This is a genomic window from Thiovibrio sp. Mzg5, from assembly GCF_055379285.1.
Genome location: NZ_AP022872.1, coordinates 1,543,152 through 1,656,727, shown reverse-complemented (window position 1 = coordinate 1,656,727; position 113,576 = coordinate 1,543,152). Strand labels below are relative to the sequence as shown.

General features: G+C 58.3%; 98 protein-coding genes and 1 tRNA gene (2 of these 99 cut by a window edge). 50 read left to right on the top strand and 49 right to left on the bottom strand.

The features are described 5' to 3' along the window. From ACZ46D_RS07435 to ACZ46D_RS07410, 6 genes are all read right to left on the bottom strand, one after another. On the bottom strand, positions 1-602 hold the 5' portion of the coding sequence (locus ACZ46D_RS07435; RefSeq protein WP_464926823.1) for a response regulator. Its footprint begins 100 nt before the window's first position; the window shows 602 of its 702 coding nt (coding positions 1-602); its start codon is at positions 600-602; its stop codon lies off the left edge, out of view. A 30-nt stretch (positions 603-632) separates the two neighbouring features. Further along, positions 633-1,316 carry a phosphate signaling complex protein PhoU gene (gene phoU / locus ACZ46D_RS07430; RefSeq protein WP_464926822.1) on the bottom strand — a complete coding sequence of 228 codons (684 nt, stop codon included), beginning with the start codon at positions 1,314-1,316 and terminating at the stop codon, positions 633-635. 140 nt (positions 1,317-1,456) lie between these two features. Further along, on the bottom strand, positions 1,457-2,245 hold the full coding sequence (gene pstB / locus ACZ46D_RS07425; RefSeq protein ID WP_464926821.1) for a phosphate ABC transporter ATP-binding protein PstB: 789 nt from the start codon (positions 2,243-2,245) through the stop codon (positions 1,457-1,459). 12 nt (positions 2,246-2,257) lie between these two features. Next, positions 2,258-3,850, bottom strand: a complete 1,593-nt coding sequence (gene pstA / locus ACZ46D_RS07420) for a phosphate ABC transporter permease PstA (protein WP_464926820.1) — start codon at positions 3,848-3,850, stop codon at positions 2,258-2,260. A gap of 124 nt (positions 3,851-3,974) precedes the next feature. Further along, positions 3,975-6,197: an ABC transporter permease subunit gene (locus ACZ46D_RS07415; RefSeq protein ID WP_464926819.1), complete on the bottom strand. Its 2,223-nt coding sequence runs from the start codon at positions 6,195-6,197 to the stop codon at positions 3,975-3,977. Between the two features lie 132 nt (positions 6,198-6,329). Beyond that, positions 6,330-7,322, bottom strand: coding sequence for a PstS family phosphate ABC transporter substrate-binding protein (locus tag ACZ46D_RS07410; RefSeq protein ID WP_464929265.1), 993 nt, complete (start codon positions 7,320-7,322; stop codon positions 6,330-6,332). A 338-nt stretch (positions 7,323-7,660) separates the two neighbouring features. Here ACZ46D_RS07410 and ACZ46D_RS07405 point away from each other — a divergent pair, with 338 nt between their 5' ends. From ACZ46D_RS07405 to ACZ46D_RS07385, 5 genes are all read left to right on the top strand, one after another. Beyond that, a complete protein-coding gene (locus tag ACZ46D_RS07405) occupies positions 7,661-8,971 on the top strand; it encodes a putative porin (protein ID WP_464926818.1) in 1,311 nt (436 codons plus the stop codon). Between the two features lie 250 nt (positions 8,972-9,221). Beyond that, the gene (locus tag ACZ46D_RS07400; RefSeq protein ID WP_464926817.1) at positions 9,222-9,464 is read left to right on the top strand and encodes a hypothetical protein; all 243 of its coding nucleotides are present in this window, start codon (positions 9,222-9,224) and stop codon (positions 9,462-9,464) included. A 29-nt stretch (positions 9,465-9,493) separates the two neighbouring features. Beyond that, positions 9,494-11,068, top strand: a complete 1,575-nt coding sequence (locus tag ACZ46D_RS07395; RefSeq protein ID WP_464926816.1) for a methyl-accepting chemotaxis protein — start codon at positions 9,494-9,496, stop codon at positions 11,066-11,068. Further along, positions 11,065-12,942: a bifunctional diguanylate cyclase/phosphodiesterase gene (locus tag ACZ46D_RS07390; RefSeq protein ID WP_464926815.1), complete on the top strand. Its 1,878-nt coding sequence runs from the start codon at positions 11,065-11,067 to the stop codon at positions 12,940-12,942. Before ACZ46D_RS07395 ends, ACZ46D_RS07390 begins: the two co-directional genes overlap by 4 nt. Positions 12,943-12,976: 34 nt before the next feature. Beyond that, positions 12,977-13,390: a response regulator transcription factor gene (locus tag ACZ46D_RS07385; RefSeq protein WP_464926814.1), complete on the top strand. Its 414-nt coding sequence runs from the start codon at positions 12,977-12,979 to the stop codon at positions 13,388-13,390. A 7-nt stretch (positions 13,391-13,397) separates the two neighbouring features. Here the strand turns inward: ACZ46D_RS07385 and ACZ46D_RS07380 are convergent, their stop codons facing one another. From ACZ46D_RS07380 to ACZ46D_RS07330, 11 genes are all read right to left on the bottom strand, one after another. Beyond that, positions 13,398-14,453 (bottom strand): prolipoprotein diacylglyceryl transferase, encoded by a 1,056-nt coding sequence (locus tag ACZ46D_RS07380; RefSeq protein ID WP_464926813.1) that lies wholly within the window; start codon positions 14,451-14,453, stop codon positions 13,398-13,400. A gap of 16 nt (positions 14,454-14,469) precedes the next feature. Continuing rightward, positions 14,470-15,468: a phosphatidylserine decarboxylase gene (locus ACZ46D_RS07375; RefSeq protein ID WP_464926812.1), complete on the bottom strand. Its 999-nt coding sequence runs from the start codon at positions 15,466-15,468 to the stop codon at positions 14,470-14,472. A gap of 11 nt (positions 15,469-15,479) precedes the next feature. Beyond that, on the bottom strand, positions 15,480-17,882 hold the full coding sequence (locus ACZ46D_RS07370) for a hypothetical protein (RefSeq protein WP_464926811.1): 2,403 nt from the start codon (positions 17,880-17,882) through the stop codon (positions 15,480-15,482). A 141-nt stretch (positions 17,883-18,023) separates the two neighbouring features. Then, a complete protein-coding gene (locus ACZ46D_RS07365; RefSeq protein WP_464926810.1) occupies positions 18,024-18,242 on the bottom strand; it encodes a hypothetical protein in 219 nt (72 codons plus the stop codon). Continuing rightward, entirely contained in the window at positions 18,220-20,028 is a 1,809-nt protein-coding gene (locus ACZ46D_RS07360; protein ID WP_464926809.1) for a sensor histidine kinase, read from the bottom strand. Before ACZ46D_RS07360 ends, ACZ46D_RS07365 begins: the two co-directional genes overlap by 23 nt. 237 nt (positions 20,029-20,265) lie before the next feature. Next, complete coding sequence (locus ACZ46D_RS07355) at positions 20,266-22,218, bottom strand: DEAD/DEAH box helicase (protein ID WP_464926808.1); 1,953 nt, start codon at positions 22,216-22,218, stop codon at positions 20,266-20,268. Positions 22,219-22,487: 269 nt separating this feature from the next. Beyond that, positions 22,488-22,934 carry an arsenate reductase ArsC gene (locus tag ACZ46D_RS07350; RefSeq protein ID WP_464926807.1) on the bottom strand — a complete coding sequence of 149 codons (447 nt, stop codon included), beginning with the start codon at positions 22,932-22,934 and terminating at the stop codon, positions 22,488-22,490. 102 nt (positions 22,935-23,036) lie between these two features. Then, the gene (locus ACZ46D_RS07345; protein ID WP_464926806.1) at positions 23,037-23,669 is read right to left on the bottom strand and encodes a TPM domain-containing protein; all 633 of its coding nucleotides are present in this window, start codon (positions 23,667-23,669) and stop codon (positions 23,037-23,039) included. Further along, positions 23,670-24,575 carry a TPM domain-containing protein gene (locus ACZ46D_RS07340; protein WP_464926805.1) on the bottom strand — a complete coding sequence of 302 codons (906 nt, stop codon included), beginning with the start codon at positions 24,573-24,575 and terminating at the stop codon, positions 23,670-23,672. 3 nt (positions 24,576-24,578) lie between these two features. Next, positions 24,579-25,163 (bottom strand): LemA family protein, encoded by a 585-nt coding sequence (locus tag ACZ46D_RS07335; RefSeq protein WP_464926804.1) that lies wholly within the window; start codon positions 25,161-25,163, stop codon positions 24,579-24,581. 101 nt (positions 25,164-25,264) lie between these two features. After that, positions 25,265-25,340: transfer RNA gene (locus tag ACZ46D_RS07330), tRNA-Arg, on the bottom strand. A 269-nt stretch (positions 25,341-25,609) separates the two neighbouring features. Between ACZ46D_RS07330 and ACZ46D_RS07325 the strand changes: the two genes are divergently transcribed. The 3 genes from ACZ46D_RS07325 to ACZ46D_RS07315 all read left to right on the top strand — a co-directional run bounded on the left by ACZ46D_RS07325 (position 25,610) and on the right by ACZ46D_RS07315 (position 30,951). Further along, positions 25,610-28,840 carry an ATP-binding protein gene (locus ACZ46D_RS07325; RefSeq protein ID WP_464926803.1) on the top strand — a complete coding sequence of 1,077 codons (3,231 nt, stop codon included), beginning with the start codon at positions 25,610-25,612 and terminating at the stop codon, positions 28,838-28,840. After that, complete coding sequence (locus ACZ46D_RS07320; protein ID WP_464926802.1) at positions 28,837-30,414, top strand: NAD(P)H-hydrate dehydratase; 1,578 nt, start codon at positions 28,837-28,839, stop codon at positions 30,412-30,414. The genes ACZ46D_RS07325 and ACZ46D_RS07320 overlap by 4 nt, the downstream gene beginning before the upstream one ends. Before the next feature lie 84 nt (positions 30,415-30,498). Beyond that, positions 30,499-30,951, top strand: a complete 453-nt coding sequence (locus ACZ46D_RS07315; protein ID WP_464926801.1) for a CBS domain-containing protein — start codon at positions 30,499-30,501, stop codon at positions 30,949-30,951. A 55-nt stretch (positions 30,952-31,006) separates the two neighbouring features. On the opposite strand, the gene pabB is transcribed toward ACZ46D_RS07315, so the two are convergent. Continuing rightward, positions 31,007-32,893 carry an aminodeoxychorismate synthase component I gene (pabB, locus tag ACZ46D_RS07310; protein WP_464926800.1) on the bottom strand — a complete coding sequence of 629 codons (1,887 nt, stop codon included), beginning with the start codon at positions 32,891-32,893 and terminating at the stop codon, positions 31,007-31,009. Positions 32,894-33,197: 304 nt separating this feature from the next. Here pabB and ACZ46D_RS07305 point away from each other — a divergent pair, with 304 nt between their 5' ends. Then, on the top strand, positions 33,198-33,884 hold the full coding sequence (locus tag ACZ46D_RS07305; RefSeq protein ID WP_464926799.1) for a CBS and ACT domain-containing protein: 687 nt from the start codon (positions 33,198-33,200) through the stop codon (positions 33,882-33,884). Positions 33,885-33,982: 98 nt separating this feature from the next. Here the strand turns inward: ACZ46D_RS07305 and ACZ46D_RS07300 are convergent, their stop codons facing one another. Continuing rightward, entirely contained in the window at positions 33,983-36,001 is a 2,019-nt protein-coding gene (locus tag ACZ46D_RS07300; RefSeq protein WP_464926798.1) for a penicillin-binding protein 1A, read from the bottom strand. 1,169 nt (positions 36,002-37,170) lie between these two features. Here ACZ46D_RS07300 and nrfD (ACZ46D_RS07295) point away from each other — a divergent pair. From nrfD (ACZ46D_RS07295) to ACZ46D_RS07285, 3 genes are all read left to right on the top strand, one after another. Then, positions 37,171-38,364: an NrfD/PsrC family molybdoenzyme membrane anchor subunit gene (gene nrfD, locus ACZ46D_RS07295; RefSeq protein WP_464926797.1), complete on the top strand. Its 1,194-nt coding sequence runs from the start codon at positions 37,171-37,173 to the stop codon at positions 38,362-38,364. A 19-nt stretch (positions 38,365-38,383) separates the two neighbouring features. Continuing rightward, positions 38,384-38,830 carry a MerR family transcriptional regulator gene (locus tag ACZ46D_RS07290; protein WP_464926796.1) on the top strand — a complete coding sequence of 149 codons (447 nt, stop codon included), beginning with the start codon at positions 38,384-38,386 and terminating at the stop codon, positions 38,828-38,830. Between the two features lie 228 nt (positions 38,831-39,058). Next, on the top strand, positions 39,059-39,634 hold the full coding sequence (locus ACZ46D_RS07285; RefSeq protein ID WP_464926795.1) for a TetR/AcrR family transcriptional regulator: 576 nt from the start codon (positions 39,059-39,061) through the stop codon (positions 39,632-39,634). Here the strand turns inward: ACZ46D_RS07285 and ACZ46D_RS07280 are convergent. Further along, positions 39,624-39,926 (bottom strand): hypothetical protein, encoded by a 303-nt coding sequence (locus ACZ46D_RS07280; RefSeq protein ID WP_464926794.1) that lies wholly within the window; start codon positions 39,924-39,926, stop codon positions 39,624-39,626. The genes ACZ46D_RS07285 and ACZ46D_RS07280 overlap by 11 nt on opposite strands. Between ACZ46D_RS07280 and ACZ46D_RS07275 the strand changes: the two genes are divergently transcribed. From ACZ46D_RS07275 to ACZ46D_RS07245, 7 genes are all read left to right on the top strand, one after another. Then, entirely contained in the window at positions 39,919-40,989 is a 1,071-nt protein-coding gene (locus ACZ46D_RS07275; RefSeq protein ID WP_464926793.1) for an efflux RND transporter periplasmic adaptor subunit, read from the top strand. The two genes, ACZ46D_RS07280 and ACZ46D_RS07275, sit on opposite strands and share 8 nt — an antisense overlap. A gap of 11 nt (positions 40,990-41,000) precedes the next feature. Beyond that, entirely contained in the window at positions 41,001-44,162 is a 3,162-nt protein-coding gene (locus ACZ46D_RS07270; protein ID WP_464926792.1) for an efflux RND transporter permease subunit, read from the top strand. Position 44,163: 1 nt separating this feature from the next. Next, the gene (gene adeC, locus ACZ46D_RS07265) at positions 44,164-45,609 is read left to right on the top strand and encodes an AdeC/AdeK/OprM family multidrug efflux complex outer membrane factor (protein ID WP_464926791.1); all 1,446 of its coding nucleotides are present in this window, start codon (positions 44,164-44,166) and stop codon (positions 45,607-45,609) included. A 43-nt stretch (positions 45,610-45,652) separates the two neighbouring features. Further along, positions 45,653-45,784, top strand: coding sequence for a hypothetical protein (locus ACZ46D_RS07260; protein WP_464926790.1), 132 nt, complete (start codon positions 45,653-45,655; stop codon positions 45,782-45,784). 64 nt (positions 45,785-45,848) lie between these two features. Continuing rightward, positions 45,849-46,922 carry an HlyD family secretion protein gene (locus ACZ46D_RS07255; RefSeq protein ID WP_464926789.1) on the top strand — a complete coding sequence of 358 codons (1,074 nt, stop codon included), beginning with the start codon at positions 45,849-45,851 and terminating at the stop codon, positions 46,920-46,922. Then, the gene (rbbA, locus tag ACZ46D_RS07250) at positions 46,919-49,702 is read left to right on the top strand and encodes a ribosome-associated ATPase/putative transporter RbbA (RefSeq protein WP_464926788.1); all 2,784 of its coding nucleotides are present in this window, start codon (positions 46,919-46,921) and stop codon (positions 49,700-49,702) included. Before ACZ46D_RS07255 ends, rbbA begins: the two co-directional genes overlap by 4 nt. A gap of 2 nt (positions 49,703-49,704) precedes the next feature. Next, on the top strand, positions 49,705-50,826 hold the full coding sequence (locus ACZ46D_RS07245) for an ABC transporter permease (RefSeq protein ID WP_464926787.1): 1,122 nt from the start codon (positions 49,705-49,707) through the stop codon (positions 50,824-50,826). A gap of 174 nt (positions 50,827-51,000) precedes the next feature. On the opposite strand, the gene ACZ46D_RS07240 is transcribed toward ACZ46D_RS07245, so the two are convergent. Further along, positions 51,001-53,403 (bottom strand): sigma 54-interacting transcriptional regulator, encoded by a 2,403-nt coding sequence (locus tag ACZ46D_RS07240; protein WP_464926786.1) that lies wholly within the window; start codon positions 53,401-53,403, stop codon positions 51,001-51,003. A 344-nt stretch (positions 53,404-53,747) separates the two neighbouring features. On the opposite strand from ACZ46D_RS07240, the gene ACZ46D_RS07235 reads away from it, so the two are divergent. The 5 genes from ACZ46D_RS07235 (at position 53,748) to ACZ46D_RS07215 (ending at position 57,993) form a co-directional block, all read left to right on the top strand. Continuing rightward, a complete protein-coding gene (locus ACZ46D_RS07235; RefSeq protein WP_464926785.1) occupies positions 53,748-54,503 on the top strand; it encodes a 4Fe-4S dicluster domain-containing protein in 756 nt (251 codons plus the stop codon). A gap of 22 nt (positions 54,504-54,525) precedes the next feature. Beyond that, a complete protein-coding gene (locus tag ACZ46D_RS07230) occupies positions 54,526-54,948 on the top strand; it encodes a cytochrome c3 family protein (protein WP_464926784.1) in 423 nt (140 codons plus the stop codon). A 1,143-nt stretch (positions 54,949-56,091) separates the two neighbouring features. Beyond that, on the top strand, positions 56,092-57,273 hold the full coding sequence (nrfD, locus tag ACZ46D_RS07225) for an NrfD/PsrC family molybdoenzyme membrane anchor subunit (protein WP_464926783.1): 1,182 nt from the start codon (positions 56,092-56,094) through the stop codon (positions 57,271-57,273). Positions 57,274-57,363: 90 nt separating this feature from the next. After that, positions 57,364-57,717, top strand: coding sequence for a MerR family transcriptional regulator (locus ACZ46D_RS07220; RefSeq protein WP_464926782.1), 354 nt, complete (start codon positions 57,364-57,366; stop codon positions 57,715-57,717). A gap of 39 nt (positions 57,718-57,756) precedes the next feature. Continuing rightward, the gene (locus tag ACZ46D_RS07215) at positions 57,757-57,993 is read left to right on the top strand and encodes a hypothetical protein (protein ID WP_464926781.1); all 237 of its coding nucleotides are present in this window, start codon (positions 57,757-57,759) and stop codon (positions 57,991-57,993) included. A gap of 194 nt (positions 57,994-58,187) precedes the next feature. Here the strand turns inward: ACZ46D_RS07215 and ACZ46D_RS07210 are convergent, their stop codons facing one another. From ACZ46D_RS07210 to resB, 3 genes are all read right to left on the bottom strand, one after another. Further along, complete coding sequence (locus tag ACZ46D_RS07210; protein WP_464926780.1) at positions 58,188-58,490, bottom strand: cytochrome c3 family protein; 303 nt, start codon at positions 58,488-58,490, stop codon at positions 58,188-58,190. 156 nt (positions 58,491-58,646) lie between these two features. Next, the gene (ccsB, locus tag ACZ46D_RS07205; RefSeq protein WP_464926779.1) at positions 58,647-59,492 is read right to left on the bottom strand and encodes a c-type cytochrome biogenesis protein CcsB; all 846 of its coding nucleotides are present in this window, start codon (positions 59,490-59,492) and stop codon (positions 58,647-58,649) included. 9 nt (positions 59,493-59,501) lie between these two features. Next, positions 59,502-60,857: a cytochrome c biogenesis protein ResB gene (gene resB, locus ACZ46D_RS07200; protein ID WP_464926778.1), complete on the bottom strand. Its 1,356-nt coding sequence runs from the start codon at positions 60,855-60,857 to the stop codon at positions 59,502-59,504. Positions 60,858-61,307: 450 nt separating this feature from the next. On the opposite strand from resB, the gene rpmB reads away from it, so the two are divergent. Continuing rightward, entirely contained in the window at positions 61,308-61,502 is a 195-nt protein-coding gene (gene rpmB / locus ACZ46D_RS07195) for a 50S ribosomal protein L28 (RefSeq protein ID WP_423122967.1), read from the top strand. Positions 61,503-61,652: 150 nt separating this feature from the next. On the opposite strand, the gene ACZ46D_RS07190 is transcribed toward rpmB, so the two are convergent. From ACZ46D_RS07190 to ispG, 3 genes are read right to left on the bottom strand one after another with little or no spacing between them, the layout of a single operon-like run. Continuing rightward, positions 61,653-63,809 (bottom strand): RelA/SpoT family protein, encoded by a 2,157-nt coding sequence (locus tag ACZ46D_RS07190; protein ID WP_464926777.1) that lies wholly within the window; start codon positions 63,807-63,809, stop codon positions 61,653-61,655. Between the two features lie 37 nt (positions 63,810-63,846). Continuing rightward, the gene (locus tag ACZ46D_RS07185) at positions 63,847-65,571 is read right to left on the bottom strand and encodes a proline--tRNA ligase (RefSeq protein WP_464926776.1); all 1,725 of its coding nucleotides are present in this window, start codon (positions 65,569-65,571) and stop codon (positions 63,847-63,849) included. Positions 65,572-65,589: 18 nt separating this feature from the next. Then, complete coding sequence (gene ispG / locus ACZ46D_RS07180; RefSeq protein ID WP_464926775.1) at positions 65,590-66,735, bottom strand: flavodoxin-dependent (E)-4-hydroxy-3-methylbut-2-enyl-diphosphate synthase; 1,146 nt, start codon at positions 66,733-66,735, stop codon at positions 65,590-65,592. Between the two features lie 187 nt (positions 66,736-66,922). Here ispG and ACZ46D_RS07175 point away from each other — a divergent pair, with 187 nt between their 5' ends. Continuing rightward, positions 66,923-67,123: a DUF2065 domain-containing protein gene (locus ACZ46D_RS07175; RefSeq protein WP_464926774.1), complete on the top strand. Its 201-nt coding sequence runs from the start codon at positions 66,923-66,925 to the stop codon at positions 67,121-67,123. Between the two features lie 54 nt (positions 67,124-67,177). Beyond that, on the top strand, positions 67,178-68,296 hold the full coding sequence (gene queA, locus ACZ46D_RS07170) for a tRNA preQ1(34) S-adenosylmethionine ribosyltransferase-isomerase QueA (RefSeq protein WP_464926773.1): 1,119 nt from the start codon (positions 67,178-67,180) through the stop codon (positions 68,294-68,296). Between the two features lie 2 nt (positions 68,297-68,298). Here the strand turns inward: queA and ACZ46D_RS07165 are convergent, their stop codons facing one another. Next, positions 68,299-68,571, bottom strand: a complete 273-nt coding sequence (locus ACZ46D_RS07165) for an FmdB family zinc ribbon protein (RefSeq protein WP_464926772.1) — start codon at positions 68,569-68,571, stop codon at positions 68,299-68,301. A gap of 238 nt (positions 68,572-68,809) precedes the next feature. Between ACZ46D_RS07165 and ACZ46D_RS07160 the strand changes: the two genes are divergently transcribed. From ACZ46D_RS07160 to rpsA, 11 genes are all read left to right on the top strand, one after another. Further along, the gene (locus ACZ46D_RS07160; protein ID WP_464926771.1) at positions 68,810-69,121 is read left to right on the top strand and encodes a hypothetical protein; all 312 of its coding nucleotides are present in this window, start codon (positions 68,810-68,812) and stop codon (positions 69,119-69,121) included. Further along, a complete protein-coding gene (locus ACZ46D_RS07155) occupies positions 69,121-69,987 on the top strand; it encodes an HDOD domain-containing protein (protein ID WP_464926770.1) in 867 nt (288 codons plus the stop codon). Before ACZ46D_RS07160 ends, ACZ46D_RS07155 begins: the two co-directional genes overlap by 1 nt. Positions 69,988-70,027: 40 nt before the next feature. Continuing rightward, positions 70,028-70,957: a GGDEF domain-containing response regulator gene (locus ACZ46D_RS07150; RefSeq protein WP_464926769.1), complete on the top strand. Its 930-nt coding sequence runs from the start codon at positions 70,028-70,030 to the stop codon at positions 70,955-70,957. A gap of 276 nt (positions 70,958-71,233) precedes the next feature. Continuing rightward, positions 71,234-71,725, top strand: coding sequence for a Ros/MucR family transcriptional regulator (locus ACZ46D_RS07145; RefSeq protein WP_464926768.1), 492 nt, complete (start codon positions 71,234-71,236; stop codon positions 71,723-71,725). Positions 71,726-72,082: 357 nt separating this feature from the next. Then, a complete protein-coding gene (gene murI / locus ACZ46D_RS07140; protein ID WP_464926767.1) occupies positions 72,083-72,895 on the top strand; it encodes a glutamate racemase in 813 nt (270 codons plus the stop codon). Beyond that, positions 72,892-73,566, top strand: coding sequence for an outer membrane lipoprotein periplasmic chaperone LolA (gene lolA, locus ACZ46D_RS07135; RefSeq protein WP_464926766.1), 675 nt, complete (start codon positions 72,892-72,894; stop codon positions 73,564-73,566). Before murI ends, lolA begins: the two co-directional genes overlap by 4 nt. A 150-nt stretch (positions 73,567-73,716) precedes the next feature. Next, complete coding sequence (locus ACZ46D_RS07130; protein WP_464926765.1) at positions 73,717-75,552, top strand: RiPP maturation radical SAM C-methyltransferase; 1,836 nt, start codon at positions 73,717-73,719, stop codon at positions 75,550-75,552. Further along, a complete protein-coding gene (cobU, locus tag ACZ46D_RS07125; RefSeq protein ID WP_464926764.1) occupies positions 75,549-76,100 on the top strand; it encodes a bifunctional adenosylcobinamide kinase/adenosylcobinamide-phosphate guanylyltransferase in 552 nt (183 codons plus the stop codon). Before ACZ46D_RS07130 ends, cobU begins: the two co-directional genes overlap by 4 nt. A 1-nt stretch (position 76,101) precedes the next feature. After that, positions 76,102-77,193: a pyridoxal phosphate-dependent aminotransferase gene (locus ACZ46D_RS07120; RefSeq protein WP_464926763.1), complete on the top strand. Its 1,092-nt coding sequence runs from the start codon at positions 76,102-76,104 to the stop codon at positions 77,191-77,193. Continuing rightward, positions 77,190-77,702 (top strand): YfcE family phosphodiesterase, encoded by a 513-nt coding sequence (locus ACZ46D_RS07115; protein ID WP_464926762.1) that lies wholly within the window; start codon positions 77,190-77,192, stop codon positions 77,700-77,702. The genes ACZ46D_RS07120 and ACZ46D_RS07115 overlap by 4 nt, the downstream gene beginning before the upstream one ends. Before the next feature lie 73 nt (positions 77,703-77,775). Continuing rightward, positions 77,776-78,999, top strand: coding sequence for a 30S ribosomal protein S1 (gene rpsA / locus ACZ46D_RS07110; protein WP_464926761.1), 1,224 nt, complete (start codon positions 77,776-77,778; stop codon positions 78,997-78,999). 58 nt (positions 79,000-79,057) lie between these two features. Here the strand turns inward: rpsA and ACZ46D_RS07105 are convergent, their stop codons facing one another. From ACZ46D_RS07105 to ACZ46D_RS07050, 12 genes are all read right to left on the bottom strand, one after another. Then, positions 79,058-79,459: a hypothetical protein gene (locus ACZ46D_RS07105; RefSeq protein ID WP_464926760.1), complete on the bottom strand. Its 402-nt coding sequence runs from the start codon at positions 79,457-79,459 to the stop codon at positions 79,058-79,060. Between the two features lie 101 nt (positions 79,460-79,560). Continuing rightward, a complete protein-coding gene (locus tag ACZ46D_RS07100) occupies positions 79,561-82,359 on the bottom strand; it encodes a GAF domain-containing protein (RefSeq protein ID WP_464926759.1) in 2,799 nt (932 codons plus the stop codon). Between the two features lie 3 nt (positions 82,360-82,362). Next, entirely contained in the window at positions 82,363-82,887 is a 525-nt protein-coding gene (locus ACZ46D_RS07095; protein ID WP_464926758.1) for a methanogen output domain 1-containing protein, read from the bottom strand. A gap of 120 nt (positions 82,888-83,007) precedes the next feature. Beyond that, positions 83,008-83,763, bottom strand: a complete 756-nt coding sequence (gene rlmB, locus ACZ46D_RS07090; protein ID WP_464926757.1) for a 23S rRNA (guanosine(2251)-2'-O)-methyltransferase RlmB — start codon at positions 83,761-83,763, stop codon at positions 83,008-83,010. 25 nt (positions 83,764-83,788) lie between these two features. After that, on the bottom strand, positions 83,789-84,415 hold the full coding sequence (gene gmk / locus ACZ46D_RS07085) for a guanylate kinase (RefSeq protein WP_464926756.1): 627 nt from the start codon (positions 84,413-84,415) through the stop codon (positions 83,789-83,791). Continuing rightward, positions 84,412-84,699 (bottom strand): DUF370 domain-containing protein, encoded by a 288-nt coding sequence (locus ACZ46D_RS07080; RefSeq protein WP_464926755.1) that lies wholly within the window; start codon positions 84,697-84,699, stop codon positions 84,412-84,414. The genes gmk and ACZ46D_RS07080 overlap by 4 nt, the downstream gene beginning before the upstream one ends. 9 nt (positions 84,700-84,708) lie before the next feature. After that, positions 84,709-85,590, bottom strand: coding sequence for a YicC/YloC family endoribonuclease (locus ACZ46D_RS07075; RefSeq protein WP_464926754.1), 882 nt, complete (start codon positions 85,588-85,590; stop codon positions 84,709-84,711). Next, complete coding sequence (gene rfaE1 / locus ACZ46D_RS07070; RefSeq protein WP_464926753.1) at positions 85,587-86,576, bottom strand: D-glycero-beta-D-manno-heptose-7-phosphate kinase; 990 nt, start codon at positions 86,574-86,576, stop codon at positions 85,587-85,589. The genes ACZ46D_RS07075 and rfaE1 overlap by 4 nt, the downstream gene beginning before the upstream one ends. 247 nt (positions 86,577-86,823) lie before the next feature. Beyond that, positions 86,824-88,140 carry a rhodanese-like domain-containing protein gene (locus ACZ46D_RS07065; protein WP_464926752.1) on the bottom strand — a complete coding sequence of 439 codons (1,317 nt, stop codon included), beginning with the start codon at positions 88,138-88,140 and terminating at the stop codon, positions 86,824-86,826. Positions 88,141-88,180: 40 nt separating this feature from the next. Next, positions 88,181-88,609, bottom strand: coding sequence for a response regulator (locus ACZ46D_RS07060; RefSeq protein WP_464926751.1), 429 nt, complete (start codon positions 88,607-88,609; stop codon positions 88,181-88,183). A 238-nt stretch (positions 88,610-88,847) separates the two neighbouring features. Further along, positions 88,848-90,269 (bottom strand): sigma-54-dependent transcriptional regulator, encoded by a 1,422-nt coding sequence (locus ACZ46D_RS07055; RefSeq protein ID WP_464926750.1) that lies wholly within the window; start codon positions 90,267-90,269, stop codon positions 88,848-88,850. A 57-nt stretch (positions 90,270-90,326) separates the two neighbouring features. Further along, the gene (locus tag ACZ46D_RS07050; RefSeq protein WP_464926749.1) at positions 90,327-92,663 is read right to left on the bottom strand and encodes a sensor histidine kinase; all 2,337 of its coding nucleotides are present in this window, start codon (positions 92,661-92,663) and stop codon (positions 90,327-90,329) included. 97 nt (positions 92,664-92,760) lie between these two features. Here ACZ46D_RS07050 and ACZ46D_RS07045 point away from each other — a divergent pair, with 97 nt between their 5' ends. Then, positions 92,761-93,021, top strand: coding sequence for an AF1514 family protein (locus ACZ46D_RS07045; protein WP_464926748.1), 261 nt, complete (start codon positions 92,761-92,763; stop codon positions 93,019-93,021). A 92-nt stretch (positions 93,022-93,113) separates the two neighbouring features. Here the strand turns inward: ACZ46D_RS07045 and ACZ46D_RS07040 are convergent, their stop codons facing one another. Together ACZ46D_RS07040 and ACZ46D_RS07035 are read right to left on the bottom strand one after the other, a co-directional pair. Further along, positions 93,114-94,097: an IS110 family RNA-guided transposase gene (locus tag ACZ46D_RS07040; protein ID WP_464926747.1), complete on the bottom strand. Its 984-nt coding sequence runs from the start codon at positions 94,095-94,097 to the stop codon at positions 93,114-93,116. A gap of 233 nt (positions 94,098-94,330) precedes the next feature. Beyond that, on the bottom strand, positions 94,331-96,187 hold the full coding sequence (locus ACZ46D_RS07035) for a family 10 glycosylhydrolase (RefSeq protein ID WP_464926746.1): 1,857 nt from the start codon (positions 96,185-96,187) through the stop codon (positions 94,331-94,333). A gap of 119 nt (positions 96,188-96,306) precedes the next feature. On the opposite strand from ACZ46D_RS07035, the gene ACZ46D_RS07030 reads away from it, so the two are divergent. The 3 genes from ACZ46D_RS07030 to ACZ46D_RS07020 all read left to right on the top strand — a co-directional run bounded on the left by ACZ46D_RS07030 (position 96,307) and on the right by ACZ46D_RS07020 (position 99,101). Next, positions 96,307-97,077 (top strand): YkgJ family cysteine cluster protein, encoded by a 771-nt coding sequence (locus ACZ46D_RS07030; protein WP_464926745.1) that lies wholly within the window; start codon positions 96,307-96,309, stop codon positions 97,075-97,077. Between the two features lie 40 nt (positions 97,078-97,117). Beyond that, positions 97,118-98,206 carry a DUF2914 domain-containing protein gene (locus ACZ46D_RS07025; protein ID WP_464926744.1) on the top strand — a complete coding sequence of 363 codons (1,089 nt, stop codon included), beginning with the start codon at positions 97,118-97,120 and terminating at the stop codon, positions 98,204-98,206. A gap of 97 nt (positions 98,207-98,303) precedes the next feature. Continuing rightward, on the top strand, positions 98,304-99,101 hold the full coding sequence (locus ACZ46D_RS07020) for an FkbM family methyltransferase (RefSeq protein ID WP_464926743.1): 798 nt from the start codon (positions 98,304-98,306) through the stop codon (positions 99,099-99,101). Between the two features lie 65 nt (positions 99,102-99,166). Here ACZ46D_RS07020 and ACZ46D_RS07015 read toward each other — a convergent pair whose 3' ends face one another. The 7 genes from ACZ46D_RS07015 to ACZ46D_RS06985 form a co-directional block, all read right to left on the bottom strand. Continuing rightward, on the bottom strand, positions 99,167-100,273 hold the full coding sequence (locus tag ACZ46D_RS07015) for a hypothetical protein (protein ID WP_464926742.1): 1,107 nt from the start codon (positions 100,271-100,273) through the stop codon (positions 99,167-99,169). 236 nt (positions 100,274-100,509) lie between these two features. Further along, the gene (locus ACZ46D_RS07010) at positions 100,510-101,091 is read right to left on the bottom strand and encodes a PhnA domain-containing protein (protein ID WP_464926741.1); all 582 of its coding nucleotides are present in this window, start codon (positions 101,089-101,091) and stop codon (positions 100,510-100,512) included. 50 nt (positions 101,092-101,141) lie between these two features. Then, the gene (locus ACZ46D_RS07005; protein ID WP_464926740.1) at positions 101,142-101,420 is read right to left on the bottom strand and encodes a type II toxin-antitoxin system RelE/ParE family toxin; all 279 of its coding nucleotides are present in this window, start codon (positions 101,418-101,420) and stop codon (positions 101,142-101,144) included. Next, positions 101,407-101,658 carry a CopG family ribbon-helix-helix protein gene (locus ACZ46D_RS07000; protein ID WP_464926739.1) on the bottom strand — a complete coding sequence of 84 codons (252 nt, stop codon included), beginning with the start codon at positions 101,656-101,658 and terminating at the stop codon, positions 101,407-101,409. Before ACZ46D_RS07000 ends, ACZ46D_RS07005 begins: the two co-directional genes overlap by 14 nt. 103 nt (positions 101,659-101,761) lie before the next feature. Then, a complete protein-coding gene (gene dnaE, locus ACZ46D_RS06995; RefSeq protein WP_464926738.1) occupies positions 101,762-105,307 on the bottom strand; it encodes a DNA polymerase III subunit alpha in 3,546 nt (1,181 codons plus the stop codon). A 104-nt stretch (positions 105,308-105,411) separates the two neighbouring features. Continuing rightward, positions 105,412-106,239, bottom strand: a complete 828-nt coding sequence (locus tag ACZ46D_RS06990; protein ID WP_464926737.1) for a sugar phosphate isomerase/epimerase family protein — start codon at positions 106,237-106,239, stop codon at positions 105,412-105,414. After that, positions 106,232-106,402, bottom strand: a complete 171-nt coding sequence (locus ACZ46D_RS06985; RefSeq protein WP_464926736.1) for a Trm112 family protein — start codon at positions 106,400-106,402, stop codon at positions 106,232-106,234. Before ACZ46D_RS06985 ends, ACZ46D_RS06990 begins: the two co-directional genes overlap by 8 nt. Positions 106,403-106,655: 253 nt before the next feature. On the opposite strand from ACZ46D_RS06985, the gene rfbA reads away from it, so the two are divergent. The 8 genes in view from rfbA to ACZ46D_RS06945 are tightly spaced (at most 10 nt apart) and all read left to right on the top strand, a layout consistent with a single transcriptional unit that may run on beyond the window. Continuing rightward, on the top strand, positions 106,656-107,534 hold the full coding sequence (gene rfbA, locus ACZ46D_RS06980) for a glucose-1-phosphate thymidylyltransferase RfbA (protein ID WP_464926735.1): 879 nt from the start codon (positions 106,656-106,658) through the stop codon (positions 107,532-107,534). Next, on the top strand, positions 107,531-108,076 hold the full coding sequence (gene rfbC / locus ACZ46D_RS06975; RefSeq protein ID WP_464926734.1) for a dTDP-4-dehydrorhamnose 3,5-epimerase: 546 nt from the start codon (positions 107,531-107,533) through the stop codon (positions 108,074-108,076). Before rfbA ends, rfbC begins: the two co-directional genes overlap by 4 nt. After that, a complete protein-coding gene (gene rfbD / locus ACZ46D_RS06970; protein ID WP_464926733.1) occupies positions 108,073-108,948 on the top strand; it encodes a dTDP-4-dehydrorhamnose reductase in 876 nt (291 codons plus the stop codon). Before rfbC ends, rfbD begins: the two co-directional genes overlap by 4 nt. Beyond that, the gene (rfbB, locus tag ACZ46D_RS06965; protein WP_464929264.1) at positions 108,941-110,041 is read left to right on the top strand and encodes a dTDP-glucose 4,6-dehydratase; all 1,101 of its coding nucleotides are present in this window, start codon (positions 108,941-108,943) and stop codon (positions 110,039-110,041) included. The genes rfbD and rfbB overlap by 8 nt, the downstream gene beginning before the upstream one ends. Further along, a complete protein-coding gene (locus ACZ46D_RS06960; RefSeq protein WP_464926732.1) occupies positions 110,031-110,807 on the top strand; it encodes a glycosyltransferase family 2 protein in 777 nt (258 codons plus the stop codon). The genes rfbB and ACZ46D_RS06960 overlap by 11 nt, the downstream gene beginning before the upstream one ends. A gap of 10 nt (positions 110,808-110,817) precedes the next feature. Continuing rightward, positions 110,818-111,870 carry a lipopolysaccharide heptosyltransferase I gene (gene waaC / locus ACZ46D_RS06955; RefSeq protein ID WP_464926731.1) on the top strand — a complete coding sequence of 351 codons (1,053 nt, stop codon included), beginning with the start codon at positions 110,818-110,820 and terminating at the stop codon, positions 111,868-111,870. A gap of 4 nt (positions 111,871-111,874) precedes the next feature. Beyond that, a complete protein-coding gene (locus tag ACZ46D_RS06950; RefSeq protein ID WP_464926730.1) occupies positions 111,875-112,786 on the top strand; it encodes a glycosyltransferase family 2 protein in 912 nt (303 codons plus the stop codon). Continuing rightward, positions 112,786-113,576 carry the 5' portion of a glycosyltransferase family 9 protein gene (locus ACZ46D_RS06945; RefSeq protein WP_464929263.1) on the top strand. The gene runs 322 nt beyond the window's last position, so the window shows 791 of its 1,113 coding nt (coding positions 1-791); the start codon lies at positions 112,786-112,788; its stop codon lies off the right edge, out of view. Before ACZ46D_RS06950 ends, ACZ46D_RS06945 begins: the two co-directional genes overlap by 1 nt.

Genomic DNA, 113,576 nt, shown 5'->3' with positions numbered 1-113,576 from the left:
CGCGGGGTGATGACGTAGTCATAACCCCGGACCCCGTCGATGATCTGCTGCCGGTTGAAAACCCAGCCCGGCCGCCGGGCCAAAAGCTCCAGGATGGAAAATTCCGTCACGGTCAGGATGATGACTTCGTCTCCCACCAGCACCTCGTAGCGGTTGGGGTCGATGGTTATCCCGTGGATGGTGAGGGGGGTGTTTTTCTTGCCCTCGCTCCCATCCTCGCTCAACCCCTCCTTGCGGCGCAGGGCCGCCTTGATCCGGGAGATGAGGATCTTGGGGCTGAAGGGCTTGGTGATATAATCGTCCGCCCCGAGATCGAGGCCCGCGGCCATGTCGTTTTCCTCGCTCTTGGCGGTGAGCATGACAATGGGCAGGTTCTTGGTCTTGGGATCCTTACGCACCAGCTTGCAGATCTCGAAGCCGCTCAAGCCCGGGAGCATGAGGTCCAGGACGATCAGCTCCGGCCTTTCCCGCTTGATCTGGTTGAGCGCCTGTTCCCCGTTGTCGGCATAGAGCACGTGGAACCCGGCCTTGGCCAGGTTGTAGCCCACCAGCTGCTGGATGTTTTCATCGTCTTCCACGACAAGGATGGTTTCTCTGGCCATTCTGTTTCTCCTGAGCGGTTCCGGTAGGGCCTATCGTGCTATATGATGGCGGACAATTCTGCCCTGCGCCATATAAATAATGTCTTCGCAGATATTGGTGCAGTGGTCGGCGATGCGCTCCATGCTTCTGGCCACGCTGATCAGCTTGGCCAGATAGACCTGCTGGGCCGGATCACGCAGGATGATCTCCTCCATTTCGGTGCGGATGGACGCCTTGTCCCGGTCCACCTCGTCGTCCGTCAGGCACACCTTGTAGGCCAGGTCGGTATCCTCGTTGATAAAGGCCTCCATGGTATTCTGGAACATCCAGATGGTTTTTGCAAACATGGCGTTGAACATCTCCGGAATCTGCATCGCATCGGAGGTGAATTTGACCGGGTCGATGTCGTGGAGCAGGATGACCTTGTCCGCGATCTTGGCCGCCAGGTCGCCGATGCGTTCCAGATCGTTGTCGATCTTGAGCACCGTGACGATGAAACGCAGATCGCCGGCCACGGGCTGGTGCAGGGCCAGGAGGCGCAAGCATTCTTCTTCCACGCTGATCTCCATGTTGTCGATCTCGCCCTTGTCCGTGGCGATCACCTGGCGGGCCAGATCAGGATTTTTTCCCCACAACGCCTTGACCGAGTTCTGCATGTTTTCCTGCACTGCCGTGCCGAGATAGACGATCTGGTTTTTGAGTTTTTCTATTTCCGTCTTAATGTTGCCTGCCATGAATTTCTCCTTCACTTATTCCGTTCGGCCTGAGCTTGTCGAAGGCCTGTAGTAGCGGGAACTGCGGTTCGACAGGCTCACCGTGAACGGTAACTGTTATAATGGAATGATCTATAATAGTCTGCTTTTACCCACGCCTCTCAGCCGAAGCGGCCGGTAATATAATCCTCGGTTTCCTTCTTTTCCGGCATGGTGAACAACCTCTGGGTCGGCCCGTATTCGATCAGTTCTCCGAGGTACATGTATGCCGTGTAATCGGAGATGCGCGCCGCCTGCTGCATGTTGTGGGTGACGATGATGATGGTGTATTCCCCCCGCAGTTCGCGGATGAGATCCTCTATTCTCGCCGTGGAACGCGGGTCCAGGGCCGAGCAGGGCTCGTCCATGAGGATGATCTCCGGGCTTACGGCGATGGCCCTGGCGATGCAGAGCCGCTGCATCTGGCCGCCGGAAAGACCCATGGCCGATTGGTGCAGCCTGTCTTTGACCTCGTCCCAGAGGGCGGCTCGTTTCAGGCATTTCTCCGCAGCCTCGTCGAGCACGGTTTTGTCCTGGATGCCTGCGATCCTCAGGCCGTAGACGATGTTTTCGTAGATGGACTTGGGGAACGGGTTCCATTTCTGGAAGACCATGCCGACCTTGCGCCTCAGTTCAATCACATCGAGGCTGGGGTCGTTGATGTTTTCCCCGTTGATCTTGATGACCCCATCAAGGCGCAACCCGTCGACCAGATCATTCATCCGGTTGATGCAGCGGAGCAGGGTGGATTTGCCGCAGCCGGAAGGGCCGATCAGGGCGGTTACCTGCTGGGCGGGAATTCCGAAGGTCAGATTGTCGAGCGCCTGGCTTGCCCGATAATAGAGGTTCAATCCCTCGATCTCGACCTGCGGGTTGTCAATACGGATTATGGCGGTGTCGGTTGTTTGCATTGTTTCTCCTTATCACACATCGACCACGGAGTGGCGTTGTCGCATCTTGTTGCGCAGATAGATGGCCGTGCTGGTCATCGCCAGCACGATCAGGATCAGCAGCAGGGTGGTGACATAGACCATGGGCTTGGCCGCTTCCACATTGGGGGACTGAAAGCCGATGTCGTAGATATGAAAGCCCAGATGCATGAATTTCCGGTCCAGGTGCAGGAAGGGGAAGACCCCGTCCAGGGGCAGGGCCGGAGCCAGCTTGACTACCCCGGTGATCATCAGCGGGGCGACCTCGCCCGCAGCCCTGGCCATGGCCAGGATGAAGCCGGTGAGGATGCCCGGCGAGGCCATGGGCAGCAGGATTCGGGTCAGGGTCTGGAGCTTGGTGGCGGCCAGGGCCTGGGATCCTTCCCGGATGCCGGGGGGGATGGAGCCCAGGGCCTCTTCCGTAGCGACGATCACCACCGGCACGGTGAGCAGCCCCAGGGTAAGGCTGGTCCAGAGGATGCCGCCGGTGCCGAAGGTCGGGGCGGGCAGCCGTTCGGGGAAAAACAACTGGTCGATACCGCCGCCGATCCCGTAGACGAAAAAACCCAGGCCGAAGATGCCGTAAACGATGGAGGGGATGCCGGCCAGGTTGTTGACCGCGATGCGGACCATCTTCACCAGCCAGCCGTCCTTGGCATATTCGCGCAGATAGATGCCGGCCAGCACCCCCAGGGGAAAGGAGAGGATGCTCATGAGAAAGATCAGCATGATGGTGCCGAAGATGGCCGGGAACAAGCCGCCCTCGGTGTTTGATTCCCTGGGTTCGTCAAAGAGAAGTTCCCGCAGCCGCTCCAGGTAATAGCCGCACTTGGCGAAAAACGACATGGAGTTTGGCTGGTAGGCGCGGACGATGTTGGGCAGGGCTATGGCCTTGGTCCGGCCGTTGGCATCGGTGAAGATCGCCTGATTGGTGGCCAGGGCCGCGGATTTTTCCCCGAGGATGGAAACCAGCGCCTCGAACTCGGTCTTGAGCCCGCTTTTCTCGCCTTTGATGGCGGCAAGGGCCGGGGTGTTTTCTTCCTTGTTATAGAGGGCGGTGGCCAACCGGTGGTCGATGAGTTCCACCCTCCGGTTGAGGTTGGCTATCTTTTTGCCCAGGAGGTCAACCTCTCTTTTCCTTGAGTCGAGGGCAGCGATGGTCATGGCCAGGTTGTTTGAGCCGGAGGCGGGCGGGGCGATGCCCTTGACTTCCAGTTCGCTCAGGTATCCGTAAAAATTGCCGTATTCCTGGCGCTCAAGCACCTGGACCTCTTTTGGATAGCTGAGGCTGGTGATCTCGGAGGCGTCCACCCATTTGAAGTCGAGGCCGTAGAGGTCGCGGTTGCCGATTTTGAACTGGATCCGCTTGTGCCCGGTGGTGGGGATGGCCTCTTCCTGGACAATCTCGCCAAGCAGATGCCGGCCATCGCTCAGGGTGGCCAGGGCGACCTTTTTCGGCCAAAAGACCGCGAGGCCATTGGCCATTACCACATAGAAGAGCAGCAGGGTTAAAAACAGGATCAAGGAAAGGGCAAGGGCGGTGGCCCAGACGAAGGGCTCTCCCTGCCGCCAGAATTTTTTGGTCATGATGTTTTCTCCGAACTTATAGGACTTTGCCACGAAACCCACGAAAACCACGAAAAATTAACGGATACAATCAGGTTGAAAATCATGTTTCGTGTTTTTTTGTGGGTTTCGTGGCGAACAATTTTTAATACCGTCCATATTTCTTCCGCAATCGCTCGCGGACCAGCTCTGCCCCGGTGTTCACCAGAAAGGTCAGGGCGAAAAGCATGGAGGCGCAGAGGAACAGCACCCGGTACAGGGTGCCGCCCATGGGCGCTTCCGGAATCTCCACGGCGATGTTGGCGGACAGGGTCCGCATGCCGTTGAAGATGGACCAGTCGAGGATGGGGGTGTTGCCGGTGGCCATGAGCACGATCATGGTTTCCCCCACCGCCCGGCCGAAGCCGATCATGATCGCGGCAAAGATGCCGGGGCTGGCCGAGGGCAGCACCACCCGCCAGATGGTCTGCCAGCGGCTGGCGCCTAAGGCCAGGGAAGCGGCGGTCAGGCTGGGGGGGATGTTGGAGATGGCGTCCTCGGTGATGGAAAAGATGATGGGGATCACCGCGATGCCAAGGCCAAAGGCGATGATGATGCAGTTGCGCTGGTCATAGCGCAAGCCAAGATCGTTGTAGAGCCATTGCTTGAAATTGCCGGCAAAGAGCAAATGCTCAACAATGGGGGCGATCCCCATGGCCAGGGCCGCGGCCAGGAGGATAATCGGCGCCAGCATCAGGAACTCATGGCCGTTGCAGAAGTTTTGCAGGGTGGGCGTTTTGTAGAAAGGCTTGAGGACAGCCATGATCGTAACGAAGATCAGCGGCAGGAGCAGCACCCCCAGGATCACGGCGAGAATGGCCTTTTCCACGATGGGCGCCAGCCAGAGGGCGATGAGAAAGCCGATGACCACCGAGGGGATCGAGGCCATGATCTCCACCACCGGTTTGACGGTTTTCTTGAAGGTGGCGGTGCTGAACTGGCTGGTGTAGACCGCGCCGAAGATGGCCAGCGGCACGGCAAAGATCATGGCGTACAGGGTGCCCTTGATGGTGCCGAAGAGCAGCGGCACCAGGCTGAATTTCGGTTCAAAATCATCGGAGGCGGAGGAGGATTGCCAGACATACTCCGGCTGGTCGTAGCTTTCGTACCAGACCTTGCCGAACAGGGTTTTCAGGCTGATCTCCGGGTGGGGGGCATCGACCTTCCAGACGGTGAGATTGTTGCGCGAATCAAGGCCGATCAGGCCGTTGCCCTGGCCGGAGATGCCCGCCATGGTCAGGGAGGGCTCAAGGTCCAGCAGATGTTTTTCGCTGGTCATATGATCGAAATGGGTCTTGCCGTCGGCGCCGAGGCTGACCAGGGATTTGGAGCGGCGGGAGGGGATGATGCTTTCCACCGGGGACTGATGGCTGGTCAGGGTATGGGTTTTGCGCAGCCGCCGTACCCGCTCCGGCCCTTCCCCGGTCCAAACCTGGCTCCAGGTGGCAAGGGTGCCGGCGGCGTCGCCCACCGCCACGGAGATATCGCCGAAAACCATGGCCAGGGAGGTGATGCCCTTATTTCCCTGTACGGCCACCACGTTGTCGGTGCGCGCAGCACTCCCGTTTTCTCCCAGATCCCAGCGCAACAGGCTGCCGGTATCGGTGCCGGCAAAGAGGACAGAGCCCTTTTCGTCCAGGGTGAAGGCGGTGATTGTGCCGGGCAGCTCTTCATTGAGCAGAAAAGAAAAAGTCTCTTTCTTCTCCTCGCCCAAGATATTGGTGGTGACCACCTCGTGCTCGATCTGGAACCGGTTGTCCGCCAGGAGCGCCACCTGGGTCAGTCGCCCTTCATGGCTGCGGACCATCATGCTTTTGATCGGGGCCGGATAACGCCGGGGGGGATATTCGCCCAGCCGGGTGATCTCCGGCTGGACGGTTCGTTGGCCGGATTCGGCATAGAGCAGCCGGAAGTCAACCTGGGCGACGGTGACGCTGCTGTCCTCCCAGAGGAGGGTGAAGACGTTGTTTTTATTGCTCTCGACGGATTGGACCCTGGCTTTTTTGGGGGAGGCGGGGGCGGTGAAAAAGGTCTTGCCGGAGGCGAGGTTGTAAAAGGAAAAAAGCCCGGTATTGTCCAGGATAAAGCCCACCTCCTGGGCATCGTCCATGCCCACGGCAAGAATCGGGGCATGCCCTGGCGCAACGGCCACGCGGTGGATGACCTCCGCCCTGGCCGGCTGGAACAGCGGCAGGGTTACCCGGACGATGAGGACCAGGATGGCGATGACACTGGCGATGACCAGCAGACCGCCCACGGTGATGGCCCGGGTGGCGAACCGGTCCTGGCGACGGACTTTTTTGATGAATTGTTTGTCGAGTTTCTGCATGGTGTTCCTTGCTGTTTTGGACACTGCTGCGTAGGGCTTCTACCGGAGAAGCCCCCGGGAAGGCCGGCTTGCAGACGCTGGCCCTCCCGGGGGCCGGGAGGTGAACTTATGTCCGGCTTGAGCCGGGGAGGGTTATTTGAGCTTGGCCAGCTCTTTTTCCACCACCTTGGCAGGCAGGGGCAGGAAGCCGTCTTTTACCACGATCTCCTGGCCGGACTTGGAAAGGATGTACTTGAGGAACTCGGCGGTCTGGGCGGGCATGGGCTTATTCGGCTCCTTGGCCACATAGATGAACAGAGTTCTGGAAAGCGGGTAGCTGCCGTTCATCACGTTTTCAAAACTGGCCTCATGGGCTTTTTCCCCTTTCTTGTTGCTCAGGGCGACGGTCTTGACCCCGGAGGTCTTGTAACCGATGCCGGAGTAGCCGATGCCGTTCTTGTCCTCGGTGATCCCCATTACCACCGAAGCGGAGCCGGGCTGTTCCTTGACGGTATCCTTATAGTCACCCTTGAACAGGGCATGTTCCTTGAAGTAGCCGTAGGTGCCGGAGGCGGAATTACGGCCATAGATGCTCATGGGGGCCTGCTGCCAAGGGCCGGTAAGACCCACCTGGCCCCAGGTGGTGATTTCCTGGCTCAGGCCGCCCTTGCGGGTTTTGGAGAAGATCGCGTCAACCTCCTGCAGGCTCATCTCCTTGACCGGGTTGTCCTTGTTGACGTAAACAGCCAGGGAGTCGAGGGCAACGCTGATCTGGGTCGGGGCGTAGCCGTATTTCTTGGTGAAGGCGTCGATTTCCTCGGATTTCATCGCCCGGGACATGGGGCCGAGCTGGGCGGTGCCGGAAAGGAGGGCGGGCGGGGCGGTGCTTGAGCCCTTGCCCTCGATCTGGATGCGGACATTGGGATATTCCTTGCGGAAGCCTTCAGCCCAGTAGGTCATCAGATTGTTCAGGGTGTCCGAACCGATGCTGTCGAGGTTGCCGGATACGCCGCTCACCTTTTTGTAGACCGGAACTTTCGGGTCCACTTTAACTTCCTCGGCAAACGCGGTGGTTGCGGCGACGGCGACCAGGCAGCCTGCCAACGCAGCCTTGGTGACACTGTTCAAAAAACCTTTGCGCATCATCATGGTGTCTCTCCTTAAGTGGGGTTACAGAATGGCTTATGCCGGTGTGTGACATGCTCGGTACATCTGGACCCCACTATGGCCCCTGATTGTTAGAATTTTATTAGGGTTTCATTAGGAGATGAACAGAAGATGAACCATCCCAAAATCAAATCCTCATCTCCGTGTTCCTAACCTTCTTTTAACCGGCTTTTAATCTAAGGATGACCGCCCTCTAATATTTGCCCGGTAGTCTCTCCGTAACATTTCGGCCCAGAACCATGGTCGAACCTTTGCTTCCCGCCGTTTTCTTGGTTGGGGGCAATCTTTAATAAACCTTACGGAGAAAGGAGAAACAGATGAGAAAGGTATTATCAGCGGCAGCAACACTGGGAATTTGCCTGACCCTGCCCGCCGCGGCCTTGGCGGGAGGGGGCCTGAGCGACGAGCAGATTCTGAAGGAACTTGAGTACCTGCGCAACAAGGTTGCCTCCCAGCAGGAGCACATCGACGCCCTCGGGGCCATGGTGGATAAAAAGGTCTCGGTAAAGGTCGAGGAAGAGGTCAAGAAAAAAGGGGGCAGCGGCAGCAAGGTGGCGTTGGCCAACGAGTTTATCGATCAACTGACCTTGAAAGGCGACCTGCGGGCCCGTTACGAGCGGCAGGACAAGGAATATTATACCCAGGCCAACACCGCCGATGTGGCGCGGGACCGTTGGCGGACCCGTTTCCGGGTCGGCGGCGTCTGGGACAACAAGGGTGAGGACTGGCAGGTCGGCGCGGGCTTGGCTTCTGGCAGCGATGACCCGACCAGCACCAACGATACCTGGAGCGAGGTCAAGCCCTTTGAAACCGGCGATATCCGGCTGGACTATGCCTATGCCAAACATAAGATTCAGGATTTCAACGTGATCCTGGGCCAGCAGCTCAACCCCTACGAGACATCCTGGGTACTGTGGGACGGCGACGTGCGGCTGGCCGGTCTGACAGGTCAGTACGGCGGTAAGGAAGGGATTTTCGCCACCCTGGGCGGCTACAACGCGAAGCTGGTGAACGACGACAACTCCGCCATGCTGTACATGGGGCAGGCCGGTTACCGGGGCAAGGTTGGCGATGTGGCCTATACCGTGGCTGCCGGTTACAGCAAATATGACCAATCCTTCATCAACGACAAGGCCAATACCTCGCTCAACAATATCGACCCGGCACAGTATGCCTTGGAGATCGGCGATCTTTACGGCAAGATCTCCTTTCCGGTGGCCAGCGCCAAGCTCTCTTTGTACGGCCATATCTGGCAGAATTTTGGCGCGGACGGCGATATCGGCGAGAGCCAGGCCAAGGGTTTTCCCAAAAAACCGGGTGACGCCGACCTCGGTTGGGTGATAGGGCTCGATGCCAAGCTCGACAAGGTCCGCTTGGGCTATGCCTACTCGGTGGTGGAAGCGGATTCCATGTACGGCTATCTGGGTGATTCCGATTTCGGCGACGGTCTCGGCATGTCCAAGACCAATAAAAAAGGCCACCGGGTGCAGGCTGGGTACGATTTCACCAAGAACTGGTCCGCGGATATCACCTGGTTGAGCTATGAGCAGGAAGAGGCGTATTATTCGGCCGACAATAAGGTGGATAGTGTTGATCTCTACCAGTTTGACGTAAATTATAAATTCTAAAGGGTTTCAGCTCTTCCCTGATGCGGGCAAGGGTGTCCTGTCTTCCTCCCACCGGCAGGACACCCTTGCCCAACTCGAATGAGCAACAGGCAGTACCTCTCACTCCCTTGGCCCCCCTGTCAGAACATCGGCAGGGGGGTGTTTTTTTGAGCAGAAAAATAACCAACCCATAATCATCCCCTAACACAGGGGCGGTAGTTTGCTCCCAAAGGAAACACAATCACCACAACCGCAAAGGGAGGTTACCGCCATGTCCTGCAAACATCTTCTGCATTACAGCCACGGCACAAACATCTGGTCCGTGGCCAGCTGCTCCGCCAAGAATACGCCCTACGTCCCCAGCCTGCATGAGCTGGAAAGGTATTGCCAAAGCGGCAGACACATCGTCTGCCCCGCCTATCTTTTTTCCTTCGCGGCTGGAGGCATGGCAACGGACAGCTCTGTCCCCGCCGGGATGACGAGAATTCAGCTTGGTCAGCAGAGAAGTGCATAAGGCATTCAATCAGTAAAGGGGGATACATCGTGCGGTGGAACTTGAAAAATAAGCTTGGTTTTTTCTTTGTCTTTATCATGCTGGCCGCAGGTGTTGGGATGAGTGTGCTGTACACCATTTCCATAAACACCCAGGAGCAGCTCATTTCCGGTGCGAGCCGGGCCAACGAGAACATCCGGGTTTCCGGGGAGGATGGCATCGACAATGTGCTCCTGGTCCGGGAGCTGCAGACGGCTCTGCTGGGGCAGATGCTGCAATGGAAGAATTTTTTGGTGCGCGGCCAGTTTCAGGACATGCGGCTGAAATATGAGCAGGAGCTGGAAAAGGGGGATGTCCGGATCACCGCCATGTTGGGTGCGGCCCACCGCGCCTTTGCCCACGACGGCGCAAATCTTGAGCAGTTGCAGAAAATCGCCGCGGAATATGACGGTTTCAAAAAACAGATGGGAACAGCCCGCGGCATGATGGAGTTCCATGACAGCTATATCGAAGGAATCCGGGCCGCTGACCAGTACACCGGCGACAAGGGAACGGAAGCCATCGCCATGACCCGCAAATTGGCGGAGCAGATTGGCAAACAGACCGGAGTACGGACCGGCGAGGCCATTGCCGCGGTGGGAACCGACCATGAGGCCTTGTCCCGGAAGGCGAAAACCCTTTCTCTCCTCGCCTTCATCGGGTCCGGACTCGGCGTGTTCGGCGTTTTCCTTTTCATCCTTTTCTACCTTAGCCGCAAGGTGATGCAGCCCATGACGCAGATCAAGGAACGCTTGCAGGGGGTGGTGGAGCAGGTCTATGAGGAGTCCACCCAGTTGTCCGCCTCAAGTCTGAGCCTGGCGGAAGGGGCGGGGCGTCAGGCCGCTGGGGTGGAAGAGACCGGGGCCTCCATCGAACAGCTCCTCGGCCAGACCAACGCCAACAACGAGAGCGCTCGGCAGGCCAGCGCTCTATCCAAAGATATGCAACAGGTGGTGCAGGAAGGCGGGGCACAGATGGCGATGATGCTGCAAGCCATGCAGGAGATAGAAGGCCAGTCTGCCGAGGTGATGAAGATCATCAAGAACATCAACGCCATCGCCTTTCAGACCAACCTGCTGGCGCTCAACGCCGCGGTGGAGGCAGCCAGGGCCGGAGAGGCCGGGGCAGGTTTTGGCGTGGTTGCCGATGAAATCAGGAGACTGGCCCATAATGTGGCCACTTCTGCCAAGGAAACCTCAGATATTATTCAGAATAATATCGAGAAAGTGAAGCAGGGCAGCGTGCTGTGTGAAAGTCTGGATAAAGCGTTTGTCGAGATCCACCAGGGTATTGCCAAGGTGGATGAGGAGGTGCAGAACATCGCCCAGGCCAGCGCTGAGCAGGTTATCGGAATCCGGCAGGTGAGCGCGGCCATGGGCGAGATCGACACGGTGAGCCTGGCTGCCTCCGCCGAGGCGGAAGAGGCGGCCAGAACTGCGGCGGAATTGAGGACGCAGGCGGTGGAGCTGCGACTCATCTCGGGATCGCTGATTACTCTGATCAACGGGCAAGAGGACGCAGTGGAGGAAGGGGGCCAATGGCAGGAAGAGTCCGCACAGCTTCTTCCCCGGTTGGTGGCCGCATGAGCCAGTTAGCGGAGGTCATTATGTTGGAAAAAGAGGCAGAGCGCGTAAGGTTTCAGCCCAACAGAATTTCACGGGGAGAGATTCTGGACCTGCTTGATAACGACGGCCTCACCGCCTGGTTTCAGCCTGTGTTTTCCCGGCAGACCGGGGAGGTCTTCGGGTATGAGGCCTTGGCCAGACTGCGCGAAAAACGGACTCCTCCCCTCGATATCGGGGAGCTTTTTCAACGAGCCCAGGCCGAAGGCGTTATTTCCAGCCTTGATATGATTTGCCGGGAGCATGCCTTCTGCCGCGCGGCGGAGCTGGGCTTTGCCGAGAGGAACGCCTATCTCTATGTGAATATCTGCCCGGCTACCCTCATGCATCCCGATCACCGGGGCGGCGCCACCGACCGGCTGGCCGAGGAATGCGGCATAGCCAAGGAGCGGATCATCCTGGAGATTACCGAGCAGGAGGCAATCCGCAACTATGATCTTTTTAAAAAATCAGTGGAGTACTATCGGAAACGGGGCTACAAGATCGCCATCGATGATTTCGGCGTGGGCTACGGCGGGCTGAAGATGCTCTCGGTCATCGAGCCGGATTACCTCAAGGTGGACCGGCATTTCATCACCAACATCGACCGGGATTCCTTCAAGCATAACCTGGTGGACGCCATTGCCACGGTGTGCCACAAGCTCGGCATCACCGTGATCGCCGAGGGGATCGAGCGGCCCGAAGAGCTGGAGACCCTGGCCCGGTTCGATATCGATCTGCTCCAAGGCTACCTGCTGGAACGGCCCGGCCCGAATCTTTCCCGGCAGCGCCTCGCCCCGCTGGTGGTCCAGGAAGATGCTTCGTATTGTTCGGGCTCCCATGGAGAATCCTGTACCATCGGCGACACCGTTAAGTACATTGAGCCGCTTTCTCCCCAGCAGTCCCTGATGACCGCCCACCAGCGGTTCATGGATGACGTCAAGCTGCAGGGCATCCCGGTGGTCGATGAGCAGCGGGTGCTGGGCATGCTGAACCGGATGCATTTTCTGGAAAAACAGATGGTCGGCCCCCATGGCTATGGCTTTGCCCTTTCCGCCCACCGGGCGGTCAAAGATGTGCTGGGGGATGATTTTCTCCTGGTGGAGGCGGCCACGCCCATGGAAGAGGTGGTGCGGCGGATCAAGGCCCGCCGCGGCAGGCATCTCTACGACGATATCTGCGTGGCCCGAAACGGCAAATATCTCGGCACCGTGGCCATCAACGCCCTGCTTGAGGCCATCACCCAGAAAAGCATCCAGCTGGCCAAGGGGGCGAACCCCCTGTCCGGCCTGCCGGGCAACGAATTCATCCAGCGGACCGTGGCTACCTTTCTCCAACGCAAGGTCAATTTCGACGTCTGCTACATCGATATCGACGACTTCAAGCCCTACAACGACTATTACGGTTTTGAAAAGGGCGACCTGGTCATTCAACGGATCGGCCAACTTATCGTCGATATCGTCCAGCCCGGAGTCAACGACCGTTTCCGCTTTGTCGGACACATCGGCGGGGATGATTTCATCGTCATCACCCGGCCCCATGCCTCGCAGCAGATCTGTCGGCAGATCATCGACGGCTTGCAGAATCTGTTGCCGGAATTTCATGGCGAGCAGGAGGTGCGGGAGGGGCATTATTATGCCCGGGACCGGCAGGGAGAGCAGCGGAGGTTTGCCCTGCTGTCGCTTTCCATCGGCATCGTCAGCACCGAGGAATGCCCGGTGAATTCATACGCGGAGCTGGCCTTTCTCGCCTCCGGGGTCAAACGGGCGGCCAAGCAGGAAAAAGGCTCGGCCATTGTCCGTAACCGGCGGGAGGCTATCCGGTCGCAGGGTTCTCAGGAAGAGGGTACAGCCGCATGAGCGGCAACAACACAAGATGATGAGGTCACTCACGATGCAACACAGCGAAAGCAGGATTCAGCAGGAACCCGGCATGGTGCTTGTTGTCGAGGATGATGAGGATATCGCCCAACTGCTCTGTTATTCGTTGCGGAAAAACAGCGTGCCTGTGGCCATCGCCCATGACGGCTTGACGGCTTTTGCCCTGGTGGAGCAACTGCGGCCAGCCCTGGTGTTGCTTGATATCATGTTGCCCCGCCTAGACGGGCATGAGGTCTGCAAGTTGATCCGCTCACACCCGGACCGGGATCTGGCTGGCACCCCGGTGGTCATGCTTTCCGCGCTCGGCGCTCCGGAGGATATTGAAAAGGGGATGGGGCTCGGCGCCAACGCTTATTTTGCCAAACCCTATTCGGTGAAGGATGTGGTTTCGGCCACCATGGAGTGGCTGGGAAACGGCGAGGCATAATTGGTTTTTAGATCTTTTCCTCGCGCACATGAAAGACGAGCATGGCGCCGGTCACCGTGCTGAATCCCGTATAGATGAAAAGTAACAGCCAGAGAGCCTGAAAGAAGAGCAGGGCGGCCGGGTTCCAGAGTAAGGCAAGCCCTGCCCCCAGGTTGGTCTGGCTGGCAACGCCGTTGCCGCCATACAGCGCCAGCAGCGTGCAGTAGCCCATCCCCAACAGAGCCATTTGCTGGTACGCGGAAAATTTTCCTTCGCCCCGGTAGTCGGCGCGGAAGTACTCGGACACGATGCGCCAGCCAAGGGCGAAGAGAGCGGCGAGCAGGAAGGCCGTGCGAACCCCCCCCTCCAGAAAAAAATACATGGCCACCAAGCCGATGTTCACCGAAAGAAACGAGGTGATGGCTTGGATTGGCACCACCCCGACCCCGGCGAGGCCGGAGGCGTAGGAGATTTTCTTGGTGGAACCGTGAAAGGTGACGGCCAGCGGGGCTAAGAAGCGGCGGGTCTTCGGTCCCAATTCGAACAAGGGTTTGCCATAGCAGCAGCCGAAGCTGAGGCAGGCGAGCCGGCCGATTCCCTCGCCCAGCAGATAGGCGACCGCCAGGGCCGCCATCACCGGGAGGAGGGAAACCTGCGGCGCATCCCACCGCCAGGCCAAGCCGTTATATGCCGCCACTGCCGGGGGCATGCTCAGCAGGCCGATAATGGCTGCGCCGCCCACGGTGAAGGTGTTGCGTTTCTTTTCCACGGCCATGGCGAGCAGCTTGGCCGCGGCCGTCGAACAGCCCATCACCCCGAGAACCAGACCGATGATTCCCCACAGGGGCATACCCATGGCAGCCAGAAGCAGAAAAAAAGCCATCACCCCGAAAAGGGAGCCGCTGGCCAGCAGCGCCCCGTAATAGGTGATATTGGTGCCGTGCCAGTATCCGTTCGTCGTTCCCTTCCTGGTTGGAATCGCGGCGATGATTTGCCACCTTTCCCGCGGTAAAACGATGTAAGCCCACAGCAGTAGCGGAAGCAGCGCCAGTCCCAGGATCAGGGTGAAAAGGAAGTTGCTCATCTCGTTTCTCCTTTGGTTAGTTTTTAGCCACGGCGATGAGGGAGCGCGCCTGAACCTCGACCTCCACCAGGGGCCGCCCGAAACCGAGACTGAAGCGGCTGTGCACGTCGGTCCGCTTTCCTTTGGTTAGGATATCCTCGGCAAAATGGACCCGGCCTTTCTCGAAAAGCAGGATGTCGGTGCTGCTCCCCGGACGGTAGAGGCTTTTGGGCTGTCCCTTGCTCAGGAACATGCCGGGGTGGATAGGCAAGGGATGGTCATAGCCCGTATCGCTGTAGCATTGCACAATGTCGCCGATCATCATGGCCACCACCTCGACCATGGCCACCTGTCCCACCCCGGTGCCGCCGGGCACGTCGGTGTCAATAATGGTGACCACCCGTTTGTTCTTGGAATACGGGGTGACCACCTCCACCACCGCACCGGGATTGCAGGAATGGTACACGCCGCCCAGGCAATAGTGGTCCACCACTTGGCCGGAAACCGGGGTGTGATTGTAGTGGTACTTGTCCGGGGTCAGACGGAAGACGGCGTAGTCGCCGTGACTGAAGGTCTCAAGCCAGCGGCGGCGGTCAGGACCCAGCAGCTCGGGATAGTCAAAGAACTTGTCCTTGAGAAACAACGGGGAATCGGGGTGCAGGGCGCCCAGCGCCATCCGGGCGTCGGCAGGGGAAACCACGGCGGTGTCCAGGTGCGGCATGGGGCGGCACTGCCAATAGCGGATCTGCCGCTCGAAGATTTTGCGCGGGGTGGTGAAATGTGCCCGCAGGGCCAGGCATTCGGTAAGATCGACGCCGCAGCGTGCCAGGAAGCGGGTGTTGCCGCTCAGCCGCGGCCCCAGCGCCAGGTCGAAATGATACAGGCCCAACAGGCTCGACATGCGGGCCGAGATCGCCAGGCGAAAGAGAAACGGGGCCTTTTCCCTGGCCTGGGAGTAGAGGAAGCGCACGATTCGGTCGCCGAAGAGTTCTTCAGTCATCACCGTGTTGCTTAACCGTTCGACATACTGATGCATGGATGCACCTCCTAGAGCGTCTGTTTCTGCCGTTTGCTGTCCAGGTCCTCGGCAATGACCATGAGTTGCAGCAGCCGCGCCGCGTTTGCCGGGGCAAGAGAATCGCCCCGCAGTTCATCTTGGGTCTGGCGGAGGAAGGCATCAACCTCCTGCGGGCCAAGGATGGCATTCACTTCATCGCGCATCTCAAGGGAAAGCGGAATCTCGCCCGCGGCCATGGCCTGGATGTCTTCGACCACATACTGCCACCCTTCGTTGATCTGCTCCTGCCGCAGGTCCTCGCGGTAATAGCGCTCCGCCGCCAGGTTGAACTCCCTGGCCGACATGTCGTAGGGGGAATCGGCGCCTCCCTTGGCGAGAATCCCGGTGGTCAGGCGGCCCAAGGCCCCGTGCCGGGCAGGCTCTCGCAGGCGCAGCTCCAGATCGGCCAGCAGGTCGGTAAAACCGAAGGCCTCCACCAGGTCGGCCGCCTCTTCGCGGATGATTGCAAGCAGGGCCAGGCGGTATTCTTGGTGCAGCACCCGCAGATAGCCGGGGTAGCGGTGGCTTGTCCGGGTGCTTTTGGTTCTTTTCAGGATGCCGCGGAGAAAACGGTTGGGCGTTTCCTTGTGCACGAAAAAGGTGGGGATGCCGATGGCTGTGCCGAACATGATCTGGCGCCGCTCGCTTTCGACAAAGGGGGTGTCGGGGATGTGCTGATGGCTGCAGCTGCCCGCGGCGATGAACTTGAAGGCCAGGGCGTTGAGCAGCATCTGCAGATCGGTGGCCCGGCCCAGGTCGCCGGCAAACTGTTCAAATTGCGAATAGTAGCGGGCCTCGAAGCCGGAGAAGCCCATGACCTCGAATTCCCGCAGCTTGTAGGGCAGGTAGACCGACATCCGTTTGTCAAAAATCCCCATCATGTCCAGGTCTTCCTTGAGGCGGCGGTCGTTGTGCAGCCTGCCGTCCTGGCTGGCGCTCCGCTCCGTGGAAAGCAGAGCCACCGGGTAATCGATGAGCCGGAAATCCGGGATGAAATCCCCCTTGCAGCGGCAGGCCTTTCCGACGATCTGATCGATAAGCGGCGGGCCGAACGGGGTGAGGGCCTGGCCGCAAAACTTGTTTTTCGCCTTTTTCCGCCAGCGCCGCCAGAGCATGCGCAGGTGGGTGTAATCCAGTTGGTGGGGGAGGAATCCCAGGGCCTGTTCCGGGTGGAAATCCTCGAAGGCCAGGCGGTAGGGCGCGGCGCTGTATGTGCCGACGAACAGGGGCAGGAAGTGCTCCATGACCTTGGCCACCAGATCGCCCATGCATTTCTCGTGGCGGGGGGTGAAGCCGGAGCCGGGGTCGCGCAGCAACCGGTTCATCTTGCGGCTGCCCATGCTGACATGGGTGCCGTTGTTGGCCAGGCTGATGTTGGAGGTATGGGGCATCATCACCAGATTGTTGGTGATGATGCCTGCCTCGCGCATCTTCATCACCGCGTTCAGGTGGCTGCGGCTCAAGACCTGGTGGCAGAGGATCATGTACTGGTGCTTGGCCTCGCCTTCGTCCCAGCCGGAGAGGCAGGGGCTCATGAACAGCTTGCGGTAGAAGGCGTCGGAAATGCATTCGTTCAGAGCCCGCTGCCGCATCGGCGGATGCGGGGAGAAGAAGAGCATGGCTTTTTGCCCCCGCCGGATCAGCTCGAATTTTTCGTTGGCATACATGATCAGCAGCTGGGTGAAGAGAAAGCGCTTGGCCGTCTCCCTGGCCAGGGCTTTGCCATAGCCGGTGTGTGGGTGCATGCCGGTGACATGGAAGGAAAAGGTTTCCGGCGAGGTGTTGTCGCTCAACAGATGGGTGAGCAGCCGGCTCCCGGTTTTTTGCACTGTTTCATGGCGGCCGCCTTGGCCGAGGACATCGGCCAAGGCCAGTTTGAGCAGATAGCTGATGGGGATGCGCAGATGCTGTTCGCCTCCCTCCTCCACAAAGAAGCGGGCGGTGTCGGTGCGTTCGCCGCGGGTATGGTCTTGTTTGTCGGCCTTGAGGTCCGCAGCCAGGGTGTGCAGGGCGTTGGGGTGCAGGCAGGAGAGGGGGAAACGCACCCAGCTGTTTTCCCAAACCTGCTCCACGTTGTCGCTGAGGTAGCGCTCCAGATCTCGCCGGGCCCGGGGGGAGGTATCGCCGCGGTCGGCCCGTTTGATGATGTTGGCGTAGTAGCTCGATTGCTCAATGGCCCGGGGCAGATCCGCCGCCTCGCGGCTACCGGATACCGCCACCTGCAGCTCATTTTCGCAGCCGGTGGTGGCGTCGGCGCCGAAAAAAGGCAGGCTAGCCGGGGAGTTGGGGTCGAGACCGAGCAGGGAGATGCACTCGCGTTCCGTGGGTCTGGGGTCTTGCCCCGTCCCTGTCCGGGTCAAGGAAATGTCCGCAAAGGAAAGTCTGCTCACCATCGCACCCCCTGGTTGATTGTCGGCGGTCTGCCGTCATCTTCTTTTCTTAGAGTTATAAGGGGGTTCTGTCAGGGTAAGATTAGGTTCGCAACATGATTTGATTCGGGAGGGGAGGTAGAGCAGGAAGGCGGAGCGATTTCTTCAGGCGGTGTTTTTCCGGGACCGGGAAGGGGTCGCTTGATCGAGGAAGTACTGAGCCCAGCATTCCCAGGCGGTGGTGTCCAGGGTGCAGGCACTGGGACAGGGGTACTGTTCGACCACATGGGGACACAGCCCGCTTCTGGCCGTGCAGATATGTTTGGCTGCCTTTTCCAGCGCGGTGCTCAAGGTGGGTTTGTCATGTTTTATTGGTGTTTTCATCTTGGTTCTCCTTATAAAGCAGGATGGTGAAGGTTGTACCTTTGCCGACTTCGCTTTGGACACTCACCTCGCCGCCATGCGCTTGGACAATGTGTTTGACAATGGCCAATCCCAGGCCGGTGCCGCCGACTTTGCGGTTGCGGGCCGCATCGCTTCGGTAGAAGCGCTCGAACAACCGCGGCAGGTGCTGGGCTGCGACCCCTGTACCGAAATCCTGGACCTCGATGGCGATTGTTTTTTCATCGCGCTGTTTTCCCCGCACCAACACCCGGCCGCCCTCCTCGCTGTATTTGATCGCATTGACGATGAGGTTGGTGACCGCTTGTTCGAGCAAGGGGCTGTTGAGGGGACCGGTCAGGTCATCCGGAGCTGCCAGTTCGATGCTGATTTTTTTCTCGGCTGCCTTGAGCCCGCAGGTTTCAATGGCCCTGCGCAGAGGGTTGATGATTTTTTCTTCCGTGAGTACCAGCGCGGTCTGTTCCTGATTCTGTTCAAGTCGGGACAAGGCCAGGAGATCGTCGATGATGGCGTGCAGCCGTTTTGATTGCTTGGCGATGATCTCCACAAACCTCCGGGCATCCTCCGGGCTTTCCAGCGCCCCGTCCAGTAGGGTTTCGGCAAAGCCTTCGATGGAGGTTATCGGGGTTTTCAGCTCGTGGGAAACATTGGCCACAAAGTCGCGGCGCATGTTCTCCAGCCTGCGGAGGTTGGTGACATCGTTGATGACGATGATCGCGCCGCTGGTCAGGTCCGAGGCATCCTGAAATCGGGTGCCGTGGGCGTAGAAGTATTTTTCCTGTCCCTCCCGGTCGGTCAGGTCGATTTCCCCCTCGATGGGCTTGGCTGAAGCAAGGGCTTGACTGATAAAGCGTTGCAGGGCCAGGTTGCGCACCGCCACCAGGGCGCTTTTCCCCCGGATCTTTTCGGGGGTAATGTGCAGCAGCCTGGCCCCGGCCTGGTTTATATCGAGGATGCGCTCCTCGGTGTCCACGGTGATAACCCCCTCGACCATGCTGGAAAAAACCGCCTGCAACTGGCTGTGCTGTTGGGCAATGGTCTTGATCCGGCCGTCGAGCTGATCGGCCATGACATTCATGGCTCGGGACAGACTCACCACCTCTTCGGCCCCTTCTTCCCGCAGCTTGCTGGTGAAAGCGCCGTTGGCAAAACGTTCGGCGCCCAGCCGCATCTCTTCCAGCGGTCGGGTGATGCGCTGGGCGATGAACCAGGCGACCAGAGCCACGAGCAGAGCGACAATCAGGCAGCCCCAAACAATCTTTAAAAAGATGGTTCGGAGCGCGTGGTCGATGAAGGTGACCGGGATCGCGGTGCGCAGTACCGCCAGAATCTTGCCCTTCTGCTCCAGGGGAATTGCCACATACATCATCTTTTCCTGGAGGGTGTGGCTGAAGCGCAGAGAGGGGGTGGGTCGATTGGCAAAGGCGGCGATGATCTCCGGCCGGTCGCCGTGGTTTTCCATGCGGCTTGGGTCTTCATCTGAATCGGCCAGGACCTTGCCGTCGGTGGCAATAACGGTCAGGCGGGTGGCGGAATTCTTTCCGGCGGTTGTGCAAAAGGTCTGCAGTGCGGGCAGATCGTTTCGGGCCAGCAGGGCCAGAACGGATTCCTGCGCCAGATGGGCTCGCGCCTCAAGACCGGTGGCGGTCTGGGCCAGCTGAAAGGCGCGGAGGGAATATGCCCCATACCCGGCGGCGACCAAGAGGGCGATGATGGTGATGAGGAGCTGGCTTGGGTACAGCTGCCAGATCAGGCGTTTATGGTGCATGGCAATCCCCGTTGCGATTGGAGTTGATCGGGCCAACAGCAACAGGATAGCACGGGATTGTTAGAATAGGGTCAGGATATTGTCACGATCCCGTAAACATTCCCCAGCACCGAATCTGCTTTGTCATCGGCCTGTTCGCATACTTAGGTATAGCGAACAAGCCTCTTCCGCGCATCTCCGGCACTGGTGAATATTTACAATCTGGGTGGGTTCGTCGTGTTTAGCTTTTGGCGAAGCTCATTCGGAGTAGGGCTTCTTCTTGCCTCGCCGGGGAACGCCGGCGGATGGTCTGGCCGGGGTGGTCGGTCGGGTCGAGGTTGAGGGCCTGGCCGAGGAATACGGCTTGGCTGAAGTGGAGGGCTTGGTGGCAGAATATGGCTTTGCCGAGGTTGCGGGCCTGGCTGAGGCTGAGGGCTTGTACGAGCTGGCGCTGGAGGGCTTGTACGAGGAGCCTGAGGATTTGTAGGGTTTTGCGCCTTTCCGCCCTGGATACGCCGGTTTTGCCGGGCGGCCCTTGGGGGCATCCAGGGTTTTTACTTCGACGTCCCGGCCGTTGATCTTGAGGCCATGGAACACCTCAAGGACTTTCTGGGCGAAGCGGCTGTCTGCTTCCAGCATGGCGGTGTGGTCCAAGATCTCGATGCGGCCGACCTTGATGGAGGCCGAGCCGCTGGCGTCATTGATCTGGCCGATGAGCCGTGCGGGAGAGATGCCGTCCTTTTCGCCGATATTGAGGTAGAACCGGCTGAAATTCACCCGCTCGCCGCGATCATCCTGCCGGCCGAATTTGCTCTCCGGCCGCTCCTGCCTGGAAAACCGGCTGTCCGGACGCTGGTAATCGGTGTTCTGGCCGCGGCCCTTGTCCGTGACGTTGATGTCCGGGGCATTCTGGTAATGGGTCAAAACGGAGGCAAACTCCTGGGAAACAAAACGCAGGATCAGCTCGTCGCGGTCGAGATCGGCCAACGCCTCGGTGATCGCCTCCATAAAGGGGGCCAGCTGAGCGTGGTTTACCTCGACGTTTTTGATGGTTTCGATCTTGTGGAGCAGCTGTTTTTTGCAGACCTCGTGGCCGGAAGGAACCTTACCCAGTTCGAACTGCCTTTTCATCTTGCTCTCGATCTCCTTGATGCGGAACTGTTCGCGCATATGGATAATGGAGATGGAGATGCCGGTTTTGCCGGCCCGGCCGGTGCGACCGCTGCGGTGGGTGTAGTTGGCGCTGTCGTCGGGCAGGTTGTAGTTGATCACGTGGGTCAGGTCGGTGACGTCCAGGCCGCGGGCCGCCACATCGGTGGCCACCAGCAGCTGCACCGACTTGCTGCGGAAACGCTGCATCACGTAATCGCGTTGGCTCTGGGAGAGTTCGCCGTGCAGGGGGTCGGCGCTGTAGCCGTCCTTGCCGAGTTTGTCCGCGACATCGTTGACCTCCTGACGGGTACGGCAGAAGATGATGGCGTACATATCCGGGTTCATGTCCACCAGCCGGCGCAGGGCCAGGTAGCGGTCCTTGGCGTGGACCATGTAGTAGACGTGTTGGATGTTTTCCGAGCCGGCATTGCGGGTGCCCACCGTGATCTCCAGCGGGTTTTTCATGTATTTCCTGGAGATGGAGGCCACGCTTTGCGGCATGGTGGCGGAAAAGAGCAGGGTGTGTTTGTCGTCCGGGGTTTGGGCGAGGATGGCGTTCAGCTCGTCCTGGAAGCCCATCTGCAGCATTTCGTCGGCTTCGTCCAGCACCACCGAGCGGATGGCGGACAGATCGATCACCTGGCGGCGCATCAGATCGTGCAGACGGCCGGGGGTGGCGACGATGATCGGCGCCCCTTGGCGCAGGGAGCGGATCTGGTTGTCAACGCTGGCGCCGCCGTAAATGGCGCAGACGCGGATGGTGGGAAGATTCTTGGCAAAGGCATTGAGGTCGCGGGCCACCTGCATGCAGAGTTCGCGAGTCGGGCAGAGAACCAGGGCCTGGGTCTTGCGGCTGTCTGGATCGCAGAGTTGCACCAGGGGGATGCCGAAGGCCGCGGTCTTGCCGGTGCCGGTTTGGGCCAGGCCGACAATATCCACCGGTTTTTTGAGGAGGATCGGGATGATCTGCTCCTGAACCGGGGTTGGCGAAGTAAAGCCAAGGGCTTCGAGGCCGGAGATGATGTCGGGACGGATGCCAAGGTCAGCAAAGGTGGTCATGGTGCGGTGTTCCTTATTGAAGGGCGTGCGGGGAGGGAAAGGTTGCTGTGCAGGGAAAAAAGTCAGCCTGGGGCGGCCCAACACCCCCTAAACAAAAAAACCACACTTCCTCGCCGGAGGCTTTGTGCGGTGCGCTTTTGTAGATTTAGCGATTACAGGCAGAGGCAACACAATGAATTACGATATTTACCATGAGTCGCCAGGGAAAGCAAGCGCTATGTTTTTCCCGGCTCCTACCGGCTGGCTCCAGAGCCTCGGTGCCAGGCAGGTTATGGCCGATGCGAGGCCAGGGTAATGGGCAGATTGATCAGGTATTCTCGGATGGCGTCACGGACAGTGCGGTAATGGCCCAGGACCTCCGCTTCGCTGGTGGCGGTTTTGGCAAGGCGGGGCGGGTCGGGAAATTGGTGGTGGAGCTTGATCGCCTTGCCCGGAAATAAGGGGCATTGCTCGTTGGCGTCATCGCAGACCGTGATCACATAGTCAAAGGTGGTGGTCTTCAGTTCGGAGAGTAGCTTGGAGTGATGGCTGCGGATGTCGACCCCGGCCTCGGCCATGACTTTTACGGCCAAGGGGTTGAGTCCATGTGTTTCGATCCCGGCCGAGAAAAATTCGTACCGGTCCGGATAGAGATGTCTGCCCCAGCCTTCCGCCATCTGGCTGCGGCAGGAGTTGCCGGTGCAGAGAAAGAGGACCGTCGGTTTGGCTGCGTTCATGGCTCGGTCTCAGCTGATGAGGTTGAAAAGATAGCCCACTCGAGGATGCCGGTGTCGCGTGTCATGAAAAGCCGAGCCGGCCGATTGGCCATGCCTGGGGAGTTAGCCGGTGAGCACCTGGTTGGAAAGCTCGTTGGTGTCATCGTCCTTGATGGGAAAATGGTTGGCCAGGATAATGCCCACCGCCTCAATCTTCCGGCACAGGGCGTTGCAGGCCTGCCCATGTTTTATGCCAATGGCAATCTCATTGGCGTGGGTCATCAGGGTTTCCTGGGAGATTTTCTGGTAGATGCCCGAGTCCGCCAAAATCCAGACCTTGCGCTCAAGCAGGGAGATGAAAAAAAGCACCCCGGTGTTGTCGCGGGTGGTATGGAGTTTCTTTTCGTAAAAGGCGCGGAGCGCCCGCTCAGCCACCCTGGTTTCCAACCGGCTGGCGGGGATGAACAGCCGGAGCAGGGGGGGGGAGATTTTGGCCAGACTGCCGAACCCAATGACGCCGCAGAGCAAAAGGGGCACGAAGTAGCCGAGGCTGTCGGCCAGGAAAAAGTCGGTGATGAGCAGGGCGGCCAGGCCGCCGATGGTCAGGCCTGCCAGAAGCCTTGCCTCGGGATAGGTATCGCTGGCGGTCACCACCATGGCGGCCAACTCGCCGGAGGTTTTTTTCTCCACCTCACCGATGGTTGCGGCGATCTGCTGTTTTTCCGCCTCGGTGAAAAATGTTTCTGCCTGTGTCATCTACCAGCCCCCCGAGGCGCCGCCGCCTCCGAAACCACCGCCGCCAAAGCCGCCAAAACCACTGTCTCCGCCGCTCCCGCCGCCGAAGCCGCCGCCCCCCATATAAAATCCGCCGCCATGGCCGGCATTGGCAAAGAGGATTGGGAGCAAAAGGCCCAACAGGGCGCCACCCGGGATGAGCAGGAGCAGCATCAGCCAACCCAGGGGCGAAGAGAGGCCGAGAAAGGCGAAGAAGGGCAGGAGCACCGCGCCGGTCAGGGCGCCGACCGGCTTGCTCAGCCGTCCGACAAAGCCGACCAAGATGGCAAAGAAGATGAGATAGGGCAGCAGCGAGGATTGGCCGGCGCGCGCTCCCCGGCTGGAGCTGCCACTCCCCTTAAATTCGCCCCTGGCAGCGCTGATGATCGCGGAAACCCCGGCATCAAAGCCTTCGTCAAGTTGGCCCGCCTTGAAACGCGGGCTTATGACCTGATCCACGATGCGCCCGGCAAGCAGGTCGGTCAGTACCCCTTCCAGCCCCCGGCCGACCTCGATGCGGACCTTGCGGTCGCCCTTGCTGACCAGAAGCAGCACCCCGTTGTCCTTGCCCTTTTGCCCGATTTTCCAGGCCTCCACCGTGCGGATGCTGAAATCCTCCAGGGCGTCGCCTTCCAAAGAGGGGATGGTCAGCACCGCGATCTGGGTGGAGTCGGATTGCTCAAAGGCCAGGAGCGTCTGTTCCAGCCTCTGCCGCTCAGCCGGAGAGATCATCCCGGCCAGATCGGTGACATACCCCTGGTACTGCGGAACCTCCAGCGCCCTGGCCGGGCTGGGGCCATCGGCAAAGAGAAGGCCGAGGGTCAGCAGGCAGACGAGCCCCAGTCCCTTGGTCAAACGGTATGGTGCCTGTAGTATGTTGGGCAGCATCGGTTAGAACTTTACCGCCGGGGCCTTGGCCGCCCCCTCTTCCGCCTTGAAAGCCTCACGGCGGGGCAGCTGGAGCAGCATGTTGTTGGTCAGGTTGTTGGGGAAGGTGCGGATGGAGGTGTTGAAGATCCGCACCGCCTCGTTGTAACGGACCCGGGCCACGTTGATCCGGTTTTCCGTGCCTTCCAACTGGTGTTGAAAATCAAGGAAGTTCTGGTTCGCCTTGAGGTCGGGGTATTTCTCCACCACCACCATCAACCGGGAGAGCGCGGAGGAAAGACCGCTTTGCGCCTCCTGGAACTTGGCAAAGGCCTGGGGGTTGTTGACCACTTCGGCCCCTGCCTGGATGGTGCCGACCTTGGCCCGCGCCTCGGTAACAGCGGTGAGGGTCTCTTTCTCATGGGCAGCGTAAGCCTTGACCGCTTCCACGAGGTTGGGGATGAGATCGGCCCGCCGCTGGTAGGAGGCTTCCACATCGCCCCAAGCCGCGATCACGGCTTCGTCGTTCTGCTGGATGGTGTTGTAGCCGCAACCGCTCAAGCCGACCGCGAGAAGGACGAAACTGACAAGGACGAGGAATCTTTGCATGGCGTTATCTCCTGGAAAAATGGTCTTGGGAAATCTTGACATTGCCGCCCGCCCCTGTGGGCTTGGCGGTGGCGCTAACTGGGGAAATATCAGGGTGTTGATGGTGCCCTCGGTACGACTTGAACGTACGACCTACCGCTTAGGAGGCGGTTGCTCTATCCCCTGAGCTACGAGGGCCGATATTTTTTCAGCATATTTCCAGCATAAAAGAAGGTCCGTACTATACCATCGGCAGTGCAATGCGCAATATCTTTCTTGGCTGGAAGCGCTTGCGCCGCTTGGCCTCTGGCTGATCTTCCGTCGGCGTAGGGGTAGGGTCTGCCTTGTGGCCGAAGGCAGAGAAAAAATGTGCGAAAAAACTGGTTCGCCTGCCAGGATGTGCTAGAATGACGCAGTACACACCGTTTTTTGTGAAGTGAAAACAATTTTCAGGGTGAGCGTTCCGCATGCGATTGAGGACCATAACCTTCCTGGCTTTTTTCATCATCGGGCTGTTTCCCCTTACCACTTCCATTGTTTTCAATCTCCCCAAGCTCATTGCCACCCTTGAACAGGCGGCTCAGGAGCAACGTCTTGCCCGGTTGCAGGAAGAATTTATCGCCCTGCAACGAAGGGTGGAGCAGGGGAGGGAAACCCTGCGTGTTTTCGGGATGCTCTCCGAGACCGTGGATTTGGTGGGCCGCCCGGAGCCTGGGATTCCCCTTGTCCAGTTGCGGGAGCGTCTTTCCGACGTGGTCGCCAAGCGCTGGTTCTGGAATCGGCCCGAGGTTCTCTCGGTGTCGATTCTCGATGGGTTGGGCCAGGAACAGTTCCGGGTAAGCCGCCAGGAAAACGGCGAACTCGGGCTGGTTTCCTGTATGCCTGAGAACAGGATGGCAGAAAAAGTGTCTGGGAAGGGAAAGGCTTTCTTGCCTGGGACAACCTTTGTCGGCGAAATCCAAGGGCTTGCCACTCCGGAGAAGGAAGGCCAACTGCATCAGCTCACCGCCCATTTTGGGGTTCCGGTCCAGAATGAGGAGTACGGAACCTCCGGGATTGCGGTGCTGGTGCTGGATATCCACCGCCTTATCAATAAGCTGGAAAAATATGATCTGGTGAATCAGGATGGCTCCTATCTGGGCACGGCGAGTCATGAACGGCAACAGCATGGCCGAGGGCCGGGTCGGGCCTTTGTTGATTTCCCCCAGTTGCGGCAGGCGGTGCAGGATGGAAAGCCGGTTATCCTGAAGGATATGCACGGCGAGGCCCACGCCTGGCTACCGCTGATCAGCGAGGCAGGAGGGGAGCACAGCCTCTGGGTGGGGCAACCGGTGGACAGAAGCGCCATCGAGGTCTGGTTGCAGCAATTCAAAAGGAATCTCGCCCTTATCGTTTCGATTCTGGTGGTGTTGCTTGTCGGCGTAGCGGTGGCCATGGCCCATTATGTCAGCCATCTGCATGGGCAACTCATGGGCGGGCTGGCTTTGATTCTTGACGGAAAAAAGAAGCCGCAACTCAACTGGCGCTGGCCCAGAGAGCATGCTCGGCTGGCTGCTGACCTCGATGCCCTGGCCGAGAAATATCTGGCCGATCGCGCGGCCAGGAAGGCGGCGGAAGAAGAGGTGCGCAGGGAAAGGGAGCATGCCTTGGTCACCCTGCGTTCCATCGGCGATGCGGTGATCGCCACCGATACCGGGGGGCGGGTGACCCGGATGAATGTGGTGGCCGAACAGTTGACCGGCTGGTCCCAGGCCGAGGCCCTTGGCCGAAAGCTGGACGAGGTTTTTGACATTATCGATGCCGGAACCGGGGAAAAGTCCGTAAATCCGGTGGCCCGGGTTCTTGAGACCGGCAAGATAGTCGGCTTGGGCAACCACACGGTGCTCATTGCCCGTGATGGCCGGGAGTACCAAGTGGCGGACAGCGCTGCCCCGATTCTGGGGGGGGATGGCGTGAGCCTTGGCGTGGTCCTGGTTTTCCGGGATGTGACCGAGGAATACGGTCTGCAGGAGCAACTGGCCCACGAACTTACGGTAAAGCAGACCCTGGCCGATTTGGCCGTGCAGTTGGTCGGTTCGGGGCAGAGCCTGTCCGATATTGCCCGGACGATTCTTGGCGCCGCCAGGGAACTCACCGCCAGCCCGCATGGCTATGTGGCCACGGTTGATGCCAAAACCGGCCATTTGGTCTGCCAGGCCTTTACGGAGATGATGGAAACCGGCGGTCAGGGGTTGGAGTTTTCCCCCGGTCCGGATGGCCGGTTTCCCGGATTGTGTGGGCAAGCACTCAATGAAGGACAGGGGTTTTATACCAATGATCCAGGCGCCCATCCGGTTGCCCTGGGCTGCCCCGAGGGGCATCTGGCTGTGAAACGGTTCTTGGCCGTGCCTGTGCAATTGGCCGATCAACTGGTTGGCCAGATCGCCGTGGCCAATGGTGCGCGTGATTATACGGAAAAGGATCTTGATCTGCTGGTTCGGGTGGCCGTGCCGTGCGCCCAGGCCATCAAGGGGGTGCGCGCCGGCGAAGAGCGCGACCGGCTCATGGCCGCCCTGCGCCAGTCCCAGAAGATGGAGGCTGTTGGCACCTTGGCTGGCGGGATAGCCCATGATTTCAACAACATGCTCACTCCGATTCTCGGCTATACCGATCTGGTCGCGGCCCGGCTGCCTCCCGGCGACACCCTGCGGCATGATCTTGGGGAGGTAAAGAAGTCGGCGCTGCGGGCAAAAGATTTGGTGCGCCGGATACTTGCCTTTAGCCGCCAGACAGGGCAGGAACTGGTTTGCATGGCGCTGCCGCCGGTGTTGGGGGAGTGCCTGAGGATGCTGCGTTCCACCCTGCCCACCACCATTGTCTTTCATGAGGATATTGCCACGGATTGCGGACGGGTGATGGCCGATTCCATCCAGATCCAGCAGATTCTCATCAATCTGTGCACCAATGCGGCCCATGCCATGGAAGGGAGCGGAGGCACGTTGGAAGTCAGCCTGCGGGAGATCGGGCTGAATCCGGGAGATACCCTAGCCGGGCAGGAGTGCCGGCCCGGGAAATATTTGCGCCTGGTGGTCAGCGACACCGGTTGCGGCATGGACAAGGCCACGCAGGAGCGGATATTTGAACCCTATTTCACCACCAAGGAGCAAGGCAAGGGCACCGGCATCGGTCTTGCCCTGGTGCATGGAATCGTCAAGGGGCATGGCGGATACCTTTCCGTGTACAGTGAGCCAGGGCAGGGAACAACTTTTTCCCTCTATTTCCCGGTCTGCTGCGATGCTGGCGGGCAATCGTCCAAGGCCATGGATACCGGTATCCCGCGTGGTTCGGAAAGGATGCTGCTGGTTGATGACGAAGAAGATGTCCTGAAAATGCTCAAGGAAATGAGCGAATACCTCGGGTACCGGGTGATGGCGGTCTCGGACAGTACCGAGGCCTATGCCCTGTTTCGCAGCAGGCCGGAGGATTTTGATCTGGTTGTCACCGACCAGACCATGCCCGGCTTGACCGGCGTCGCCCTGGCCCAGAAAATTTTCACGCTGAAACCAGGGATGCCGATCATTATCTGCACCGGGTTCAGCGAGGCGTTGACCGACGGTAAAGCCAGGGAGCTTGGTCTTGCCGGGTATATCATGAAGCCGGTGGTGATGGGCGATTTTGCCCGGGTTGTTCGCCGGGCCCTTGAGGGAGGTGCGGGATGAAGATTGCCACTGCCGAGCAGATGCTGCTCTGCGACAGATTGACCAGTGCGGAATATGGCATCCCAGGCCTGGAGTTGATGGAAAATGCGGGATGCGGCACGGTGGCGGCGATGGTTCGCCATTTCGGGCCGCTTATCGAACGGAAGGTGGTCATTTTTATCGGACCCGGCAATAACGGGGGCGATGGCTTGGTGATCGCCAGGCTCCTTCTGGAGCAGGGCGCCCGGCCCCAGGTGGTGAGCCTGGTGGACCTGGAGAAATTGCAGGGGGATGCAGCGAGAAATCTCGAGCGGGTCAAGCAACTGGCCATGCCGCTCTACACCTGCCTTACCGAAGACGAGCTCTCCTGGGTGGAGCGCTTGGTGGCGGAGAGCGATCTTCTGGTGGACGCCCTTCTGGGCACGGGCTTGCGCAGCCCGGTAACCGGGGTCTTTGCCGCGGTTATCCGATGTCTCAATGCCAGCGCTGTGCCGGTGGTGGCGGTGGATATCCCCTCCGGGCTAGCCAGCGACACCGGTATTCCCCAAGGCGTCAGTGTCCGGGCCCGGCTCACCTGCACCTATGGGTTGCCCAAGTTTGCCCAGGTTGAGCCGCCGGGCAAGGAGTATGTCGGGCTGCTGGAAGTTATTGATATCGGCATCCCGGCGGAGGTGGTCGAGCGGATCGGGGTTACGGTGGAGTGGTTGGACCATGCCTGGGTAAAGGGTTTGATTCCGGAGCGTGGCGTGGCTTCCCATAAGGGAACCTTCGGCCATCTGTTGGCGCTGGCAGGATCGGCGGGCAAAGGGGGGGCGGCGGTGCTCTGCGGCCTGGGTGGCCTGCGGTCCGGCGCAGGGTTGGTGACCATCGCCGCGCCGAAGGCGGTCAATGGTGTGGTGCAGGGGGCGTTGCCCGAGGCCATGACCGAGGTCCTCTCCTTTTCGCAGCACTTTCTCTCCGATACCGATTATGAGCAGCTGTTGGCCGCGGCCCATGGCAAGGAGGCGGTTGCCGTTGGCCCTGGTCTGGGAACCGCGGAGGAAACCGGGCAGGTGGTGCGCAAGCTCTATCGGGAGCTGCGGCAGCCCATGGTGGTTGACGCCGATGGCCTCAATCTGTTGGCCGGAGAGGTTGCCGTGCTCGCCGCCGGCCCCAGGGTCTTGACCCCTCACCCCGGGGAAATGTCGCGCTTGGCAGGGATTTCAACCTTGGAAATCCAGGGCAATCGGCGGGCGCTGGCAGCGGATTTTGCCAAACGGTATGGCGTCTATCTGGTCTTGAAGGGAGCGGCCACGGTCATTGCCGCGCCGGATGGGCGGTTGGCCATAAACCCCACTGGCAACCCCGGCATGGCCGCGGGCGGCATGGGTGATGTGCTGACCGGCCTCCTCGGCGGCCTGCTGGCCCAAGGCGTGGCACCCTGGGAGGCCTCCTGTCTGGCGGTCTATGTCCATGGCCTGGCCGCAGACCGGATTGTCAGGGCAGGGCGCCCTTTTGGTTTTCTGGCCAGCGAGTTGGCTGCGGAGATTCCCGCAGCCTTTCAGGAAGTGTTGGGTTCTGGAAGCACCATGGAGAATGAAGGGAAAAGAGAATAGGCTCGGAGCAGGTTTTTTGCCCTGCGTTGTGCGTTAATCTCTTATTTTTTACGATTTCAATAAACCCAGGAAGGGAGAAAGTACATGCTGATTGCCAAAGAGATCATGGCGAAAAAGATTGTTTCGGTAAAGGCGGATCTGCCGGTGGAAAAACTGGCGGGCATCCTGTGGTCCCACCGCATTAACGGAGCGCCGGTGGTTGACGACGACGGGCAGCTGATCGGAGTGGTGACGGAAAGCGATCTGGTGGATCAGACCAAGAGGTTTCACATCCCCACCGCCATCGCCATCCTTGACTCGGTTATTTTCCTGGACCGGGCCCAAAAGGTGGAAAAGGAAATCAGCAAGATGACCGGCGCCACGGTGGGGGATATCTGTTCCCGGGAGCCTGTGACCATCAGGGAGGATACCCCCCTGGATGAGATTGCCACCATCATGGCCGAGAAAAAGGTCCATACCCTGCCGGTGCTCAAGAACGGCAGTCTGGTTGGCGTGGTCGGCAAGGCGGATATCATTCGGGCCCTGGCCAGGGGATAAAGCTGAGTTGAGCAGCGTGCCTGCTCAAACGAAACTTATGCCCTTTGGGTATAATTCAGCCGATCCGGACCTGGATCAAGCCGCGTACCGAGTTGCCCACAAAAATCGCCTCCGCCTGCGCAAGATCCTGGCGGGTCAGGATGGCTTCCCGCACCGGTAGGGGCGTGTGTTCGAGCAGATATCTCCGAAAAACCCCGGGCAGAAGCCCGCATTCCATGGGCGGAGTCAGCAGGCTGTCCTGTTGCTGGACAAAGATGTTGGTGATGCTTCCCTCGGTCACCTCTCCTCTGCTGTTTGCAAAAAGCACCTCATAAAAACCTGCGGCTACTGCCTGTTGCCGCGCGGTGTCGTACAGCTCCCGCAGGGTGGTTTTGTGAAAGAGCCAGGGGGAGCCGGGGTCGGTGGCTTGGGACGAGAAGATCACCCTCGGTAATTCGGCTTGGGCGGCCTGTGGCATCGGCCAGGAGATGGCGGCCGGGGCTTCACAGGGGTTGGCCTCAAGCTCCAGTTGGCCGCTCTTTGCCAGGGTCAGTCGTACCCGCATGGGAGAGGCGGCAAAATCCAGGGCCAGCCTGTCGAGTCGGGCCCTGAGTTCCGGCGGGTTTAAGGGATAGCGGAAGTAGGCGGCGGAAGCGGCCAGCCGGTCCAGATGTTCGTTGAGAAGCCAATAGCCGGAGCCCGGCTGCCAGAGGAGTGTTTCGATCAGGTGGAAGGCTGGGGCCGGGTCGCTCAAAAAACGACCCTTGAGCAGACATTCTCGCCATTCCTGCTCCGGGTCGGATTCATGGATGATCCCGGAGCCGATGCCCATCTCGCCCTTGTTTCCGTTGAGCTCGATGGTGCGGATCGGCACATTGAAGGTCGCCTCGCCGGAGGGGGCGATAAAGCCGATGGCCCCGGTGTAGACACCGCGCACCCCGCTCTCCAACTCGTGAATAATCTCCATGGTTCTGATTTTGGGAGCGCCGGTGACCGAGCCGCACGGAAACAGGGCCTTAAACAGGGGTTCGATCTTTGTTTCCCGGGGCAGATGGCCGGTGACGGTGGAGGTCATCTGGTGCAGGGTCTCGTAGGTTTCGATGTCAAAAAGGGAGCGGGTGGTGACCGTTCCCGGGGTGCAGATGCGGCCCAAATCATTGCGCAGCAGATCGACGATCATCACATTTTCGCTGCGGTTTTTTTCATCACTCTGCAAAAACTGCATCAGCCGCTCGTCTGCCGCAGGATACGGGCCGCGCTGGATGGTGCCTTTCATGGGCCGGACCAGACATTGCTCGCCGCTTCTTTTGAAAAACAGCTCCGGGGAAAACGAGAGGATCTGTTGGGCGCCGGAGCGGAGATAGGCGCCGAAGGAGACGCTTTGGTTGCGGCGTAATGCCTGATACAGGGCTTCGGGTGAGCCGTCGAAGTCAAAGAGCAGTTTCAGGGTAAAGTTGACCTGGTAGGTGTCGCCGCTCTCGATATACCCCTTGATTTTGGCAAGGGCTGCAATGTAGTCCGCCTGGCTGAGGTTGGGGCGCAGATTGGCGATGCGGTAGTCCGTGGCGACCTGCGTTGCGGGTGGATCGGGCCAGGCGCCGCCGAGTAACTCTCCGGAGTTGTGGTCGAAGATCAGGGGGGCGCGGAATACGCCCAGACGGGCGAGGGGCTTCCCGGGGTCGGGGTGGATTTGTCTTGCCAGGGAGGGTTCGAGCAGATAGCCGAATTCATAACCCAGCCAGCCGGCCAGGTACAACCCTTTTACTAGGAAATCTTCAGCCTGCTGGAAAAAACGGGCCGGGTCATCCCGGGCGTAGCAGGTAAGATGCGCCACGGGGTTGCGAAAAAAATAGGAGTGGGATTCCTCCACAGTGACCCTGCTGGTCTCAAGGAAAACGCAGTCCTCGGTGGCTGCTGTGGCCATGATCCGGGCTAAGGTTTCGTCTGTCAGGGGGCAAGGCATACAGGCATTTTCGCGATGGTTTTTTTGGCCGGGGGCAGGATGTGTCGCATGGTAATGGCCCTGTCGGGGAATGTTACTCCTTTACCGATTCGCGGGCAGTTAAGCAAGGTAAAAAAATGGGATCTGCCAGGGTGTTGCGGCTTTCTTTGGGATTTTTGGGGGAACAGGCGCACTTCATCTTGCGTGAACAATAGGAATATTTTATAAAAACAGGTGTCGGTTATCGGCCGGCATGGTTCCGATGTGGACAAGAATCGCTCTTTGTTGAGCTTGGTGAGACAATTTTTATGGAGGGTTGTGCGTTATGCTGATTAAAGACTGGATGGCGAAAGACGTCCTGACCGTGGATGAGAATACCTCTCTGATGCGGGCCACCAGGATATTGAAAGAAAACAGTATCCGTCGTCTGCCGGTGGTTTCCCATGGGAAGTTGATCGGGATCGTGACGGATCGGGATGTGAAAGACGCCTCTCCTTCCAAGACGACCTCCCTGGATATCCATGAACTCTATTATCTGTTGTCGGAAATGAAGGTAAAGGACGTGATGACCTCCAATCCTCTGACCTTAAGCGAGGACGAGACCCTGGAAAAGGCCGCGTTGGTCATGCTGGAAGATAAGATTTCCGGACTGCCCGTTGTGGATGGACTGGGTCATCTTGTCGGATTGTTGAGCGAAACCGATGTCCTGCGTGGCTTCATTCACAGTACGGGCATCAAAGATGGCGCCATTCAGTTTGTTCTCGATCTGCCGGATGCCGCCGGTTCGGTAACCAAGGTTATTGAGAGTCTCCGCAAATTCGATACCAGGATCATCAGTATCCTCACCTCGTTCGAAGATGCCCCGGAAGGGAAAAAACGGGTGGCCATCCGCGTGATGATTGATGATCCAGAGCGGGAAGAGGCGATGACCAAGGAGCTGCGGGAAACCTTTACCGTGGTGTATCATGGCAAGGACGAGCTGAAAAACATGCCGCGCAAGCGGGCTGTTTGATGTAAGAATCGCAACGAAAGGTTGTTGCGGCCTCAGATAAAAAAAACAAGGCGCATTATGAGCCGTGTTGTCGGGATTGCCCCGCAACACGGCTTTTTTTATAGGTTGGGGAGGTCGGTGGTCTCTGCGGGGAGCGGCTCCTGGGACCAGGGCGGGATGTCTTCCCGGAAGGCTTCCAGGGTAACGCTGCCGCCAACCTTTGTTCCGGGTTTGCCAGTGGCGTTGTCCATGGGGAGCATGATAATGCCCGGGGGGACGGGAAAGCCCCCTGTTGTAGGGTAAGTGGCTTTTGCCTGATTCATGAAATCAAGCCAGATCGGGGCTGCGGCCAATCCGCCTGTTTCGGAGGTTCCCAGAGAGGTGTTGCGGTCGTGCCCTATCCAGACGCAGGTTGTCAGCTCCGGGGTGTAGCCGACAAACCAGGCATCCACGTTCTGATCGGTGGTCCCGGTCTTGCCCGCGGCCGGCGCACCGAAACTGCTGATACCCTTGGCCGTGCCGTCGGTGATGACTCCTTCCATAAGGTGGGTCATCTGGTAGGCAACCCGGGGATCAAGGGCATCGGTGAAGGCCGGGCGTTGTTCCTCCAGTACCTTGCCGGTGCGGTCCACAATCTTTTCGATGAAAAGAGCCTGGGGCATCCGGCCGCTGTTGGCAAAGGCAGCGTATGCCCTGGTCAGCTCAAGGGGAGAGACGCCGGAGGTTCCCAGAGCCAGGGAAAGATCTTTGACCAGGGGGGAGGTGAAGCCCAATCTCTTGGCCAGGTCAATGGTGTTGGCAGCCCCGACCTGTTGCAGAATCTTGATGGTGGGGATATTTCGTGAGTGCACCAGGGCATTTCTAAAGGAGGTGGGGCCTTCAAATTTATTGTTGTAGTTCTTGGGCTCCCAATACTGCATGGAGGTGGCGCCGCGGAAATGAATCGGCTCGTCAAGAATCATGGTGGCGGGGGTCATTCCCTTTTCAAGGGCGGCAGCATAAATAAAGGGCTTGAAAGCGGAGCCAGGCTGACGGCGGGCCTGGGTCGCCCGGTTGAACTGGCTCTTTTCGAAATCCGTGCCGCCCACCATTGCGCGGACATACCCGGTTTTCACCTCCATGGAGATCAGGGCGGCCTGGGGCAAGGTGTCTGCGTGTTTGCTTTGGCGGATGGCCCATTTGGCGGTGCCGCGTTTTATGGCCATGTTGGCGGCCTGTTGCATGTTCTGGTCAAGGGTGGTGTAGATGCGGAGTCCGCCGGTCAGGAGGGCTTCGCTGCCATATTTGCTTTCGACGTAGGCCTTGACATGTTCAATGAAATAATTGTTTTCAAGCGGTCCTTCCTTGGCCGGATTCCAGAGCAGGGTCTGTTCATAGGCTTTTTGGGCGGCGGTTGGGGTGATATAGCCTTCTTCGGCCATACGATTCAGAACATACAACTGTCTGTTCTTGGCCAGCTTGAAATTGCGGAACGGGGAATAGCGGCTTGGCGCTTGCGGCAGTCCGGCAAGAAGCGCAACCTCCGCCAGGTTCAGATCCTGCACCCGTTTGTCGAAGTAGATTTGGGCTGCGGCCTCGACCCCATAGGCGCCACTGCCGAGATATATCTGGTTGAGATAGATGTGGAGGATTTCTTCTTTACTCAGGGTGGTGTCGATCCGGTAGGCGAGAATTGCTTCCTTGATTTTGCGGGTGTAGGTTTTTTCCGGGGTGAGCAGGAGCGCCCTGGCAACCTGCTGGGTTATGGTGCTGCCCCCCTGGCCCCGTTCTCCGGAACGAAGATTGTGGAGAAGCGCCCGGAAGATCGACCAGGCGTCAACCCCGCTGTGTTGATAAAACCGGGAGTCTTCCGCAGCCACAAAGGCTTGGGGGAGTAACTCCGGCATGGTGGAGAGTGGGACCAGGGTCCTGTTTTCCCGTGACACGTAGGTGAGCGGCTGTTTGGCCGAGTCATAGATGATGGAGGCCGTGGCCGGCTGGTAGTGTTTCAGGGAGCCGATTGCCGGAATATCAAGGGAGATAAAGATGTAGAAAGCACCGCCCAGCCCGAGGGTGAGAGCGGCGCAGATGGTAAGCAAAAAGAGGGTGAGCTGGACATGGGTCCATGTCCTGATTGTGGGCTGGTTCTTGTTATGCACGGCAGACACTGAAAAAGGTATTCATTTATGGAGCCGCACGGGACAATGTCGGTTCCGCTTACAGTATTGTTAGCGAACGATAATACAGGGTTCGGCCCGCAAGGTCACTACATTTCTTGAGGCGAGGTTGGGGAGGGGCGAGGTGGGGGGAAAGAACAAAGGATCCAGGGCCGCCACCGAGGATCCTTTGCAAGGAGGGGGATTGAGTCCGCTTGCGCGGAAAGACAGAAGGTCGTTTGTCTTGTTTCGCCATGGTTGGAGAACCATGTTGTCCCTGGCAATAGACGAAGCAAGGTGCGTGCCAGGATGGCGATAACTGGTTATTTTTTGTCGGTTCTTGGTTTTATGTTTTGTTGTTTCGCAATGTTACCTATTTTTCCGAGGTGTATTTTTTTGGGTTGTCCGGATTTTCTCCAGCGGGTATAGTTGTATGCGTAGGGCTTATTTTGATCCTATTCGCTGTCGTAAGCCGATCATTTTTAGCCTAGGCGCGGCGATGTCGCCGGCTTATTGGGTTGGGTGTTTTCGTGGTTGGACCTGGATGTTTGTGGCTGGCTCCAGGCTGCGGTTGATCTGTATCTGCTCGTTTTTGCATCTTTATCCATTTGTTAATTCACCGTTGTCATATTGCTTGCAAGAGAGATATTGCGCCCTCCTGTTTGACGGTAGTCGAATAATGGGCTAAATGTGCATGGTGAAAAATACCAAAAACGGGAGTATGTAAAGAATAAAAACTTGACAATAGCTTTTTCCATTTTGTAGATTGGGTATAACATCACTTGGTTTGGGTGGTTCCCATCGTGAAACCCCCTGGATTCTTTTACTGAAAAACAACAGACAAAGGAGGGCCGCAGGGAAGGGGAAGATTATCTGGTAAGTCGCTGGAGTGATCCATTCGGAACCGCCATTTCGTTTGGGTCAACGATGAACCAAAAACCTGGAAGTCAGGTCGTTTGATTGAGGAGAAAAAAATGGAAGGTCTACTGTTTTTACTTTTCTGGATCGGAGGTGCAGCGCTCCATACCGTATTTGATCTCAAGATCAAACCGTTGATCCAGGCTAATGAGGAAACATTGCGATGAACCTTTTTCGAGGCGACAGTGCAAGGTTTTCGTCATGCTGGATCGCAAGATTAAACGATTAAATTACGTAAAAGGAGAGTTGTCCCCATGAATAATTTTTTAGCTGATGTATTGCCGCAGGAGGGTGGCCTGGTTGCCAGCCCCTCGCGTTCTTACAACGCCACCATTGCCATCGGTGCTTTGCTCGCCGCTCTTGGCCTTGCCGCCGGGCTGCATTCCATGTATGCTGGGCATGAGCATACCTTCGGCGTCACCCGGGATGTTCCCTGGGGGCTGTTGATCGCCGCCTATGTCTTCTTCGTGGTCAGTTCAACCGGCCTGTGCCTGGTTTCCTCCATCGGCCATGTTTTCGGGGTTGAGGCCTTCAAGCCCATTGCCAAGCGCTCGGTGTTCATGGCCATCGTCACCATTGTCGCCGGTTTTTTCGTGATCGGGTTCGAGATTGAAAACCCCTGGCGGATGCCCATCTATAATATGCTCTCTCCCAATCCCACCTCCAATATCTGGTGGATGGGAACCCTGTATGGCGCGTATCTCTTCTTTATGGTGGTAGAGTTTGCCCTGTTGCAGATGGGAAGGCACAAGGCTGCCGGAATGCTCGGCCTGCTGGGGGTTATCTCCGGTATCGCTGCGCACAGCAACCTTGGCGCGGTTTTCGGCCTGCTCAGCGGTCGTGAGTTCTGGCACGGGCCGTACATGCCCATTTACTTCATCACCTCCGCCATGATGTCCGGCTGCGCAGCGGTTATCTTCTTCCACTGTCTCGGGTACCGGGCCAACGGCTGGAAAATGAGTGAGAAACTGGAAGCCTCCCTCATGGCCACGGCAAAATTGGGCGCAACCCTGATCGCGGTGATCATGTTTTTCACCACCTGGAAGATGATCACCGGCATCAGCGGCCAGCCGCCGGGAAAATATGAGGCTATGATGGCTCTGGTGAGCGGCCCCTATGCGATCAATTTCTGGCTGGGCGAGGTCATGCTCGGCATGGTCATTCCCTTTGCCATGATCCTGGCCGCCCGTGCCAAGAATATCCCGGTGCTTTTCTGGTCCTCCATCTCCGGTATCGTCGGCATCTTCTTCATGCGCTACGACCTGGTTGTGGTCGGGCAGCTCGTTCCTTGGTATAGCGAACTCGGGGTTGTTGATATGCCCGAATTGTTAACCTACACCCCTTCCTTGCATGAGATCGTGATCACCGTAGGGGCCATGGGCATCTGTGTTGCGGGTTTCTTCATGGGTGAGAGGCTTTTCCGGGGGCATCTGTCCGAGGATCACTAAGCAGGCGGAGGAAAGGATTATGGTGGCCAAGAGAAAAACGGCCATCCAGCCTTTGCGGCCCGATTTGCCGATTTACCCCATAGGGGTGGCAGCAAAGCTGTTGGATGTTCATCCGAGAACACTTCGTATCTACGAAGCAGATGGGCTGGTTCATCCCCAGCATAATGGATCCCGGCGGCTGTATTCCTTGAACGACATAAAGTGGGTCTCATGTGTCCGTTCCATGATCCACGATCAGGGGATCAGTATTCCGGGACTAAAAAGGCTGTTGACCCTTGCGCCATGCTGGGAGATTGCAGAATGTCCCAGTGAGGTGCATGAAACCTGTGAATGTCTTTTTGACAAGGCTGTGCCGCGGTCCTTGCGGGTCGCGGGCGACGAGGTAGCCGAAAAAAAAGCCAAGGCGGCCGACCGGGCCAAGGGAAATACCGGTTCCGGCCGCAAGAAGCTGGTCGGGCGCAATTGATACAGCTGGTGGTTAACGAATAAGCAAAAAGGCCGGAGAGGGTTTCTCTCCGGCCTTTTTTTATTGGTTTCTCAAGGAAGTTACGGAGAAGGCCGAACCGTGGTGCCTGTCTGCCGTTGGCTTGGCGCTTCTTCCAGCACGGAAGCGTAGCGTGTAAAATATCTTGACAAGTGGGCAATACCATCATATTTTCGGAGTGAATATTCATTCCGAAAAGGAGGCCACGGTATGGCTATTTCCGAAAAACGTCGAGAGATCCTGCACGCGGCATTGGAACTGATTGCCGAACATGGTTTCCATGATGCCCCCATCGCTGCCATTGCCGAGCGGGCCAGCGTGGGAGCGGGGACCATCTACCGCTATTTTGAAAACAAGGACGTGCTTATCAATGAACTGTTTCAGGAGTTGCATGATAGAATTTGGACAGGACTCCTGAAAGGATATGCGCCGGACAAGTCACTCAGGGAAAGATTTGTCCATCTGAGCACGGCGCTGCTCCGTTATTTTATTGATAATCCCTTGGATTTTCGTTACCTGGAGCAGTATCACAACTCGCCTTATGGTGTGGCTTTTCGCCGAGATCGACTTTTGGGCAGCGAGGGGGATGGGGATCTGTACCGCAGCCTCCTTGAAGAGGGCGTGACCCAGCAGATTGTCAAGGATCTCCCGCTGGTTGTGCTTTTTGCCTTGGCGTTTGGTCCGCTTCTCGCGGTGGCCCGCGATCATATCCTTGGCTTTGTCGAACTGGATGAATCTTTAATCGCGCAGACCGTTCAGGCCTGCTGGGACGGCATCAAAAGGTAAAAATCATTGCGACGTTTGTGGCAAAGTTTTTCATATCGCAATTGCGGCGTGAATGTCCGCTCTTGTATGTGGTCGTAAATTTTTGTCCTTCCTCCGGCGCGTCGGTTCGCTGCGCCAGGGACGGAAAGTCGCTCAACTTCTTTGAGGTATAGGTAATGGACACCACGGATACAGTCAAACTGATCACTCTGGCGGGACTCTTAATCGGCGTGATCGCGATAACCGGTTGCAAACAACACTCTCCTGCGGGGCCGCCAACCGGTGGCCCACCCGAGGTGGGGATCGTGTCCATAGTCACCGCACCGGTCACCCTGACCATGGAGCTGTCGGGCCGGACCTCGCCCCACTTAATTGCCGAAGTGCGTCCCCAGGTGGGGGGGATTATCCAGAAAAGGCTGTTCACCGAGGGTTCTGAAGTGAAGGCCGGGCAGGTCCTGTATCGGATAGATCCCGCCACCTATCAGGCCGCCCATGCCAATGCCAAAGCCGCCTTGGCCCGGGCCGAGGCCAACCTTGTTTCCGTCCGCCTCAAGGCGGAGCGCTTCCAGGAGCTGGTGGCAATCAATGCCGTGAGCCGACAGGATTACGATGACGCCAGCTCAATGCTCAAGCAGGCAGAGGCCGAGGTGGCGGCCAATCAGGCGGTTGTCGAGGCTAGCCGCATCAACCTGGATTACACCAGCGTCAAGGCGCCGATATCCGGGCGGATCGGTCGCTCCACCGTGACCGACGGGGCATTGGTCACGGCGAACCAAGCGGCGCCCATGGCCACGATTCAGCAGCTCGATCCCGTCTACGTGGATGTGACCCAGTCCAGCGCTGAGTTGCTCCGCCTGAAGCGCAATCTTGCCAATGGCGAGCTCAAAGGGCAGGACGCCGGCCAGGCAAAGGTCAAGCTGCTGTTGGAAGACGGCAGTTCCTATCCGCAAGAGGGGGTCCTGAAGTTCAGCGAAGTGGCCGTGGACCAGAGTACCGGTTCCCTTATCCTGCGGGCCCTTTTCCCCAACCCGAACCAACTGCTGCTGCCCGGCATGTTTGTCCGCGCCATTGTGCAGGAAGGGGTCAACGAACAGGCGATCCTGGTGCCGCAGCGCGGGGTTACCCGTAACCCCAAGGGGGAGGCCATGGTCATGGTGGTCGGCGCCGAGGAAAAGGTGGAGCCGCGGATCATCAAGGTTTCCCGGACGGTGGGCGACAACTGGCTGGTGAGTGAAGGATTGAAGGCTGGAGAGCGGGTGATCTTGGAAGGGCTTCAGAAGGCGCGTCCCGGAACCCAGGTCAAGGCCGTGGCCTTCGGCAGCAAACCGAATTCCTCGTCGGCCACTGCTCCGCAGTCTCCGGTGGTTAAAAAGTAAAGGAGTCTTTCATGCCCCGTTTTTTTATCAACCGTCCGATTTTTGCCTGGGTAATCGCGATCATGGTCATGCTGGCCGGCCTGCTGGCGATCAAGACCCTGCCGATTTCCCAATACCCGCCCATTGCGCCGCCGCAGATCACCATCAATGCCAGGTACCCGGGCGCTTCGGCCCAGACCGTGCAGGATACCGTCACCCAGGTCATCGAACAGAAGCTCAATGGCATCGACAACCTGATCTATATGTCCTCCACCAGCGATTCCGCCGGGGCGGTGGCCATCAACCTGACCTTCAAGGCCGGTACCGACCCGAATATCGCCCAGGTCCAGGTGCAGAACAAGCTGCAGCTTGCCACGCCGCTGCTGCCCCAGATCGTGCAGCGCCAGGGAATCGCGGTGGTCAAATCGAGCCGAAACTATCTGTTGATCGTCGGGCTGGTTTCGGAAGACGGCTCCATGGACCGCAATGCCTTGACCGACTATATGGTTTCCAACCTCCAGGATATTATCAGCCGCCTGGACGGGGTGGGGGAAGTGCAGCTGTTCGGCACCCAGAACGCCATGCGGATCTGGCTGAACCCTGCCAAGCTGAACAGCTTCCACCTGACCACCAGCGAGGTGATTGCGGCGCTGCAGGACCAGAACGCCCAGGTTTCCGCAGGGCAATTCGGCGCCACCCCTGCGGTGCCGGGGCAACAGCTTAATGCCACCATCACGGCCCGCACCCTGCTGCAGACCCCGGAGCAGTTCGATGCCATCATCCTGCGCACCAACAGCGACGGCTCCACGGTCAGACTCAAGGATGTGGCCGAAAGCAAGATCGGCACGGAAAACTACGATGTTCAGTCGTACTACAAGGGGAAACCGCTGGGCGGCATGGCCATCCGGCTGGCAGCTGGTGCCAACGCCCTGGATACGGGTGAAAGGATCAAGGCCAAGATGGCGCAGCTGTCGAAATACTTCCCGCCGGGCATGAAGGTGGTTTACCCTTACGACACCACGCCCTTTATCAAGATATCCATCGAAGAGGTGGTCCAGACCTTGATTGAGGCGGTCTGCTTGGTCTTTATCATCATGTTTCTCTTCCTGCAGAACTTCCGTGCCACCCTGATCCCCACCATCGCGGTGCCGGTGGTTTTGCTCGGAACCTTTGGGGTGCTGTCGGCCAGCGGTTTTTCCATCAACACCCTGACCATGTTTGCCTTGGTCATCTCCATCGGGTTGTTGGTGGATGATGCCATCGTGGTGGTGGAGAATGTGGAGCGGATTATGTCCGAAGAGGGGTTGTCGCCGCGGGAGGCAACTATCAAGTCCATGGGCCAGATTACGGGCGCCTTGTGGGGCATCGCCACCGTGCTGTCGGCGGTTTTTGTGCCCATGGCCTTTTTCGGCGGCTCCACCGGCGTCATCTACCGCCAGTTCGCCATCACCATCGTCTCCTCGATGATCCTGTCGGTCCTGGTGGCCATGATCCTGACCCCGGCCCTGTGCGCCACTCTGCTCAAACCGATTGAAAAAGGCCATGAGCCCGGAGAATGCGGCTATTTTTGCCGTTTCTTCCGCTGGTTCAACGCCTGGTTCGACCGCCGCCGGGAGCAGTATGAGGGGATCGTTGGTCGTTCTTTTGGTAAGCCCATCCGCTATCTCGTAGTGTACGGCGCCATTGTGGCGGCCATGGCCTTCCTTTCCCTGCGTCTTCCCACCGCCTTCTTGCCGGAGGAGGATCAGGGGTTCCTTCTCTGTCAGCTTCAATTGCCGGCCGGTGCCACCCAGGAGCGGACCATTCAGGTGATCCGCCAGATGGAGCAGCATTTCCTGGAAAAAGAATCCAAGACGGTGGAAGGGATAATCACCGTGGCCGGGTTCAGTTTTGCCGGCCGCGGCCAGAACATGGGACTGGCCTGGGTGAAACTCAAGGACTGGAAGCTCCGCAAGGATAAGGATCTCAAGGCACCTGCCATTGCCGATCGGGCCAAGAAGGCCTTTTCGCAGTTTCGCGACGGTCTGGCCTTCGCCTTTGCCCCGCCTGCAGTACTTGAACTGGGGGTGGCGAACGGCTTTGACATGCAGCTGCAGGATCGTGGCGGCTTAGGACACGAAAAGCTGATGGAGGTGCGCAACCAGTTGTTGGAGATGGCCAAGAACAATCCCAAACTGACAGCGGTACGCCCAAACGGTCAGGATGACGCACCCCAGTTCAAACTGGATATTGATGATGTGCGGGCCGGTGCGTTGGGGGTTTCCCTGGCCGACGTTAATACTGTTCTGGCAACAGCCTGGAGCAGTTCCTACGTGAACGACTTCATCCAAAATGGCCGGGTCAAGAAGGTCTATCTCCAGGCCGAGGCCAATTCCCGGATGCTGCCGGAGGATATCAACCGTTGGTATGTCCGCAACGCCAAGGGTGAGATGGTGCCGTTTTCGGCCTTTGCCACCGCTCATTGGCAGTACGGCTCGCCTCGCCTGGAAAGGTATAACGGCATTCCATCCGCGCAAATCATGGGACAGGCAGTCCCTGGCGTGAGTACCGGCGAGGCGATGGCTGAAATGGAGAAGATGGCCACCGAGCTTCCGCCGGGGATAGGTTACGAGTGGAGCGGCCTTTCTTACGAGGAAAAACAGGCAGGCAAGCAGGCGCCGGCCCTGTATGCCATTTCGCTTTTGGTGGTGTTCCTGGCCGTGGCGGCGTTGTATGAGAGTTGGACCATCCCTTTTGTCAATCTGTTGATGCTGCCGCTTGGCCTGGTGGGCGCGGTTACCGCGGTCACCATGCGGGGGCTGCCCAACGATGTCTATCTCCAGATCGGTCTGCTCACCACCGTGGGGCTTTCCACGAAGAATGCCATCTTGATCATCCAATTCATCAAGGCGCAGATGCAGCAGGGGCAAGAGCTGGTTGCGGCCACTCTGGCGGCGGTGAAGATCCGGCTGCGGCCGGTCATCATGACCTCGCTGGCCTTCTTCTTCGGCACCTTGCCGCTGGCCCTGACCCGCGGGGCGGGTGCCGGGGCGCAGAACGCCATCGGCACCGCCGTCACCGGCGGGCTGCTCTCTGCCACCTTCATCGACTTGATCTTCATCCCGTTTTTCTTTGTCCTGGTTTCCCGACGCTTTGCCAAGAAGCAGCCGGCACCACAATCCCCGGCTGAGCCCAACGTTTCGGAGGTGCATTGAGATGAAAGCGAAGAGCACAGCCCTGTGTCTGCCTTTGGCCGCCTTGCTTTGCCTGGGCGGCTGCACCATGGCCCCCAGGTATGCCCGGCCGGAACCGCCGGTGCCGGCTGCCTGGCCGAGCGGTCAGGCCTATCAAGAGCGGAGCGGCAATCAAGCCGGCCAGGAGGTGGCCGATCTTCCCTGGCAGGAATTCTTTGTCGAGCCACAACTGCAAAAACTGATCGCCCTGGCCCTCACGAATAATCGCGACCTGCGGATCGCCGCCCTCAACATTGAGCGGTCGCGGGCCCAGTACCGGATCCAACGGGCTGAGTTGTTGCCGCAGATTGACGCCACCGGTACCGGCAGCAAGCAGCGCATCCCGGAGACCCTTTCGTCCACCGGCCAGGCAGAAACCGTCCATCAATACAGCGTTGGCCTTGGGGTCAGCGCCTATGAACTCGATCTGTTCGGCCGGGTGCAAAGCCTGAAGGACCAGGCGTTGGAAGAGTATCTTGCCACAGAGCAGGCGCGGCGTACGGTGCAGATCAGCCTGGTGGCCGAGGTGGCTACCAACTACCTGACTCTTGCCGCCGACCGCGAGCAGCTGCACCTGGCCCAGGAGACCCTCACCGCCCAACAGGCCACCCACCAACTGATTAAGCGCCGTTTTGAGGTGGGGGCCACGTCCGAGCTGGATCTGCGGCAGGCGCAAACCCGGCTGGATGCGGCACGGGTGGATGTCGCCCGTTTTGCTACCCTGGTGGCCCAAGACGAAAACGGGCTCAACTTGGTGGTCGGTTCTCCGGTTCCGGCTGAGTTGCTCCCCAAGGCGCTTTCCGAAACGCTTACCGCCGTGGAGGATGTTGCTCCCGGGCTGCCTTCCGAGGTTCTGCTCCGGCGGCCCGATGTTCTGGCGGCCGAGAACCAACTCAAGGGATTCAACGCCAACATCGGCGCGGCGCGGGCCGCGTTTTTCCCCCGCATCACCCTGGTAGGGTCTGTCGGGGTGGGCAGCGATGAACTGTCCGGTCTCTTTACCTCCGGCTCGGGCGCGTGGGTCTTTGCCCCGCATATCGCGCTGCCGATTTTTGATGCCGGGAGCAGATGGGCCAGCTTGAAGGTGGCGGAGGTGGATCGTGATATCGCCGTTGCCCGTTACGAAAAAACGATCCAAACCGCCTTCCGGGAAGTGGCCGACGCCCTTGCCCGGCGGGGAACCATCGACGAGCAGCTGGCCGCGCAGCAGTCGCTCACCGAGGCCACCGCTGCGAGTCACCGGCTCTCCCAAGCCCGCTACGAAAAAGGGGTGGACAGCTATCTGGCCGTGCTCGATTCCCAGCGCTCGTTGTATGGCGCGCAGCAGGGGCTGATCGCCACCCGTTTGACGCGGCTGCTGAATATGGTAACATTATATAAAGTGCTGGGTGGCGGAGGAGAAGGCGCACCTGCTCCTCAAACTCCGTGATCCGTTGCCGGGGTGAAGAAGCATCCCTTAGCCGGAGGGTGTCATGAAACCATCCAGATTGGCTTTCTATATTGCTCTCGCCTTACTCGCCATTGCGGTGGCATTCTATGCTTTAGCCAAAGAACCATCGCCGGAGTGGCCGATCAATCTGATTCACCTGCTTTTTAAACACTGATGCTGTTCGGTGTAGTGCTGACGGGTTGTTCCCCTCTCCCAAAGGCCAGAAAAGGAGCATTATCATGGCAGGGCAACAGAAAAAATGGTTGATCTGGGTTGCTGGTCTGCTGGTTCTGGCTGTCTTGGGGGGTGTTGGCTGGCGGATGTTTGTCGGCAATGATCGGGAAAAAGGACTTGCCAGCGGCAACGGCCGCATCGAGGCGGTTGAAATCGATATCGCCGCCAAGACGGCGGGGCGGATCAAGGCCATTCTGGTGAATGAAGGCGACTTCGTCACTGTCGGGCAGATTGTCGCGCGCATGGACACCGAGGTGCTCGATGCCCAGCGGCACGAGGCCGAAGCCTATCTACGCAAGGCGGAAAGCGGGGTGAAGACCGTGCAAAGCCAAGTGGTGCAGCGCCAGAGCGAGAAAGCCGCCGCCTTGGCGCTTCTCGCGCAACGCGAGGCGGAATTTACTGCATCCCAAAAGCGTCTGTCGCGTTCGCAACCCCTGGCCGACACCGGTGCCGTCTCCATCCAGGAACTGGACGATGATCGTGCCCAGGCCCTGAGCGCCGAAGCGGCGATCCGGGCGGCAAAAGCCCAAGTAGCGGCGGCGGAAGCCGCGATTGCTACCGCCCAATCCCAAGAGGTTGAGGCGATCTCGGTTGTTGAGGCGACACGGGCAACGATTGAGCGGCTTCAGACAGACATCGACGACAGCGCGTTGAAGGCGACCCGTGACGGTCGCGTGCAATACCGCATTGCCCAACCAGGCGAGGTGGTCGCCGGCGGGGGCAAGGTGCTCAATCTGCTCGATCTCAGCGATGTGTACATGACTTTTTTTCTCCCCACCGCTGCTGCGGGCCGAATTGCGATTGGCTCCGAGGTGCGCTTGGTGCTTGATGCTGCGCCTGATTACGTCATCCCGGCCACGGTTTCCTTTGTCGCCGACGTGGCCCAGTTCACGCCCAAAACCGTGGAGACCGCCAGTGAAAGGCAGAAGCTGATGTTTCGGGTCAAAGCGCAAATCGGTCCGGAGTTGCTCAAGAAACATATCCATGAGGTCAAGACCGGGTTGCCGGGCATGGCTTATGTGAGAATCGATCCGCGGCTTGAGTGGCCAGCCACTCTCCAGGTGAGGCTGCCGCAATGACCGGCGGCCCGGCGGCTCCTTCCTCTGTTGCGGCAGGAATCGCGCCGGTCGCGAGGTTAACCGATGTCAGCTTGCGTTACGGCAAAACGCTTGCTTTGGACGGGGTCACCCTCGATCTGCCGACCGGGCAAATGGTCGGGTTGATCGGGCCGGACGGGGTTGGTAAATCGAGCCTGTTCTCGCTGATCGCCGGTGCCCGTGTCATTCAGACCGGCCAGGTTGAGGTGTTGGCCGGTGACATGGGTGAGGCACACCACCGGAAAGTTGTCTGTCCGCGCATTGCCTACATGCCTCAAGGATTGGGCAAGAATCTTTATGCCACGCTGTCGGTATCTGAAAATATCGATTTCTTTGGCCGCTTGTTCGCCCAGGACAGCGGCGAGCGCCACCGCCGCATCGACGACCTGCTCGCGAGTACCGGCCTGGCTCCTTTCCGGGACCGCCCGGCCGGCAAGCTTTCCGGCGGCATGAAACAAAAACTCGGCCTCTGCTGTGCGCTCATTCACGATCCCGATCTGTTGATCCTCGATGAACCCACCACCGGAGTCGATCCGCTTTCGCGCCGGCAGTTCTGGGAGCTGATCGGACGTATCCGCGCCGGGCAACCCGGCATGAGCGTGCTGGTGGCCACCGCCTATATGGAAGAGGCCGCCCGCTTCGACTGGTTGGTAGCCATGGATGGCGGGCGGGTGCTGACTTGTGGCACTCCACGGCAACTGCTGGAGCGCACTGCCAGCGATACCCTGGAGTCCGCCTTCATTGCCCTGCTGCCGGAAGAAAAGCGCGCCGGCCACCAACCGGTACGCATCCCGCCCCGCGCCGCCGGGGATGACGAGATCGCGATCGAAGCGAAGGAGCTGACCATGCGTTTCGGCGACTTCACCGCAGTGGACCGGGTGAGTTTCCGTATCGCCCGCGGCGAGATCTTCGGCTTTCTCGGCTCCAACGGCTGCGGCAAGACAACGACGATGAAGATGCTGACCGGCCTGCTGACGGCCAGCGCGGGAGAGGCTTGGCTGTTCGGCCAGGCGATAAACCCCAAGGACATTGAAACCCGGCGGCGGGTCGGGTATATGACCCAGTCTTTCTCGCTCTATTCCGAGCTGACCGTGGAGCAAAACCTGACCCTGCATGCCAGGCTCTTCAGCGTTCCGGCTGATCAGATCCCCGGCCGGGTAAAGGAGATGGCCAACTATTTCGGCCTGAGCGGGGTCATGGCCGCGCTGCCCGGCAGTCTTCCCTTGGGGCAACGCCAGCGGCTCTCCCTGGCGGTGGCGATGATCCATCGTCCGGAGATGCTGATCCTCGATGAACCCACCTCCGGGGTTGACCCGATCGCCCGCGATGATTTCTGGCAGATTTTGATCGACCTCGCCCGCCGCGACAAAGTCACCATCTTCATCTCCACCCATTTCATGAACGAGGCCGAGCGCTGCGACCGCATCTCGCTGATGCACGCAGGCCTGGTGCTGGTCAGCGATACGCCCGCCGCGATCATGCAAAAACGCGGGGTAACAACACTGGAAGAGGCCTTTATCGGCTATCTGGAAGACGTTGTGCCAGAGAGTAAAACCCCTGCGCGATCAGCCGCCGGGTCGATACCTCCTTCCTCCTCGCCATCACATGGGACCACCGCCCCTGAGAAAAAAATAGGCTTCAGCCTGCGTCGCCTGTTCAGTTACAGCCGACGCGAGGGGATGGAGCTGCGCCGGGACCCGATCCGGGCTACCCTGGCGCTGCTCGGCAGCGTCATCCTCATGCTGATCATGGGTTACGGCATCACTCTGGATGTGGAGAACCTCTCCTTTGCCGTGCTCGATCGCGACCAGACCGCGACCAGCCGCGACTATGTGCTCAATCTTGCCGGGTCGCGTTATTTCAGCGAACATGCGCCAATCGGTGATTATGCCGAGCTGGACCAGCGCATGCGGACCGGCGAGATCAGCCTGGCCCTGGAAATACCCCCGGGCTTTGCCCGGGATTTGGACCGCTCCACCCCGGTGGCGATCGGGGCCTGGATCGACGGCGCCATGCCGCAACGGGCCGAAACCATTCAGGGCTATGTGCGCGGCATGCATGCCCACTGGCTGGCCGACATGGCCGCGCGCAAACTTGGTCAGTCCCGCTCCGCCGGTCTGATCAACATCGAAACCCGGTTTCGTTACAACCCCGATGTTAAAAGTCTGGTGGCGATGGTGCCGGCGGTGATTCCCCTGTTGCTGTTGATGATTCCGGCGATGCTCACGGCGCTCAGTGTGGTGCGGGAAAAAGAGCTTGGCTCCATCGTCAACCTCTATGTCACGCCGGTTACCCGGCTTGAGTTTTTGCTGGGCAAGCAGCTGCCCTACATCGGGCTGGCAATGATGAATTTTTTGCTCATGGCCTTGCTTGCGGTGACCGTTTTCGGCGTGCCGATGAAGGGAAGCTTTCTGGCCCTATCCGCGGCGGCCCTGCTGTACGTAATTTCGGCCACCGCCATGGGTCTGTTGTTTTCCACCTTTGTGCGCAGCCAGATTGCCGCCATCTTCGGCACGGCAGTGCTCACCATCCTGCCCGCCGTACAGTTCTCCGGCATGACCGACCCGGTCTCCTCACTGGAGGGGATGGGCAGGATGATCGGTACCATCTACCCCACCACCTATTTCCTGATCATTGCCCGCGGAACATTTTCCAAGGGACTTGGTTTTGCGGACCTTCAGGCATCCTTCCTTCCGCTCATCCTGGCCGTTCCTTTGTTGACGGCGCTGTGCGTGCTGTTGTTGCGAAAACAGGAGACCTGACCATGCGTTTCTCCACCATTCGACAACTGGGCATCAAGGAATTACGCAGCCTGGCCCGTGACCCGATCATGCTGGGGTTGATTCTCTTTGCCTTCACGGCGGCGATCTACTCGGCAGCCACGGCAATGCCGGAAACCCTCAACAAGGCGCCGATCTCCATCGTTGACGAAGACCGGTCGCCGCTGTCGGCGCGGATCGTTGACGCCTTCTATCCCCCCCATTTTCTCGCGCCAGTGATGATTACCCAAGCCGAGATGGATGCCAGAATGGATGGTGGTCTTGATACCTTTGCCCTGAATATCCCCCCGGAGTTTCAACGCGATCTGCTGGCTGGGCGACAACCAACGATTCAGCTCAATGTCGATGCGACCCGCATGAGCCAAGCCTTTACCGGCAGCGGCTATATCCAGACCATGATCACCAGCGAGGTGACTGAATTCGTCCAGCGTTATCGCGGGGTTGCGGCGCCGCCGGTCGATTTCGCCCTGAGGGCGCGCTTCAATCCCTCCCTGACCCAGGCATGGTTCGGTGCGGTGATGGAAGTCATCAACAACGTCACCATGCTCTCCATCGTGCTCACCGGCGCCGCTTTGATCCGTGAGCGGGAACACGGCACCATCGAACATCTGCTGGTCATGCCGGTAACGCCCTTTGAGATCATGACGAGCAAGGTCTGGGCCATGGGGCTGGTGGTGCTTGCTGCCTGTGCGTTTTCTCTGGTCTTTGTGGTGCAGGGGCTTTTGGCGGTGCCCATTGAAGGTTCGCTCACCCTGTTTCTGGCCGGCACCGCGCTGCATCTGTTCGCCACGACTTCCATGGGCATTTTCATGGGCACCATCGCGCGTTCCATGCCGCAGTTCGGGCTGCTGTTAATGCTTATCCTGATGCCGCTGGAGATGCTCTCCGGCGGGGTCACGCCGCGCGAAAGCATGCCTGATTGGATTCAAGTTATAATGCAGATAGCGCCGACCACCCATTTTGTCTCATTGGCCCAGGCGATTCTCTATCGAGGGGCAGGTCTGGATGTGGTGTGGCCGCAATTTATCACTCTCGTTTTGATAGGTGCGGCCTTTTTCGGCATCACGCTGGTCCGCTTTCGCAAAACCATCGGGATGATGGGGTGAAAAGCCAAGGCAACTGGTGATGGTCTGGCAAAAATCTTAAGCGGGGATTTTCGGCCCAGGCACGGCAATGCGCGCCGGGGATAATCGGCATCGGCGGAGCGTTTTTGTGAGGCGATTTCACGAATGCCCTCACCCCTGCCTTGCCGAAAAAAGATTGGTGGCGCAAGGCGGCGTTCAGTCGCCCAGTTCTTCGCCAAAGGGATTCTTCAGCCCGTACCGTTCTATCTTCCGCCGCAGGGTGTCCTTAGAGATCCCCAACTCCCGGCAAGTGGTCATCCGCCGCCAGTGATTCCGCTCCAAGGAGTGAAAGATCGCCTGTTTCTCGATCTCGTCGAGAGGCTGCGGCTTGTGGAGAGGGATGGCGCCGGGCTGCTGGCTGTCATGGGGTTTGGGGGAAAAGGGCTCGGGCAGATGTTCCGGTCGGATAAATCCACCATGGCAGAGGATGAAGGAGTACTCGATGATGTTCTCCAACTCGCGGATATTGCCGGGGAAGTTGTAGCGCATGAGAATGCCCAGGGCTTCATCGGAGACTCCGACGATATCCTTGCCCTGTTGGGTGCTGAACTGTTTGACGAAATGTTCGGCGAGCATGGGAACGTCTTCCATGCGCTCCCGCAGGGGGGGCAGCATGATTTTTACCACGTTCAGGCGATAGAAGAGATCTTCCCGGAAGATGCCTTCCTGGACGAGCTGCTGCAGGTTGCGGTTGGTGGCGGCGATGATCCGCACGTCGGCCTTGACCGGTTTGTTGGAGCCCAAGGGTTCATACACCTTTTCTTGGAGAACGCGCAGGAGTTTGACCTGCAGGGAGGCGGGGATATCGCCGATTTCGTCAAGGAACAGGGTGCCTTTTTCAGCGCTGGCAAAGCGGCCTGGCCGGTCGTGCTTGGCGTCGGTGAAGGCGCCGGCCTTGTAGCCGAAAAGCTCCGACTCAAGCAGGGTTTCCGGCAGGGCTCCGCAGTTGACCGCCATGAAAGGGCCTTTGTTGCGCTGGCTTGAGGTGTGAATGGCGCGGGCCACCAGCTCCTTACCGGTACCCGACTCGCCGAGCACTAGGACATTGCTCTCGCTGCGGGCGATTTCAGGAAGGATGCTGAAGATGCGCTGCATGGATGCGCTCTTGCTGAGAATTTCGCCAAAGGTGTAGCGCCGGGAAAGCTGCTTGCGGAGTTCCGTGACCACGCTGAGATCCCGGAAAGTTTCCACTCCGCCGATAACGTTGCCTTCGTGGTCAAGAAGCGGGGCGGCGCTGATGCTCAAGGGGATCTGTTTGCCTTCGATGTTTTTGACAAAGATGGAGCGGTTGGCCACGGGCTTGCCGCTGTAAAGGCTTTGGGCAATGGCGCAGTTGTCGCCGCAGATGCTGGAGTGGAACACGTCACTGCACGACTTGCCGATGGCGTCCTGCCTTTTCCAACCCGTAATCAGCTCGGCCGCCCGGTTGAAGGAGGTGATCTTCCAGTTGCGGTTCACGGTGAAGACGCCGTCGGCGATACTTTCCAGGACCAGATCCTTGGTCATGACCGAGGTCAGGTCGCGGAAAGTCTCCACTCCGCCGATTACGTCCCCATCCGGGTCGGTGAGCGGGGCGGCGCTGATGCTGATCGGGATGGTCTCCCCGTCCTTGCTCTTGATGAAGATCGAGCGGTTGCCGATGGGTTTGCCGCTCTCGACGCTCTGGGCCAGAATGCAGTTGTCGCCGCAGATACTGGAGTGGAAGATGGTGTTGCAGGCTTTGCCCAGGACTTCATCCTTGTGCCAGCCGGTGATATGTTCCGCCGCCCGGTTGAAGGAGGTCAGGTTCCAGTTTCGATCCACGGTAAAAACGCCGTCGGCAATGCTGTCTAAAATAAGATCCTGTTGCAGGCTGGAAGTGACATCTCGAAAGGTTTCGACCCCGCCGATGACTTGGCCGTCCGGGTCAACAAGCGGTGAGGCGCTGATGCTGACCGGTATGGTCCGGCCGTTTTTCCCCTTGATATAGATGGAACGATTGACGATAGACTTCCCTTCGTTGACGCTCTGGGCCAGGATGCAGTCTGCCCCGCAGATATTGGACTTGAAAATCGTATTGCAGGAGGCACCGACCACTTCCTGAGCGGTCCATCCGGTGATTTGTTCCGCGGCCTTATTGAAGGAGGTGATGCGGAAGCGCTTGTCCACGGTGAAGACGCCGTCGGCAATGCTGTCCAGGACCAAGGGGTAGATCTGGCCGGGGTCGCTGGCATCGCGGAGGGTGATGATGGCGCCGGAGAGTTTGCCTGTTTTGTCGGGAATAGGGATCGCCGTGACCAGGAGGATGATCGATTCCTTGCTGTCCGGCTTGTGCATCACCACCCGCAGGCCGTGCATGGCCCGGCCCGAGGCCAGCGGGCCGTACAGGCTGCACAGGGCTTCGAATCTGCCTGTGCCACTAAAAACGTCCTGGCAGCTCTTGCCGATGGTCTCGCCGGTGGTGAGGCCCATGAGTTTTTCGGCGGCTTCGTTGAAGGAGGTGATCTGCCAGTTTTCATTCACGGTGAAAACTGCTTCCTGTACAGGGGGGGCAGAGGGTGGAGATGTCGTGTTTTCCATTGTGGCGTTCAGAGGGAGTGGTTCCGTTATGTTTTAATAAGGATTATCGAGTATGAAAATATAGCAGAAAAAAACAGAGTATGCTTGCAGAAAGGCGCAACTAGCTGTTTTTTCTGGTCTGCTGATGGGGAGAGCGTGAAAGAAAGAGCGGTTCGTCGTTTTTTTGCCAATACTCCAGTCGAAAAATTATCTTGACATGCGTGTTTGTCAAATTAGAATGCGGGGAATTTACCTACGGGCAATTAATCCAGAGATTAATTGCTTAAGTGCCTTCTGGATTATCCGATTCCTGAAGGGTGGAAGAGGTCGAGCACCCTTCTGAAATACATTGAGGAGACGTGAGCATGAAGATAGATGATCTTGAAAAACTCGAGAATGAAGGGGCTGAAAACCTTCCTTCCGAGGAGCGGCGGCGATTTCTTCGCTTTGGTTTGGCTGTAACCGGTGTCTTTGTTGGAGGGTCTGTGCTTTCCCTGACCTCCGCCCGTAATGCCGAGAGCGCCATGGGTCCGGTACCCGAATCTGGAAAATTTCCTTACAGCCCCCATTACACCATGGTTATGCGCCAGAACCGCTGCATCGACTGTGAGCGGTGCATGGAAGCCTGTGTGAAAACCAACAACGTTCCCTCCTATGGCTATCGCACCACTATCCTCCAGCAGGAGCGGGAGATTGGCAAGGGCTTGAAAGAGCGGGTTTTCATGCCGGTGCTCTGCAATCATTGCAACCGGCCGCCCTGTGTCCGGGTCTGCCCCACCACCGCAACCTATAAGGACAAGAAAACCGGTATCGTCATGATGGATTACAAGCGCTGCATCGGCTGTAAGACCTGTATGGCGGCCTGTCCTTATAATGCCCGGTATTTTAAGGAAGAGAACCGGGCTGTTGACAAGTGCAACTTCTGTTTCGATACCCGTCTGTCCAAGGGCGAGAGCAAGACGGCCTGTGCGGCGGCTTGTCCGGCCGGGGTTCGCATCTTCGGCGACCTCACTGATTACAACAGCGAAGCCTATAAGCTGATCCACAAGCCTGAAAAGGTTGTTTGGGTTCTTCGGCCTGAAACCGGCGCCATGCCCAACGTGTTTTACATGAATGATTAACCAAACAGCGAAGAGGGCCGTAATGAAACGCAACAATAAGAGCGTAATGAATCTGGTGGGCTTGGCGGCAGTGGTCGGCCTCCTTGTTTTTTCCAGCCTTTCTTTTGGCGAGGAAGCCTACGATGAGGACACCTATGGGCCGAAGGCGCCCATTCTTTGGACAAAGCCCGTGAAAGGCGTGGCGTTTCTCCATAAAACCCACACCATGGATGCCGGTCTTTCCTGTGACAGTTGCCATGACAGTATTTTCCAAATGGCCGCCGGTACTGCCGAGCAGAATGCCGATTTCACCATGGCCTCCCTGTATAAAGGGAAATACTGCGGCGCCTGCCATGACGGGCAGATGGCTTTTGCCTCCAACACCCGTTGTGCAACCTGCCATGTCGGGGTGAAGGGGTACAATAAGTTGACCGGAGCCGCACCCCAGGGTAAGGGTAAGCATTGATTTTTTTCTGTGGCTGAGAGCCATCCGCCTGTGCCAGAGTGAGCAGGCGGGTTGAAATGCACCACGGTTCGATTTTTTAAAGCGGGAAGCCTTTGCAGTAAAAAGGCTTCCCGCTTTTTTTTATTGTTTGCCTCCCCCTCTTTTCCATCCTCCCTTCGCGCTCCTCTTTTTTGGGCAAACTTGGCCTATGCAACACGCCTGTGGTTGTCAAGCCCAGGGGGAGCCCTGTAATTCCTATTGTCAAATAATAGGTGAGTTCTCGTCTTAAGTCCTTCCCTCTCGAGCTGTGATTCCCATCTCCCTCTATTTTCAAGGAACGGCGGGCGCGCGGGCGTTCGTCTTCCAGTGGACCTTTATTTCTGTTTGTTGAGTAAATCCAGCATGTTCCTCTCTCGTGAGTTTTCGGCAATATTCTTGAAAGGCAGGGGTGGTGCTGGGGGTTGCATCTCCAAGGGACGCAGGTTGCGCTATTTTTATCGTTTTTCCCACTTATCTATTTGATTTATTTAGCAAAAAATATTGTTGCCTTCCTTGGTTCTCTTGTGGTTTGCGGAGAGTGCAGGGAAGGGCGGCTGGGGCGTAAAATGTGTATCTGGCTGGTAATACATGCTTTCACCGACTTTGAGGCGCAGATTTTGCTCGGTAGCAGATGGGATTCTTTTGCGCCCTCTCTGCGATGGTGTCCAAATCAAAAAACGCCCAATGTGTTAAATAACTTGAAACAGTATGTGTCCCTGAAAGATATGAAATGAATTCTTACAGAACTCTAACTGCTTGCTTCTCTATGAAAAACAGGAAACTGAAAAGAAAAGAGCCCCTGATCGTATGTTGTGGCACGTACCTTGCTCTGTACCTAGATCGACATGGGGATGTTGCGCGGGAAAAGCCCATGGCCGAATAAGCGTATGCACAGACAAGGAGGTGGCCGGGGAGAGTTTGGGAAATATTCTGGCGAGGAAAAACTCCTCAATCATCGGGTGGCGGCCCGGGAAGTAGACCTTGCTCCAGAAAACATCAGCAACTGTTTGGGTGCAGGCTGAAATAAAAAAATAAAAGAAGTTTGTGAGAAATAACTCCCTGGCCGGGAGTGAGTTAAAAACTAACTGTTAATCTGTACGTAAAAATCTTTAGGGAGGAAACATCATGTTGAACGCATTCTCAATCGCTGAGGTGGCAGAGGAAAAGGTCGCTACCCCGACCGTGACCAAGGCCACCATCATCTGCGCGATCCTGGCCCTTGTCGGTATCGGCGCCGGCCTCTATGCGCAGGTTGTCGGGCATGAACATGCCTTTGCCAACACCAGGGAGATGCCCTGGGGTATCTTGATCGCGAATTATGCTTATTTCGCGATCATCTCAACGGGGCTCTGCCTCTTGGCTGTTCTGAGCCACATCTTTGGGCACAACCGTCTGACCGCGCTCGCCAACCGGATGGTATATCTCTCCATCGTGGTCATCTTCGGCGGATTCCTCATCATCGGTCTTGAACTTGAAAATCCCCATCGCATGCTGCTCTACAACATGCTCTCCCCGAACCTGACCTCCAACATCTGGTGGATGGGAACCCTGTACAGCATGGCCGTGGGCTTCATGTTTGTCGAGTTTTACCTGATCCTGACCAAGAAGTACTCCCTGGCCGTTACCCTCGGCGTACTTGGGGCCATGGCTGAGCTTGCGGCAAACACCAACCTGGGCGCGGTATTCGCGACCCTTTCCGCCCGTCCTTTCTGGTACGGTTCCCAGCTTCCCGTCTATTTTCTTGCCTCGGCCGTAATGACCGGTTCTGCCGCGATCATCCTGTTCAGCAACTGGGCCTATAAGATGCGGGGCGAGGAAATGAGCCAACTCACCCGGGAAGGTCTCCAGGGCGCGGGTAAGGTTATGTTCAGCACCCTCGTGCTGCTGGTCATTGCTACGACCTGGAAGTTCATCGCCGCTTTTTCCGGTGCCGAAGAGGCTCGTCTTGCAGCGCTGAGCCTGATCCAGGGGCCGCTCTCCATGAATTTTTGGGTGTTCGAGACCGTGGTCGGCATGCTTGCCCCCATCGTGATCATGACCCTGTCCCGGATGAAGAGTCAGCAGGCCCTGTCCGCCGCAGCCCTTATGGTGTTGGTTGGTGCGTACTTCCAGCGCTTTGACATCGTGGTTGCCGGTCAGATCGTGCCGATCTACAACGGTTGGGATGAACTGCCGACTTACCTTTCCTATGTCCCCTCCGTGGCGGAGTTTCTGATCGCCCTGGGTGGCTTCGGTCTTATTGGTCTCGGGTTCCTCCTCGGCGAGCGGTTTTTCGGCAAGGCCTTCCGGCCCAACGGCAATCATTAATCACTGCCCCGTACGCGGCTGAGTAAAGATAAATGACCTCCTGCGGGTGGGATATCCCGCCCGCAGGAAGCTCAAACCGGAGTAGAGACCATGATATCTGACAACAAGGCAATCTTCACCATAGGAACCGCGGCGAAAATGCTGGAAGTGCATCCGCGGACCCTGAGGATATACGAACGGGAAAACCTGATCACGCCTTTACGCAACGGGCAGTGGCGTTACTACACCATGGATGACATCAAGTGGATTCAGTGCCTGCGGGACATGATCCATGAGCATGGCATCAGCATCGCGGCCATTAAGAAGCTGTTGCAGTACACCCCCTGCTGGAATATTGCCGACTGTCCCTTTGAGAAGAGAAAGCAGTGCACGGCCTTTATGTCCAGCGGGCTTGTTCCCAGAAAGATCAGTGTGGAGCAGAGATCTGGGGATGTTGCCGCCTGAGCAAGGGGAGCGGCTATTTTTTTAACAAGGAGAACGACAATGACCACCATCACGCAGTTTTTGGATAAAATCAATCTCAGCGGTTTGGGTGCGGACGAAGTAAAGGGAAGCGTTCCGGCCAGGGTTTCTTTGCAGCAGATCAGCGAGGCTTGTTGGGGAGTTGCAACCTTTGTCCTGTTTCTTTTGTTGGGGCCGTTTTCAGCCATTGCCGCCATCTGCAGTGTAATCTCCTTGGCAAAGCAGGGGAATGGGGCCGAGCCGGAGGCGATGGTCTGAGATGCAGCTCGGCGAAGCACATGTGTCCCTTGGCAGAGCAGGAAGGGGCCAGTCATGATGGCTGTGATCAGGAGTGAGCGACCAGTTGTGGAAAAACTGACTGGTGATTGACTCTTGGTTGCAGGGATGGCAAGAAATAAGACAAAAAAAGCTGCTCGATTGAGCAGCTTTTTTTTGTCTATGAAGCAGGAAGCTTACTTGTGGCAACCGTCACACTTGGTCGGGCCGGCATTCTTGGCTTTGTGGCAGCCCTGGCAGAGAGCGTGACCTTTCTTCATATCCCACTTCTTGTCCGCCGGGAAGTTGGCGTCCTTGTGGCAGACATCGCATTCATTCTTGGCCTGATGCTTGGCATGGGGAAATACTGCGGGTTTCTTGGCTGCATCGGTCTTCAGGGTGATATCGGCCGGGCCCTTGTCTGCGGCAAGAGCGGAGCCTGCAACGGTAAGGCCAAAAACAAGCGCGAAGGCTGCGGAACAGATAACGGATTTCTTCATTGTTCTTCTCCCTTAATACAGTTGGTTTATAAAATTGGGTTTATGAATCCCCATTCACTTACAAATGTTGTTTTATAAACCTACTTGCCAAGCCTTGTCAAGCAGGAAGAATATTTGGGATCCAGTCCGTTTGTTTCTTGTGGCTGACGGCTCAGATCAGCTGCCGCCGTAACTGTGCAGGCCGGAAAGCAGGAAGTTGACGCCATAGTAGGTGAAGATCACGGAAAGGAAGCCGAGTACAGCTAGCCAGGCGATGCGCCGCCCTCCCCATCCCCTGGTGAATCTGGCATGGAGGGTTGCCGCGTAGACAAACCAGGTGATCAGCGACCAGGTTTCCTTGGGATCCCAGCTCCAGTAAGTGCCCCAGGCGGAGTTGGCCCAGACCGCCCCGGTGATGATGCCGGCGGTGAGCCAGAGAAAACCGAAAACCAGGGTCTTGTGGATGATGTCGTCGATCACCTTGAGCTCGGGCAGGGAGGCAAGGAGGGAGCCGGGGGTCTCGTTGGTCTTCCGGTCCTTGAGCAGATACATGATGCCCATGCCGCTGGCCACCGCAAAGGCCGCATAGCCGACAAAGCAGGTGATGACATGGGCGATGAGCCAGTTGCTTTGCAGGGCAGGGATCAACGGTTTGATTTCCTTGCCGAACTGGGGGGAAAACGAGGCATAGGCCATGCTCACAAAGGCAAAGGGCATGGAGAAAGCGCCCAGAACCCTGTTCTTGTACTTCCACTCAAGGCCGAGGTAGAAGATGGCAATGGCCCAGGCGAAGAACACCAGGGATTCGTACATGTTGGAAAGGGGCGCATAGCCGATGCCTGCCTGATACGATTCTTGCCAGCGCAGGGCGATGCCCGCAGTGTTGATCAGAAAGGCGCAGGCGGTGATCAGCGTGGCGAAGAGGCCGAGCTTTTTTGCCCGAAAGACAAAGATAGCGATGTAGAGCATGGCGGAAAAAAGATAGGCAAGCGTTGTTATGCCCAAGAGTTGTGAACTGTTCATGGCAGGTCCTTAAGCGTTTTGAAGCGTGGATTCGTGGGTGAAGCACTCGACAAGGGCGGCAAATTCTTTTTCAAAGGCGATCTTGTTTTTGCTGCTGGCACCGCAAACGAGTATCCGGCAACGGTCATCAGCCTCTTCCTTGGTAATATAAACCCAAACTCTCCGGTGCGAAAGAAAGAAAGCGACGTAGAGGCCTATCAGCATGAGGGCACACCCGGCATAAACGGTCCAGACCCCGGGGTCCTTGGCGACCTGAAGGCCGGTGGCGTACACCTGGCTTGCTTCGAAGTCATAGGTTGCGGTCGGGCTGGAAATGGTCTGGGACGCGTTGTTGTCCATCCAGAAGATGCTGGGGTCGCCCTGGCCATCGGAAAACCACACCTTCAGTCTGCCGACATCTCCCATGCGGCTGCGCACCTCCTGGTTGATAACCCCGAAGTCGATGCCGCCTTCCGGCCAGCTGATTTTCTGGCCAAAGGGAATCTGGAAGGACTGGCTGACCTTGGTGGCTCTGTTGGTGATGACCACGTTGAAGCCCTGCATGGGCTCGTAGCTGGATTGGTAGAAGGTGATGCCCTTGTAGTCCAGAGGATCGTTGACGATGATGGCCCGTTTGTCGATTATGGTTTTCCCGTTCTCCAGTATCGAAAGGTTGGAGCGGAATTCCTTGGGGGTTGTTCCGTCTGCGTAAAATGAAACGTTGAAATCATCACATTGCACGGTGAAGCCGAGGGAGAGGGGTTTCTCGGTGCCGGTTTCGTAAACGGTATCGGTGGCGCTTCCTTCCGGGATCATGACGCCGGCCTTGAACCCGAGCAAGGAGCCGATGATGGCCCCGGCAAAGATGATGAGGATGCTCAGGTGGACAGCGTAGACGCCCAGGCGACTCCAGGCCTGCTTTTGGGAAAAGAGGAGCGAACCGGTGGGTTTATTCGCGCTCTGCGCCTTCCAGCCGTTTTTTGCAAGCAGGGTGGTGGCCATCTCCGCAAGGGCGCTGGAATCCCCACGGGCACGGAATTCTTGGCGGTGGGGCATTTTTCCCAGCCGTTCAGGATCAATGTCCAGGTTGTTCATCACCACCATCTGCCAGACATTGGGCAGCCGGTCGATGGTACAGACGATGAGGTTGATGCTGAACAGGAGTAGCAGGCTGATAAACCACCAGGAGTTGTACATGTCCGGCACATCGAGCATCTGGAAGAACTGCGCGGTGCGCTGGCCAAAATTTTCGATGTAAAACGCGGGCGGGTTTTTTTGGGGAATAAGCGTGCCGATGATGGAGGTTGTGGCAAGGATCAGCAGGGAAAAAAGAGCAAGCCTGACGGATGCGAAAAAGCGCCACACCATGTTTTCTGTTTTTTTCATATGCGCCTTGTGAACGAGGTGATTTTTGAGGTGATGGATGGGAAAAAGACAGAAGGTTCTGCCTTGGTTGCAATGTGATCCCGTTGGGTAATTGTCTGTAATCTCTACCCGTGTTTGCCTTGGGCTGTCAATAAAAAAACTCCCCAGGGGGCGGGTATTTCCGCCGGCAAGGGAGCCTTGGTTGTGTGCCGCGTCTGTTGATGGCTGCGGGAAGGGTGGCAAGTGCCCTGTGGTAACAAGACACCGCTCCCTCCGGTTTGTTCCACCCTTTTTCGCGGAACCGTTTTTTTCCGGCGCGGACAAAAAAAGAGAACAAAATACTTGTCAACTGCAGGGAGAAGGTGTATACATTTTTCTCTTTGAAAAGGGACTAAGCCGGAAGAAATCAGGCTGTCTCGGTATAATGATTTCAAAATGTCCGCTGGCGCGGTTTGTTAAAGGAGTTATGTCATGTCGAAAAAATGTGCGATTTGTGGAAAAGGCCCGACCACCGGCAACAATGTAAGTCATGCCAACAATAAGAACAGAAGGCGTTGGCTGCCGAATCTGCAGCGGGTAAGAATGGCTACCTCCGGGGGCAATGGCATGCAGGTCCGTGTTTGCACCCGTTGTATCCGTTCCGGCGCCGTGGTCAAGCCTGCCTGATATTTTCCGAAATTGTTATTGATAGCCCCTGCTTCCTTTTTGCGAAGCTGGGGCTTTTTTTTGTGGGAAAGCGTCAGGCTGGATCACTCTCTGCCCTTGGACAATTTTCCCCCTCCCCCGCCGGCCAAAAGCTTGCCGGTAAGCGAGCTCTTAGGTTCTCCTGGCCTCCAAAACGCCATCAAGCTGCTGCACATGCTGCAGCAGGCGTAAGAGATGTTCCCTGCTGTTTATTTCAACAACTATAGAGATCTTGGCGATCCCGCCGCTTGAGGTTGTTGCCTCAAGGGTGAGGATGTTGGCGTCGTCGTGGCTGATCGCATTGCTGAGCGTGGCCAGCAACCCTTTCTGGTCCCGGGCGATAACCTGAATCTGGGCCCGGTGGGTGGCCTTGATGTTCTCGGCCCAGCTGACGGCGATAAGACGCTGCGGGTCTGCGGCTTTAAGGTTGGGGCAGGATGCCTTGTGCACGGAAATGCCCCGGCCGGAGGTGATGAAGCCCCCGATCTCGTCTCCTGGCACCGGCATGCAGCAATGGCTGATCTTGGTAAGAACATTATCCGCTCCGCTTACCCGGATGATGTTGTCCCTGTCCGGCTTTCTCCCTCCCTTGGTCGGGGCCGCCGCCTGAACGATATCCTCCGGCAGGGTTTCCCGGATTTCCTCGGGCTGCAATTCCTTGATAATGGCTTGCACCATCATTTTTCCCGAGCCGACCCTCCGCATCAGGTCGTCAAGGGAGTTGCAGGCAATGGTTTTGAGGAGCTCCTTGAGATGGCCGGTTTTGATCAGTTTTTTCAGACTGATGTTGTGTCTTTTCAACTCACGTTCGCAGATTTCCCGGCCGACCTGTAGGGTTTTTTCCCGTTCTTCCTGGCTGAGCCACTGACGGATCCGGCTTTTCGCCCGTGCGGTTTTTACCAGGCCGAGCCAGGAGCGGTTTGGCGTTTGTTTGGGCGAGGTGATGATCTCCACCAGATCGCCGTTTTGGAGCTGGGTTTTGAGTTGGGTGATGACTCCGTTGATCTTGGCGCCGGTGCAGCGATTGCCCACCTCGGTATGGATGCTGTAGGCAAAGTCAATGGGGGTGCTGCCCTTGGGGAATTCCTTTACCTCCCCGGTGGGGGTGAGGACGAAGATTTCCTCCTCGTAAAGTTCCCCCTTGACCGCATCAAGAAATTCCCTGGGGTCTTCCAACTCCTGGAGGGTGTGCACCAACTGCTTGAGCCATTTGAAAAGCCTGGCGTCCTTGGTGGTGATGGCCTTGCCTTCTTTGTAGGCCCAGTGGGCGGCAATGCCTTCTTTGGCGATCTGGTCCATCTCCTCGGTGCGGATCTGGACCTCCATGAACTCCCCGCGCAGCCCGATCACCGAGGTGTGCAGCGACTGATACATATTGCCTTTCGGGGTACTGATGAAATCCTTGAAGCGCCCATCCACCGGGGTCCACAGGGAATGGATGATGCCTAAAGCCTCGTAGCACTCCTTGACCGAGGAGACGATGATCCGGAAGGCCACCTTGTCGTAGACCTTCTCGAAGGGGATATTCTGGGCCACGAGTTTCTTGTAGATGCTGTAAAGATGTTTGGGCCGACCCAGCACTCGGAACCCCTTGAGGCCATGCTCGGTCAGCTTCTGGTTGAGCAGCGCCTTGACTTCATCCACATAGGTTTCCCGATCGGCAAGGGAGGTGTGGATCTTGGTGGCGAGATCCTGGTATTCCTCGGGGTGGAGATAGGAGAAGGAGAGGTCTTCCAGTTCACGCTTGAGCCAGTCGATCCCCAGCCGGCTGGCCAAGGGGGCATAGAGGTCCATGGTCTCCTGGGCAAATTCCAGCTGTTTCTCACGCGGAACCTGCTGCAGGGATTGCATGTCGTGCAGCCGGTCGGCCAGTTTGACCAGCAAAACCCGGATGTCGGAAGACATGGCCAGGAGCAGCTTTCGGATATTTTCCGCCTGGTAGGCGAGGCGGCTGTTGAACTGGACATCGGTGATCTTGGTGGCGCCCTTGACGATGTTGGTGACATCGTCGCCAAAGGCCTCGCGGAGGGTTTTTTCCGTCTCCTTGAGGTTCTCTGCTTTCTTGAGCACGCCGTGCAGGAGGCCCGCACAGAGGGTGGGGACATCCAGGCGCATGGTCGCCAGGATGTCGGTGACCATGAGGGCGTGGTAGAGATAGGGGCGACCGGAAAGGCGATGCTTGCCCGAGTAAAATTCCTCGGCAAAGGCATGGGCCTTGGTGAGCAGGACGAGATCTTCCTCGGGCATGTAGCCCCTGGCTCGTTCGACTATTGCTTCTATGGTAACCATGCGGTTGTCGGCGGTAATGGTCTTTGTTTGGGTTCGTTTACTCTGGCGGAGCCAGGGCGCTGCGGACCAGATCAATGAGTTTTGCCCCGGCTTCGGCCAGGGGCAGGCTCAGGGTGTTGCCGGTGGCCCGGTCGCGAATCTCCACCTCTCCTTTTTCGCTGAAGCCCTTGCCGACCATGATCCGGTAGGGAATGCCGAGCAGATCCGCGTCCTTGAACTTGCTGCCAGGCCGTTCATCCCGGTCGTCCAGAAGCACCTCGATCCCGGCCTTGCCCAGCTGGCCATACAGTTCGTTGGCCGCCCCGGTGATCGCCTCGTCCTTGGGCGAGAGGTTCAGGAGGATGACCTGGAAGGGCGCGATGGGCACCGGAAAGATCATGCCGTCCTTGTCGTGGTTCTGCTCGATGGATGCGGCCACGGTGCGGCTGACCCCGATGCCGTAGCAGCCCATGATGAAGGGCTGTTCCGCGCCTTGGTTGTCCAAAAAGCTTGCCTTGAGCGCCTCGCTGTATTTGGTGCCCAGCTTGAAGATGTGGCCCACCTCGATGCCGCGGGTCAGCTCCAGGCTCCCGCCGCAGGCAGGGCAACGGTCTTCGCTGGTGATCTGGCGCAGATCGGTGATGGTCTGCACCGTGAAGTCGCGATTGAGATTGGCATGGAGCAGATGGTAATTCTTCTCGCCCGCGCCGATGGCGAAGTTGTGCATCCGGGTGAGTTCGCTGTCCGCCAGCACGGGGATGGTCAGGCCGATGGGCCCGAGATAGCCGCTGGGTGTGCCGGTGGCGTCGAAGATCTCTTTGTCCTCGGCCAGCCGCAGGTTGTCGGTGTTCACCCCCAGGGCATTGGCCAGCTTGACTGTCTGCACCTCGTGGTCGCCGCGGAGCAGGACCGCAACCGGCTTCTCCTCGGCCATGTAGACCAGGGTCTTGACCAGCTCCTTGGCGGAAATCTTCAGGAATTCAGTGACCGCAGCCACCTTTTTCTTGCCCGGGGTTTCGATCTTTGTCAGGGCGAGCAGGGGCGGCGCGGCTGGCGCGTCCGGAGTCTGGCAGCGGGCCTTTTCCATGTTGGCCGCGTATTCGCACCCCTTGCAGATCACGATGGTGTCTTCGCCGGTGTCGGCCAGGACCATGAACTCGTGGGAGAAGCTGCCGCCGATGGTGCCGGTGTCCGCTTCCACCGCCCGGAAGGCCAGGCCGCAGCGGGAAAAGATCCGGTGGTAGGCCTGGTGCATCTTTTTGTAGGTCGCGTCCGCCCCATCCTCGGTGGCGTCGAAGCTGTAGCCGTCCTTCATGATGAACTCCCGGCCGCGCATCAGGCCGAAGCGGGGCCGGATCTCATCCCGGAACTTGGTCTGGATCTGGTAGAGATTCAGGGGTAGCTCCTTGTAGGAGTGGACGTTGAACCGGATCAGGTCGGTGATCACCTCTTCATGCGTTGGTCCGAGGCAGCTTTCCCGGCCGTGCCGGTCGGTGAAGCGCAGCAGCTCGGGGCCATACTTTTCCCAGCGCCCGGATTCCTTCCAGAGATCCCCCGGCTGAACCATGGGCAGGAGCAGCTCCTGGGCCCCGGCCCGGTTCATCTCCTCGCGGACGATGCGTTCGACCTTGCGGATGGAGGCAAGGCCCAGAGGCAGGTAGGAATAAATCCCCGAGGAGAGTTTTCTGATGAATCCGGCCCGGAGCAGCAGCTGGTGGCTGACCACCTCGGCCTCGGAGGGGGTTTCTTTCAGGGTGGGGATGAGCAGTTGGGAAAAACGCATGGGGCACCTGGTAAGCAGTTATGGTTTAGGCGCGTTCTGGCGCGCCTCTTCGATCATGGTGTCGATCTCGGCCAGGAAAACGGCCAGGAGCTTGTCCTCGGCCACCTTCTTGTACAGTTGGCCCTTCTTGAAAATAATGCCGACCCCGTGGCCGCCAGCCACCCCGATATCGGCTTCTTTCGCCTCGCCCGGGCCATTGACCACGCAGCCCATGACCGCGATCTTTAAGGGGGTTTCGATGTTCTGGATATGGCGTTCCACCTGCTCGGCCAGGGAGAAGAGGTTCACCTGGCAGCGGCCGCAGGTGGGGCAGGAGATCAGCTCCGGCCCCCGTTCGCGGATGTGCAGGCTCCTCAATAGTTCGTAGCCGACCCGAATCTCCTCCACCGGATCCCGGGTCAGGGAGATGCGGAAGGTGTCGCCGATGCCTTCGTAGAGCAGGATGCCCAGGGCCACGCTGGATTTGACCGTGCCGGCAATGAGGCCGCCCGCCTCGGTGACTCCGAGATGCAGGGGGTAGTCGCATTGGCCGGACAAAAGCCGGTATGCCTCCAGGGTGGTGAGGGCGTCCGAGGACTTGAGGGAGATCTTGATCTGGTCAAAATCCAGCTCCTCCAGCAGACGCACATTGCGTAGGGCGCTTTCCGCCAGGGCCTCGGGAGTGGGGTGGCCGTGTTTTGCCAGGATATCCTTTTCCACCGAGCCGGAGTTGACCCCGACCCGGATGGGCACAAGGTGTTGTTTGGCCGCCGCCACCACCCGGGCCAGCTTGTCCTGGCCGCCGAGGTTGCCGGGATTGATCCGGATGCCCTGGGCGCCGTGCTCCATGCTGGCTACGGCCAGCCGGGCGTCAAAATGGATGTCGGCGATGAGCGGGATGGATATCTGCTCCCGAATCCGGGTGATGGCCGCCGCCGCCTCCAGGTCCAGAACCGCCACCCGGATGATCTCGCAGCCCGCCTCGGTGAGCCGGTGAATCTGGGCCACGGTGGCTTCCACATCCCGGGTGTCGGTATTGGTCATGGACTGCACGGCAATGGGGGCGTCACCGCCCACCGGTACGTTGCCCACCTTGATTTGTCGTGTTTTTCTCCGGGTTATCATGGTGCGAGAGTATACACTTTTGCTTTTCTTCCTGCATCCATCTTTTGTCGGGCGGGCCAATGCGGTGCGGTATTTTTTTTGCCACGAAAAACAAGGAGAAAATAAAGGGTTGTCCGGGCGAGTTGGTTGGTTGGTTTGTGGGTCATTTGGACAACCATGCGAAAAGGCTTTGTTTTGTCGATTTTACGGCCGAGCCTCGTGGCAGGTTGGTCTTGAAAAAACGAAGGCCAGCTGGTAGGGTGCGGCCATGAAACTTCTTGTTACCGTGCTTGGGCTGGTCTTTGTTCTGGAAGCGATTCCCTATGTCCTTTTTCCCGAGGCCATGCAGCGGTGGCTGGCGCGAATCGGCCAGATGCCAGCCGGGGCCTTGCGGGCCACGGGACTCTTTGCCCTGGGGCTTGGCCTGCTCCTCTGTTATCTCACCCAGCGAACCGGGCTGTTTCCCTGACACCAGAGTTCGGCTCCTCCGATTTTTCTCTCATTCCCCGTCCAGTAAACTCAAATGGAATCCATGGCCAGCAACGCTGATTTTTTTCTTGCCTCCTATCACTTCGTCCTGCCCGAGGAGAATATCGCCCAGCATCCCCTGAGCCGCCGTGATTCTTCGCGGCTGCTGGTGGTGGATTGCCTGACCGAAGAGACCAGGGACCGGCAATTTGTCGACCTCAGTGATTATCTTGCTCCGGGGGATCTTCTGGTGGTCAACAACACCCGGGTTTTTCCGGCCCGTCTGCTGGGCAGAAAGGAAACCGGTGGCAAGGCGGAGCTATTGATCCTGGAATATCCGGTTCCGGAACCGGATTCTGGCCGTGGGGAGACCGATGGCTGGCAGCAGGCCGAGGTGATCGGGCTGGTGAAAAGCGCCAAGCGTCCGCAGCCGGAAGGAAAGCTGCTTTTTTCTGAAAATCTGGTCGGCACGGTGCGGGAGTTGCTCCCCGACGGCAAGGTGCGGGTTGCCTTGCGTTTTCGGGGCGATCTGGCCAGGCTTCTCGAAGAACACGGGCAGATGCCCCTACCTCCCTATATCCGTCGGGAAGAAGGGCAGAGCGAGGAAGACCGGCAGCGCTATCAGACGGTTTATGCCGAAAGTCCCGGGGCAGTGGCTGCGCCCACCGCGGGGCTCCATTTTACCCCTGAGCTTCTGGCGAGAATTCAGGCGCAAGGGGTTCGCGTGGCCCAGGTAACCCTGCATGTCGGCTACGGCACCTTTGCCCCGGTGCGGGTCGAGGATATCCGGGAGCATGCGATCCATGCCGAATATCTCATGGTTTCCGAAGAGACAGCCGCGCTGGTCAATGAAACAAAGGCTTCAGGGGGGAGGATCTGGGCGGTGGGCACCACCTCAGTGCGGGCCTTGGAGTTTGCCGCCCAGGATACAGGGCAGGTTGCAGCCCGCAGCGGTTTTTGCGATCTCTATATCTATCCGGGCTTTCAGTTCAGGGTGGTGGACAACCTGATCACCAACTTCCATCTGCCGCAGTCATCCCTGCTCTTTTTGGTCAGCGCCCTGGCGGGACGGGAGAAGATTCTTGCTGCGTACGGGGAGGCGGTGGAGAAAGGGTACAGGTTTTACAGCTACGGGGACGCCATGGCCTTGATTACCAGGCATCCCCGGGGGTGAGTTCAGTCGCACTTGCAGGCACAGCCTTCTTTAGCCGGACAGGACGGGGCGGCGTCACCGCTTGCCGGCGAGCAGGATGCGCTTGCCTTGCCGGGGCTGCTGCTGTAACCATCGGAGTACCAGCCCCCGCCTTTCAGCTGGAAGGAACTCCGGGAGATAAGTTTTTTGAGGGTGCCCGTGCAGGCGGGGCAGGTGGTCAGCGGTTTGTCGGACAGGCTCTGCTGCGCCTCGATTACATCCTGGCAGGCTTCACATTGGTATTCGTAGACAGGCATTTCTGGTCCCTCCGTTTTGAGTCCAGTACGGCAATTATGTTAAAAAAAGTGCCGGAAACAGTGGATTTTATTGTTCCCAGCAAAACATCTGCGAAAATACTCTATTTTACAGTATGGCCATTCTCTGAAATGGGATATAATTTAATGCTGGTTGTCTGATCTGTCAATGTCTAGCGATGGATTCCCCGGCGGAACGCGATGGCGGGCTTGTCCCGGAACGAAAATATGAGGAATCGGCGTGCAGAGAATACTGTTAGCCCAGGCTGAGCCGGGAATGATTCTGGCCAAGGAAATTTTGAACCCCGAGGGGATGGTACTCTGCGGGGCCGGCACGGCGTTGAGCGAACCCCTGATCGCACGTCTGGCCGGGTTGGACGTGGTTGATATCACGGTGGACGGGCATCCCGTGAACATCGAGGGGGAAAAGACCCTGCAGGAGGAATTGCAGGAGATCGATTTGCGTTTTCAGCGGGTTGAAGATATCGCGCCGCTCATGTATCTCAAGAAGCGGATTAAAGCAAAGCTGGCGGCCTCGCGGAGTACTGTCTGATGGATGAGCAAAAACGTGCCGAGTTCAAAAAGGTGCTGCGGGAGATAAAAAATCTGCCGACCCTGCCCGGAATCGTTGCCAAGCTGGGCAAGATGGCGGAGAATCCGGACACGACCACCGAGCAGATGGGGAGGGTGATCAGCAAGGATCATATCCTGGCCAGCAAGCTGCTCAAACTGGTCAATTCGGCGTTTTACGGTTTTCCGCAGCGGATCAGCTCCCTGAACAGCGCCATTATTCTTCTCGGTTTTAATGTTATCAAGAGCCTGATTATCAGTGCCTCCATTTTTGAGGTCATGGAGTCGCAGGATGTGGAGCTTTGGGAGCATTCCCTGGGCTGTGCCGTGGTCTGTAACGTTTTAGCCCGACATCTGGGGGTGAAGGACCCGGAAGAGATCAGCACCGCCGGGCTTATCCATGATATCGGCAAGGTTGCCATTAAGATGGAATTGCCCCGGGAGTACGAAATGATCACCGCCCTGTCCCTGGAGAAAAAGATCTCCAGACTTGAGGCGGAACGGGAGATACTGGGGTTGGATCATGCCGAGGTGGGAAGTTGGCTGGCCAAGAGCTGGAACCTGCCCAACAAGCTGGTCGAGCCCATTGCCTGCCATCATGATCCGCAGCTTGCCAAGGAAGAACAGCAGGCCAGCGCCATTGTCCATTTCGCCAATATCCTGATTCGGGGGCTTGGCTATGGCCATGCCGGAGATATCTGGGTGCCGCCGTTGAACAACAAGGCCTGGAAACTCCTGGCCCTTGCCCCCGCCGATATTGATCCCCTGCTGCAGGAGATCGAGGAAAAGCTTTGGGACGTCAAGGGCTTCAGTCTCGATATTCAGTCCAACCCCGAAGGCGCGGCATGAGGATTTTCTCCGTTGTGCGAGTGCCTGAGGTGGAGCGAAAATGTCCCGTATTCTGATTGCCGGCAGCGACTCGCTGATCATGCCGGAATGCCGCCTTCTTCTAGATGCCAAGGGATTTGCGATGAAACATTGTGCGAATCTGCATGATGCCTTGTCGCAGGTGCTGGAAGATCCTCCGGATTTGCTGATAACGGAAAAGGGTTTTTCCGGCAAAAACGGGGATATCGAATTGATCCGGGCCGTGAAGGCCTGTCTGCAAAAGGCCAATATCCCCATTTTTCTGGTCGTGGACGAGAATCAACTCCAGGTTGAGCTGGACTGGGATAATTATCCGGTGGATGACATCATCACCAGGCCGTTTACCCCCGAGGTTCTGCTTACCCGGATCCGCCTCGCCGAATCCCGGATGATTCGGGCCTTTGATAACAACCCCCTCAGTCGGCTTCCTGGCAATACCTCTATCATCCGCGCCATCCAACGGGTGCTGGGGGAATCGGACGGCTATGCGGTCTGCTATGTGGATATCGATAATTTCAAGCCCTATAATGACCGGTATGGTTTCACCCGTGGGGATGAAGTGATCCTCATGGTGGCTCGGGTCATGGTCAATGTGGTGGACGAGCTGGCCAGGAAGGGCAGTTTCGTCGGGCATATCGGCGGGGATGATTTCGTTTTTATTGTCCGGGAAGAGATGGTGGAGGCGGTTTGCAAAAAGATTCTGGCCAATTTCGATCTGGTGCGGAATATGTTCTTGAGTGCGGAAGATATCGCCGTCGGCGAGTTTGTCGGACGCGACCGGCAGGACCGCGAAACACGCTTCGGACTTTTGAGTCTTTCCATCGCGGCGGTGACAACCGGTGGCGGCAGATACACGCATTATGGCGAGGTTTCTTCTGTTGCTTCCCAGCTCAAGCATTGCGTCAAAAAAATGGATGGCAGCAATTATTTGATTGATCGGCGGGATACATAGCAGCCGAGCTGCTGTATGTAGGAAAGTGGCGGCGTAACAAGGCCGAATACAGATGAAACGTGCAGCACCTGCGCCGAATTTGGATGCAGGTGCTTTTTTTTGTACTGATTCTTGCTGGGTGATGTTGTAGATCCCCAGGGAGAGAAAACAGCGCTGTCATGACAAGTAGTTGTCTGGGTAGCAATTGAGCCTGCTTGATGTTGTCTGGAAAAAACTTGCTTTGATGGTTGTTTTGCGCTACGTATAAATCTATATGTTGTTTACTTGTAACGATCAATGGTGGAGGGAGTAAATATGGGAAAATCTCTTGTCGAAATGGCGGCAGATCTGGTTCAGTCGCAATGTGCTTCAAAGGCAATGAATACAGAGGAAATAACCCTGGCGTTGCAATCTACTTTTAATGCGTTGCAGGCGTTGCAGGCAGGCGAAGCAAAACAGCAGGCTGGAATTTCAGAAGGAACTGCCGCGGTAGTTGTTCCTGGCATGAGCCCCGAAAAATCCATCCAGAAAAATAAGATAGTTTGCCTGGAGTGTGGGCAGGAATTCAAGATGCTGTCTCCAAAGCATCTGCGCTCCCATGGTCTGACCGGCAGGGAATACCGGGGGAAATGGGGCTTCCCCCTGCGGCAGCCTCTTTGTGCAAAGTCCCTTTCCGAGCGGCGCAAGAAAGCAGGCAAGGATCGCGGCTTGCCGGATAATTTGCGCAAGGCCATTGCCAAGCGCAAGAAAAACGGCCAGGCCAAGAAGGCGGGCAGCGAGAAGAAATAGCTCCTGCCACCACGGGGTGATCACAGTTGTCCCTCCAGGAGGGCCTCTGACCTGACGGTCAGGGTCCTCCTTTTTTTTGTTAAGGCGCGGCAGATTTTTTGTCGGGGGCGTGAGAGTTGTGCTGCTTCAGGCAAGGCTGTGGATGTTGACTTTTTCCCGAATACACTGCATAGTGCCCGGTGTTTTCGCCTCGTTTCTGGCTTGATGTTATAATTCGTTTATTTTTTTTGGTGAGTGGATTTATGATTGTTGAAATCGCCAAAAGCCGCGATTACAACGGTTGCCGCTGCGCTACTGTAGCTTGTTGATTTTGGGGCCGCGGACTTTTGTGTTTTTGACTTTTATTGCGAGACTTCCATGATTGGTATTTTTGATTCGGGCGTGGGCGGGATGACAGTGGCCAAGGCTGTTGAACAGCTTCTGCCGCAATACCGCATTGCCTATTTCGGCGACCTGGCCCGAACCCCCTATGGTTCCAAGAGCCCGGAAACCATTATCGCCTATGCCCGTCAGAATACGGAGTTTCTCCTCGGCCAGGGGGCAAAGATCATCATTATCGCTTGCAACACCGCAGCCAGCGTAGCTTCGGAAATCCTCCAGCAGGAGTTTTCCGTCCCCATCTTCGAGGTCATCACCCCGGCGGTGCGCAAGGCCGTGGTCACCAGCCGTTCCGGCCGGATCGGGGTGATCGGCACCCGGGCCACCATTAAGAGCGGGGTGTATGAAAAAAAGATCCTGGCCGAGCAACCGGGATACACCGTCTATTCCCAGGCCTGCCCCCTTCTGGTTCCCTTGGTTGAGGAAGGCTGGCTGAACAAGCGGGAAACCAAGATGATCCTCCGCCGTTATCTTCAACCCCTGCGGCTGAGGCAGGTGGATACCTTTGTCCTGGGCTGTACCCATTATCCGCTGTTGAAGGATCTGATCCAACCGCGCATCGGCAAGCGGGTGGCGATTATCGATTCCTCCGAGGTGGTGGCGGAAAGCCTGGCCTCTTTTCTGGACACCAACCCGGCCATCGAGCAGCAGCTCGAACGCAACGGGGTAAGCCATTATTATGTTTCCGATGTGACCGATGCGGCTGTCGATATAGCCAGAAAGGTCTTTGGCCGCCCCATTAACCTGGAAAAGGTTGCCTCGGATATCTTCAACAGGAGTCATTTGTCATGAACCGTATGGATCTCTGCTGCAAATCATTGTTCTCCTTGCTCTTGGGCTTTATTTTTTTGGCGCTTCTTCCCGGTTACGGCCGGTGTGCTGCCCTGACGCCCTTGGAGCTGGCGCAAAAACTTCAGGCCCGCTACGAAGAGACCAAGACCATGACCGCCGACTTTAAGCAGTCGACCTCGGTACCCATGAGCACCCGTAAGCGGCTGGGCGCGGGCAAGGTGGTGATCTTCAAGCCCGGGCGCATCCGCTGGGATTATCAGACGCCGGAACGGCAGGTGTTGATCAGCGACGGCAAGAAGGTCTCCATGTATGTGGCCAATTCCGCCCAGATGATCGTGCAGCCGGTTTCGCAATACATCAACTCCGATGTTACCTATGCCTTCTTTGTCGGCACCGGCAATATTGTCCGTGATTTCAAGGTGCTGCCGCCGGAAAGGCAGGGGGATGCGAATCTCAAGGCGATCAAGCTCGTGCCCAAGATCGCGCATCCGCAGGTGGATTACCTCCATGTCTGGATCGACGAGAATTTCATGGTGCGCCGTCTGGAGATCGTCGATCATTTTGGCAGTATAACCGATCTGGCCTTTTCCAATATCAGCCGCAACGAACCGGTCTCGCCGGAGGTTTTTGTCTTTACCCCGCCGCTGGGCACAGAAATCATCGAGCAGTAAAAAAACGCCCAGCAGCACCGCATCTGCTTTGTCATCGGCCTGCTCGTGTGCACCAGCACACTTCGCAGGCCTCTTTCGCGCATCTGCGGCACTGCTGAACGTTTTTGATCCCGGGGCGAAATTTTTCTCTAATGAATATGAGCAGTGGAAATGGTTGAGAATCCGAGTCAGCCGCACCCTCCGTTTCGTCTGGGGTTAATTGCCATGCCTTGGGCGTTGTTCAACCGGCCCTCTATTCAGTTGGGGACGCTCAAGAGCTATCTGGCTCAGACCGTGCCGGATGTCCAGGTTGCCTGCCTGCATCCCTATCTTGGGTTGGCCAAAGCCCTCGGCCTTGAACTCTATCGGGAAATCTCCCAGGATGTCTGGCTCTGCGAGGGGCTGTACGCCGGGTTGCTCTTTCCGGAGCAGCGTGGGGTGTTGCGCACCTTTCTTGCCAAAAAACTTAAAAATTGCAAGGCTGCGAGCGGTCAGGATATTGAGAGCCTTTGGCAGAAGGTGGATGCCCATCTCCAGTATTGGCTTGCCGGGCAGGACTGGGGGCAGTTCGATCTCGTAGGCTTTTCCGTCTGCTTCAACCAGCTGCTGGCCTCGCTTTTGGCGGCCAAGCGGATTAAGGAGCTGCAACCGCGGCTGCCCATTGTCTTTGGCGGCTCTTCCTGCGTGGCGGAAATGGGCAGCTCTCTGCTGGCAACCTTTCCCTGGCTCGATTATGTGGTGCATGGCGAGGGGGAAATGGTGCTGGCGAACCTCTGCCAGGTGCTGGCCGGACGGCAGGCCTCCCTGGTTCCCCAGATTATGGCCCGAACCCGGCAGGTCAAGGAAGAGGCTTTCAGCGGCGGCCAGTTCAAGACCCTGGCCGAGTTGCCGCCCCCTGACTACGCTGATTATTTCCTTGACCTGCGCCAAGAGTTTGCCGGGGAGCCCTTCGTGCCGGAGCTGCCGGTGGAGTTCTCCCGGGGTTGCTGGTGGGGGAAATGCACCTTCTGCAATCTCAACCTCCAGTGGCACGGCTACCGGGGTAAGAGTGCCGAGCAGATGGAGCAGGAGGTGCTGGGTCTGTCCGAACGGCATGGCTGTCTTGATTTCAGCTTTACGGATAATGTTTTGCCTGGCAGGGAAGCCGCACCATTTTTTGCCAAGATGGCCTCCGGCAAAAAAGATTTTCGTTTTTTTGCCGAACTCCGGGTCAACCAGCGGGGGGAGACCCTCAAAGGCTACCGAGAGGGCGGGCTGGTGGCGGTGCAGGCCGGGATCGAGGCCCTCAGTCAGGGGCTTCTTGAAAAGATGCGCAAGGGAGCCACGGTCATGGAGAACCTGGCCCTGATGAAGGAAAGCCTTGCCCTGGGCATCCGGCTGGACGGGAACCTGATCACCGGTTTTCCTGGGTCCACCGAGGCGGAGGTGGCGGAAACCCTGGCCAACCTTGATTTTGTCCTGCCCTTTACCCCTCTGGCCGCTGCCACCTTTTTTCTCGGTCATGGCTGCGAAGTGGCCTGCAAGCCCAGCGATTACGGCATCAGCGCCATTGTCCAGCATCCCCACAACCGCAAGCTCTTCCCGCCGCACATCTTGCCGGGGCTGACCCTGCTGATCAATGACTATCGCGGGGATCGGGTGCACCAGCGCAGGCTCTGGTTGCCGGTGGTTAAAAAAATCCGAGACTGGCAACGGTTTCATGGGGCAAGGCGAAGTCCTGCTCATCTGGCACCGCCGCTTTCCTACCGGGATGCGGGCAATCTGCTGCTTATCCGGCAGGAACTGCCCGGGCAGGCGACTCTGCATCACCGGTTGCGCGGCACCTCGCGGTCCATCTATCTTGCCTGTGACACAGTGGTCGAATTCGCGGAACTTGCCCGTCTGTTTCCCAAGCTCGGTAAGGCGCAACTGACAACTTTTCTGGAAGAGCTTACGGCAAAACGGTTGCTCTTTGCCCAGGGAACAAGGTACCTTGCCCTGGCGGTACACACAGCAAAGGGGTTATGATGAACACACAACCAACCGGGCAACTCCCCGTGAAAAAATTGGTGCTCGGCGGCTGCCGGAGCGGCAAGAGCCGCTACGCCGAGCAATGGGTTACCCAAAATTTTTCGGACAAGGTTTTTGTCGCCACCCTGGAAGCACGGAACGACGCGGAGATGGACCAGCGCATCGCCCTGCACCTGCAGAGCCGGGGCATAGGCTGGCTGACTGTGGAAGAGCCGCTGGATTTGGTTGGGGTGCTTGAAAAAAACGAGACCGGCTCGGAGGTCTTTTTGGTGGATTGTCTGACCATGTGGCTTACCAATATGATGATGCAGGGCTTCAACGACGAGAAAATCCAGGGGGAGGTTGCCCGGTTGTCTCAGGCCGTGGCTAAGCTCTCCGCCTCGGTGGTGCTGGTTGCCAACGAGGTCGGTCTGGGGATCGTGCCGGAGTCGCCCCTGGGCCGCCGCTTCCGCGATCTGGCCGGCTGGACCAATCAGCAGATGGCTCTGGTCTGTGAGCAGGTGGTTTTCGTGGCTGCCGGCCTGCCTCTGCGACTCAAGGGTTGATATGGAAACGAGCTTGATTAGCGCCCAGGGCGCCCACGGCGGGGATATTCTCTCCATGGCCAAGCGGTTGGGCTGTAGTGTTGGCGATCTCATCGACCTCAGTAGCAATCTCTCCCCGTTGGGCATGGTGCCTGGCTTGCGGGAAGCGCTGGTCGAAAGGCTTCCGGAGATCAGCTTCCTGCCGGAAAGCGGCAGTGAAACCCTGGTCAGGCTCTTTGCCGGGAAATACGGTTGCTCCCCGCAGCAGGTGCTGGCGGGCAACGGCACCACCGAATTTATCTACGCTGTGCCGGGTAGCGTTCAGAGCAGGCGCGCCCTGGTCGTTTCCCCAACCTATGGTGATTACCAGACGGCCTGCAACTGGGCCGGGCTCGCCGTTGATTTTTTCCTCCTGCAAGCGATGGATGATTTCGCCCTTGATTTCAACCGGTTGTCTGCCCGTCTGACCGGGGGCGAGCTGGTGTTTCTTTGTAACCCCAACAACCCCACCGGTAGGGTGGTGGCAAGCCGTGAACTGTTTGATTTCATCCTTGCTCATCCGGCCTCGGAATTTCTCGTCGACGAATCGTACCTGCCCTTTGTCAACGAGCCTTCCCTGGCCGGGTTTCCTCTGCCTGCCAATCTGTTTTTGCTTTGCTCCTCCTCAAAAATTTACGGCATCCCCGGCCTGCGTCTGGGTTTTCTCGTGGCCAACGAGGAAAAGATGGCTCGGTTTGCGGTGCGGCGTAAGCCCTGGGGGGTGAACCGCATGGCTCAGGTGGCAGGGGAGTATCTTCTCGATCATGGTGACTCCTATGTCCAGGCGGTGCGCGATTATCTTGCTCAGGTCCGGCCAGACTTTGTCGCCCGGCTGGCTGCTCTGCCAGGGGTGCAGGTGGTGCCTGGGGCGGCGAATTTTATCCTCTGCCGGTTAGCCGGGGCAATGACCGCCTCCCAGTTGCGGGAGGGTATGCTCCGTGAGCGCATCATGATTCGGGATTGCGGCAACTTTACCGGCCTGGATCCCCACTATTTCCGCGTTTCGTTGCAAGAGGCAGGGCGCAACGAACTGTGCCTCGCCGCGCTCGCCGGGATTCTCGGGGAAAAGCCATGAGAATCGCGATCATCTCCGACACTCACGACCACATTGTCAATCTGCGTTCTGCGGTGAAATACTGCAACGCCTACAGCGTAAGCATGATCATCCACTGCGGCGACCTGATCTCCCCGTTCATGCTCGACGAACTCGCTCGCTTCAGCGGGGCGGTGCATCTGATTTACGGCAACAACATCGGTGATCAGCATGTTATCTCCCAGTCATGCGGGCTCCGTTTTCCCACCATCAGCCACCACGGCATCCTGGGCGCGGTGGAGGCCGGGGGGCTGAAAATCGCCTTTACCCATTATCCGCAGATGGCCAGGGGCATCGCCTGCCAGAGCATGTTTGATGTGGTGTGCTGCGGCCATAATCACCGCTATCAGGTGGAAAAGGTCGGCGATTGCCTGCTGGTCAACCCCGGCGAGCTGTTGGGCAAGGATGAGCAGCCCGGATTCTGTATTTTGCAATGTGAAACAAAAGAGGTGGAAAGGGTGGAGATCGGTTCTGCCATTGACAAGGATTGAAACGAGAAGAGAGAAGCTTCTGTTTCGTAGTTGATAATCATGGAAAAACAACGTGTGAGTAAGGGTGATGACAATGACCGATGATGATAAAAGTTTTGCCGAGATGTTTCAGGAAACAGCCGCCACCACCAAGGAGCGGTTGCGTCCGGGCCAGAAGATCGAGGCCACCGTGGTGCGTATTGCCAAGGAATGGATCTTTCTTGATCTGGGCGCCAAGAGCGAAGGGTCGGTGGCCAAAAATGAATTCACCGATGGTGAGGGCAATCTGACTGTGGCGGAAGGCGACAAGGTACAGGTCTATTTTCTTTCCGAGAAGAGGAACGAACGGTTGTTCACCGCCAAGGTGAGCGGCGGCGCGGTGGCCGGCCATCTTGACGAGGCCTGCCGGAACGGCATCCCGGTTGAGGGCACGGTAACGGCCGAGGTCAAGGGCGGTTTTGATGTCCGCTTCTCCGGCAGCGTCCGGGCCTTTTGCCCCTTTTCCCAGATGGAGATGCGTCGGATCGAAAACGGTGAGGAGTACATCGGCAAGAAATTCGCCTTCCGGGTCACCAAATTCAGCGAACACGGCAAGAACATCGTGGTTTCCCGCCGGGCCTTGCTTGAGGAGGAACGGGCCCAGCAGAAGGAAGCCCTGCAGGAATCCCTGGCTGTCGGCCAGACCGTCACCGGCGTTATCACCTCCATCCGCGATTTCGGCGCCTTTGTCGATATCGGCGGCATCGAGGGGTTGATTCCGGTTTCCGAGATCGCCTGGGGGAGGATCGAGGATATCCACGAGCGGTTGGCCGTAGGTCAGGAAGTGACCGTCACCGTGCTCAAGCTCGATTGGGACCAGGACCGTTACTCTTTCAGCCTCAAGGATTCCCTGCCCAACCCCTGGGAGGAGATCAGCACCATGTTCCCCGAGGGCAGCGTCGTCACCGGCAAGGTTGTCCGTCTCACGGAATTCGGCGCCTTTGTCTCCCTTGCTCCCGGCATCGACGGCCTGGTGCATATCTCCAAGCTGGGAGCGGGACGACGCATCAGTCATCCGCGCGAGGTCGTTCAGGTGGGCGATGCCCTGGAGGTGAAGATCGACAGCGTGGACCCAGAGAAAAAGCGATTGTCCCTCTCCTTGCCCATGCCTGCCAAGGCCGAGGGCCAGGAGGCCGGCAAGGCAGGCGGCAAAAAGGACAAGGGGGCGGGGGAAGGGGAAAACCGGGACGATTTCCGTCAGTACATCGCGGAAAAGAAGAAGGAGGCCGCACCCATGGCCACCTTTGCCGATCTCTTCAACAAGGGACAGAAAAAGTAGGATGGGGCGGCGGCTGGCGTGCTGTTTTTCTCCCGGACCGGGAGAGTTGATTTCAGCGTCAGCAGCTGTCGTTGATGTCCTGGCTGTTTGCCGCCCAGCGGTACAGGTAATCGTTGAGCTTCAGCTGCTGCTCCAGGGTGATGGTGTCCCAGGCCCCGGCTTTGGCGCATTTCGGGGAACGGGTTGCAAAGATCCGGTTCCAGCCCTCCGAATTTTTTGATTCCACCCAGAGAAAGGGGGCGCCTTTGTCATTGTTGCGTGAGTGGCAGCCCTTGCAGGTCTCCTTAAAGAGCTTGCCGCCCTCGCCCCAGGGGCGGCTTTCCCAGTCCAGCGGGCCGTCGCTGAGAACCCGGCAGGTCTGGGTGGTTGCGTCATAACGGGTTTTTGGGGCACCGCTTGCCTGGTTGGCCAAGGCGGGAATAAGCAGCAGGGCGGCGAGGGAAAGTGCGAGGTGCTTCATGGATTCTCCTTTCTGGATGGTTGCCTGAGGAGAAACGGTAGCGCGGGTTTGGGGTTTTGGCAAGAACCAATATCCGGCGTTGGCCTGCTGAATGAGCGCGGTTATTTTTTATCCAGGGCCTTGCGCACCGCTTGGGCCAGCTCCCGCACTGAAACCGGCTTCATCAGGTAGGCCCGGATGCCCATGGCCTTTGCCTGCTCCTTGTTGATCAGCTCGCTGAAGCCGGTGCAAAGGATAACTGGCAGATCAGGGCGCAGGGCCAGCGCCTTTTGGGCCAGCTCGAAGCCGGTCAGGTTGGGCATGGTCATGTCGGTGATCAGCAGGTCAAAGGCCGCAGGATCTTGTTCCACACGGGCCAGGGCCTTCAGGCTGTCGCCGCAAATGGTGACCTGGTAGCCGAGATTTTGCAGGATCACCCGCAGCATGCCGGTGATCATCTCCTCGTCGTCCACCACCAGCAGCCGCTCGGTGCCGGTGGGGATGGTCTCCGGGCAGATCGCCCCGATCGGCAGCACAGCCGCCTCCGCCACCCTGGGCAGATAGACATGGAAATTCGTGCCCCGGCCCGGTTCGCTGTACACGGTGATCTGCCCCTGGTGGCTTTTGACAATGCCGTGGACCACGGAAAGCCCCAGGCCGGTTCCTTCCCCAGTGGGTTTAGTGGTGAAGTAGGGCTCAAAAATTCGGGCCATGGTTGCGTGATCCATGCCGCAGCCGGTATCGCTGACCTCGAGCAGCACATAGTCTCCGGGCGCAAGCTCGAAGCTGGCCACCTTGCTGTCTTCCTCCCCGATGCTCACTTTCATCAGACTCACCCCCAGCACCCCGCCGGTATCTCGCATGGCCTGGTAGGCGTTGGTGCACAGGTTCATGATGATCTGGTGCAGCTGGGTCGGGTCGGCCAGGATGGCGCCGCACTCGGGGGAAATCTCTTCGCGGATTTCGATGGTGGATGGCAGGGAGGCCCGCAGCAGCTTGAGCGCCTCCTTCACCACCAGATGCGGCTGGAGGGGTTTTCGCTCCTTGGGGGATTGTCGGCTGAAAGCGAGAATCTGCTGGACCAGTTCCTTGGCCCGCAGGGCGGCCTTGATGACCTGGTGCAGATCGGCGGCCAGGGCATCCTGCGAGGAAATCCTGGTCAGCGCCAATTCGGTGTAGCCGAGGATGGGGGCCAGGATATTGTTGAAATCATGGGCGATGCCGCCGGCCAGGGTGCCGATGGCCTCCATCTTTTGGGATTGCCTCAGCCGCTCCTCCATCCGCAGCTGTCCGGAGATGTCCTTGGCGATGTGGACAAAGCCGGTAAGTCCTGTTGCGTCGACAAGGGGGAAGGAGGCCGCGGCAAAGGTCTTATTTAGATTCTCATGGCAGATGTTTGCCCGGTGATTGCTCAAATCCGCGCGGGAGAGAACCTCTGGGCACCCGGGGCAAGGCTTGTCTCCCCCCCGGAACAGCTCGTAGCAGTGCTTGCCGATCAGCTCCGCCGGTTCTACCCCGAACAGGGCGCCCGCCGCTTTGTTGGCCCGGATGATCCGCATCTCATGGTCATGGATGGTCACGACATCATCGATGGCGTCAAAGGTTTTTTCCCACTGGTCCTTGATGCTGCGTATTTCAATCTCGGCGAGCTTCTGTTTGAGGATGGCCCAGAAGTTGTTCATGTATTGGGCAAGTTGGTTGGCATCCGTCTGATCGTAGGGCAGTTCCTTATTGCCGACCCCGATGATGGCCACGATGCGTTCCCCGTCAAAAATCGGTACGCTCAGGTGGCGGAGTAGGGGGAAATGGCCTTCCGGGTAGCCCTTGCGGTTGGGGGTATTTGGGTAGTCGTTGTGGATCACCGGTTGGCGGAGGCGGACGCAATCGGCCCAGATTCCGGCCTTCTCCAGCGGATAATGGACCAATTTCGAGGCCGAGCATTCGGCCTGGACCGCTGCCGACCAGGAAAATAGCTCGATGGTTTGCTGATCCTCCTTCATGAAATGAAGATAGCCCACCGTGCTGCCGGTGAGCCGCACCGCCTCGGCCAGGGCTTGGTCGGTCAAGGCGTCCCTGGAGGTCCATGGCCGCTGGGCCAGATCGAGCAGGGCCTTGGCCTGTTCTTCCTCGCGGCGTGTCTTTTCCTCCGCCTCTTTGATGGCCGTGATGTCGGTGGCAATCTCCAGCCGGACCAGACGGCCGTCGATCCAGGGGACGGCCCGGTCATGGATGTGGAACCAGCGACCGGTGACGGTGTTCCGGAACTCCCAGGTGTGGACCTTTGCCGGAGTTCCCGCAGGGGTCAAGAGCAAGCTGTTGGTGCAGAAGGAGCACGGCCCTGTTTGCCCGGCTTGGATGGTCTGCCAGCAGATGGAGCCGGTGATGTCGCCCAGCAGATCCCGGCAGTAACGGTTGGCGAAAAGCACCTCGTAGGTCTGCATGTCGGCCACATAGACCAAGGCCTCCAGGCTGTCCAATACGGTTTTCAGCATGGTATGGGAGGCCATGAGCCGGTGGTGGGTCGCCAGCTGCCGTTCCAGTTGCTGGTTGAGAGAGGTGAAGCGGTTGCTCGCGGTTTTGGCCAAGGAACAGCGGAGAAAGATCAGGGGGGAATCCGTGACCTTTGCCTGAATCCGGTGGCCGAAGCAGCTGTAGCGGAGGATCTGCCCGTCTGGTTTCAGGCGGGAGAGGGAGCCTGGCATTTGCTGTTTGTTTCTGGCGCAGGTGGCAAGATAGCCGGACACCGTCTCGACCGATTCGCGAACAAATTCGCTGAGCTTGTGTCCAGGGGCATTATGAGGGGGCAGGCCGAGCATTGTTGCGCCGGCAGGGTTGGTCGCAGTGATCTCCCCGTTCTTGGTGAGGAGAAAGCAGGCGTCCGGCCATGGCTCGCTCAGTTCGGCAAACAGCTCGGTCAGCATGCCTTAATTTCCGTAATATTCCCGGCCTTGGGCCGCATCGGCTTCGGGGCATTGTTGGGTGTAAACAACAATGCGGCAGTGTCCGCAGTGTTTGGCAATGGTTTCTTCAAGCACCACTTTGGCATAGCCCAGGTTGGCGGCGGTGATGACCCCAAAGACGTTGGAGGTCATCATGCACATGGAGGGACGGTCCTGCACCTTGTCCTCAAAGGGGCAGGTGGAGCTTTCCAGGATGATCTTTTTGCTGTCCTGTTCCACGATGGAAAAGTTGCCGTTGATCCGTTGTTTGAGGTCCACGAGAACCTCCCCCACCTGCTGGCGGTTGAGCGTGGATACTCCCAGCTCCTTGGTGTAGAGGGCATTGATCCAGTCCCCCATGTGCTGGCCAACCAGGCTGATATACCCGGCAGCCTCTTCGTAGCCGACCACCTCTTCCAAGGTGCCGGCCAGTTCACGGATGAGAGTTCTGAGGAAAAGATCCCTGTTCAGCGGGAGAGTGAGTTGCCGCATTGCTGTTGCTTGGTCCATGGCCGCGCTCCTCTGTGGCGGGATATGGGAGCGGAACGGAACGGGGCCCGCTCCAGAAACTGTCTCTAGACAGTATTATCCGGCAGGCGGGGAGGTAAAGTCAAGGGGAAGGTGGGGGGATCAGCGGCTGTCCTGTCGCTGGCGGACGATCTCAAAAAGGATGACGCCCGCGGCCACCGAGGCGTTGAGGGAGTTAAGGCTGCCTGCCATGGGGATGGAGACCAGCTCATCGCACTGCTCGCGGACCAGGGGGCGCATCCCTTTGTCCTCGCCGCCGATGACCAGGCAGACGGGGCCGGAGAATTTGGTCTCGTACACGGTGCGTTTGGCCTCGCCAGCTGCTCCGTAAACCCAGAAGCTTTTCTCCTTAACGGTTTGCAGGGTGGTCACCAGATTGGTGACCAGGCAGAGCTTGAGATGGGCCATGGCCCCGGCTGCGGCCTTGGCTGCGGTGGCGTTGAGCGGGGCCGAACGGTCCTTGGGCAGGATGATGCCGATTGCTCCGGCTGCTGCGGCGCTGCGGATGATGGCCCCCAGATTGTGCGGGTCCTGGATGGAGTCCAGCGCCACGATGAGCGGCTGCTCTGACTCCCCGGCTTTTTTCAACAGCTCATGCAGGCTGCAGGTGGATACGGGCGCTGTTTTTGCCAACACCCCCTGGTGGGTTTTGTCCGGGGAGCTGGGGAAGCGCTGGCCCGGCAGAAAACGGACCTTGACCCCCTGTTCCTGGGCCAGGGCAATGATCTCCTGGATCTTGGCCCCGGCCTTGCCCTGCTGGATAACCACCTCCCGCACCTTTTTTGGCTGAAGCCGCAGCATCTCAAGGATGGGATGGATGCCCCAGAGGAGGTCGTCGGTGTCCGGCTCGTTGCTCATGGTGCCTCCAAAAAAAAGGTCGAGGTTATTGTGCGGTAAAGCCCAGGGCTACGAGGTCGAGGGGTTGGCCATCGGGGTTGCGGCGGGCCTTGCAGCGTTCGGCGATGACCACTGCCCGCAGGACCTCCACCGCCTCATCCAGCCGGTCGTTGATCACCAGATAGTCGTAGTGGTTGGCATCCTCCATCTCGCGGCGGGCATTGTTCAGCCGTAGCTGCACGGTTTCTTCGGGGTCAGTGCCCCTCCCCCGTAACCGTCTTTCCAGCTCAGCCCAGGAGGGCGGGGCGATGAAGAGGAAGATGGCTCCAGGGTGTCCGCAATCACGGAGTTGCCTGGCTCCCTGAACATCGATGTCGAGGAAAACATCAATCCCCTTGGCCTGTTGCGCCTCGATGGCCGCCCGGCTGGTGCCGTAGAGATTGCCATGCACCTCGGCCCACTCGAGAAAGGCCTGTTCGGTGCGCATCCCCTCAAAGGTGGGGCGGTCGACAAAGTGGTACTCTTGGCCGTTGCTCTCGCCGTGGCGCGGGGCGCGGGTGGTGTGCGACACGGAAAAAGCGAGGTTGGGCACCGCGGTCAGCAGTTTTTTGAGGATGGTGGACTTGCCCGCCCCGGAGGGAGCGGAGATGACAAAAAGGTTGCCCCGGCTCATTTATCCGCCTTTTCCGGCTGCTCGTCGTCGCGCCGGTCGTAGGAGGCCATGAAGCGCAGGGTGATGGTTTCCGGCTGCACCGAGGAGAGCAGCACATGGTTGCTGTCGAGGATGATGATGGAGCGGGTCCGGCGGCCTTCGGTGACATCGATGAGCCTTTTCTGCTCCTTGGCCTCTTCCCGCAGTTTTTTCATGGGGGAGGATTTGGGGTTCACCACCGCCAGCACCCTGTTGGCAAGGACGGCGTTGCCAAAGCCCACGTTGATCATTCTCTGGTCTGACATGGTCTTCCCTTATTCGATGTTCTGGATCTGTTCGCGGAGTTTTTCCACCTCGGTTTTCAGCTCCACAGTGAGGTGGGCGGTGGGGGCATCGCTGATCTTCGAGGCCAGGGTGTTGATCTCCCGCAGGAATTCCTGGAGGAGAAAATCAAGCCTGCGGCCCACGGGTTCGTCCGCCGCCAGGAAACCGGAAAATTGGCTGATATGGCTGCGCAGGCGCACCACCTCCTCGGTGACATCCGCCTTGTCGGCCATCATCGCCACCTCCTGGGCCAAGCGGAGAGGGTCAAGGTCAACCCCCTGGAGGAGAATGGCCAACCGCTCCTTGAGCTTCTCGGTTCTGCGCTGGACAATGGCGGGGATATCCTGGGCAATGGTCTCCACGGTTTTGGCAAATTCCTGCAACCGTTGGTGCAACTCGTTCTTGAGCGCGTCGCCTTCTTGCTCCCGCATGGACTGCGCCATGGTCAGGGCCTGGGTAAGGGCCTCGGCGACCTGCGGCCAGACCGCCTCGAGGTCTTCCTCTTCCTCGTGGGCCACGATGATCTCTTTGTAGTTTTGGATCATGGCCAGGGTCGGTCCGTCGGGCAGGGAGAGATCTTGGCGGATCGCTTCCAGGCACTGGTAATAATTGCGGGCCAGCGGCAGGTTGGCGGCCAAACGGATATTGTCGCCCGCCTCGGAGCCGGGATTAACGTAGACATCCACATGGCCTCGGCTGTAGTAGGCGTTGATCTCTTTTTTGATCCGGTCTTCCAGGCCGAGGTATTTGCGGGGGATCTTGATGCTCAGGTCCAGAAACTTGTGGTTCACCGAGCGGATCTCCACGGTCCAGCTTTTTGCCCCGGTCGCTTCGCCCCGGCCGTAACCGGTCATGCTCAACGGTCTTTTCATCCGATGGCCTCAAGAAGTTCGGCGGTGGAGGCAGTGGCCGTGCCTACCTTACCCACCACGATGCCCGCGGCGAAGTTGGCGATGGTGGCGGCATCGGCGGCGGAAAGGCCGACGGCCAGACCCAGGGCCAGGGTGGCGATCACCGTGTCCCCTGCGCCGGTGACATCGTACACCTCCTTGGCCATGGTGGGTATGGTGAAGAGGGGGTGCCCCTTTTCGTACAGGGCCATGCCCGCCTCGCCCCGGGTGATGAGGACCGCGTCGCTGGCCAGCTTTTTCTGGAGGAGATGGGCTGCAATCTCCAGGTCCGCCTCGGTTTTGATCACCATGTCGGCCATGCGCTCGGCCTCGTGCAGGTTGGGGGTGATGATGGTGGCGCCGCGGAAGCGTTCCGGGTGCTGGGGCTTGGGGTCGATGATCAGCGGGATGTCTCGTTCCTTGAGCCGGCTCCGCAGATGGTCCATCAGGGGCAGGTTGATCATGCCCTTATTGTAGTCGGAGACGATGACCGCGTCGAAGTTCTCCAGATTGTCGTCGATGAAGCGGCAGATCTCCGCCAGCCGCTCCGGACTTGGCTCCCCGGTTTTTTCCCGGTCGAAGCGGACCACCTGCTGGTGCTGGGCCACGATCCGGGTCTTGAGGGTGGTGGGGCGGTTGGAGGTGCGGACGATCCCCGTGGCAGGGGAGCCGATTTCCGCCAGCAGACTCAAAAGATGGTCGCCCATGGCATCGTTGCCGATTAGGCCGCAGAGGGAGGCGCGGCTGTTCTGGGCGTAGATGTTGTGCAGGACGTTGGCCGCCCCGCCCAACAGCAGGTTTTCGTGGGTGACATCCACCACCGGCACCGGTGCTTCCGGAGAGATCCGGGAAACAGAGCCCCAGATGAAGTGATCGACAATGATGTCGCCGAGCACCAGAATGTTGGCGGAGCTGAATTTACCAACCGCATCGCGCAGCTGTTTTTTCTTTGTACTGGACAGGGTCACGGACCGGCTCCTGAGATCATTGAGTAGAGAAGGTACGGCTGGCGCAACAAGGCGCAACCAGCTGGAAGGATACAAGAAACGCAATTATAGACCGCTTTGGGGGTCTTGGGCAAGCAAAGAAATGGGCTTTTGGTCGCTTCTGCCATGGGTATGGATAAAAAAAGGCCCTGCCGGGGGGAGGAACCGGCAGGGCCTTGCACAGAAAAACAGCTGCGGGGGGGCAGCTGTTTTTTAAGGAGCGGTAGGATTAGTCCTTGATCTCACACTTGCCCTGCTCGCATTCCACATCGGCGATCAGGACGCGGCTCTTGAGCCCGGCTTTGTCCAGGGCGGCTTTGGCCATTTCCGCCCGGGCTCCGGTGGAGCAATGGATCAGCATCTCCTTGCCCTTGGGCAATTCGCCGATCCGTTTTTCGATTTCGTCCAGGGGGATGGAGATGGAGTTTTTGAAGGCGCCGGTCTGCACCTCGTCCTTGGTGCGGACATCGAGGATCACCTGCGTGGCGCTGCCGTCCATGGCCTTCTTGAACTCAGCCAGGGAGACCTCGCCCTTGCCCATCTGCCGGACCCAGGTGATGGCAGCAGGGGTGGGCCCCTTGGCCAGCTTGTTGCTCTTGGCTGCCCAGGATTTTTCGCCGCCCGGCCAGATGGAGATCGTCTTGACGCCCCATTTCTTGATCATGTTGTAGCCTTTTTGCGCCTCGACAAAGGAGTTGGCGTAGACCACGGTGGGGGCTTTGATCGGGAAACCATCCTCTTTTGCAGCCAGCGAGGCCAGGGGGATGTTGTGTGCTTTGGGAATATGGCCCGCTTCGTATTCCTCCTTGGAGCGCAGATCGATCAGGACGATGTTGCCTGTCTGGACAAATTTTTCCGAGGCGGTCACGCTCTTGCCGGCCTTTTTCCAGCCGGGGATGCCTTGGAGCATGACATGGAGATTGGTGTAGCCCATCTGCTTGGCCATGTTCGCGGCGCTGGGGCTCATGCCGCAGGTGGGCCCGCCGCAGTAGAAGATGAGCTGGGTGTTGTTGAGCTTTGCATCGCCGGGCAGGAAGGCTGCGCCGGTATCCTTCATGACCGTCTCGGGGATGGAGATGGCGGTGGGGATATGTCCTTCATGGTAACGGGCCGCCGGCCTGGAGTCGATCAGCACGTAATTGCCCTCGTCCGGGCCCACGGCGATGAGCTTGGCCAACTCGTCGGTCTTGATTTCCTTTACGCCTTCCGGCAGGGTGGCAAGCTTGGGCTTGATGTCGGTGGCGTATCTGTCGCTGCCGCGCATTTCAAACTGGATGATCGAGGCTTCGCCCTCCACCGCGTGGTCTACGCCTGCGGTTTTGTCATCGAACTTGACGAATTCGTTTTTGCCGTTCACCTCGATGGTGATGGTCTTGGCCTTGTTGGATTTGCCGGTGACCTTGCCGGTAAAGGTGTTGGTGCTCTGGGCGGTCTGCGGTGCCGGGTCCGCGGCAAGGGCCAAGGAGCCGGAGAGGTTCGGGCTGCCGACCAGAAGGCCGGTAAACAGCAGGAATGGAAGCCATCTGCGCAACTGCTTGTTCTGCATGATCGTTCTCCTTGAAAAAATAATGATTATTCGGGTTGGTTCACTGGATTTTTGGGTTGTTTTTTTTCTGTCTTTCGCTTGGCGAAAGCCGGTTCAGGGCTTTGTGTACGCTGTTGAGCAAGGTTTCCGGCTCGAACGGCTTGGCGATGCAAGCCAGGCAGCCATTTTTTTGCAAGGCATCGACCGTCTGATCGCGGATCTCTTCCGCCAGAACGAGATAGGGCATGGCAAAATTGCTGGCAGAGAGGGCATGCATGAAGGCGCGGCACGCCTCCGGTGAGGCTGAATCCAGGTCAACGATCAGCAGATCAACGGGCTCCTGGGCGTTGTGCAAAGCCCTGGCCAGGGTCAGCGCCTCTTCCGTGGTCTCGGCAAGGCTTACCCGGTAATCCGCCTGTTTGAGCATGAGCCCGAGGCTGTGTTGCAGGTTGGGCCTGCTTTCTGCAAGAAGAATGTGTCGTCTGGCCATGGGCTCGGTGGTGTAAAGGTATTTTGCTAAAAAAACGGTGTTGTCGGTGACGCCCGTGATTAAAGCAAGATGGGTGCCATGGATGGGCAATAAGACGTATCTTGCTGAAATATTGCAGGATGTTGTGTGTGGCTGGTGGGGGGAATTTGGGCAATGGGTGCAAGGAGGTTTGCGCTGGAGAGTGGCAGCTTAAAGCTGCGGAGCGAGGGTTGAGGGCCGCGACGGCTTGCTCTTAGCCCTACTCCCCCCGGTCCGCCTGTTTGAGCCGCCAGTTGAGGGCCTGCCGGGTGATGCCGAGCATCTCCGCGGCAATGGCCTGGTTGCCTTTGGCCCGGTTCAGGGCCTCCAGTACCAGGAGATAACCCGCCTCTCTGATGGAGGGGAGCTTAAGAAGATCGGCGAATGGGGTCCGGGTTTCCGGATGCCTTTTGACCTCCTCTTCCAGGTTGGGCCGCCTGAGTCGGAGATACTCCTTGAAGGAATCCATGGACAGGGTGCGGTTTTTGTGCGTGCTCACTGCGTCAAAGGTCATGTTTTTGAGTTCCCGGATATTGCCGGGAAAATCATAGGTGCCCAAGAGGGAGATCAGCTCCTTGGGGAAGGCAGGCTTCTTCTTGTTGAGCTTGGCTGCGGCCTCCTCGAAAAAGTAATCGATCAGCAGGGGCAGGTCATCAAGCCTTTCCCGCAGGGGAGGGATATGGATGCGGTGGGCATGGAGCCGGTAGTAGAGATCCTTGCGGAAGGTGTTGTTTTCCTGCATCTCCTCGAGGTTCTGGTGGGTGGCGAAGATCATTCGGCAATCGGTGCGTTTGGGGATGTCCGAGCCCAGGGGCAGATACTCCCGTTCTTGGAGGAGGCGGAGCAGTTTGGTCTGCGAGAGCTGGGAGAGATCGCCGATTTCGTCGAGAAACAGGGTGCCGCCCGCAGCCTGCTCGATAAGGCCCCGCCGGGTCTGCTCCGCCCCGGTGAAGGCGCCCTTTTTGTGGCCGAACAGGGTGTCGGCGAACATGGTGTCGTCCAGGCCCGCCACATTGAGCGGAACAAACTCGCCCTTCCGATTGCTTAAGGCGTGCAGGGCTTGGGCAATGAGTTCCTTGCCCACCCCGGTTTCCCCGGAGATCAGCACCGGCTCGCTGGTGTCGGCAATGGACTCCACGTACTGGAAGATGGAGCGCATCCCCTTGTTGTGGGTGGTGATTCGGCTGAAGGCCTCGGGGTGATCCAGGGTGTCCTTGAGGAAATGTTCCTTGAGCAGATCGTTTTCCTGACGCAACCGGCTGAGGTCAACGGCCCGTTGCACCCCGGCGATGAGGCGGGTCTCCTCGCTGACCTTGGTGTAGTAGTCAAAGGCCCCGAGTTTCATGCACCGTACCGCAGTATCCACCAGATCAAGGCCGGTGATGATGATCACCGGAATCTGCGGGTATTCGCGCACGATATTCGGCAGCAGCTCTTCCCCGGAGAGATGGGGCATGGTGAGATCAAGAACGATCACTCCCACCTTCTCGCTGGCCAGGATATCCATGACCTTGCGGCTGTCGGCGCAGCAGCGGATATTGCTGAGTCCTTCGGAGCGCAGGGTCAGGCTGAAGCTGTGCAGCCAGGCCTCTTCATCATCCACGAGCAGGATGGGGCGCAAAGGGGAAAGCTGCTTGTCCATGAAAAAATCCTCCTGAAATTTCGGACTGGCGCAGGGCCAGGGGGGGTACAATTGAGCCTACCCGGCTTGCGTTGTTTTGTCATCCGTCTCTTCCCGCCAGAGCGGAAAGGAGATGGTCGCGGTGGTGCCTGCCTCCGGGCTTGAGCTGAAGCGCAGCCTGCCCAGGTGTTCCTTGATGATCCCTGCGGAGACCGAGAGGCCGAGGCCGGTGCCGCCGTATGACCGTTTGGTGGTGAAGAAAGGGTCGGTGATCTGGTTGATGATTTCCTCGGCAATCCCGGTGCCCTGGTCGTGGACGCACACCTCTACCTCTTCGCTGTTTGCGTCATAGCGCGAGGCGATGGATATGGCCGCATCTTGGTTGGCCAGGGCCTCGCAGCTGTTCTGGATCAGGTTGATCAGCACCTGCTCCAGCCGTTGGCGGTTGCCCCGGATGGGCGGCAGGTTTGGGGTCAGATCGGTGCTGAAATTTCGGGTGGCGTTCTTGATCTTGTTGTGGTTGAGGCGTACCGCAGCCCGGGCGATCTCGTTGAGATCCACCGGTTCCATGTGGCGGGTGGTGTCCTGTCGGGCGTAATCCTTGAGATCGTGGACGATATTCTTGATGCGCCGGGCGCTTTCTTCCAGCTCCAGAAAAAGGCGGGGGATCTGTTCGCACATCTCGCTGTATTGCAGCCCGGCAACGAGAAAATCCCCGTTTTCGCGGTAGTATTCGTCGAGAATCGGCTTGGCGCTTTCCCAGGCCTTGAAGAGCATGGAGGTGTTGAGCATGGCGATGCTGTTGGGGTTGTTGATTTCGTGGGCCACCCCGGAGATGAGCACGCCCAGCGAGATCATCTTGTCCGCCTGGACCAACTGCTGCTGCTGGAGCCGGGTCTCGTCCTCGGTCCGCCTGCGTTCGGTGATGTCCCGGATGATCCAGATGGAGTTCCACTTATCCTTGATCCTGGCCTCGGAAAGCGAGAGCTCGATGGGCAGTTCAGTGCCGTCCTTGCGCCGGGTGATCAGCTCGATGGTTTCGCGGATGGGTCCGTCGCTCACCGGTTTTTCTTCGATTGCGCCCCGTTGGCCGGATTCGGAAAGCCGCGGGGAGATCAGGGTGTGGATCGGCTTGCCCAGAGCCTCGGCGGCACTAAAGCCGAAGATCTCTGCGGCGGCCTCGTTCCAGTAGGAAATATTGCCGCGATGGTCCATCATGGCGATGGCGTCCTGGGCCGAGGCGGTGAGGTTTCTAAACTTGTCCTCGCTTTGCCGCAGGTCGGCTTCAGCCTCCTGCTGCCGGGTTCTGGTGATTGCATAGCGGCGGGCCAGGGTGGTGAGTTCCTCGGCCAGATTGACCACCTCCCTGGGGCCGGTCCAGCTGAATTGTACGTTCTCCTCCCCCTTGTTGAGGATGGAGTCCAGGCCGGTGAGGATCGTATCCTTGATCCGGTCGATTTTTTTGGCGATGGCGTTGGCAATGAGCGCGACGATGATGCCGATGCTGATCACGATCCAGACAATGTTGTAGATCAGGGAAAGCTTCCATTCCCGGGCCGCGCTGCGGTCCACGGGCGAACCGAGCCACAGGGTCGGGGGGAGATGGTCGTTGAAGATGAGCGGCAGCCAGATAAGGCTGTGGCCGGAAGCATTTTCCCAGACAAAGGGGCGGTTGTCCGCCATGGGGGCGGCAAGGCCGGGGAAGAGGGCAAGGAGGTTGGCGCCGGAGGCGATGGGGTGCGCGGTGTCCAGTTCGGGAAAGGCGGTCGGGGCATGGACAATGGCGCCCGCAGGCGTTGCCCAGCAGGCATTTCCTTGGGCCTCGAGGAAGAGGTCTGGGGCGATCTCCATGATGACCACGCCCGTTACGGCGCCATCTCTGCCAGGAATTGGGGTTGTCAGGCTCAGGCGGTTGGCGGCGGGATCGTCCGGGTCCTTGCTCAGGAGGGTGTCGACCTCGGATTCCTTGAGCGCCAGCCCTTTTCGGAACAGCGGGGTCTGTGCCGCATTATCAGTGGGTTCGTCTGGGGCAACTTCCAGGGAGCCGTTATTCCGGCGGAGGTGGACCAGTTGGCTGCCGGAGGCGTCGAGCAGGCGGACCCCGAGAATCACCTTTTCCGTATTCATTTGGCCGATGAGCAGGTCTGCCAGCCGCTGGCGTTTAACTGGGTCCAGGGGCAACGGGGTAAGCCCCGCGATCATGGGGGTGGCCGCCGTCTGGAGGAGGCTTTTCCGGATGCATTTCACTCTGGCATTGAGGGAAACAAAGCTGCTTTCGGCCCCGGCGGCGGTCCGTTTTTTCTCCACCGTTTCATGTTGGTTGATGTGGGAGCGAAGATTGACCCCGACCAGGGTGAGGATGGGCAGGATGCCAAGGGCAAGGAGGATGATGAAGATGATGGTCCGCAGTCTCATGGGGTGCCTTGGCTATGGAATATGGTTGCGTAAAGGACTGGGCTCTGTTTTTTTGAGGGAAAGAGGATCATTTTTTCAACCAACGGAGGATAGTAGCATGAAAGACATTTTGATTGCAATCACCGGGGTGGAACTTGATTTTGAAACGGCACGGAAAATGGCCAGCATCATTGCCCAAGGGGAGAACAGGGAATCAGATTGCATCGCCTGGTCTGATGCGCGGCAGAAAAGCCATTCGCCCAGCTATGTGCAATGCGAGATTAACGGCAGGCCGGGTTGGGAGGTGTATGGCGAGAATCACGGCGGCTGGCTGAAGATTATTTTCAATCCAGGGGATTATGTGTTCATCCATAGTTGAGGGATTCGGGAAAAACCGCCCTTCGAGAGGCTCAGGGTGAGCGGGTATTACCGTAACGCATTGATATTCCGTTCGCCCTGAGATTCTATGGTTTACGTCAAGCATTTTGTAAGCCGTTCTGGGTTAAATGTCGAGCGGTAGTGATGAATAGACCAGGCGGCTCGGGCGATTTTCCGGGCGATGATCACCAACGTTGCGGTCGTACTCCAGCCTTTGCTGCGATAATGCTCATAAATAGGTTTCCAGACTTTGGTTTTGACGGCGGACATCGCGGCATTAAACAGCAGACGGCGTAATTCGCCGGGGCCGCGTTTGGACAAGCGTCTACGGCCAGCCTTGTGACCGGAGTCATTTGCTCTGGGGTCGAAACCGGTGAATGCGACGAACGCATCCGCATTGCGGAAAGGAACTCGTTCCAACGTATTGGTTAAGGCCATGCCCACCAGGGGGCCAACCCCCACAATGGTTTGCAACCGCTGTTGCGTTTCCTTGTGTTGCGGAGAACGGGCAGCAATCGTTGCCATGGCGACATCGATTTTGGCAATCAAAGCGTCGAGCTTGCACAAGACCGCCTTGAGCTCAGGGGCAAACCCGCCCAGGTTGGCCATCGTCAGCTTGAGCGTGCTCTTGATGCGGACGATCTTGGCCCGCCGCCGGATCAGATGGTCCAGCTTGCGCTGGTTGGCCGTGGGGGACGTGTAGGGACGCAGGCGAGTATGCTCTTGCGCGATGAGACGAGCGATTAGTTCGGCATCGACACGGTCGGTTTTGGCGCGGTTGCCCATGGCCTTGGCGTAGTGCCGGGTCTCCATTGGGTTAAGCAGAAATACGGTATAGCCTTGCCTATGCGCCAGATCAGCCAGCAACTCGTGATATCCGCCTGTAGACTCCAGGCCGATACGGCTGCCTGCGGGCAGGGATTTCAGCCAAGCCAGCAAAACTTCATGCTGATTGACAACACTGTGGACAGGAAAGCTTTGCGCAGCACAAGCAACGACAACGGCGTCTTTGGCAACATCCACCCCTACGTTTAGAAAGGTTTGCATGATGGTAGCCTCCAGAAGTAAAGTAATCATGCTGGGGTGGCACACACCGACGTTAGCTTGCGTTCAAATCGGCGGTCAATGCACATGCCGCTAGATTCTTCATCGACGTTTGGGGTGTGGTGGGAGATTTCTCAGTAAGTCTGTCCGCAGCGCGGCAGATGCCAGTCGAAGTCCCTCCACCCCGGCTCTTCTTCTTAGAGCTTCTCAGAAATGAGCTGTAAAAACCATACAAGCCTGTCGAAGGGCTGCCTTGACGGTAGGAATTACCGCCCATTCCCGGTCTCTTCTGCCATCCTCTCGCTGAGCACCTGGCGGAAGAGGATGCGCTTTGCCTCCCAGGGGGCTTCGGCGAAAGTCATCTGTCTGCCGATACTCCTGCCCTCGAGCCGATAGCACCAGAAGCCGTTGGCAACCGGCATGACCTGGCTGATTCCCTGCGGAGCCAGTTGGGCCAGCTCTTGGTCCTGGGGATTGAGCGGGTCGAGAAAGCGGGGGGCCAATAGGCCGCCAAGGGTTCTTGTCCCGTCCTGGGACATCTCTTTCGCCACCGTGGCCAGCTCCTCCCCAGCCAGCAGCCGTTGCCGGGCCTTTTCGCAGAGCATTTCCTGCTCCTGCCGGCGGGCCGGGCTGTCCATGGGGTTGGCGTAGCGGAAGATGCCGCCCAGCTCCAGTCTCTCCGGTAGGGTGATTGGGGCGCTTTTCAGTTGTTTGAGGCTTTTTGGGATGGTCTGCGTGAGCGCCTTGTTGTATTCCTGCAACCGTCTGGCCAGCCGGGCTTCCAGATCACTCTTCGGGGGTGCTCCGCCCAAGGCCTTGCGGACGATGGCGGTCAGGGTCTGCAAATCCGGGAGCTGGAGAGCGGGGGAGGCGGTGGCGAGCAATCCGGCCCCGACTGGCCCCGGTTTGGGGGCAGGAGTTCGGCGGCGGGCGCGGATTGCCTCGACCCAGGTCGGGGCAGGCGTTTCTTTGCGGAGATGGCCCAGGCTGAAGAGCGCCACCCCGTCATAGCCGTATTCCCCGGCAATTCGCGCTTCCTTGCCAAGCTGTTCTGGGCCTTTGTCGGAAGCGCCCAGCCCGGCCCAGAGGGCAATCTTTGGGTTGCGGGGGGTGTTCGTGATAATCTCCCGGAGCTGGGAGCCCACCCGGTCGGTATCCCCGAAATAGGCCATGGGGTAGAGGGCGTCCACCAGCCCTTCCTCTGCCCAGGCCTGCCATTCCTGGCCGTTTTCCAGATAGGCGGCTGAGGTTTCGGGAAAGACGGCGGCCGAAAGGACAGCCCCCGGTGTGCTGCCCTGGTCCACAACCTTCCGGACCTCCCGCAGCAGTTGGGTGACTTGGCCTGCGCGGAACTCGTTCCAGAAAAGCGCCGCCGTGGTAAGCACCCGGTCCGCAGGCAATTGTGTCCCCTCAAGCCAGGCGGTCACGGTCTCGGCAGTGAGTCGCTCGGGCAGCAGTCTGGGATCAAGCCCCCAGAGGCGCTGGAATTCTTCGGCCAGCACGTCGCTTTTCCCGTAGCCTGGGCCGGGGTAGCGGAGGAAGTCAAGATGAATCCCGGCCACCGGGTAGCGGGCCAGCAGCTCCCGGACCACCGTCACAAAAAGAGCCCGGTATTCCGCAGAGGCCGGGTCGGCATAGCTGCCTTCGATCCAGCCCAGCCGTTTTTCCCGCGCGGAATAGCTGGACACAGGCCGCCCGGTGTTGTCGGAGAGAATCCAGGGTTGGTCCGGGTGTCCGGGGTGCTTGGGATTTTCCGGTGGGGTGGCGCCGCCCCAGAGATAATAGACATTGAGCCAGGCATGGAGGGGCAGGGGGGCACAGTCCGTGAGCAGCTGCGCCAGGGGGTCGAAATCCGCCGGAGCCGCAGCCAGGTTCTCGGCCCGGGGTGCGATCTCGCTTCGGTACAGGGCATCGGCCCTTCCCCGGACCTGGATCAGCAGTTGGTCAAATCCTGCCTGCTTGGCTTGGGAGCAGATCGAGGCAACCTCCTCCGGGCTGTCCAGGTCGAAACGGACAACCCAGGCCGAGGTCCGCAACCGTGGAGCGCAGGCCGAGACCAGAAGCAGCAGGGCCAGGGCAGGGAGCAGGGTGCGCAGGGAAAGGGGTAGTGGTCTTCTTGGCATCCGGGTTGACCTTTTTGCGCTAGGATGGTAATTTGCGCGACGTTTTTAGGAGCCGTTACGAACTAATCTCTGCCTCCATTGTTACCGCGCCGTTTACGAAATGCGCCAGGAAAAAGATAATGACCGACCTGAAAAAATTTCCCGAAGGCATGCAGCCCCTGGGTGACTCGCCCTTCCCCTTTGCCTGCAACCCCGAGGTTCCCTGTTTTACCCGCTGCTGCCGGAAACTGACCCTCTTTCTCTACCCCTACGATATCATCCGCCTGAAAAAAAGGTTGGGGATCACCTCGGAGGAGTTTCTCAACACCTACACCGGCGTGGTCCAGGGGACCAATCCGCTCTTCCCTTCGGTTGTCATGCGGATGGGGGATGAGGCGGAAGGCACCTGCCCGTTTCTCGACCCGGAACGGGGCTGCCTCGTATATGAAGATCGCCCCTCCGCCTGCCGCACCTATCCCCTGGAGCGGGCCGTTGACCGCAACCCGGAGCGCGGCCAGCCCAGGGCCTATTATTTCATGACCGATCACTCGTACTGCCTGGGACATCAGGAGAAAAAGGAGTGGACGGTGAAGGAATGGCTCCGCGACCAGCAGCTGGTCTATTACAATGCCATGGACGACCAATGGGCCGAGATGGACACCCTCTGGGCCTCAAACCCCTGGCAGGGCGAGGGCGCGGCCGGGCCCAAACAGCAGCTGGCCTTCATGGTCTGCTACAATGTCGACCGTTTCCGGCAGTATGTGGTGGAGCACAACATGCTCAACGTCTACCGGCTGGACAAATCACGCAAACGGCTCATCGAGACCGATGATGAGGCCCTGCTTACTTTCGGCTACGACTGGCTCAAGCTGGTGCTTGGCAACCGGCCCACCCTCCAGTTGAAACGATAATGGCAACCGGTACCCTCTTGCCGTGCCGCCGGACGTATTCGTGAAGACCAGGCTTGCACATCTTCGCGCCTATCTTCCCACCATCGCCTTCTTTGGCGGTTTCTTGTGGGATGCCCTCACCATTGGCCGGTCGGTAGCGCCTTCGGATCTCTGGATTTTGTCCGGCTATCTCGCTGGCGCGGCTGGCATCCTGTGGTGGCTGGGGCATCGGCGCCACGCCCTTGCTGCGACAGGGTTCGAAGATGGGGCGCAGGTCACGGGCCCGCCCGTTTCTTTTTTTGCAACTTGGTGGGAGCGCGCTCCTTTTCTGCTGCTTCAGTTTCTGTTCGGCGGACTTTTTAGCGCGCTTTTCATTCTCTACTTCAAAAGCTCCAGTCACCTGACCGCCGTGCTGTGGTCTCTGGGGCTTGGTGGGTTGCTGGTCGCCAACGAGTTTATTGACGACAAGTACCATCGTTTTACCCTTACCTGGGCCTTGTTCGGGCTCTGCGCCATGCTCCTTTTCAACTTCCTGCTGCCCTTCATGGTCGGCAGCATCAGCATGGTGTGGTTTTACCTCAGCACCCTGGCCGGAGCAGGGCTCACCCATTGGCTGCGCAAGAAAACCCCGGGGTGTCCTGGGCGGGCGGCGCCGGTCTGGATCATCGCCGCCCTGCTGGCGGTGGCGTATCCCCTGGATCTTATCCCTCCGGTTCCCCTGGTGAAGCGGGATATTCAGGTGGGCAGAAATTTTGCGCATGCGGCGGCTGAGTATCGCCTCACCCTTGAAAAGGCCCCCTGGTGGGTATTCTGGCGGGAGTTGTCAACCGAGGTGCATCTTGTGCCCGGCGAGCGGCTGTACTGCGTTTCTTCGGTATTCGCCCCGAGAGGTTTAAGCACCCGCCTCTATCACCGCTGGGAGCATTACGATTCTAAGCGCGGTTGGCAGACCTTCTCCCGCATAGGCTTTGGCCTCTCCGGCGGTCGCAATGGCGGGTTTCGCGGCTATACCTACAAACAGGATATGGCGGCAGGGGAATGGAGGGTGAACGTGGAAACTGAAAATGGCCGCACGGTTGCTGTTCATGCTTTTAGCGTGGTGATGGATGTGCCACCTGACCCCGATAGGGTGACGGTGCTGGGCTTGTGAATGCGCGAGGAAGTAAAAGGATTGTGTCAATCTGGCCTCTGCGGGGCTTCAGCTTGTCAACAACCGTTAATGTCGTCATAAAAGGAGAAAAGCCCAAATGTCGATCCTGAAAAAAGCATTGATCAAAGCATCAGGAAATCGCTTCATGCAACGGGTGTTGGAGAGAAACGTGCGGGCCTCGCAAGATCTGATGGGGATCGGCTCTGGTGACGGAGTTTCAGGCAGTGGGGAACAGGCGATCTTCCATCTTCTCAAGCAGAGGGTTAAGCCCCCGTATTGTATTTTTGATGTGGGTGCAAACCAGGGGCAATTCCTTCAACTCATTCTTGATAATATCGCAGGGGCTGATTTTTCAATTCACTGCTTTGAACCAGGACGCGGAACATTCAAGATCCTTGCGGAATCTGCCAGGAAAGATAAACGAATTACGCTGAATAATATCGGGATAGGCAAAGAAAAAGGCGAGGCGGTATTACACTTTGACAACGTTGGCTCAGGGCTTGCTTCACTTACAAGAAGAAGGCTGGATCACTTTGGTATCGATTTCAGCAAGTCAGAAAAAGTGGAAATCAACACCATTGATAACTACTGTGCAGAGAAGGAAATACCCCGCATTCACCTATTGAAACTTGATATAGAGGGGCATGAACTTGATGCCTTCGCTGGCGCGAAAAGAATGTTTGAGGCAAAGGCAATAGACATTGTCACGTTTGAATTCGGTGGCTGCAATATCGATACGCGGACATTTTTTCAGGATTTCTGGTATTTTTTTAGTGAAATAAATATGAAAATTTTCAGGATTACTCCTTCAGGATACTTGTGTCCGATTGAGTCATATAAGGAAATTAATGAGCAATTTACGACCACAAACTTTGTTGCAATAGCAAACGGCTAACGGGTCAGGAGGGAAGGTCAAGTTATCACAAAATTTTGAATATGGAACGGCCCTAAGCTGTTCCATCAGGTCTTGATATTGACAATAATCCCGGCTTCATGTTCAAGATTATCCAGAGTGGTCAACAGGTTATTGAGGTCAAGAGGTACCTCCTGCGTCATCTGGCATACCGCATTATCTGAACAGTCATAGATGTCTAGAATAAAATCCTCGTTGTTTTTGGCAAGGACCAAATGTAAGGGTACTCCGCTGGCAGCCAGATCTTCATTGGCCTGTTTTATCATCTGATGGATGGATTTTTCCGCCAGTGGTGGACGAGGCGGAGTTTCTTCCTGGGACCCGGTTCCTTTACTCCTGTTTTTTTTCCTTTTTTCCCATTCCTGTCTGAGAACCAGAGGATCAACGTGTCGTACCCTGCCGATGGGCAACGGCGGATGGATGTCTTTCCGTGTTGGCAGTGGATCCGTGGGTGGGGGGGTTGGATTTCTCACCTCGTAAACCGCAAACGCATTTTTATACTCAATTGGTTGGGCTGTTGCAGGCTGGGTTGGATTCAGCACTTCGTTTACAACAGTCGTTGCCGTGGTGGTCGCAGTCTCCGTTGGCGCGGCTGCGGTGGTGGCAAGATTCACCCCTGGCGTCTCAACCACCGTAGCTGGCGTCCCAGTAGCCAGAGTTGCAGCCCCTGCGCCAGGGGGTAGGGTTTGCCCTGTAACCACTGGCGTTGCGGTGGGGCTCGTGGTTTCCGGCGGGACCAGAGGAGCAACCAGGGTCTGGGTCGCTTGATTAGCCGCCAAAGCAGCTTGTTGGGCGGGGGTCAGGTTTTGGGTCTCAAGAGCGGTTTGAACCGTTTCGTTAACCGCCAAGGCCGCTTCTTGGGCAGGACTCAACCCTTGAGATTCAGTAATCGATGTTAACTCGGGAGTCGGCCCCGTGGCTAACAGCGGTTCGGCTGGGGAGGTTGGCTCGAGGTTCAAGGTTTGCAGCGCCTCACTGCCCAGCAAGGCAACTTGTTGGGCAGGGGTCAAGTTTTGAGTCGCGGCAGTTGCTACGGCAACAGGGTTCTTCACGATGTTCAGCGGGGAAGTGGCAAGGGGCACAGAGGTCTGGGTTCGGTCCTGCAGGGCTGTTGGTAGGACTGGATTGGTAGCGTTAATGTCATCAACCGGCATGTCTTTTCTCCATCTACGGAAAGTTTTCTTCCCTTTTTGCGGAGCAGACGCATGGGCACGATACTCTTTTAAACCTATGATTTAAAAATAAACAGAAATAGGGGGACCGTCAATAGCGGCCAGGGAAAACGCTTTTCAGCCAATTCTTCTCCGGGTTTAACAAAATGAATGTCTGCTTGCGGGTGGGTTGAGGGGGCAGAATCATCCGTTTTTTTTGAAGTTGTGGGCCCCCTTGCCTAGTTCGCCTTCTTGACAAACTGGGTCAGGATTACAATCCGCTGGCCGTTTACTCTGGCCTCGATATGCTCAGGGTTATCCGCCACCAGCGAGATTCCGCGCACTACGGTGCCGCGCTTGGCCGTAAAGTTGGCCCCTTTTACATCCAAATCCTTGATCAACGTTACCGTATCGCCTGTTGTAAGCAGTGCGCCGTTGCTGTCGCGATGTTTGACTGCCTCTTCCTTGCTTTCTCCCTCGCCCGTTGCTTGCGCCCAGGCCTGGGTTTCTTCGTCTAAATAAAGCGTGTCGAGCAGGTCCTGGGCCCAGCCTTCGGCGCTCAGGCGTTTCAGCATCCGCCAGGCCATAACCTGCACTGCGGGGACCTGACTCCACATGCTTTCGTTCAGGCAGCGCCAGTGATGCACATCAACTTTTTCCGGATTGTCAATCTGTTCGCGACAGGTTGCACAGAGAAGCACGCACTGGTCCGCACTGCCGTTTGAGGTGGGTGGAACTTCATACACGCCCAGGCTCTCTGTGGCGCCACACAATTCACATTTGGATTCGCTGCGGACGTGTAAGGTTTTTTCTGTAGTCATTGGTTTTTGTTCCTTCTTTGTCGTTGGCCTGGATGCTCATCTGAAAACGCTTACGGCCAACTCAGGGAATGATGCAGAAGTCGGATAATATGCACGTCTCCTTTTCGCACCCGGTACACAACAACAAACGGGGTGCCGGAAACAACAAGCTCCTTCGTGTCCGATAACCGGCCCGGCCTGCCCAGGTTGGGCTGGTCTTGCAGGAGTTCCACCGCTTCTATGACCCGGCTTGCCATTCGCCTTGCCGCCGTGGGGTTATCTTGGGCAATGTACTCACCTGCCGCTTTCAGGTCGTCCAGCGCGGGCGCGGCCCATTCAAGCCTTCGCATTCTTTCCCCAAGTATTGAGGATGGCGATGGCCTGTTCATGGCTTTTCAGGTCGCCACGATCGGCGGCGGCAAGACCCTCCTTGATCGCTTCCACCTGCCATTCCTGGACATTGAGAAATTCCTCAATCGCCTGTGCTGCCAGAAACGACTTTGAGCGATGGGTTGTTTGCGCCAAGGCTGCCAAGCGCTCAGCCAGATCAGCGGATACCCGTGTGGAAACTAAGATCGTTTCATTCATACTGGCCGCCTCTTTGTTTTGTATACATTGTCATCATAAGTGATGATAGCATGGTTTGGGTAGAGAGACAAGCCAGTAGCCGCCGGTTTGGCAGTTCCCTCGCTCACCCCTGCCCATTCTGCCGCCAGCGCCCGCCCTTGCCGCCGTTGCGGGGCTGGATCTCCGCCTTGGTTTTCAGGTACATCACCGCGCTATAGCCCAGCAGCCCTTCCACCGCTGCGTCGAATTCCTTGCAGGGCCGGACGGTGAAATCCGAGGGCGGCTCGATATCCACCTCGCCCCGGCCGGTAAATTGCAGGGTCAGGGAGACCGGGCAGGTGCCATGGAACTCGCGCACCTTGTTTTTCAGGCTTTCCAATTTCGGTCTGCTCACCTGGTCGGATTTGAGCAGGATGCGGGCGCCGTTGGTGTATTTGCTCCGCGCCTCGCTCAGGCTGTCCACCGATTCGGCGATGATCTTGGCCCCCTGTTCTTCCTGTTTGACCGTGCCCAGCACGATGATAGGCTCGTCGGAGGTGAGGAGATGGCCGCACTTGGCAAAGGCCTCGGGGAAAACGACCACCTCGACGGCGCCGGCCCGGTCTTCGAGCACGATGAAGGCCATGCGGTCGCCTTTTTTACTGCGATGATCCTTGTATTCCCGGACCAGGCCGCCCACCCGCACCGGTTGGTTGTCGCCCCAGTCGCCAAGACTGGTGAGGTCGGTGTCGGCCACGGCCTTGATTTCCTGGTAGAAATTGTCCAGGGGATGGCCGGTGAGGTAGAAGCCCACGGTTTCCTTTTCAAAGAGGAGCCGCTCTTTCTCGGTCCATTCCGAGATGTTGGGCAGGTCGATGGTGTTGGCCTTGCTGCCCTGGGCCTGCGGCATGGCTGAGAAGAGCGAGATCTGGCCGCTCAAGCGATCCCGTTGTGCGGACTGGGCCTGTTCCAGGGCCATATCCAGGATGGCGAAGAGCTGGGAGCGTTTGGCCCCAAGGGAATCAAAGGCCCCGGCCTTGATCAGGCTTTCAATGACCCGCCGGTTCACCTTGCGGGAATCGACCCGGTCGCAGAAATCCTCCAGCCCTGCATAGGGGCCTTCTACTGCCCGCACCTCCATGATGGAGTCCAGGGCTTGCCCGCCCACGTTCTTGACTGCGGCCAGGCCGAAGCGGATGCGGTCGTTGACCACGGCAAAGTCCTTGTCCGATTCGTTGATGTCCGGGGGCAAGACCTCGATGTCGTGGTCCCGGCATTCGATGATGTAGCGCACCACCTTGTCGGTGTTGCCTACGTCGCAGGAGAGCAGGGCGGCCATGAACTGGGCCGGATAGTGGGCCTTGAGCCAGGCGGTCTGGTAGGCGATCAGGGCGTAGGCCGCGCTGTGGCTTTTGTTGAAGCCGTAGCCCGCGAACTTGGCCATCAGGTCGAAGACGTACTCGGCCTTGTCAGCCGGGATACTGTTCTTCTTGGCCCCGGCCAGGAATTTCTCCTTCTCCGCCTCCATGACCTCGGCCTTTTTCTTGCCCATGGCCCGGCGCAGGTTGTCGGCATCGCCCAGGGAGTAGCCGGCCAGGACGTTGGCGATCTTCATGACCTGTTCCTGATAGACGATAACCCCGTAGGTCTCCTTGAGGATCGGTTCCAACTGCGGCAACGGATAAATGGCCTGCATCCGGCCGTGCTTGGTATCGACAAACTGATCCACCATGCCGGATTCCAGCGGGCCTGGGCGGTAGAGGGCCACCAGAGCGATGAGGTCGGAAAAGACCTCGGGCTTCATCTTCATCAGCAACCCGCGCATGCCGGAGCTTTCCAGCTGGAACACCCCCAGAGCGTCGCCCTTGGCCAGCAGGTCATAGGTCTTGGTGTCGTCCAGGGGGATGCGGTTGATGTCGGGCTTATGCCCGATATCCGTAGCGATCAGCTTGAGGGCCCGGTCGATGACGGTGAGGGTCTTGAGGCCCAAGAAGTCGAACTTGATCAACCCGGTCATCTCGGTGTGGATCATGTCGTACTGGGTCAAGACCTCGCCCTTGGGGCCCTTGCAAACCGGGAGGTATTCCACCATGGGCCTGGGCGAAATGACGACACCTGCGGCATGGATGGAGGTATGGCGGTTGAGCCCTTCCAGGGTCTGGGCGATACGGAGAAGCTCCTCTATCTGGGGGTCGCGTTTTATCAGCTCCTGGAGGCGGGGCTCAGCCTCGATGGCCTTTTTGATCGTGATTTTCAGCTCTTCCGGGATGAGCTTGGCGATGCGGTCCACGTCGCCGTAGGCCACGCCCAGGGCCCGGCCCACGTCGCGGATCACGGCCCGGGCCTTCATGGAGCCGTAGGTGACGATCTGGGCGACATGCGCCTCGCCGCCGTAGCGTTGCTGCACGTACTCGATGACCTCGCCGCGGCGCTCCTGGCAGAAGTCCACGTCAAAGTCGGGCATGGACTTGCGCTCGATGTTCAGGAAACGCTCGAAGATCAGGCCATAAGGGATGGGGTCGATGTCGGTGATCCGCATGGAATAGGCGGCGAGACTGCCCGCGCCGGAGCCGCGGCCTGGGCCCACCGGAATCTCATGGTCCTTGGCCCAGTTGATGAAGTCGGCCACAATGAGAAAATAGCCGGGAAAGCCCATCTTGATGATGACGTCGATTTCGTGGGTCAGCCGGTCGCGGTAGGTTTTTTCAATCTCCGGGGTGAGTTCGCCGATCTCCCGCATGTCGTTGAGCCGTTCTTCCAGTCCGGCCAGGGCGGCCTTTTCGAACAGGGAGTCAAGGCTATCGCCCTCGGGCACCGGGAAGATGGGGAAATGGGACTCGCCAAAGGTCAGCTCGACATTGCACCGCTCGGCCAAGCGGACCGTCTCGGCGATGGCCTCGGGCGAATGGGCAAAAGCCCTTTTCATCTCGTCGGGCGATTTGAAGAAGAGTTCGTCCGTGGAGAACCGGAAGCGGCTGGCATCGTGCATGGTTTTGCCGGTCTGGATGCAGAGCAGCACCTCGTGAGCCTGGGCCTCTTCCCGGTTGAGGTAATGGCAGTCGTTGGTGGCAATGAGCGGGATGCCCAGCTCCTGGGAGAGCTGCTTGAGCCCTGTATTGACCACGGTCTGTTCCGGGATATTGTTTTCCTGCATCTCGAGATAGAGGCGGTCGCCGAACAGGGCCATGAGCTGGCGCGCCTCTTCCCGGGCGCCTTCCATGTCGCCGGCGGTGATGCGCATGGGGATACCGCCGTGCAGGCAGGCGGTGAGGGCGATGAGCCCCTCGGCATGGCTGGCCAGCACCTCCAGATCGATGCGCGGCTTGTAGTGGAACCCCTCCAGCTGGGCCAGGCTGGCCAACTTGAGCAGGTTCTGGTAGCCGGTATTGTTCATGGCCAGAAGCACGAGGTGGAAGGCGGCCTTGCCCGCGCTTTTTGCCGATTTGTCGAAGCGGTGGCTGGGGGAGACATAGAACTCGCAGCCGATGATGGGCTTGATCCCGGCCTTTTTAGCCTGGACATAGAATTCCAGCGCCCCGAACATGGAGCCGTGATCGGTGATGGCCACGGAGTCCATCCCGTATTCCTTGCACTTGGCCAACAGGTCGCCGACCCGGATGGCGCCGTCGAGCAGGCTGTACTGGGTGTGGACATGGAGGTGGACGAAATTGGCTGGCGGGGTTTCCGGCATGGGTAGTTCCAGGTAAATTTAAATGGTTAAGGCAAAGCTGCAAAGAAGCACGGGTAACGATGCGGGTAAAAGATAAACGCCGTTGCCTGCAAGCTGTTCTGTTTTTATTCCGTACGGAACAATTGCATCCGGTCTAGGGCGGCCAGGCTTTCCCACAGGTCATCCTCGGTGTGGGGCTCCAGGGTGACGAGAGGCTGCAACCGCTGCTCCTTAAGATACCTGAACAGACCGGAAAAATCAAAGTCCCCCCGGCCCGGGGCAAGGTGCGCGTCCCGGTCGCCATGGTTGTCATGCAGGTGGAGCTGGCCGAGCCAGGGTGCCATGGTGGGCAGCCACGCCTGCCAGCTGTTTTTGGCGAAGGAGGCGACATGGCCAACGTCGAGGCAGAACCTGGCCAGGGGCGAGTTCAGGGCGGCGAGCATTTTTTCATGCTGTTCTGGTCCTGTTTCGTAGGTGTTTTCCAGCATCAGCGGTACTTGGTGTGCGGCGGCTTGTGTCAGTAGCGCCTGCCAGGTTGCCAGGGCTGCGTTGAACCAGGCGGATTGCTTGTAGCCGTGTTTGTTTTCTTCGTAGTTCAGGTGGCAGACCACAGCGGCCGGTCGGAATACCTCGATGAGGTCAAAGGCCTTGCCCAGCTTGGTGCGGGTGGCCGCCAGAATATGCTCATCCAAGGCCCCCGGAGCGAGATCGAAAAAAGGGGCGTGCAGGGTGCAGCCAAGCCCGGCCTCGGCCAGGGTCTCGGCAACCTCCCGGTATTCGGCAGCGGTGGCAGTGTAGAGCGTATCGCCTTCCAGGCCGATTTCCGGCTGAATCCGGTGGGTGAGAACAAGATCCAGCTCCTGCTGGAGCCGGCGAAACGGAAAATTGATAAAACAGCGCGAGGTGATGTGCTGGTACGTCATTTTTTCACCGGTCAGGCGTGCATCAATCATCCAGCTTTTTGGCCTCGTCGATGAGCATGATGGGGATGTCCTCACGGATCTCGTACAATAGTCGGCAGCTCTTGCAGACCAGACCGTCTTTTTTTTCGGTGAGCGTTACCTCCCCTTTGCATTTGGGGCAGGCAAGGATATCAAGCAGTTCTTGGCTGATCATGGCACGGCTCCGGCTGATGGTAATCGGCGGCAGATGGGGTTCGTTTAGCGGCAAACAACACAGGCGTCGGAATTATCTTAAAAACTTTCTATTTCTTGCAAAATGCGCTAGGATATCGGACCTTTTCAGGTGGCCGGATCATGTCGGTAAATTCTGAGTGAAGATAAAATGCCCCGCCGAGAAAAGCAAGCCTTTCCGTGGATGCGGCGATTGGCTATCTGTCCGGCGGGGTTTGTTTGGGAGAAGAGCGAAAATGAAAGGAATAATCCTGGCAGGTGGCTCTGGTACGCGGTTGTATCCGCTGACCCGTTCGGTGAGCAAGCAGCTGCTGCCGGTCTATGACAAGCCCATGATCTATTACCCCCTGTCCACCCTCATGCTGGCAGGGATTCGGGAGGTTCTGCTCATCACCACCCCGGAGGATCAGGGGCAATTCATGGAGTTGCTGGGCGATGGCAGTCAGTGGGGCATTACCTTGGAATACGCGGTGCAGCCCAGGCCCGAGGGTATTGCCCAGGCCTTTGTGATCGGGGAAAAATTCATCGGCAATGCGCCGGTCTGCCTTATCCTCGGGGATAACATTTTCTACGGACCCGGACTGGCTCAAACCATTCAGGACAAAGCGGCCGATCCCAAAGGCGGGATGGTCTTCGGCTACTACGTGCGGGATCCCGAGCGCTATGGGGTGATCTCCTTTGGCCCGGACCGCACCGTGCTGGATATCGAAGAAAAGCCGACCAAGCCGAAATCCCATTACGCCGTGACCGGTCTCTATTTTTATGACAGTCAGGTGGTCGAGATTGCCAGAAATCTTAAGCCTTCCGCCCGGGGGGAGCTTGAGATAACCGATGTCAACAAGGCCTATCTTGCCAAGGGACAGCTGCAGGTTGAACTCCTGGGGCGGGGCACGGCCTGGCTTGACACCGGTACCCATAATTCCCTGCTGGATGCGGCCAATTTCATCAAGGTCATGGAAGATCGGCAGGGGTTGAAGATTGCCTGTCTTGAGGAGATCGCCTTTCGGATGGGCTACATCGATGCCGCGCAGTTGGCGCGGCTGGCCGAGCCCCTGCGGAAAAACGGCTATGGTCAGTATCTGCTCCAGATTCTTGAGGAGGAGCAGGGCCGATGAGGTTTGTTCCCTCCGAGATTCCCGAGGTGTTGCTCATCGAGCCCCAGGTCTTTGGGGATTCCCGCGGGTTTTTCATGGAGACCTGGCATGCGGCAAAGTTTGCCGCAGCCGGCCTTGATTGCAGTTTTGTCCAGGACAACCACAGCAAATCGGTGCAGGGCACCCTGCGCGGGCTGCATTACCAGATCGAAAAGCCCCAGGGTAAGCTGGTGCGGGTGATTAGCGGCGAGGTGTTTGATGTGGCCGTAGATTTGCGAAAAAGTTCTCCCACCTTTGGCAGATGGATCGGGGATATCCTCTCTGCGGAAAACAAGAAGATGCTCTGGGTGCCGCCGGGTTTTGGCCATGGTTTTTACGTGCTAAGCCCCGAGGCCGAATTTGTTTATAAGTGCACGGAGCTGTATGCTCCGGAGCATGAGCGTTGCATCCGCTGGGATGATCCCGAACTGGGCATTTCCTGGCCGTTGTTGGCTCATGCGCCTTTGTTGTCGGCCAAGGATCTGGCCGGGGTCTCGCTGGCCGAGGCGGAGTTGTATCCATGAGGGTTTTGCTCGTCGGCAGCAACGGCCAGCTGGGCCGGGAACTGCAACGCTGCACGCCCGCCGACACGGAACTGTTGGCCTTGGGCTCGCAAGAGTTTGACCTGAGGGAAGCAGGAGTCGTGGCGGCCAGGGTGACTGCTTTCCAGCCCCAGGTGATTATCAATGCCGCCGCCTATACCGCGGTGGACCGGGCGGAAAGCGAGTCGGATGCCGCCTTTGCTGTCAATGGCAAAGGCGCGGGAAACCTTGCCGAGGCGGCCCGCACGGTGGGTGCTTACTGTCTTCATATGTCCACGGATTTTGTCTTTGACGGAGCGCAATCTCGCCCCTATCTGCCCACGGACCGGACAAACCCTTTGGGTGTCTACGGCGCCAGCAAGCTGGCCGGCGAGCAGCTGGCGCTTGCGGCCTACCCGGAGGGGGTGGCCATTGTCCGCACCGCTTGGCTCTATTCCGCTTTTGGTAATAATTTTGTCACCACCATGGTGCGGCTCATGGGTGAGAGAGAAAATATTGGGGTGGTGGCGGATCAGGTTGGCACCCCGACCTGGGGGGGCGGTCTGGCCGAGGCTCTCTGGCAGATGTGCCGGGTGCAGCCAAAGGGCATCTACCACTGGACCGATGCCGGGGTGGCCAGTTGGTATGATTTTGCCGTGGCCATCCAGGAAGAGGGGCTTGCTTGTGGGCTGCTTGCCCGGGAGATTCCCATCCAGCCCATCAATACCGTTGCTTATCCCACCCCGGCCAAGCGGCCAGCCTACAGTGTGCTGGACAAAACCGAGACCTGGGCGGTCCTGGGGATGACGTCGCCCCACTGGCGGGTTGCCCTGCGGCGGATGTTGCTTGAATACAAGGAGAACCGTGGTGCATAAGCTGCTGGTTACCGGCGGGGCCGGTTTTATCGGGGCCAATTTTGTTCATTACTGGCTGGCCCAATATCCGCAGGATCGGGTGGTGGTGCTCGATGCCCTGACCTATGCCGGGAATATGGCCAGTCTTGCCGGATGTCTGGAGCAGGACAATTTCCGCTTTGTCCACGGAGACATCGGGGATCAGGACCTGGTCGAAACCCTGTTGGCCGAAGAGGGGCTTGACACCGTGGTCAATTTTGCCGCCGAATCCCACGTGGACCGCTCCATTCACGGCCCGGACCCCTTTGTGACCACCAATGTGGTCGGCACCCACAGCCTGCTCAAGGCGGCGAAAAAGATTTGGCTGGACGGGGGTAGTAGGCGGCCGCACCGGTTCCACCACGTTTCCACCGATGAGGTCTACGGCTCGCTCACTCCGGAGGAGCCGCCTTTCACGGAGGCCTCTGCCTATGCCCCCAACTCGCCCTATTCGGCGAGCAAGGCGGCCTCCGACCATCTGGTGCGGGCGTATCACCACACTTATGGGCTTGAGGTTTCCACCAGCAATTGTTCGAACAACTATGGCCCCTACCAGTTTCCGGAAAAGCTGATCCCGCTGATCATCCTCAACATCCTGGAGGCAAAACCGCTGCCTATTTACGGCGACGGCCTGAACATCCGCGACTGGCTCCATGTGGAGGACCATTGCCGGGGCATCGATCTGGTTCTGCGCAAGGGCAGGGTCGGCGAGGTTTACAATATTGGGGGCAATAACGAATGGCGTAATATCGAAATCGTCCGGCTGGTCTGCAGTCTGGTGGATGAACGGCTTGCCGCTTCCGAGAGTCTGCGGCAGCGCTTTCCGCGCTCTCCCATCTGTCTGGGGCACCCGGCGGAGTTTCTCATATCCTTTGTCAAAGACCGCCCCGGCCATGATCGGCGTTATGCCATCAACGCCGCGAAAAGCCGGAGCGAGCTGGGCTATGAGCCCCTGGAATCCTTTGAAACCGGGATCAGAAAAACCATTGACTGGTATCTGGCTAACGAACCCTGGTGGCGGGCGGTGATGAACGGCAGCTATCGGGATTGGCTGGAAAAGCAGTATGCGCACTGAGAAATTGCCACTCTCCGTGGCCATCATCACCAAGAACGAGGAGGACCGTCTGCCCGAGTGTTTGGCCAGCGTTTCCTTTGCCGACGAGGTCGTGGTGGTGGATTCAGGGAGCACGGACAGGACCGTGGATATTGCCCGGGAGTTTGGCGCCGTGGTGTACGACGAGCCCTGGCAGGGGTTTGGCCGTCAGAAGCAGCTGGCTATTGACCGCTGCCGCCACGATTGGGTGCTGGTGCTCGATGCCGATGAGCGGGTTGGGGCGGAGACGCAGTGGGAGATCAGGGAGGTGTTGGCTGCGGGAACGTGTGTCGCCTACAGCTTTCCCCGCAAAAATTACTTTTGCGGCCGCTGGCTCAGGCATGCCGGCTGGTGGCCGGACCGGGTGGTTCGTCTGTTTCGCAAGGATTCCGCCAGGATGTCCGAACGTTCGGTACATGAATCCTTGGAGGTGCATGGCCCGGTGGGGGCTCTGCACCATCCTCTGATCCATTACGCCAACAAAGATCTGGAACAGACCCTGAGTAAGGTGAACCACTATTCTTCCGCCGGGGCCAACGAGCTGTTTGCCCAAGGAAAAACCGCTTCGGTCACCAAGGCGTATCTTCGGGCGGCCTGGGCTTTTTTTTACAACTATATTCTCCGGGGTGGTTTCCTCGACCGGGGCGAAGGCTTTATCATGGCTGTTTCCGATTTTATGAACGTATTTTTCAAGTATGCCAAGCTGCGCGAGCTGCAGAAGCAAAAAGAAAAAGATTCGCCGTCTTGATGCTGATTCCGTGAATATTCTCATCGTCAAGACCAGCGCCATCGGCGATGTCATCCATACCCTTCCTGCCCTCAATGCCCTGCGCCGCAAATATCCGGAGGCCCGGATCGATTGGCTTGTGGAAGAGGCGGCGGCCGATCTGGTTATCGGTCATAAGGCCCTTGATACCGTGCTGGTTTCCCGGCGCAAGGCCTGGATCCGGGACCTGAAACAGGGCAAGTTGCTGGCAGCCTACCGAGGGTTTGCCGACTTTGTCAAAAAGTTGCGGGGTACGGAGTACGATTTGCTCCTCGACTTTCAAGGGCTGCTGAAAAGCGGGATATTTGTCGGGCTGGCCCGGGCCAAAAGAAAGGTCGGTTTCGGCAAGGGGATGGAGCATGCCGAATGCAGCTACCTCTTTCTCAACGAGCCCATCCCGCCGGTGAACATGGACCAGCATGCGGCCATCCGGGAATTGCTGCTGCTCAAGGCCATCGGCATTGAGAGCGAGGAGGTTGTTTTTGATCTGCCGGTTACCGATGAACAGCGGGAAAAGGTGGGGCAACTGCTCGCGGCTGAAGGGATCGATCCGGCCCGGCCGTTGGTGGCCATCAACCCCATGACCACCTGGGAAACCAAGCACTGGCGCAATGATCGTTTTGCCCGGGTTGCCGACCAGCTGCTCGACAAGGGCATGGCCGTTGTTTTCAGCGGCGGCCCGCAGGACGTGCAGGGCATCGAAGAGATTCGCAGTGCCATGACCGGCAAGGCCGTGAGTCTGGCCGGCAGGACAACCCTCAAAGAGCTGGCCGCGCTCTATGAACGGGTGAACGTCCTCATTACCACCGACACCGGCCCTATGCATTTAGCAGCGGCGGCAGGCACCCCGGTGGTCGCCCTGTTCGGGCCGACTGCGCCCTGGCGGACCGGGCCTTTCGGTGAGGGCCACCGGATCCTGCGGGCGGAAGTTGCCTGCAGTCCTTGTCTGAAGAGGCAGTGCGACCGTGAGCATGCCTGCATGGCCCAGATCACCGTGGATCAGGTGGTGCAGGCAACGCAAGCAGTGCTCAAGGGCGGGAGCTGAGCGCATGGATATCTCCATCGTTATCGTGAACTGGAACACCAGGGAGTTGCTGCTGGATTGTCTGGCCTCACTGTATGCCACGGTCAAGGAGTTGCGCTTTGAGGTTTTTCTCGTTGATAACGCCTCCAGCGATGGCAGCGTTGAAGCGGTGCGGGCCCAGTATCCGCAGGTTAGAATCATCCAGAATGAGAAAAATCTCGGTTTTGCCGCCGCCAACAACAAAGCCCTGCGGGTTATGCAGGGCAAGTATGCGCTGCTGCTCAATACCGATACAGTGTTGACGGACGGGGCCATTGCAAAAATTTTTACATACCTGGAAAATCACGGCGAGGTTGGCATGGCCTGCGGCCAGTTGCTCAATGCGGACGGCTCCAAGCAGAATTCCATTGCCAATTTCCCGAGTTTATTGGGCCTTCTCTGTAATGAAACAGTGCTGCGCCTTCTGTGGCCGCGCAGATTCCCAAGTAAAAGGCAGGAATATAGGGCACCCATTGAGGTGGAATCCTGCATCGGTGCCTGCCTGATGGTGCGCAAGGCGGCCATGGAGGCGGTGGGGCTGCTGGATGAGCGCTACTTCTTTTTCCTGGAGGAAACGGATTGGGCGTTTGCCATGCTCAAGGCGGGCTGGAAATCCTGTTTTGTCCCTGATGCCCGCATCTACCATTTACAGGGCCAGAGTGCCGGGCATAATGTCAGAGCCCGCATCATGTTTTATCGGGCGCGGTATCAATATCTCCGCAAATGGTTCCCGCAACTCTGGCCGTTCCATGGCCTGTTGGTCGTGGTACGTCTGCTTCTCAATGTTTTGTTGAACGGAATCGGCCTGTTTATGACACTGGGGTTGCATGGGGGCATCCGGGGAAGATTGGCGCTGTACCTGCAGTTGCTTTTTTGGCATCTCCGGGGTTGCCCCTGATGCCTTTGGTAGATATGACATTGGTTACAGGTAAGACAACGATAGCAGGATCACCGCGCAATATCTTGCTGATCCAACTCGGTGATATTGGTGATGTTGTCCTGACTCTGCCCTGTATCAGGGCCTTGCGGGAGAACTATCCACAGGCCAGGATTGTGGTCGCTGTCTGGGGCAAGGCTGCCGAGCTGCTGGAGGATTGTCCTTGGCTTGATCAGGTTATCGCGGTTACGAAATCGTCCCAGTCGTTTTGGGAAGAGCTTCGTTTCCAGCTCGATTTTTTTCGCAATCTGCAAAGACTCCATTGTGATTTGGCCATTGACCTGCGAACCGGAACGCGCGGAGCCATAATGGCATTTTTGTCGGGGGCATCCCAAAGAATCGGTTTTTATGCCGATGATGGCAAATTATGGCGGAATCGGCTCTTTACCGGTCTTTTGAAACGTGAGTATACCCCTGACCTGCATGTTGTCGATTATCTCCTCTGTCTGCTCGAAGCATCTGGGATTACAACTGAACAGAGAACCCCCGAGTTGGCTGTTGCCGGGGAGAAGCAGGAAAAAATTCGGGTTCTTTTTGAAGAGGCAGCGCTTCCCGAAAATAAAAAGATTGTTGCGGTGCAGCCGTTTTCCCTTTGGCAGTATAAGGAATGGGGCAAGGAAAAGTACATCGCCCTGATCCAGTGGCTGGTGGCGGAATACGGAGTGGTTGTGATTGTCACCGGATCTGTCGTGGAAAAAGACAGGGCCGAGGAAATTGTCCGGGGCTGTGGCGCGGGATGCTATAATTTTGC

What these genes read in the sequence shown, in the direction of transcription:
- ACZ46D_RS07220 (WP_464926782.1), top strand. Translation starts at nt 57,364, where the DNA reads ATGATATCTGACAACAAGGCAATCTTCACCATAGGAACCGCGGCGAAA.
- ACZ46D_RS07020 (WP_464926743.1), top strand. Translation starts at nt 98,304, where the DNA reads ATGTCGATCCTGAAAAAAGCATTGATCAAAGCATCAGGAAATCGCTTC.
- ACZ46D_RS07155 (WP_464926770.1), top strand. Translation starts at nt 69,121, where the DNA reads ATGGATGAGCAAAAACGTGCCGAGTTCAAAAAGGTGCTGCGGGAGATA.
- ACZ46D_RS07400 (WP_464926817.1), top strand. Translation starts at nt 9,222, where the DNA reads ATGTCCTGCAAACATCTTCTGCATTACAGCCACGGCACAAACATCTGG.
- adeC (WP_464926791.1), top strand. Translation starts at nt 44,164, where the DNA reads ATGAAAGCGAAGAGCACAGCCCTGTGTCTGCCTTTGGCCGCCTTGCTT.
- gmk (WP_464926756.1), bottom strand. Translation starts at nt 84,415, where the DNA reads ATGAGCCGGGGCAACCTTTTTGTCATCTCCGCTCCCTCCGGGGCGGGC.
- nrfD (WP_464926797.1), top strand. Translation starts at nt 37,171, where the DNA reads ATGAATAATTTTTTAGCTGATGTATTGCCGCAGGAGGGTGGCCTGGTT.
- rfbA (WP_464926735.1), top strand. Translation starts at nt 106,656, where the DNA reads ATGAAAGGAATAATCCTGGCAGGTGGCTCTGGTACGCGGTTGTATCCG.
- ACZ46D_RS07150 (WP_464926769.1), top strand. Translation starts at nt 70,028, where the DNA reads ATGTCCCGTATTCTGATTGCCGGCAGCGACTCGCTGATCATGCCGGAA.
- ACZ46D_RS07255 (WP_464926789.1), top strand. Translation starts at nt 45,849, where the DNA reads ATGGCAGGGCAACAGAAAAAATGGTTGATCTGGGTTGCTGGTCTGCTG.
- ACZ46D_RS06990 (WP_464926737.1), bottom strand. Translation starts at nt 106,239, where the DNA reads ATGATTGATGCACGCCTGACCGGTGAAAAAATGACGTACCAGCACATC.
- ACZ46D_RS07410 (WP_464929265.1), bottom strand. Translation starts at nt 7,322, where the DNA reads ATGATGCGCAAAGGTTTTTTGAACAGTGTCACCAAGGCTGCGTTGGCA.
- ACZ46D_RS07345 (WP_464926806.1), bottom strand. Translation starts at nt 23,669, where the DNA reads ATGACACAGGCAGAAACATTTTTCACCGAGGCGGAAAAACAGCAGATC.
- ACZ46D_RS07230 (WP_464926784.1), top strand. Translation starts at nt 54,526, where the DNA reads ATGAAACGCAACAATAAGAGCGTAATGAATCTGGTGGGCTTGGCGGCA.
- ACZ46D_RS07315 (WP_464926801.1), top strand. Translation starts at nt 30,499, where the DNA reads ATGCTGATTGCCAAAGAGATCATGGCGAAAAAGATTGTTTCGGTAAAG.
- pstA (WP_464926820.1), bottom strand. Translation starts at nt 3,850, where the DNA reads ATGACCAAAAAATTCTGGCGGCAGGGAGAGCCCTTCGTCTGGGCCACC.
- ACZ46D_RS07415 (WP_464926819.1), bottom strand. Translation starts at nt 6,197, where the DNA reads ATGCAGAAACTCGACAAACAATTCATCAAAAAAGTCCGTCGCCAGGAC.
- murI (WP_464926767.1), top strand. Translation starts at nt 72,083, where the DNA reads ATGATTGGTATTTTTGATTCGGGCGTGGGCGGGATGACAGTGGCCAAG.
- ACZ46D_RS07010 (WP_464926741.1), bottom strand. Translation starts at nt 101,091, where the DNA reads ATGACTACAGAAAAAACCTTACACGTCCGCAGCGAATCCAAATGTGAA.
- lolA (WP_464926766.1), top strand. Translation starts at nt 72,892, where the DNA reads ATGAACCGTATGGATCTCTGCTGCAAATCATTGTTCTCCTTGCTCTTG.
- rlmB (WP_464926757.1), bottom strand. Translation starts at nt 83,763, where the DNA reads ATGAGCAACGAGCCGGACACCGACGACCTCCTCTGGGGCATCCATCCC.
- ACZ46D_RS07120 (WP_464926763.1), top strand. Translation starts at nt 76,102, where the DNA reads ATGGAAACGAGCTTGATTAGCGCCCAGGGCGCCCACGGCGGGGATATT.
- ACZ46D_RS07100 (WP_464926759.1), bottom strand. Translation starts at nt 82,359, where the DNA reads ATGCTGACCGAGCTGTTTGCCGAACTGAGCGAGCCATGGCCGGACGCC.
- ACZ46D_RS07045 (WP_464926748.1), top strand. Translation starts at nt 92,761, where the DNA reads ATGAAAGACATTTTGATTGCAATCACCGGGGTGGAACTTGATTTTGAA.
- ACZ46D_RS07375 (WP_464926812.1), bottom strand. Translation starts at nt 15,468, where the DNA reads ATGCATCAGTATGTCGAACGGTTAAGCAACACGGTGATGACTGAAGAA.
- ACZ46D_RS07245 (WP_464926787.1), top strand. Translation starts at nt 49,705, where the DNA reads ATGCGTTTCTCCACCATTCGACAACTGGGCATCAAGGAATTACGCAGC.
- phoU (WP_464926822.1), bottom strand. Translation starts at nt 1,316, where the DNA reads ATGGCAGGCAACATTAAGACGGAAATAGAAAAACTCAAAAACCAGATC.
- ACZ46D_RS07350 (WP_464926807.1), bottom strand. Translation starts at nt 22,934, where the DNA reads ATGAACGCAGCCAAACCGACGGTCCTCTTTCTCTGCACCGGCAACTCC.
- ACZ46D_RS07145 (WP_464926768.1), top strand. Translation starts at nt 71,234, where the DNA reads ATGGTGGAGGGAGTAAATATGGGAAAATCTCTTGTCGAAATGGCGGCA.
- ACZ46D_RS07190 (WP_464926777.1), bottom strand. Translation starts at nt 63,809, where the DNA reads ATGGTTACCATAGAAGCAATAGTCGAACGAGCCAGGGGCTACATGCCC.
- ACZ46D_RS07035 (WP_464926746.1), bottom strand. Translation starts at nt 96,187, where the DNA reads ATGCCAAGAAGACCACTACCCCTTTCCCTGCGCACCCTGCTCCCTGCC.
- ACZ46D_RS07000 (WP_464926739.1), bottom strand. Translation starts at nt 101,658, where the DNA reads ATGAATGAAACGATCTTAGTTTCCACACGGGTATCCGCTGATCTGGCT.
- ACZ46D_RS07365 (WP_464926810.1), bottom strand. Translation starts at nt 18,242, where the DNA reads ATGAAAACACCAATAAAACATGACAAACCCACCTTGAGCACCGCGCTG.
- ACZ46D_RS07320 (WP_464926802.1), top strand. Translation starts at nt 28,837, where the DNA reads ATGAAGATTGCCACTGCCGAGCAGATGCTGCTCTGCGACAGATTGACC.
- ACZ46D_RS07075 (WP_464926754.1), bottom strand. Translation starts at nt 85,590, where the DNA reads ATGAAAAGACCGTTGAGCATGACCGGTTACGGCCGGGGCGAAGCGACC.
- ACZ46D_RS07055 (WP_464926750.1), bottom strand. Translation starts at nt 90,269, where the DNA reads ATGGACAAGCAGCTTTCCCCTTTGCGCCCCATCCTGCTCGTGGATGAT.
- ACZ46D_RS07175 (WP_464926774.1), top strand. Translation starts at nt 66,923, where the DNA reads ATGAAACTTCTTGTTACCGTGCTTGGGCTGGTCTTTGTTCTGGAAGCG.
- ACZ46D_RS07385 (WP_464926814.1), top strand. Translation starts at nt 12,977, where the DNA reads ATGCAACACAGCGAAAGCAGGATTCAGCAGGAACCCGGCATGGTGCTT.
- ACZ46D_RS07210 (WP_464926780.1), bottom strand. Translation starts at nt 58,490, where the DNA reads ATGAAGAAATCCGTTATCTGTTCCGCAGCCTTCGCGCTTGTTTTTGGC.
- rpmB (WP_423122967.1), top strand. Translation starts at nt 61,308, where the DNA reads ATGTCGAAAAAATGTGCGATTTGTGGAAAAGGCCCGACCACCGGCAAC.
- rpsA (WP_464926761.1), top strand. Translation starts at nt 77,776, where the DNA reads ATGACCGATGATGATAAAAGTTTTGCCGAGATGTTTCAGGAAACAGCC.
- ACZ46D_RS07335 (WP_464926804.1), bottom strand. Translation starts at nt 25,163, where the DNA reads ATGCAAAGATTCCTCGTCCTTGTCAGTTTCGTCCTTCTCGCGGTCGGC.
- ACZ46D_RS07240 (WP_464926786.1), bottom strand. Translation starts at nt 53,403, where the DNA reads ATGGAAAACACGACATCTCCACCCTCTGCCCCCCCTGTACAGGAAGCA.
- ACZ46D_RS07305 (WP_464926799.1), top strand. Translation starts at nt 33,198, where the DNA reads ATGCTGATTAAAGACTGGATGGCGAAAGACGTCCTGACCGTGGATGAG.
- pabB (WP_464926800.1), bottom strand. Translation starts at nt 32,893, where the DNA reads ATGCCTTGCCCCCTGACAGACGAAACCTTAGCCCGGATCATGGCCACA.
- ACZ46D_RS07040 (WP_464926747.1), bottom strand. Translation starts at nt 94,097, where the DNA reads ATGATTACTTTACTTCTGGAGGCTACCATCATGCAAACCTTTCTAAAC.
- nrfD (WP_464926783.1), top strand. Translation starts at nt 56,092, where the DNA reads ATGTTGAACGCATTCTCAATCGCTGAGGTGGCAGAGGAAAAGGTCGCT.
- ACZ46D_RS06960 (WP_464926732.1), top strand. Translation starts at nt 110,031, where the DNA reads ATGCGCACTGAGAAATTGCCACTCTCCGTGGCCATCATCACCAAGAAC.
- ACZ46D_RS07235 (WP_464926785.1), top strand. Translation starts at nt 53,748, where the DNA reads ATGAAGATAGATGATCTTGAAAAACTCGAGAATGAAGGGGCTGAAAAC.
- ACZ46D_RS07065 (WP_464926752.1), bottom strand. Translation starts at nt 88,140, where the DNA reads ATGCAGAACAAGCAGTTGCGCAGATGGCTTCCATTCCTGCTGTTTACC.
- pstB (WP_464926821.1), bottom strand. Translation starts at nt 2,245, where the DNA reads ATGCAAACAACCGACACCGCCATAATCCGTATTGACAACCCGCAGGTC.
- ACZ46D_RS07060 (WP_464926751.1), bottom strand. Translation starts at nt 88,609, where the DNA reads ATGGCCAGACGACACATTCTTCTTGCAGAAAGCAGGCCCAACCTGCAA.
- cobU (WP_464926764.1), top strand. Translation starts at nt 75,549, where the DNA reads ATGATGAACACACAACCAACCGGGCAACTCCCCGTGAAAAAATTGGTG.
- ACZ46D_RS07130 (WP_464926765.1), top strand. Translation starts at nt 73,717, where the DNA reads ATGGTTGAGAATCCGAGTCAGCCGCACCCTCCGTTTCGTCTGGGGTTA.
- ACZ46D_RS07105 (WP_464926760.1), bottom strand. Translation starts at nt 79,459, where the DNA reads ATGAAGCACCTCGCACTTTCCCTCGCCGCCCTGCTGCTTATTCCCGCC.
- ACZ46D_RS07260 (WP_464926790.1), top strand. Translation starts at nt 45,653, where the DNA reads ATGAAACCATCCAGATTGGCTTTCTATATTGCTCTCGCCTTACTCGCC.
- ACZ46D_RS07165 (WP_464926772.1), bottom strand. Translation starts at nt 68,571, where the DNA reads ATGCCTGTCTACGAATACCAATGTGAAGCCTGCCAGGATGTAATCGAG.
- ACZ46D_RS07285 (WP_464926795.1), top strand. Translation starts at nt 39,059, where the DNA reads ATGGCTATTTCCGAAAAACGTCGAGAGATCCTGCACGCGGCATTGGAA.
- ACZ46D_RS07050 (WP_464926749.1), bottom strand. Translation starts at nt 92,663, where the DNA reads ATGAGACTGCGGACCATCATCTTCATCATCCTCCTTGCCCTTGGCATC.
- ACZ46D_RS07370 (WP_464926811.1), bottom strand. Translation starts at nt 17,882, where the DNA reads ATGGTGAGCAGACTTTCCTTTGCGGACATTTCCTTGACCCGGACAGGG.
- ACZ46D_RS07115 (WP_464926762.1), top strand. Translation starts at nt 77,190, where the DNA reads ATGAGAATCGCGATCATCTCCGACACTCACGACCACATTGTCAATCTG.
- ACZ46D_RS07280 (WP_464926794.1), bottom strand. Translation starts at nt 39,926, where the DNA reads ATGGACACGATCCCCACCTCGGGTGGGCCACCGGTTGGCGGCCCCGCA.
- rbbA (WP_464926788.1), top strand. Translation starts at nt 46,919, where the DNA reads ATGACCGGCGGCCCGGCGGCTCCTTCCTCTGTTGCGGCAGGAATCGCG.
- ACZ46D_RS07095 (WP_464926758.1), bottom strand. Translation starts at nt 82,887, where the DNA reads ATGGACCAAGCAACAGCAATGCGGCAACTCACTCTCCCGCTGAACAGG.
- resB (WP_464926778.1), bottom strand. Translation starts at nt 60,857, where the DNA reads ATGAAAAAAACAGAAAACATGGTGTGGCGCTTTTTCGCATCCGTCAGG.
- dnaE (WP_464926738.1), bottom strand. Translation starts at nt 105,307, where the DNA reads ATGCCGGAAACCCCGCCAGCCAATTTCGTCCACCTCCATGTCCACACC.
- ACZ46D_RS07005 (WP_464926740.1), bottom strand. Translation starts at nt 101,420, where the DNA reads ATGCGAAGGCTTGAATGGGCCGCGCCCGCGCTGGACGACCTGAAAGCG.
- ACZ46D_RS07405 (WP_464926818.1), top strand. Translation starts at nt 7,661, where the DNA reads ATGAGAAAGGTATTATCAGCGGCAGCAACACTGGGAATTTGCCTGACC.
- ACZ46D_RS07390 (WP_464926815.1), top strand. Translation starts at nt 11,065, where the DNA reads ATGAGCCAGTTAGCGGAGGTCATTATGTTGGAAAAAGAGGCAGAGCGC.
- ACZ46D_RS07290 (WP_464926796.1), top strand. Translation starts at nt 38,384, where the DNA reads ATGGTGGCCAAGAGAAAAACGGCCATCCAGCCTTTGCGGCCCGATTTG.
- ACZ46D_RS07380 (WP_464926813.1), bottom strand. Translation starts at nt 14,453, where the DNA reads ATGAGCAACTTCCTTTTCACCCTGATCCTGGGACTGGCGCTGCTTCCG.
- ccsB (WP_464926779.1), bottom strand. Translation starts at nt 59,492, where the DNA reads ATGAACAGTTCACAACTCTTGGGCATAACAACGCTTGCCTATCTTTTT.
- ACZ46D_RS07340 (WP_464926805.1), bottom strand. Translation starts at nt 24,575, where the DNA reads ATGCTGCCCAACATACTACAGGCACCATACCGTTTGACCAAGGGACTG.
- queA (WP_464926773.1), top strand. Translation starts at nt 67,178, where the DNA reads ATGGAATCCATGGCCAGCAACGCTGATTTTTTTCTTGCCTCCTATCAC.
- ACZ46D_RS07215 (WP_464926781.1), top strand. Translation starts at nt 57,757, where the DNA reads ATGACCACCATCACGCAGTTTTTGGATAAAATCAATCTCAGCGGTTTG.
- ACZ46D_RS07270 (WP_464926792.1), top strand. Translation starts at nt 41,001, where the DNA reads ATGCCCCGTTTTTTTATCAACCGTCCGATTTTTGCCTGGGTAATCGCG.
- ACZ46D_RS07360 (WP_464926809.1), bottom strand. Translation starts at nt 20,028, where the DNA reads ATGCACCATAAACGCCTGATCTGGCAGCTGTACCCAAGCCAGCTCCTC.
- ACZ46D_RS07355 (WP_464926808.1), bottom strand. Translation starts at nt 22,218, where the DNA reads ATGACCACCTTTGCTGACCTTGGCATCCGTCCCGACATCATCTCCGGC.
- ACZ46D_RS06950 (WP_464926730.1), top strand. Translation starts at nt 111,875, where the DNA reads ATGGATATCTCCATCGTTATCGTGAACTGGAACACCAGGGAGTTGCTG.
- rfbC (WP_464926734.1), top strand. Translation starts at nt 107,531, where the DNA reads ATGAGGTTTGTTCCCTCCGAGATTCCCGAGGTGTTGCTCATCGAGCCC.
- ACZ46D_RS07015 (WP_464926742.1), bottom strand. Translation starts at nt 100,273, where the DNA reads ATGCCGGTTGATGACATTAACGCTACCAATCCAGTCCTACCAACAGCC.
- ACZ46D_RS07080 (WP_464926755.1), bottom strand. Translation starts at nt 84,699, where the DNA reads ATGTCAGACCAGAGAATGATCAACGTGGGCTTTGGCAACGCCGTCCTT.
- ACZ46D_RS07325 (WP_464926803.1), top strand. Translation starts at nt 25,610, where the DNA reads ATGCGATTGAGGACCATAACCTTCCTGGCTTTTTTCATCATCGGGCTG.
- ACZ46D_RS07185 (WP_464926776.1), bottom strand. Translation starts at nt 65,571, where the DNA reads ATGCGTTTTTCCCAACTGCTCATCCCCACCCTGAAAGAAACCCCCTCC.
- ACZ46D_RS07030 (WP_464926745.1), top strand. Translation starts at nt 96,307, where the DNA reads ATGACCGACCTGAAAAAATTTCCCGAAGGCATGCAGCCCCTGGGTGAC.
- rfbD (WP_464926733.1), top strand. Translation starts at nt 108,073, where the DNA reads ATGAGGGTTTTGCTCGTCGGCAGCAACGGCCAGCTGGGCCGGGAACTG.
- ACZ46D_RS06985 (WP_464926736.1), bottom strand. Translation starts at nt 106,402, where the DNA reads ATGATCAGCCAAGAACTGCTTGATATCCTTGCCTGCCCCAAATGCAAA.